Below are 115,343 nucleotides of genomic sequence, written 5' to 3' on the forward strand. Positions count from 1 at the left end.
CCTTCACCGGCTCGACCGAAATCGGTCGCCAGTTGATGGCCGAATGCGCCAAGGACATCAAGAAAGTCTCGCTGGAACTGGGCGGCAACGCGCCGTTCATCGTGTTCGACGACGCCGATCTGGATAAGGCCGTCGAAGGCGCGATCATCTCCAAATACCGCAACAACGGTCAGACCTGCGTCTGCGCCAACCGTCTGTACATTCAGGACGCGGTCTACGATGCGTTCGCCGAGAAGCTGAAAGTAGCTGTGGCCAAACTGAAGATCGGCAACGGTCTGGAAGACGGCACCACCACCGGCCCGCTGATCGACGAAAAAGCCGTGGCCAAGGTTCAGGAACACATCGCTGACGCCGTGAGCAAAGGCGCCACCGTATTGGCGGGCGGCAAGGCGATGGAAGGCAACTTCTTCGAGCCGACCATTCTCACCAACGTGCCGAAAAACGCGGCCGTGGCCAAGGAAGAAACCTTCGGTCCGCTGGCTCCGCTGTTCCGCTTTAAAGACGAAGCCGAAGTGATCGCCATGTCCAACGACACCGAATTCGGTCTGGCTTCTTACTTCTACGCTCGTGACCTCGGCCGTGTGTTCCGTGTCGCCGAAGCGCTGGAATACGGCATGGTCGGCGTCAACACCGGGCTGATCTCCAACGAAGTCGCGCCGTTCGGCGGCATCAAGGCTTCGGGCCTGGGCCGTGAAGGCTCCAAGTACGGCATCGAAGATTACCTGGAAATCAAATACCTCTGCCTGGGCATCTAAGCCGAGAAAGGGATCGCTGCAAACGCAAAGGGCACGAGAGCGCTGTCCCTTTGCGTCGTTTCAAACAGGAATTTTCTCTGCGGCCAGGAACGCCGTGGCAGTCGATCATCGCATGCTGCTACCGCCGATTTCTCCCGCTTCATCCTTGAACCACGCCGCCCGATGAGCGGCGAATGAGGACTGTAATGAGCAAGACTAACGCTGAACTGATGGCCCGTCGTACCGCAGCTGTTCCACGTGGTGTTGGCCAGATTCACCCGATCTTCGCCGAGTCGGCAAAGAACGCCACAGTGACCGACGTTGAAGGTCGTGAGTTCATCGACTTCGCTGGCGGTATCGCTGTACTGAACACCGGCCACGTGCACCCGAAAATCATCGCCGCCGTGACCGAACAGCTGAACAAGCTGACCCACACCTGCTTCCAGGTACTGGCCTACGAGCCGTACGTTGAGCTGTGCGAAAAAATCAACGCCAAGGTGCCGGGTGATTTCGCCAAGAAAACCCTGCTGGTTACCACGGGCTCCGAAGCAGTGGAAAACGCCGTGAAGATCGCCCGTGCCGCCACTGGCCGCGCTGGCGTGATTGCCTTCACCGGCGCTTACCACGGTCGCACCATGATGACCCTGGGTTTGACCGGTAAAGTTGTGCCGTACTCGGCCGGCATGGGCCTGATGCCAGGCGGCATCTTCCGCGCGCTGTACCCGAACGAACTACACGGCGTGAGCATCGACGATTCGATCGCTTCCATCGAACGCATCTTCAAGAACGACGCCGAGCCGAAAGACATCGCTGCGATCATCATCGAGCCTGTGCAGGGCGAAGGCGGTTTCTACGTCGCGCCGAAGGAATTCATGAAGCGTCTGCGTGCGCTGTGCGACCAGCACGGCATCCTGCTGATCGCTGACGAAGTGCAGACCGGCGCTGGCCGTACTGGCACCTTCTTCGCCATGGAACAGATGGGCGTTGCCGCCGATCTGACCACTTTCGCCAAGTCCATCGCTGGCGGCTTCCCGCTGGCCGGCGTGTGCGGCAAGGCCGAGTACATGGACGCCATCGCTCCGGGCGGTCTGGGCGGCACCTACGCCGGTAGCCCGATCGCTTGCGCAGCTGCGCTGGCAGTGATGGAAGTGTTCGAAGAAGAGCAACTGCTGGACCGCTGCAAGGCTGTCGGCGAGCGACTGGTCACGGGCCTTAAGGCCATTCAGGCCAAGTACCCGGTGATCGGTGAAGTGCGTGCGCTGGGCGCAATGATCGCGGTCGAGCTGTTCGAAAACGGCGACAGCCACAAGCCGAACCCGACTGCCGTGGCTGCCGTGGTGGCCAAGGCGCGTGACAAGGGCCTGATCCTGCTGTCCTGCGGCACTTACGGTAACGTGCTGCGCGTGCTGGTTCCGCTGACTTCGCCGGACGAGCAACTGGACAAAGGTCTGGCGATCATCGAAGAGTGCTTCTCTGAGCTCTGATCCGTTGGTGTGACTTGCTCGACAAAAACCCGCTTCGGCGGGTTTTTTTCGTCCCTTGAAACACATCGGACGGGTTTGCGCTGTATCGAATCGCCAGCATTGACTAAGGTTCAGGCATTGCAAGGAGAGCGCGCATGACTGCCGTTGATTTACCCGCCGTACCCCGGGTGTTGATTGCCGAGGCCGATCCCTGGTCCCGTGACCTGCTCAAACAAGTGCTGCTCAATGTGCGCTGCGATGCGCGCCTGGATTTGTGTGCCGATGGCCAGCAGGCAATGTCGTTGCTCAGCGAGGTGCCCTATGACCTGGCCATCGTCGATTGGGAACTGCCCGGCATCGATGGATTACATGTGCTGCGCAGCGTCCGCCAGCGCAAACGCAATCCGCCGCTGCCGTTCATTTTGATGAGCAGCCGCAACGACAGTGCCAGCGTGCGTGAAGCGATTCCGCTGGCGCCGACGGCGTACCTGACCAAACCGTTGAACATGGAAGGCCTGACCGAGCGCTTGCAAGGGTTGCTGCTCAACGCTGGCGAAGCGGTGGTTTGCGAAGTGCCGGCACTGGCGCCGGGCATGACGCTCTCGGTGTTCCTTGAGCGGCGTCGTGAGCAGGCCGATGGCGCGCCGTTGATGACCGACGTGCAAGTGGCGGTCAAGCGCAGCCTCAATCCCGAGGGGCTGGACCTCAAGTTGCTGGAGGAAGAGGTCCGCACCGATCCGCAGATTACCGCCGTGCTGATCGCAGCCGCCAACAGTGCCGCGCAACACTACGGCGCGCCGGTGCAAACCCTGGCCCAGGCGCTGCACCGACTCGGCACCGGGCAGAGCATGAACCTGATTCTCGGGCTGGCGCTCAAACGCAGCGCGCGACTCAGCGATCCATGCCTGGCGGATTACGCCGAGCGCTATTGGGAGCTGTCACTGCACACAGCGGAATACGCCCGCACGTTGGCGCGCATGCTCGATCTCGATCAGGAGCGCTGCTATTGCGCGGGCATGCTGCATCGGCTCGGCGATCTGGCGCTGCTGCGCTGCTTGCAGGAGTGGCAACAAGCCGGCGGCGAGCTGGACGAGTTGCAGGAGGTCGGTGAAGCGCTAGCGAAGTTTGGCGCCTCTTATGGCTCGGCACTGCGCACCCGCTGGCGTCTGCCGCTGGAGTTGCGCGAGTTGATTGCTTCGGCCTACCAGCTCGGTGGTGGCGTTTACAGTCGCGAGGCGCTGGTGATGCATATGGCAGCGCAAATGGCGCGGCTGACCGAGCATGAAGGCGTTGAGGAACTGGCGAAGAGCCGGACGGCGCGGTTGCTCAAGATCGGGCTGCCGGAGTTGACGCGGATGCGCAAATGACAGATCACCACATTCCAATGTGGGAGCGAGCCTGCTCGCGAAGGCGCCAGCGCAGGCAACATTTTTGTTGAAAGTGCGGGCCTCATCGCGGGCAAGCCCGCTCCCACAGGAATTGCGGCAGCCACAAAATACGGATCAGGCCGCAATAATCCGGTTCTTGCCCTGCCGTTTCGCCTCGTACATCGCCGCATCCGCGCGGGCGAACAGGCTGTCCAGGCTCTTGTCTTCGTCGGCGAGGTTGGTAAGGCCCTGGCTCACGGTGATGCTGAATGCTTGCCCGTCGTGGTTGAAGCGCAGTCGCTGGATTTCCTGCTGCAGTCGCTCTGCCACTTGCACGGCCATCTCCGGCGCACAGCCGGGAAACACCGCAGCGAACTCCTCACCACCAATCCGCCCGAACAGATCGCCACGGCGCAATGAGCCGCGTCCACACTCGGCGATCCGTTGCAGCACGTTGTCGCCCTCGGGGTGCCCGTAGCTGTCGTTGATCACTTTGAAGTCGTCGATGTCCAGCAGCAGGAAGGCCAGCGGCGTGCCTTGGCGGCGGGCCTCAGCGAACTCGCGGTGGGCGCATTCGAAGAAGTGGCGGCGGTTGCTGCTTTGCGTCAGCACATCGGTGGTGGCCAAGCGTTGCAGCTCGGTTTCCATGTTTTTCTTGTCAGTGATGTCTTCGGCGATGCCGACGATGATCACCGGCTGCCCGGGCTCGTCCTTGCGATTGATAAAGCATTTGTCGCTGAGCCAGCGCATCTGGCCATCGGCCGCGATGATGCGGTACTCGCGATCTTCCACCGCACCTCGGTGCAGGACTTCGGCAAGGCTTTGTTCGGCGTACTCCAGATCATCGGGGTAAATGCTGTCACGCCACTGGTTGTAGTCAGCCAGCACAAGCGCGGCGGAACGGCCGAAGATCCGTTCATAGGCCGGACTGACGTACAACACCTGGCGGGTTTCCCAGTTGAAAGCCCAGAGCACGGCGTTGACGCTGACCAGCAGCGAACTGATCAATTGTTCGCGCTCGCTCAGGCGTGCGACTTCGCCCTGCGCATGCATCAACGCCATCAGCGTTTGCGCGGCCTCGGGCCATTGAGTGAAGGACGTGTCTTTCTGGTTGTTGTTGACCATCGGCACAAATCTCAAAGGGCGCGCCGCAATGTCGACAACGGCCACAGGACAGCCCGCCGGGATGGCGAAGTGTCATTGAGATAGGTGATTTTCGGCGAAGTTCCCGGCCATTACCGAGTCCCGCCGGGCGGTGGGGGTTGGAGCTGACGAGTGCAATGAGGCTGCGATCTTTGAGATCGCAGCCTCGTTGCCGGTCAGGCAGTCGCAGGACGCAGCGAGTAGGTTTTCAGCTGATCAGCAAAATCCCGCAACGACTGGATGCCACTGGCCTCGGCCTCGTGAATCCATTCCTTGATGGCGGCCAGCATGTCGTGGCCATTGGAACTGGTCTTGACCCAGATCTGCTGCAAAGCCAGGCGCTTCTCGTAGATCACTTTCAAAGCATGGCTGTGTTCGAGCATGGTCTGGATGCGCAGGTGATGACGGTCTTCCAGCAGGCTGGTTTCCCGCGACAGCAGGCGTTTGGCCCGGTGGAACTGGTGGCGCACCGAATGATCAACCTTGGCCAGCTCTTGCTTGACCAGCGGGCCGATCACCAATTTGCGGTACTGGGCCATGATCTGGAAGCGGTTGTTGAGGATCGCCATGGCGGTGTCCATGTCCAGGCTGCCTTTGCCTTCGACGCGGTGGGCAATCGGTGCGACCCGCTGCACCTTGGCCAGGCGCAGGAAGCAGAAGACCTTGATCCACGCCCAGCCGAGGTCGAATTCCCACTTCTTCACCGACAGCTTGGCCGAGTTGGGGTAGGTGTGATGGTTGTTGTGCAGCTCTTCGCCGCCGATCAGGATGCCCCACGGCACCAGATTGGTCGCCGCGTCACGGCATTCGAAGTTGCGGTAGCCGACAGCATGGCCCAGACCGTTGATCACGCCAGCGGCCCACACCGGAATCCACATCATCTGGATCGCCCAGATGGTGATGCCGATGGTGCCGAACAGCAGCAGGTCGATCACGCCCATGATCGCCACGCCCAGCAGCGGATAGCGGCTGTAGACGTTGCGTTCGATCCAGTCTTCCGGGCAGTTCTTGCCGTAGATGCGCAGGGTTTCCGGGTTCTGCGCTTCGCTGCGGTACAGCTCGGCGCCGGTGCGCAGTACGGTGGACAGACCCTTGATGACCGGGCTGTGCGGGTCATCCTCGGTCTCGCATTTGGCGTGGTGTTTGCGGTGGATGGCAGTCCACTCGCGGGTGTTCTGCGCCGTGGTCAGCCACAGCCAGAAACGGAAAAAGTGCTTCAGACCCGCATTCAGCTCGAGCGAGCGGTGGGCCGAGTAACGGTGCAGATAGACCGTGACGGCGACAATCGTCACATGGGTCATCAGCAGGGTGACCGCGACCAGTGACCAGGCCGACAAGCCAAGAAAACCTTCGTACCACATAGGCTATAGGGCCCTCGATAAAGATAAAAACAGCCGTTGCATTATCACTAAGCACACAGATAAAACCAGTCGCCCTTTCAGATAAGAAGTCGCTGAATGTTTCTTGACCTATAATTCCAACCTTTTTGTAGGGACATGGACGACCGAATGTCTGCGACTTACCGCGATGCCTTGCGTGCAGCGCTGCTCTACCTCGTACTGGCCGCCCTGTGGCTGCAAGTTTCTGATCATTTATTAAGCAGATTCTTCGATGACTCCCGTGAGCTGACCCATTGGCAACTGATCAACGGTTATCTGCTGGCGACGATCAGCGCCGCGCTGATTTTCCTCGCACGGGCGCGGCTGTGCGGGTTTCTCGGCATCGGCGCGCATTTGCGCGAGCGCCACACCGACCGTGAGCGTCTGCGTCAGGCGGCCGCCGTGTTCGACTGCACTCGCGAAGGGGTGCTGGTTACCGACCACCGGGGCCTGATCGTCCACGTCAATCGCGCCTTTATCGAGATCACCGGTTATCGGCGCGACGAGGTCATCGGCCAGCAGCCCAGTCTGTTCAAGTCCGGTCATCATCCGCCGGGCTTCTATCAGGCGATGTTCGCTACCCTCGAGGCTGAAGGTGAATGGAGCGGCGAGATCTGGAACCGGCGCAAGACCGGCGAGATTTATCCACAGTGGCAAACCATCCGGGTGATTCACGATGATTCCGGACGGCTCAGCCATTACGTGGCGGTGTTCTCCGACATCAGTGCGATCAAGGATTCCGAGTCCGAGCTCAAACACCTGGCGCATCACGATCCGTTGACCGATCTGCCCAATCGCCTGCTGTTCAGCGATCGCGCCGAGCAGGCGCTGGCGTCGGCACAGACACACAAACGTGGCTGCGCGCTGCTGATGCTCGATCTGGATCATTTCAAGATGATCAACGACAGTCTCGGGCATAACGTCGGCGATCGGTTGCTAAAAGCGGTGGCGACGCGTTTGCAGGAACTGTTCGGCCACGGCATTACCTTGGCGCGGCTCGGCGGTGACGAGTTCGCGGTGCTCGCGGAAAGTTGTCCACAGCCGGCCCAGGCCGCCGCGCTGGCGCAACGGACTCTGGACGCCTTGAAGGAGCCGGTGCTGGTAGATGGCAATCAATTGTTCATCAACGCGAGCATTGGCATCAGCCTGTTTCCCAGCGATGCCCTCAGCGCCGAGCAGTTGTTACGCAACGCCGACAGTGCGCTGTTCAAGGCCAAAAGCAGCGGGCGCAATGGCTACGCGCTGTATACCGAAGAGCTGACCGCCCATGCCCAGCAACGGGTCGAAATCGCCTTCGAGCTGCGCCGCGCACTGGAGCAGGAGGAACTGCGTGTCTATTACCAACCGGTGCATGACCTGCAAAGCGGCCGTCTGGTCGGCGTCGAAGCACTGGTGCGCTGGCAGCATCCGCAGCGCGGTCTGGTGTCGCCGGCAGAATTCATTCCGATTGCCGAGCGCACCGGGCTGATCGCCGAGATCGATGCCTGGGTGATGCAGCAGGCTTGCCGACAGATGTGCCAATGGCAGCAGAGCGGCGTGGTGCTGGCGTTCGTCGCGGTGAATGTCTCCTCGCGGCTGTTTGCCCGGCGTGAGTTGTACCAGCAGGTGGCGCAGGTGCTGCACGACACCGGGCTGGATCCGGTCTATCTGGAACTGGAAGTCACCGAAAGCGCGGTGATGGACGATCCCGAAGTGGCGCTGGAACAGATGCATCGCTTGCGCGAGCTGGGTGTGCGTCTGGCTATTGACGATTTCGGCACTGGCTATTCGTCGCTGCTGCGGCTCAAGCGCCTGCCGGTGCAGAAACTCAAGATCGATCAGGGCTTCGTCGCCGGGTTGCCGTGGGATGAAGATGACGTGGCGATTGTCCGGGTGATCATCGCGCTGGCCCGCAGCATGGGCATGCAGGTCCATGCCGAAGGGATCGAACAGGTTGAGCAGGCGGCATTTCTGTTGGCGCAGGAATGCGATCTGGGGCAGGGGTATTGGTTTGGGCGGCCGGTGTCTGCGGATAGGCTTGATTGGGCGAAAACGCCATTGATTGGCTGAAAAGGCCTATCAGGCTATCACCGACCTTGTGGTGAGGGGATTTATCCCCGATGGGTCGCGTAGCGGCCCCAAGAAATGGGACTGCTACGCAGTCCAACGGGGATAAATCCCCTCGCCACAAGTTCTCTTGACGATTTCACATCAGCGCAAACCCCTTGCCCTCTCTCATATTGTTTTCTGGTTATATAAACATTCTTAAATAGTCTTTTTAAGAATATCCATGCCTCTCTTATATTGCTCCCACGCCGAACGCAGTGCCGCCCACTGCCAGGCAAATCCCCTTCAAAGGAGCAGCACCATGAGCGCATCCCTTCGCAGCGTTGACGGTCAGGACGAAAGCACCATCTTGCGTGAAATCCAGAGCGCCCTGCGCGATCTGCGGTTCGGCGCGGTGGAGATCACTGTGCACAACGCGCAAGTCGTACAGATCGAACGCAAAGAGAAATTTCGTTTGCAGCAACCCGGTAAACAACCGGGGTGAGATCAAAAGATCGCAGCCTTCGGCAGTTCCTACAGGGGCTGCGTGCAGGAGCTGGCGAAGGCTGCGATCTTTCAACGCGATCCGATTCCAGCAATACATAAGAAAAAGCCACCACCAAGAATTCCAGGAGCTTTCACCATGTCGTCGATTCGCCGTTACGCTCTGGCCGCGCTGGTCAGTGCCGTGTTTGCCGGTTCCGCCGTTGCCAAGGATTACGAGCTGCTCAACGTGTCGTATGACCCGACGCGGGAGCTGTATCAGGAATACAACGCCGAATTCATCAAGTTCTGGCAGAAGGACCATGCCGGCGACACTGTAAAAATCCAGCAGTCTCATGGCGGCTCGGGCAAGCAGGGCCGTGCGGTGATCGATGGCCTGCGTGCTGACGTGGTGACCCTGGCCCTGGCCGGTGACATCGATGAAATCGCCAAGCTCGGCAAGAGCCTGCCCGTCGACTGGCAGAAGCGTCTGCCGCAAGCGAGCACGCCGTACACCTCGACCATCGTGTTCCTGGTGCGCAAGGGCAACCCGAAAGGCATCAAGGACTGGGGCGATCTGGTCAAGAACGATGTCTCGGTGATCACACCAAACCCGAAAACCTCGGGCGGTGCGCGCTGGAACTTCCTCGCCGCGTGGGCCTATGGCCTGAAAGCCAACGGTGGTGACGAAGCCAAGGCCAAGGAATACGTACAGACCCTGTTCAAGCACGTGCCGATCCTCGACACCGGCGCCCGTGGTTCGACCATCACCTTCGTCAACAACGGTCAGGGCGACGTGTTGCTGGCCTGGGAAAACGAAGCTTTCCTGGCGCTGAAAGAAGACGGCGGTGCGGACAAGTTCGACATCGTCGTGCCGTCGCTGTCGATCCTCGCCGAACCGCCAGTGGCCGTGGTCGACAAGAATGCCGAGAAGAAGGGCAACGCGCAGATCGCCGAAGCCTACCTCAAGCATCTATACAGCCCGGCCGGCCAGGAAATCGCGGCGAAAAACTTCTATCGTCCACGTGACAAGGATGTAGCGGCCAAGTACGCCCAGCAGTTCCCGAAACTGGAACTGGTGACCATCGACAAGGACTTCGGCGGCTGGAAATCCGCGCAGCCGAAATTCTTCAACGACGGCGGCGTGTTCGACCAGATTTATCAGGCGCAGTAATCTCGCCTTCAACCGGCCTGATGTCTGGGCACATGACATGTGGGACTGAGCTTTTGTGGTGAGGGGATAAGTCCCCTCACCACAGGGCTCACTCCCACATTGATGCGTTTTCAACCAGGGACTTTTATGTCGCGTCGTATCTCCCCCGTCATACCCGGCTTCGGGCTGACGCTGGGTTACACCTTGGTGTACCTCAGCCTGATTGTGCTTATCCCGCTGGCGGCGATGTTCGTCCACGCCGCCCAGCTGACCTGGGATCAGTTCTGGACGATCATCTCCGCACCGCGGGTGCTGGCGGCGTTGAAGCTGAGCTTCGGTACCGCGCTGTGTGCGGCGATCATCAACGGCATCATCGGCACGTTGCTGGCCTGGGTGCTGGTGCGCTACACCTTCCCCGGGCGCAAGGTGATCGATGCGATGATCGATCTGCCGTTCGCCCTGCCGACCGCTGTGGCCGGTATCGCGCTGACCGCGCTGTACGCGCCGGCCGGGCTGGTCGGGCAGTTCGCTGCCGATCTCGGTTTCAAAATCGCCTACACCCCACTGGGCATCACCCTCGCACTGACCTTCGTCACGCTGCCGTTCGTGGTGCGCACGGTGCAACCGGTGCTGGCCGATATTCCCCGTGAAGTCGAGGAAGCGGCGGCGTGCCTGGGTGCGAAGCCATGGCAGGTATTTCGCCACATTCTGGTTCCGGCACTGCTGCCCGCCTGGCTGACCGGTTTTGCCCTGGCGTTCGCGCGTGGCGTCGGCGAGTACGGTTCGGTGATTTTCATTGCCGGCAACATGCCGATGAAAACCGAGATCCTGCCGCTGCTGATCATGGTCAAACTCGACCAATACGATTACACCGGCGCTACCGCCATCGGCGTATTGATGCTGGTGGTTTCCTTCATCCTGTTGCTGCTGATCAACTTGCTGCAGCGGCGCATCGAAACCCCATAAGGAGGCGCGAACATGTCCCAATCGTCCATTGCGGCCGCCTCTTCGGCCAACGCTGCGCGCCGTGGCAGCGCCACTTCGCGCAGAATCCTGATCGGTCTTGGCTGGCTGATCTTTTTCCTGTTTCTGCTGCTGCCGTTGTTCATCGTCGTATCGCAAGGTCTGAAAAACGGTCTCGGCGCGTTCTTCACCGCGATTTTTGAACCGGACGCGCTTTCGGCATTGAAACTCACCGTGTTCGCGGTGCTGATTTCGGTGCCGCTGAACCTGGTGTTTGGCGTCAGTGCGGCGTGGTGCGTGAGCAAATACTCATTCCGTGGCAAGAGCATGCTGGTGACGCTGATCGACCTGCCGTTCTCGGTGTCGCCGGTGATCGCCGGTCTGGTCTACGTGCTGATGTTCGGTGCGCAGGGCCTGTTCGGGCCGTGGCTGCAGGATCACGACATCCAGATCGTCTTCGCCCTGCCGGGCATTGTGCTGGCGACGATTTTCGTCACCGTGCCGTTCGTGGCCCGGGAGCTGATCCCGCTGATGCAGGAACAAGGCACCCAAGAGGAGGAAGCCGCGCGCCTGCTCGGTGCCAATGGCTGGCAGATGTTCTGGCACGTCACCGTGCCGAACATCAAGTGGGGCCTGATTTATGGCGTGGTGCTGTGTACCGCGCGGGCCATGGGCGAGTTCGGTGCGGTGTCGGTGGTTTCCGGGCACATTCGCGGGGTGACCAACACCTTGCCGCTGCACGTCGAGATCCTCTACAACGAATACAACCACGTGGCCGCGTTCGCCGTGGCGAGCCTGTTGCTGATCCTGGCGCTCTTCATCCTGCTGCTCAAGCAGTGGAGCGAAAACCGTATCAACCGCCTGCGCGCCAGCGCCGCGGAGGAATAATTCATGTCGATCGAAGTGCGTAACGTCAGCAAGAATTTCAACGCGTTCAAGGCGCTGGACAACATCAGCCTGGATATCCACAGCGGTGAGCTGGTCGCGCTGCTTGGTCCGTCGGGCTGCGGCAAAACCACCTTGCTGCGGATTATTGCCGGTCTGGAAACCCCGGATCAGGGCAACATCGTTTTTCACGGCGAGGACGTTTCCGGCCACGATGTGCGTGATCGTAACGTCGGTTTCGTGTTCCAGCATTACGCCTTGTTCCGCCACATGACGGTGTTCGACAACGTCGCGTTCGGCCTGCGGATGAAACCGAAAAACCAGCGCCCGAGCGAAAGCCAGATCGCCACCAAGGTTCACGAACTGCTGAACATGGTGCAACTGGACTGGTTGTCGGATCGCTACCCGGAGCAGTTGTCCGGTGGCCAGCGTCAGCGCATCGCGTTGGCCCGTGCCCTGGCGGTGGAACCTAAAGTGCTGCTGCTCGACGAACCGTTCGGCGCCCTCGACGCCAAGGTGCGCAAGGAACTGCGGCGCTGGCTGGCGCGGTTGCACGAAGACATCAACCTGACTTCGGTGTTCGTGACCCACGACCAGGAAGAAGCGATGGAAGTCGCCGACCGCATCGTGGTGATGAACAAGGGTGTGATCGAGCAGATCGGCTCACCGGGCGACGTCTACGAAAACCCGGCCAGCGATTTCGTCTATCACTTCCTCGGCGATTCGAACCGCTTGCTGTTGAGCGACGACAACCACGTGCTGTTCCGCCCGCATGAAGTGTCGCTGTCCAAGCATGAGCTGGAAGATCACCATGCCGCTGAAGTGCGCGATATCCGCCCATTGGGTGCGACGACGAGGGTGACGCTGAAGGTGGAAGGGCAGACGGATCTGATCGAAGCGGAAGTGGTGAAAGACCACGACAGCCTGATCGGGTTGGCCAAGGGTGAGACCTTGTTCTTCAAGCCGAAGGTCTGGCAGAAAGTCGCCAATATTTAAAGGCAAAAGCTTCGCGAGCAGGCTCGCTCCCACAGGGAAAACTCATTCCAAATGTGGGAGCGAGCCTGCTCGCGAATACGATCTAGACAGCAGCGCGATTCGGATTGACCCGCACCACCCCCGCCCGCAACTCGATCTCTTGTTTCAATTCCTGCCGCATCCCCAGCAGAAACGCCAACTCAGCCACGACAAACAACGGCCCGACAATCAGCCCCGACACATCATCGACAAACGCCGGTTTGCGCCCTTCATAGTGATGCCCGACAAACTGGATCACCCAGCCGATCACAAACATCGCCAGGCCGCTGCTCAGCCAGACCATGGTGCTCTGCTGCGCCAGTGCATGCCCGGCCCACACCGACAGCCCCATCAGTACTGTCATCAACACGCCAAGCTTCAATTCCAGGCGCAGGTAAAACCACGCCGAGGCCAGCGCTAACAAAACCGCCGGAGATATCCACAACCCGCCCAGCGCCCACTGCGGCCGTGACAGCAGGACAGCCACCGCCACCACGATCAGCGGAATGCCGATAAAGTGGCTGGCGATGTTGCGCGGGTCGCGGTGGTAGGCGGCGTATTGACTGAGGTGGTCGACGAGGCTTTTCATTGTTGTTCCTCCAGTGGGGTTGAATGCATCATCCCTCGGGATCCGCGTTCGCTCTGTCGGGCAGGCGACACTCCAGGAGTGGTTATGCAAATTCGTGCACAGTTACTCAGCGGCCAGTGGTTCAGTCATTTGCCTGCATCTTTTCAGGATAGCCTGCTGGCGCTGGCTCGGGAGCGGCGGCTGACGGCGGGACAACGATTGTTCCAGCGTGGCGATGCGCCGTGCGGTCTGTATGCAGTGCTCGATGGCGCCGTGCGCATCGGCGCGGTGAGCGAGCAGGGCAAGGAGGCCTTGCTGAGTCTGGTGGAGGCGCCGCACTGGTTCGGCGAAATCTGCCTGTTCGATGGCCAGCCTCGCACTCACGATGCCTATGCAGTCGGGTCGTGCACCTTGCTGAATGTTCCGCAAGCGGCGTTGCTCAAATTGCTCGACGAACAGCCGCAGTACTGGCGGCATCTGGCGCTGTTGATGAGCCACAAATTGCGCCTGGCCTTCATCAATCTCGAACAGCTGAGCCTGCTGCCAGCCCCGGCGCGTCTCGCCCATCGGCTGCTGATGATTGCCGAAGGCTACGGCGAACTCGACGCACCACGCCGGACGCTGCAACTGCCGCTGGAGCAGCTGGCGGCGATGCTGTCGCTGTCGCGGCAGACCACCAATCAGATCCTCAAGGATCTGCAGGGGCAGGGGATTATCGGGCTCGCATACGGCGAAATCGAAATTCTCGATGCGGTGAGATTGCGTGCCTTGGCGACGATCTGAAAACTGAAACCGATCCAATGTCGGAACTGGCACCTGTGGCGAGGGGATTTATCCCCGCTGGGGCGCGAAGCGGCCCTGAAAAAGGCACTGCTGCGCACTCCAGCGGGGATAAATCCCCTCACCACAAAGGCTCACTCCTACGAAGGATCCGCGTTTGGATTACGAACCGCGATAGGTCGAGAAACCGTACGGGCTCAGCAGCAGCGGGATGTGGTAGTGCTGATCGGTCTGCTTGACCTGAAAGATCACCGGAATTTCCGGGAAGAACGTCTCATGCTTGATCTTCTGGTAATACTCGCCGGTCTTGAACACCACGCGGTATTCACCGGCTTCGAATGGCTGTTTGGCAGGGAACAGCTCGGCGATCCGCCCTTGCTCGTTGGTGGTGCCTTTGGCCAGTGGCTGCCAGTTTTCGCCGACGTGTTTTTCCAGGGTGACGTTGATGCCCGGTGACGGCAGGCCGTTTTCCAGGTTGAGCACGTGCACGCTCAGCGGATTGCCGGCGGCCAGCGCCAGGCTGGAAACAGCGCTCAGGCTGAGCGCGGCGAGGGTCATGCGCAGGGTGGTCATGGTGGATCTCCTTAGTGGGAACGGGTGATGGTCAGGCCGGCTTTGTCGGCGGCGGCGCGGGCGCAGTTTTCGTCTTGCTCACCGCCGCCGGAACCGGCCACGCCCATGGCGCCGACCAGTTCGCTGCCGGCGAACAGCGGAATGCCGCCGCCGAGCAAGAGCAATTCATCGAGGGTGTTGAGGTTGGCGGTTTCCGGGTTGCTGCGGGCGCGCTCGGCGAACAGCCGTGTCGGCGTCTTGGTCGACAGCGCGGTGTAGGCCTTGCGTTGGCTGGCGGCGGTGTTGTGCGGGCCAACGCCGTCACCACGCAGAGTCACCAGCAGGTTGCCGCCACGGTCGAGCACCGACACCGTGCCGGTGCAACTGCTCATCGCCTTGTCCGCCAGCCAGCGTGCGGTTTTCAGGTCGAGATCGGCGTGGCGCGGCAGTTCTGGCGTGGCACTTGCTGCGCCGCTGAGGCCGAGGATCAGGCTGGCGACAAGGTATTTGACGGTCATGTGCAGGCTCCGGTTGGGAAGGTCTGCACCTTAACCGGCGCACTTCGTCAGAACTCCGTCAGGCGGATTACAAGTTTGTAATGGGCAACGGCGCCGAACACGCCTAGCCTGTGTACCTGATCAATTGAGGTGTGCCATGCGTTTGCTGGTCGTAGAAGATGAAGCCAAAACCGCCAATTTCCTCGCCAAGGGCCTGGGCGAGTCGGGTTTCGCCGTGGACGTGGCGCTCAATGGCCTCGACGGCCGCTATTTTATCGAGCAGCAGGAATACGACCTGATCATCCTCGACGTGATGCTGCCCGGCCTCAACGGCTGGCAATTGCTCCAGCTGATTCGCCAGCGCGGCGCCACACCGGTGCTGTTTCTCACCGCCAAGGACGCTATCGAAGACCGCGTGCGTGGTCTTGAGCTGGGCGCAGATGACTACCTGCTCAAACCCTTCGCGTTCGCCGAGCTGCTCGCGCGCGTGCGCACGCTACTGCGACGCGGGCCGATGCGCGAAGCCGAGTCGTACAGCATCGCCGACCTGGAAATCGACGTATTGCGCCGCCGGGTCAGTCGCGGCGGCCAGCGCATTGCCCTGACCAACAAGGAATTCGCCCTCTTGCAGCTGCTCGCCAGCCGCCAGGGCGAAGTGCTTTCGCGCACGCTGATCGCCTCGCAAGTGTGGAACCTGAATTTCGACAGCGACACCAACATGGTCGAAGTCGCCGTCCGGCGTCTGCGCGCCAAGGTTGATGATCCGTACATGCCGAAACTTATCCACACCGTGCGCGGCGTCGGTTATCAACTGGAAGCGCCGGACGATGTGGAGTAAGTCGATCGCCTGGCGATTGGCGCTGGCCTTCGCCATGGTCTGCGCGCTGGTGCTGAGCGCAATCGGCGTGTTCCTCTACCGCTCGCTGGCCTCGGAATTGGCCTTTCGTGACGACATGGCCTTGCTCGGTCGCCTCGAGCAAGTGCGCGCCTTGCTCGCCGACAGCGACAGCCTCGACGCCTTGCAGGCACGGCCACGGCTGTATCAGAACATGCTCGGCAATCTCGACAGTCTGTTGCTGGTGCGCCGGGCCGACGGTTCCAGCGTGATCGCGATCAACCCGCGCCAGCGTGAACTGCCCGCGCTCAATGCATTACCGCGAGAGCAAATGCCGCAGCGCCGTGACGTGCTCACCTGGCAGGCCAGCGACGGCGCCGAATTGGCCTTGCTGTCCGGCCAGGCCCAAGGCCCCAACGGTGAAACCCTCACGGTGATCGCCGGCAAAGTGCTCAGCGAGCGTGAGCAGATGCTCGGCAGTTATCGCCTGCGTCTGTACCTGTCCGTCGGCCTCGGCGCGGTGCTCGCGTTTGCTCTTGGCCTGTTATTGCTGCGGCGTGGCTTGCAGCCCTTGCATCAGTTGAGTGAAGCGGTGCGCAGCATCGATCTGCGCAGCCTCGATCGACGCCTGCCTACCGAGGGCACGCCGACCGAACTGCGCGAGCCGGTGCACGCGCTCAACACCATGCTGGCGCGGCTGGACGACAGCGTGCAGCGCCTGTCGCAATTCTCCGCCGACCTCGCCCACGAAATCCGCACCCCTCTGCACACCTTGCTGGCCAGCAACGGCCAGGCCCTGAACCATCCGCGCAGCACGGCCGAATATCAGGAAGTGCTGGCCTCGAACATGGAAGAGTTCGAACGGCTCAAGCGCATGGCCGAGAACCTGATGTTCCTCGCCCGCGCCGAACAGGCCGAACGTGCGCTCAATCTGCACACACTGGACTTGCGCAACGTCGGCGACGAGCTCTGCGATTACTTCGAAGCCCTGGCCGATGACCGCGACCTCCAACTGCAAAACCGCATGCACGGCGAATTGCTCGCCGACCAGCAACTGCTGCAACGCGCCCTCGGCAACCTGCTGGCCAATGCCGTACGCCACGCCGACCCCGGCAGCCTGATCAGACTGCAACGCCGCGATGAACCGGGTATGTGCTGGCTGCAAGTGCACAACCACGGCCCGGTCATCGCGCCTGAGCATCTGGGCAAACTGTTCGACCGTTTCTACCGCGTCGATCCTTCACGTGCGGAACCGGGAGATTCGGGTGGGCTGGGTTTGGCGATCGTGCAGTCGATCATGCAGTTGCATGGCGGGCAGGTGCGGGTGAGGAGTGACGCCGACGGCACTGTTTTTGAGCTGGGGTTTGTGGTGGTCTGACGGCCTCTTCGCGAGCAGGCTCGCTCCCACAAGGAAACGCATTCCAACGGTGGGAGCGAGCCTGCTCGCGAAGGCGCTGGATCACACAATGGTGATTTCGGATCAGCGCAACTGATCCCGAAACTGCCCCGGCGTCATCCCGGTCCAGCGCTTGAACGCGCGGCTGAAGCTGCTGGTGTCAGCGAATCCCAGCAGATAGCTGACTTCACTCAAGGAACACTGCGGGTCACGCAGGTGCAGCAGCGCGAGATTCTCGCGGCTTTCGTTGAGCAGGGTGTCGAAGCGACAGCCCTCATCCGCCAGATGCCGTTGCAGGCTGCGCAGGCTCAGGTGCAAGGCCTGGGCGATGCGCTCGGCGCTCGGTTCGCCTTCGGGCAGTTGTTCTTCAATGGCATCGCGCACCTTGCGCTCCCAGGTCAGCGGTTTGAGCTGGGCGAGGGTGCGTTTGAGTACGGCTTCATTGTGCTCGGCCAGTTCCGGGTTGGCGTCGTCGAGGTGGCTGTCGAAGTCGCTGAGGGCGAATTCCAGGCGGTCCTCGGCGGCGGAAAAATACACCGGCGCGCGGAAGACTTTGTGCCATTGCTGGGCATCGCTCGGTTCGGGGCGGCGCAAGTACACCGCCAGCGGTGCGTAGTCACGGCCGAGGCGATTGCGGCAGGTGCGCACGTAGATCGCCGTAAATGCGTCGATGGCTTCGAAGGCCGGCGCCGGGTTGCCGGGCGGAATTTTCAGGCGAAATTGATAACGGTCATTGCTACGGCTCAGCTCCAGCTCCAGCGCATCGCTGACCACCGGATGATAACGCACGATGCGTTCGAACACTTCGCGCAAGCTGCCGCTCGCCACCAGCGCATAACCAAGCGCGTGGAACGTGGTCGGGCTGACGAAACGCGACACGCGCAAGCCCAGCGCCGGGTCGCCGCTGGCTTCAACGGCGAGCGCCCACAGGCGCGTGGTACCGGATAGCGGATAGCGCGCATTGGGGTCGTCCATCAGCGTTGGGTCGAGCCCGGCCTGTTGGCACAAGGCAAGGCTGTCCAGCCCGAGCGCGTCGAGTTGTTTGCGCAAGGCGCGGGTCCAGCTGGCGAGGGAGGTCGGTTCCTTCATGCGGATTGGCGCGTCCGGTCAACAGGTTGGCGTTCTTGGCTAGCGCGGATCGAACCCCGGCAAGGCACGATGCATTCATCTTAGACCCGAGGATGGAAGCATGGACGGTACTTCTGCAAGCCCTGAACGACTGAATGCGGCGCAGCGCTCGGCACATATTCGCCAAGTGGTGTTGGCCAAGGGTGCGCAATTGCGTGAGCGCTACCCGATGCTTCAGCATCAGGATGCCCTCGGTGCGGGGATTCTGGCGTTGGCGCTGGCCGGGATGATCGGCTCGGCGGCGCTGTACATCACTGGCCATATGGCCTGGTGGGTGTGCCTGCTGCTCAACGGGTTTTTCGCCTCGCTGACCCATGAGCTGGAACACGACCTGATCCACAGCATGTACTTCCGCAAGCAGCGCGTGCCGCACAACCTGATGATGGGCCTGGTCTGGCTGGCGCGACCGAGCACGATCAACCCGTGGATCCGTCGTCATCTGCACCTCAACCATCACAAGGTTTCCGGCACTGAAGCCGACATGGAAGAGCGCGCAATCACCAACGGCGAGCCGTGGGGTTTTGCCCGTCTGCTGATGGTTGGCGATAACGTCATGTCGGCCTTTATCCGTCTGCTGCGCGCCAGGACCTGGGCACACAAGTGGAGCATCGGCAAGCGCGTGCTCAAGGTCTACGCACCGCTGGCGCTGCTGCATTGGGGAGCGTGGTACGTGTTTCTCGGCTTTCACGGGGCCAACGGCATCGCGCATTTGCTCGGCTCGCCAATCGAGTGGTCGGCCACCGCGCTGTCGGTGATGCAGGTGATCGATATCGCCGCCGTGGTGATCATCGGCCCCAACGTGCTGCGCACTTTCTGCCTGCACTTCATCAGCTCGAACATGCATTACTACGGCGACGTCGAACCGGGCAATGTGCTGCAGCAATGCCAGGTGCTGAACCCGTGGTGGCTGTGGCCGTTGCAAGCGTTCTGCTTCAACTTCGGCAGCAGTCACGGGATTCATCATTTCGTGGTCAAGGAGCCGTTTTACATTCGTCAGATGACCGTGCCGGTGGCGCACAAGGTGATGCGCGAGATGGGCGTGCGGTTCAATGATTTCGGCACGTTTGGCCGGGCGAACCGGTTTGTGCGTCCGGCTGGAATGGTGCATGAAGAGGTGAGTTCAGCCCGGGCTTGATGGGTTGCGCTCACAGGCCCCTTCGCGAGCAGGCTCGCTCCCACAGTTGGAATCCGGTTTCCTGTGGGAGCGAGCCTGCTCGCGAATACGATCTGTCAGACCCTATGAATCCGGCTGAAACGGCGAAGCACTGAGGATCACCCCGGTCTCTTCTACATACCGCTGCCAATGCCCGATCAGGTCAGTGAGTTTCTGCGGCTGACTCAACGCCAGATCATGAATCTCCCCTGGATCATTCGCCAGATCATAAAGCTGCCAGGTCGCTGGCCCGACCGGCCCGGGAATCCATACCGCTTTCCACGAGCCCTGGCGAATCGCCCGGCGTCCGAACAATTCCCACCCTGTCACGGTGTGCTCGTCATGCACCTGCGCGGTCTCGCCGGACAGGAAGGCCAGCCACGACTTGCCGCGCAGTGGCGCCACCGCTTTGCCTTTCCACTGTTTGCCCGGATGCCGCACGCCAGCCAGATCGAGAATGGTCGGGGTGATGTCCATCACCGTGCCGAAACCATGGCTGATCTGCCCTTTCAGCGGCAATTGTGGATAGTGCAGCAGCGCCGGCACGCGGATCCCGCCCTCGGTGGTGAAAGCCTTGAACAAGCGTGACGGCGCGGTTGCCACTTGCGCCCAGTTCGGCCCGTACCAGACGTAGGAATTGGCCCGGCCGATGTTGTCGAGGCTGTTGTCGTAATGCTGGTTGAGGTAGGTCATCAGCTCCGGGCCGAATTTGGGGAACGCTTCCAGCAGCGCGCCTTCGGCACCGTTGTCGGACATGAACAGGATGAAGGTGTTGTCGAGCTGGCCTTGCTGGCGCAGGTAATCGACGACCCGGCCGATGTTCCAGTCCATGCGCTCGACCATCGCCGCGTAGACCTCCATGGCTCGTGCGGAAATCTGCTTTTGCTCATCGCTCATCGCGTCCCACTGCGCGCTGAGCTGAATCAGCGGGTGCGGTTCGACGTCTGCCTCGATCAGACCCAGTGCCTTGAGTTTTTCCAGGCGTTCGAGGCGCAGCACTTGTGGGCCGGCGTCATAGCGGCCACGGTATTTCTCGACGATCTCGGCCGGTGCCTGCAGCGGCCAGTGCGGCGCGGAGAAGGGCAGGTAAGCGAAGAACGGCCGGGTCTGATCGCGTTCCTTGAGGTACTGCAGCAGCTTGTCGCCGAAGGCGTCGGAGGAATAGAAATCCTTTGGCAACTCGTCAATAAACTGATCGTCCTCGATGTACAGCGCCGGGGTGGATTTCAGCAGGCCCGGCGTTTGCTCATCGTAGGTCGGCTCGAAACCATAGTGGTTGGCAGCGCCCGGCAACAGTGAAAACGAACGCTCGAAACCGCGCGCATGGGGCGCCAGTTCAGCCTTCAGACCCAAGTGCCATTTGCCGCTCATCAAGGTTTGATAGCCGGCCTCGCGCAGCAGCTCGGGCAGGGCGACGACGCGGTCATTCAGGTAGCCTTCGTAGCCAGGTTTGCCGATCAGTTCCGGGGTCAACGCTTCGGCCATGGTGCCGATGCCGGCGATGTGGTGATCGGTGCCGGTCAGCAGCATCGAGCGCGTCGGCGAGCAGGTCGGTGCGGTGTGGAAATCGGTCAGGCGCAGGCCGTTCTCGGCCAGCGCATCGAGGTTCGGCGTAGCGATTTCGCCGCCGAACGCACCGATGTCGGAAAAGCCTAGGTCGTCGGCCAGAATCACTAGAAAGTTGGGACGTTGCGGCATCGCGAAACTCCTGTTCAGCAGGCAATGAACGTCAGCGGCAGATCGCGGATCTGCACCGGTGCGCTCGGTTGGTAATGGTCATCACTGGTCAGCTCGTGCAGCAGTTCTTCGCGCAGCTGATGAAAGTCGTAACTGCTGCGCTGGCGCGGGTGCGGCAGGGCGATGTCGACCACTTGCTTGATCCGCCCCGGACGCGGCTCCATCACCACCACGCGATCGGCCAGAAAAATCGCTTCCTCGACATCGTGGGTCACCAGAATCGTGGTGATCTTTGCTCGTTCGCGGATTGCCAGCAGTTCGTCCTGCATTTGCTGGCGGGTCAGTGCGTCGAGGGCGCCGAAGGGTTCGTCGAGCAACAGGATTCGCGGGCTGGCGACGAGACCGCGAGCAATCGCCACGCGCTGCGCCATGCCGCCGGAGAGTTGATGCGGATAGGCCGCGGTGAAATCGCTGAGGCCGACCAGCTCGATAAAGTCTTTGATGCGTTGTTGTTTCTGCGCTCCGCTCAGCGGTTCATTGACCAGACCGAGGCCGATGTTGTCGGCGACCGTCAGCCACGGAAACAGACGATGTTCCTGAAAGACGATACCGCGCTCGCCGCCGATGCCGCTGACGGCCTTGCCATCGACACTGATCTGTCCGCGAAACTCGGTGTCGAGGCCGACCAGCAAACGCAGCAAAGTGGATTTGCCGCAGCCGCTGGAGCCGACGATGGCGACGAATTCGCCCTCGGCAATGTCCAGGTTGAATTCGCGAATCGCCTCCAGTTCGAAACCGTTGACGGCGAAGGATTTGCCTACGTGGTTGAAGCTGACAATCGGTGCGTTCATGCGTGTCTCCAGCGGGTCGCGCGAATTTCCAGGCGTTGGCCGATCAGGTTGAGCAGGGCGCCGGTGAGGCCGACCAGCAGCATGCCGGCCATGATCAGATCCATGCGCAACAGCTGCTGCGCGCCGATCATCTGGCTGCCGATGCCGCCATTGGACGGCATGAAATATTCAGCGCCGATGGTGCCGAGCCAGGCGTAGATCAGGCTCAATCGCAGCCCTGCGAAAATCCCCGGCGCAGCGCCGGGCAGCACCAGTCGACGCAGGCGCTGGCCGAGCCTCAGGCGCAGCACTTGCGCGGCTTCGTTGAGTTGCGGCGAGAGATTGGCGACGCTGCGCTGGGTGGCGACGAACAGCGGGAAGAAGGCGGCGAGAGCGACGAACACCCACTTGGCCAGTTCGCCGAGGCCGAACCACGCGGTGAGCAGCGGCACCCAGGCGAAAATCGCAATCTGCCGCAGTGCGGCGAGTGTCGGGCCGAGCAGGCGTTCGCTGAAACGCGACAGGCCGAGCAGCAAGCCCAGGGCGAAACCGAGGCCGCCACCGATCAGCAAGCCGCCCAGGGTGCGGCTCAGGCTCAGCGCCATGCCGTTGACCAGCGTGCCGTCGAGTAGTCCGTCCCGGGTCGTGCTCAGCACAGCCGCAGGGCTGATCAGAATATTCGCGTCGACCCACTGCTGATCATTGGCGTGTTGCCAGAGCGCCAACAAGCCCAGCGGCAACAGCCACGGTTGCAGGCGTTGCCAGCCCTGATAGCGCGGGCCGCGTGTGATGTGCGCGGTGGCCGGGTGCGGCCAGTGCACCAGTCTGCGGTCGAGCAGGCCGATGCCGCGATCCATGGCCACACCGATCAGACCGATGACCACGATGCACACGAACACGATGTCGAGCATGAACAGCTGCCGCGCCCAGACCATCAGATAGCCGATGCCTTCACTGGAGGCCAGCAGCTCGACCGCCAGCAACGAGGTCCAGCCGGCGGCGAGTGCCAGGCGCACGCCAGCCATGAACGCCGGCAGCGCAGCGGGAAGCACCAGACGACGAATCAGCAGACGCGGCGGCAGGCGCAACACGGCGGCGGCTTCGCGCAGTTTCGGTTGCGCATCGCGCACGCCAACCAGTGTGTGCAAGGTCACCGGCACCACAATGGCCTTGATCAGCACCACCAGTTTCAGCACTTCGCCGATGCCGAAGAACACCATGAACAGCGGAATCCACGCCAGCGTCGGCACCTGCGCCAATCCAGCGAATGTCGGAAAAACCAGGCGCTCCAGACGTCGACTGAAGCCCAGTGCGGCGCCAAGCACCGCGCCGGTCGAAACGCCTGCCAACAAGCCCCAGAACAACCGTTGCAGGCTGATCCACAAATGACTCCACAACTCGCCTTGGGCCAGTTCCACAGCGCTGCTCCACACCAGCGATGGCGCCGGCAGGATCTGCTCGCTCATCCACTGATTGCGCGCGGCCAGCCACCACAGGACGAACAGGCTGACGGGTAGCAGCCAGGGCAAAAGGCGTTGATTCAGGCTCGGCCAGGTGCGACGGCTTTTCAGCGGCGGCGCGGCCAGCGGCAGGCTGAGCAGAGATTGACGGGCCATGGGTGACCTCCGTTGTCGGGTTGCATGGCGAACCGCTTTTCATGTGGGAGCGAGCCTGCTCGCGAATGGCTGTTTCAGGCAGCACTGATGTCGGCTGGTATGGCCTATTCGCGAGCAGGCTCGCTCCCACACTGGGTTTCGTCATATATGAAACTGATCTAACAAAGTTGCGTTCGATGCTATCGGGAGATAAGCGAATCCATTTAAGGCTTGCCTGCTTACGCGCATCCAATGCATTCGAAGAATATTTTCGATGCTGTTAATGCATATCGCGCTGCACGCCGCACAACCACTTGCTTAGCTCATAAAGATATAAAAATGTGAATTTTTAGTATTTAAGCGAATGTAGCCAGTCAGCCTACTTTCGGCTCCTCAGCGATCAAGGAGCCGCACCCATGAACCTTCCCTTCAAACGAATCATCAGCCTGCTGGCCGCCCCGGCGCTTGCAGGCTTTCTTGCGCTTGGCGCCCAAGCCGAAGAACTCAAGGAAATCCGCATCGCCGTGCCCGACCTCAGCGCCGGCACTCAACACAGCGGCGGCGGCATCGTCGATGTGCTGCGCGATCAGCAGATCTTCGAAAAGGCCTTCGCCGAGCAGGGCATCAAGATCCAGTGGAGTTTCTTCAAGGGCGCCGGGCCGGTGATCAATGAGGCGTTTGCCAATGGGCAGGTCGATCTGGCCTATCTCGGCGATCTGGCCGCGATCATCGGCAAGTCCAACGGTCTGGACACGCGCCTGCTCAGCGCGACGGCGCGTGGGGTCAAGCAATACCTCGGCGTGGTGCCCGGCTCGGGGATCAAGACCCTGCAGGATCTCAAGGGCAAACGCGTGGCGATCTTTCGCGGGACGGCGACGCAGCTGTCGTTCGATGCGGCGCTCGCCAGTCAGGGCCTGAGCGAGAAGGATCTGAAGGTGATCAATCTGGATTTCAACGCGGCGGTTTCGGCACTCGCGGCCAAGCAGATCGATGCCTCGTGGGGCAGCTCCGCGCTGAGTGCCTTGCAAGCCAAAGGCCTGGCGGAATTGCCGCTCAACACCAAGGACCTTGGCGGCGCTGGCAGCGTGCAGGCGGTGCTGCTGGGTAATGGCAAGTTTGTCGACGCCCATCCTGAGGTCATTGCGAAACTGCTCAAGGCGCAGCAGCAAGCGGTCGAGTGGCTGACGCAGGACAGCAACAAGGACGCCTATGTGCAGCTGGTATCAGGGCTGGCCAGTTATCCGCCGGTGATTCTGGCTCAGGATCTGAAGGACCAGAATCTCAGTGAGATTTTCCCGTCGACACTGGATCCGGTGTTCTTGAGCGGCCTGCAGGACAAGGTCGACCTGGCGGCGCAGCAGAAGCTGATCCGCAAGCCGTTCAAGGTCAGTGATTGGGTGGCGCCTGAACTCTCAGCCGCCAAGCTTTAGATCTCCAGCGTCTTCGCTGCCCTCTTCGCGAGCAGGCTCGCTCCCACATTGGATGTGTACACAGGTCCTGTGTGGGAGCGAGCCTGCTCGCGAAAGGGTTTCAGACGGCGACGCTGACGTCCTGCCGATCCAACGCGATCAACGTCTCGATCATTGCCCTCGCTGCTGGTGATAGTCGAAACCCGGTGCGGCTGACGATGCCGCAGCGCGCGTTCATCGTTTCGAGGTTCTGCGGCAGGTTGCGCCAGTGCAGCAGCACCAGCGAGCCCTTGGCGACATCCTCGGCAAACGCCTCCTCGGTACCGACACCTATCGCATTGGATTGCAGCACCACTTTGACCAGTGCCGGAAAGTGCTCGGTCTCGATGGTCGGCGAGAAATCGATGCGCCCGCTCAGGTTCGCCAGCAGCTTGCGAATGCCCGGCGGGATCAGTGTGGCGGCCAGCGGGTAGTCGAACATGTCGTTGGTCGACAGGCTTTCCTTGGCCAGCAACGGATGCCCCGGCCGGCAGAAAAACACGCCGCGCTTGGGCGTCAGCGGTTGCGTCTGGAAATTCGGGTCGGACTCGAAATGGCGGATGTCGGCGATGAAGAATTCGATCTCTTCGCGGCTCAGCGCACGGCTGAGTTTTTCCCAGTTATCCACTTGAAAACAGGTGCGCACTTTCGGGTGCGCATTGATGAACTGCGCCACCGCATCCGGCACCAGTTTCACTGCCGGCGCCGGGCCGCAGCCGAAGTGCACTTCGCCAGCGTCGAGCTTGGTCATCTGCGTCACTTCGGCGCTGAGCAAAGCTGCGCCCTGCACCAGGCTCAGGGCGTGTTGCAGCACCACCTGGCCTTCGGGCGTAGGGCGCAGATCCTTGTTGCCGCGATCGACCAGCACGCAACCGAATTCCTGCTCCAGCCCCTGAATGCTGCGGCTGAACGCCGGTTGAGTGATGCCCATGGCGTCTGCCGCACGGACAAAACTGCGGTGTTCGTTAAGGGCGATGAAGTAGCGCAACTGGCGAAGATCCATATGCTTTTCCGGCATCCTAAAAATAGCTCGAAGGCATTTGCGACGAGGGTTGCTTGAGGTTTTAAATGCAAGCTCTTATTCCGTCAACGAAGCATGCGATTATCTATTAGATGTAAATGGAATATAGATAGAGCGTTGTTTCGCTGCCGTCAAAACCGCAAGCCGTCGATGAGGGTCTTCCCATGAGCAATGCCGCACTCGCTGTAAAACCCGTTTCTCACGCGCTGGAAATTCACCCGGTGGCCGGTCGTATCGGTGCCGAAATCCGCGGCGTTCACCTGTCCGGTGAGCTGGACGCCGCCACTGTCGAAGCCATCCAGCAAGCCTTGGTCGAATACAAAGTGCTGTTCTTCCGCGAGCAGACGCAACTCGACGATCAGCGTCAGGAAGCCTTTGCCCATCTGCTTGGCGAACCGGTGGCGCACCCGACCGTGCCGGTGCGTGAAGGCACTCGCTACCTTCTGGAGCTGGACGGCGCCGAGGGCCAGCGCGCCAATTCCTGGCACACCGACGTGACCTTCGTTGATGCCTATCCGAAAGCATCGATCCTGCGCTCGGTGGTTGCGCCGGCATTCGGCGGCGATACGCTGTGGGCCAACACCGCGACCGCTTACAGCGGTTTGCCGAGCGAGCTGCGTGAGCTGGCCGACAAACTGACCGCTGTGCACAGCAACGAGTACGACTACGCCGGGGCGAAGCCGGACGTCTCGGCAGAGAAGCTGGAGCGCTATCGCAAAGTCTTCACCTCGACCGTCTACGAAACCGAGCACCCGGTGGTGCGCGTGCACCCGATCAGCGGCGAGAAGAGCTTGCTGCTGGGGCATTTCGTCAAACGCATCAAAGGTTATTCACAGGCCGATTCGGCACACCTGTTCGGCTTGCTGCAGAGCCATGTGATCCGCCAGGAAAACACCGTGCGCTGGCGCTGGCAGGCTGGAGATGTGGCGATCTGGGACAACCGCTCGACGCAGCATTACGCGATTGATGATTACGGCACCCAGGATCGCGTGGTGCGCCGGGTGACGCTCAAGGGCGAGGTGCCGGTGGGGGTGAATGGGCAGCGCAGCCAGACCATCAAAGGTCGTGATTGAAGATCAAGAGCCCCTCACCCCAGCCCTCTCCCAGAGGGAGAGGGAGCCGACCGAGTTATCTCGCGTTATGCATCGACCTGAAAGACCTTATCGATTATGGATTCGGTGAAGCTGGATCAGGTCGGTGCACCTCTGAAATATCCCCCATTCAGTCCCCTCTCCCCTCCGGGAGAGGGTTAGGGTGAGGGGCTCTTCCCGCTACCAAACACCAATCTGAACAACCTTCTCGGTTTCCGGTTCGCCATAACGAAACCGCTGCCCGCGCAAATCGATCTCCGGATGGCTGATCGTCGTCCGCCGCTTCAACCCCCTCATCCACTCAAACAGATATCCGGCATGCTCCTCGCGCACCGCCGCGTATGCCGGGTCCTCACCCAGATCATTCAGCTCCTGCGGATCATTCAACAGATCAAACAGCTGCGGTCTAAACCCGTCGTACGCCAGGTATTTCCAGCGCTCGCTGCGCACCATGGTCATGCGGCAACGGTCGATCGGCTGGCCGAGACGTTCCCGCGCCGGGGCCTGGAAGGCGTAGTCGTATTCGCTGATTGCATAGCGGCGCCAATCGGGATTTTCCCCGTGCAGCAACGGGATCAATGAACGCCCTTCAAGCCGATGCTCTGCTGCCGGCAATCCCAGTGCTTGAAGAAATGTCGGCAGCGCATCGATGGTTTCTGCCAAGCGCTCATCGACAGTGCCGCGAGTGACATCCGCCGCCCCCCGAGGATCGCGCACGATCAACGGCACACCCACCGCCTGCTCCAGCAAAAACTCCTTCTCGCCGAGCCAATGATCGCCGAGGAAATCGCCGTGATCGCTGGTGAACACGATCAACGTGTCATCCCAGCGCCCGTTGCTCTGTAGAAAATCGAACAGTCTCCCCAACTGATCATCCACTTGCTTGATCAGGCCCATGTAGGTGGGGATTACATTCAATCGTACTGAATCGCGGGAGAAGTTGCGGCTTTCCTCATGTTGGCGAAAGGCAGTGTATACGGGGTGTTTGCTGGCTTCGGAGAGCGTCGCGCGGATCGGTTGCAGAATCGATTTCGTACTGTACAAGGCGTGGTATGGCGACGGTACGATATATGGCCAATGTGGTTTGATGTACGAGAGGTGTAAACACCAGGATTTCTCGCCTTGCTCAGCGATGAAGTCGATGGCCCGAGTTGTAGTGTAGACAGTCTCTGAGTGTTGCTCGGGAATTCGTGCTGGCAAATTCGCATGACGCATTTTCCAGCCGCTGAGGATTTCACCGTTCTCGCCTTCGGCGGCATTCGCCCAGTCGTGCCAGGGATTCTTGCCATCGAAGCCCTGCGCGCGCAGGTATTGGGTATAGGGCGCGGATTCGCGCTTGTCGTCGAATGACGGATCGTCGGGGTAGATGCCGTCGTGGCGCAGGTACGGTTCGAAGCCGACCTCATTGAGCAACTCGGCTTGCGCGCTTTGCGGGTTGATCGCCAGCCGCTGCAAGGCGTCGACATTGGCCGTCGCATGGGTCTTGCCGACCAGCGCGGTGCGGATGCCGTGAGGTCGCAGGTAATCGCCGATCGTCAATTCATCCAGCGGCAACGGCACCGAGTTCCAGGCCACTTGATGACTGCTGACATAGCGCCCGGTGTAGGCCGACATCCGCGACGGGCCGCAGATCGTACCTTGGGTGTAGGCACGGCTGAAACGAACGCCTTCGGCAGCGAGGCGATCGATGTTCGGTGTGTGCAGATACGGGTGTCCGTAGCAGGACAGGTAATCGCGGCGCAGTTGATCGCACATGATGTACAGCACGTTGCGCACGGGGTTGGATGGGGTGGGCATGGAGTTCACCGGTCAGTGGGACAGGTGAGGGTTTTCGCTGTCGGTGAGGGTGTTCGGCAAGTGCATTTGGGGAATGAGTTTTATGCAGGGTATGCATTGGTGCCTGCGCTGCCGCTATCGCCGGCAAGCCAGCTCCCACATGTAATGGGGGGTTCACATTATTTGTGCTCGGCGTGAACCATGTGGGAGCTGGCTTGCCAGCGATAGCGGTGGATCAGACAGCGAGATTCTGCAGCGAACAAACCTCCTCATCATGCTGATCAATCTCTTTGATCTGCTCGATCATCGCTTCGGCTAACGGTGACAACCGATACCCGGCGCGGCTGACAATCCCATAGCGGGTGTACAGCTCCTCCAGATCATCCGCCAGGCCTTCGATCTTCAAACAGACCAGCTCACCCTTGGCCAGATGCAGCGCATCGGAATACGCGCCGACAATTCCGATCGCCTCCGAACGCAGCACCACGCTCAACAGCGTCGAGCCGTTTTCGCATTCCACATTCGGGGTGAAATCAGGGCGGCCGCTGAGGTCGACGATGACCTTGCGCAGGTTCGGCGGGCGGATGCTGACCGCCAGTGGATAACTCAGCAATTGCTCGGCAGTGATGCGTTCAAACGCCGTCAGTGGATGCCCGGCGCGGCAGCAGAAATGCCATTTGCGTGCCCGCAAGCGGTAGGTCTGGTAATCCGGATCGGCCTCGAATTGCCGGGTATCGGCGACGAAGAATTCGAACTCTTCGCTGAGCAGGCGTTTGCTCAGGCTCTGCCAGTCATCGACCAGAAACTGTACGCGCGCTTTCGGGTAGCGGCCGATGAACGCGCCGATCGCGCGGGGGATCAATCCAGCGGCTGGCGCCGGCCCGCAACCAAAGCGCAATTCCCCGGCCTCGAGGCCATTGAACTGGCTGATCTCATTGGCCATCTGCTGCGCACCGCTGACCAGTCGCCGCGCATGTTCGAGCAGCACATGGCCCTGTTTGGTCGGCGGCAATTCCTTGCGCCCACGGTCGACCAACTGGCAGCCGACGCTGTGTTCCAGTGCTTGGATGCTGCGGCTGAATGCCGACTGCGACAGGTTCACCGCCTGCGCGCCAGCGACAAAGCTGCGTTGCTCAACCAGAGCGATGAAGTGACGCAATTGGCGCAAGTCGATATGCATTTTTCACATAAAAAATATCCGGGAAATGCATTGGATATGCATTAGGTCGACTCCTTATAAAGGCAATCTCTTATGCAGTAAATATTTGTAAATCCATAAATAAATAACTGAAAAGAATATGCAGCACTGAAGATGTCTGTGTGTTTTTTGACCAGGAGCCGCGCCATGAGTCCGTTGAATCTCGCGTTACCCCCATCTCCCCGACGGCTCAAACGCCTGCCTTTGGCGCTGTTGCTGGCAGGCAGCGCCAGCTGGACTCACGGCTATGCCGCCGAAGCCGAAACCCCTCCGCCCGTCCCCGCAGACACAGCGGCGGCCAACGGTTCGCAGCTGGAAACCGTGACCGTCACCACGCGCCGCCGCGAAGAAAGTTCGCAAGACGTGCCGACGCCAATGAGCGTGGTCAGCGGGCAGAATCTGGAGACGCAACGGGTTTACCGGATTCAGGATTTGCAGCAACTGGTGCCCAGCGTCAACGTCGCTTACATGCATGCGCGGCAGTCCAGCGTGTCGATCCGTGGCCTCGGTAACAACCCGGCCAGTGATGGCCTGGAAGGCAGCGTTGGCCTGTACATCGACAACGTTTATCTGGGCCGTCCGGGTATGGCAGTGTTCGACTTGATGGATATCGAGCAGCTTGAGGTCTTGCGCGGGCCGCAGGGCACGCTGTTCGGCAAGAACACCACCGCCGGGGTCATCAATATCAGCACCCGCGCGCCCAGTTTCACGCCTGAGCGCAGCATCGAAACATCGGTCGGCGAGGACGGTTATTTCCAGACCAAGGGCACGATTTCCGGGCCGCTCAACGATCAACTGGCCGGGCGCTTCTCGGCGTATCGCACGCGCAGTGACGGTGACATCAAGAACGAATATGACGGCCACGACCTCAACGGCGGCTCCCGCGAGGGCTTCCGCGCGCAGCTGTTGTTCAAGCCCAATGAAAATTTCAATCTGCGCTGGATCGGCGATTACAACGAAGAAGATTCCAGTGCCGGCACCCGCGTGCTGTACAACACCGGGCCGACCATCAACGGCGTCAATCTGTATGAATCGCGGGCCAGCGCGGCCGGGGCGACGCTGGTCAACGGCCGGCATCGCAAGGTCAATCTCGACAATGACCAGCACGTCACCGTGCATCAGGGCGGCACGTCGGTGGAAGCCAACTGGACGTTGCCGAGCGACTTCACCCTGACCTCGGTCAGTTCGTATCGTTTCTGGAATTTCACCCCGCGCAACGACGATGGCCTCAACGTGCCGGCCAGTTACAACGCCGGCCTGTCGGTGGAAGACAAACAGTATTCGCAGGAATTTCGCCTGGCCTCGCCCAAGGGTGAGTTCTTCGATTATGTGGTCGGCGCCTACTATTTCGGCTCGGATCTGGACAACAAATCCTTCTCCTATTACGGCCCGCAGGCCGACATCTGGAATGGCACACCGGCGGGCAGCCTGGCCAACGTCACCAGCATCGGCAACGGCCATATCCAGACCGACAGTTTCGCCCTGTTTGCCCAAGGCACCTGGCACCTGAGCGAGCGGCTGGATTTCACCGCCGGGGTGCGTGGCACCTACGAGGAGAAAAACGCCTCGGTCAGCCGCAACGCGCCGCTCGGTGGCGTGGCGGTGGCGGGTGCGGCAGCCAATGCGCGTCGCGGCCGTGCCGGCGTCTACGATTCCGGAGACTTGAATCAGTACAGCTCCAGCCCCTCGGGACTGCTCAACCTGAGCTATCGCATCACCGACGATGTGCTCGGTTACGCCACGCTGTCCCACGGCGAGAAATCCGGCGGGGTCAACCTTGCGGTCGGCTCCGCACCTACCGCTGGCGCCGACTCGTTATTGATCGGCACCGAGCGCGCCAACAACGCCGAACTCGGCTTCAAAAGCACCCTGTGGGATCGCCGCCTGCAACTCAACGCCAACGTGTTCTGGACCCAGGTCAACGCTTACCAGACCAACGCCTACGACGCCGCCAACCGCGTGCAATACCTGACCAACGCAGGCTCGGTGCGCTCGCGCGGCATCGAGTTCGAAAGCACCTTGGTGCCGCTGCGTGGCCTGACCCTGAATTTCAACGGCTCCTATAACGACGTCAGCTACCTTTCGTACAAGGATGCGCCATGCCCGCCGGAAGTCAGCCAGGCCCCGGGTGCGCCGGCCTCCTGCGATCTCAGCGGCCATCAAGTGGTCGGCGCGTCGAAATGGATCGGCAACGCCAACGGCGAATACAAATGGAATCTGGATAACGGCTTCGAACCCTACGTCACCGGCAGCTATGCGTTTCGCTCCAAAGCGGTGGGCACGGTCGAGGATTCCGACTACGGGCAGATCCCCAGTTACGCGGTGGTCAACTTCTCTACCGGCCTGCGCGGCGATTTCAATCAGGGCCAGTGGGACGTCTCGCTGTGGCTGAAAAACGCCTTCGACAAAACCTACTACACGACTCTGTGGACCGGCGGCAACGGCGGCTATGAAGGCCTGCTCGGCACCCCGCGAACCCTCGGCGTTACCGGTCGCTACGACTTTTAATTGAGCTTTCAAGGCGCTGACCTGGACATGGCCGTTCAACCAATCCTCAGCGGCGCCGGCAAGCAGACGCAGCTGATCGACAGCGACGGCGGCAATCGCGCCTAACATCGGCATTCAGCGAACCAAAACCAGCCTTTTAAGGCGTTAACGGATGCCGTAGCCGAATACTTTTCATGCCGTAAAAGCATGGCGTTTATGGCAGATCGCTGCAGCCCTTGTAGTGCGCGGCTTCGGTAAAAACGGACGATTTGTATATTCCTTGAAGGCCTATGGATAACGTTAAAGATTACTTTCGGTGATAAGCGTCCACAGCCAATGATTGCCCCATCGACTACGCCGTGGGGGCTTCAAGAATGGCGGGTCGATCGCTTTGGCTCGTAGAACGGAAAGAGACCGCAGGGAGTTGAACAATGGGCAATGTCCAGACCGCCGCCAGCGCAGGGGAATTGCTGTGGCGGCACACGCCGAGTGGCGAACTGGTCGATCTTGGCCGGCCGCACCGGGTGCCGTTGGGGCAGTTGCGTTTGCAGCGTGCGCCCAAGGGCATTTTGAGTCGGCGCGAAACCCTTCTGCTCGGTGTGCTCGCGTTGATTGTGCACGGTGCGGTGATTTATTGGGTCAGCCAGAAACCGACGCCGGTGCTGCCGGTGGTACCGCCGGAAATTCCGCCGATGACCATCGAGTTTTCACGCCCGGCTCCGCCCGCGCCGCCGGTTGTGGTGGCGCCACCACCGGCGCCCGTGGTCGAGCCGCCACCGCCAGTGGAGGACGAGTTGGCGGTGAAACCGCCGCCGCCCAAGCCGATCGCCAAACCCAAACCGGTGGTGAAACCGCCGCCCAAACCGGCGCCGAAGGCAGTAGAGCAACCGCCAGCGCCAGCGAAACCCGCAGCCCCGGTCGCCGCTCCAGCGCCTCCTGCGCCACCGGCACCGGCGCCTGTTACTCCGGCTTCAGCCAACGCTGCGTATCTGAAAAATCCGGCGCCGGAATACCCGTCGCTGGCCCAGCGGCGCGGTTGGGAAGGCACGGTGTTGTTACGGGTGCATGTGTTGGCCAGCGGCAAACCGGGCGAGATCCAGATTGCCAAAAGCAGTGGTCGGCAACAGCTCGACGATGCGGCGCTGAATGCCGTCAAGCGCTGGAGTTTCGTCCCGGCCAAGCAGGGTGATGTCGCCCAGGACGGCTGGGTCAGCGTGCCCATCGATTTCAAGATTCATTAAACCGAAACCAAATTCGCGCGAAACGTTTACACGAGGGAACACATCATGACGTTACTGGCATCTCCACTGGAATCCATCGAAAGCGCGGTGATCTGGCTGCTGGTGGTTTTTTCCGTTGCCACTTGGGGCCTGGCGTTGCTCAAGGCTGTGCAGTTCGGTCGTCTGAAAGCGCAGGATCGGCGCTTTCACAAACGTTTCTGGGCGGCGTCGAGTCTGGATGCCGCGGCAGAGTTGAGCGAAACCCAGCCCGGCGCCGCAGCGCGAGTGGCGCAGGCTGGCTATGCAGCGATCCAGGTGGGCGAGGCGCCGCAGGCGAATGATCTGAGCCAGGCGATCAACCATCAGGATCGCCTCGAGCGTGCCTTGCGCCAGCAGATCGTCCGCGAACGGCGTTCGCTGGAAACCGGTCTGGCGGTTGTCGCGAGTATCGGCAGCACCTCGCCGTTCATTGGTCTGTTTGGCACGGTGTGGGGAATCATGGAGGCCTTGAAAGGCATCAGCGCCGCCGGTTCGGCGAGCCTGGAAACGGTGGCCGGGCCGATCGGTGCGGCACTCGTCGCGACCGGCGTGGGGATCGCCGTCGCGGTGCCGGCGGTGCTGGTTTACAACTACTTTTTGCGCCGTCTGAAACTCACGGCGGCGGATCTCGACGACTTCGCCCACGACTTCTACAGCCTGGCGCAGAAGAGCGCGTTCCGCGTGCTGATCCACCCGACCGCACACAAAGTGGCAACGTCGGGCAACGCGGCAAAAGTGAAGGAGGCGTCCTGATATGGCCTTCTCCACGCAAGACACGGATGAGGTGCTCAGCGAAATCAACGTGACGCCGCTGGTAGACGTGATGCTGGTGCTGCTGGTGGTGTTTATCGTCACCGCGCCGCTGCTGACCAACGCGATCCCGATCAACCTGCCGAAGACCGAAGCGGTGGCGCCGGTCGAGCAGAAGGACCCGCTGGTGGTGAGCATCGACGGCGCCGGCAAACTGTTTATCAACAAGGACGAGATTCAGCCCGACTTGCTCGAATTCAACCTCAAGTCGGCCAAAGCCAAGGACCCGGAGGTGCGCGTGCAATTGCAGGCCGATGACGGGGTGAATTACGGCGAAGTGGCGCGAGCCATGGCTTCGATCGAACGGGCGGGGATTACCAAGTTGTCGGTGATTACTGCGCGGTAACAGATTTTCGTTTTTCCGGGGCCGTCTCCTTGGCAGGGTGCGGCCCTTTTTTTGCGTTCAGTTTTTGAAAAGCCCCTCACCCTAGCCCTCTCCCGGAGGGGAGAGGGGACTGACCGGGTTGTCTGGCGGCTATACACCGATATGAGAAATCCAGTCGAACTCAAGATTTGAAGAGCCTGAAGATCAGCTCCCTTTCCCCCTCGCTCCTTGGGGGAGAGGGCTGGGGTGAGGGGGAAGAATCTCACGCCCTACACAGATCACATATTCGATACAGGTCTTAATAAATAGCTTCTTATTCCTTAACGAATATAACTCCTCTCCCTATACTCGACCCGGAACAGACACGACGCAGGAGAGCTTCCCCATGCGCAACGAATCAATCCGCTACCTGATTGTGCCGGGCTGGCAAGGATCGCCAGAAGATCATTGGCAAAGCCATTGGCAGAACAGCCTGCCGAACAGCGCACGGGTGGAACAGGCCGATTGGCTGACGCCGCGTCGTGAGGACTGGGTCGCCGCGCTGGCCGAAGCGATTGCCGCCGACAGCACGCCGGTCATTCTCATCGCTCACAGCCTCGGTTGCATCACCGTTGCCCACTGGGCGGCGACAGCGCCGTTGCAATACCTGCGTCAGGTGCGCGGGGCGTTGCTGGTTGCGCCGGCCGATGTCGAGCGTCCTGCATGTGCGCCGGCACTGCGCAACTTCGCACCGATTCCGACCGATCTGTTGCCATTCCCCAGTCAGGTCGTCAGCTCCGACAACGACGCCGCCGTCAGTGCCCCGCGCGCGCTCGAACTGGCACGTAACTGGGGGGCAGAGGCGGGGATTCTTGCCGGTGCCGGGCACATCAACGTCAAGTCCGGGCATCAGCGTTGGGAGCAGGGTTTCGCCTATCTCTATCGCCTGCAAAACCGCCTGGAAGACCACGCCCGCCGTCGCGCCTGATCTAATTTTTCAACGCCCCCGTCGGCTGGCGGTTTTGGGCGGGAGCCTACCATGAGTTTTGAAACCTTCGGTCAGCCCTTGCTGACCTTTCCCGATGCGGAAAAGAGCCCCCTGAGCATTCGCGCCAAGGCGCTGGTGTTCGTCGACCCACGCTCGCGGCAATTGCGCGAGGAGTTGGAGCAGTTGGCTCCCCGTTCGATTTCAGTGTTGATTCGCGGTGAGACTGGCACCGGTAAAGAGCTGCTCGCCCGGCATATCCATCGCGCCAGTGACCGCAGCGGTCTGTTCGTTTCGGTGAACTGCGGCGCGATCAGCCCGACCTACGCCGACGCCGAACTGTTCGGCTACGCCGCCGGCAGCTACAGCGGTTCGGCCAGCAGCCGCGCCGGCTGGTTCGGTTCGGCCAACGGCGGCACCTTGTACCTGGATGAGATCGGCGATTTGCCGCTGCCGATTCAGGTCAAGCTGCTCGCGGCGCTGGAAAATCACGAAGTCACCCGCGTCGGTGCGCATCAGCCGAGCCCCGTGGATGTGCGTCTGGTGGCGGCGACCAGCATCGATCTGGCCCAGGCCGTGGACGCCGGGAAATTTCACGAGCGGCTCTATCACTATCTCAGCGAGGGTCATCTGGAGCTGCCGGCGTTGCGCGCGCGGACCGGCGACATCCTCTCGCTGGCCGAGTATTTCCTTGGCATCTACAGCCAGCGTCTGGACCTGCCCGTGCCGCTGATCAGCGAAGCCGCGCAACATGTGCTCGAACAACACGGCTGGCCGGGCAACACCCGCGAACTGGAAAACGTCATCCACTTCGCTCTGCTGGTCAGCACCGGCGACGAGATCCTGCCGGAACATCTGAACCTGCCTGACGCGTCTGCGCCGCAGGTTCAGATCGAACGTCTGGTGAGGCAGACCCACATCGGCGGTAGCAGTGCAGAGCGTAAGGCCTTGAAAGATTGGCTGATTCGCTTGAGCGAGGCGGTATAAGCATTTTCTTCAGCATGAACAAAATGGAATATGAAGCTGAATAAACGTTATTGTCCGGGAATAAAAAATCCGGGTATTGTCCGCCTCACGCCAGCGATATCACTTCACTGGCACACGTATTAAATGCCGTCGTCGATGACGACCGTGATTTTCGATAAGGACACTGCATGAAAAAGGTTCTGTTGTTTACCGCATTGGCGGCTGCGCTGACGGCTTCTTTCGCCAACGCCGGCGAGAAACTGGTGGTTGCCGCAACGCCGGTGCCCCACGCTGAAATCCTTGAGCTGATCAAACCGACCCTGGCCAAAGAAGGCGTCGATCTGGAAATCAAGGTCTTCACCGACTACGTGCAGCCGAACGTACAGGTTGGCGAGAAGCGTCTGGACGCCAACTACTTCCAGACCAAGCCGTATCTGGACAGCTTCAACCAGGGCAAATACAAGGATGACAAATCCAAGTACCTGGTGACCGTGCAGGGCGTACACGTTGAACCGTTCGGTGGCTACTCGAGCAAGTACAAAACCTTGGCTGAACTGCCGGATGGCGCCACCATCGCCATCCCGAACGAAGGCAGCAACAGCGGCCGTGCGCTGATCCTGCTGCAGAAGGCCGGTCTGATCGAACTGAAAGATCCGAAAAACGCTCTGGCAACGCCGAAAGACATCGCCAAGAACCCGCACAACTTCAAGTTCAAGGAACTGGAATCGGCGCTGCTGCCGCGCGTGCTGAAAGAAGTTGATCTGGACATGATCAATACCAACTACGCGCTGGAAGCCAAGCTCAACCCGCAGAAAGATGCGCTGGTGATTGAAGGCGCTGACTCGCCATACGTGAACTTCCTGGTGGCCCGTGAGGACAACAAGAACAGTGACGCGATCCAGAAACTGGCCAAGGCCCTGACCAGCCCGGAAGTCAAAGCCTTCATCGAGAAGAAGTACAGCGGCGCGGTATTGCCGGCGTTCTGATCTGACGCTTGAGTGAATCCGCTTCAGACGTGAAAACGCCGATGGCCAGTGATGGTCATCGGCGTTTTTGTGTGTCTTGAAAAGCCCCTCACCCTAGCCCTCTCCCAGAGGGAGAGGGGACCGATTGGGGGATGCTGTAGAGGCCCGCCGACCTGTTCGTGCGTCGCTGAATCCATAATCGACTCGGTTCGTCAGGTCGATGTACGACGAAAGACACCACGGTCGGCCCCCTCTCCCTTCGGGAGAGGGTTGGGGTGAGGGGCTTTCGACTTACGCTGTAGTCTTCAACGCCCGGCGCAACGCCCTGAGCAATTTCACAATGTCCTGCGGATCCAGCCGCTGCGGCACTTTTACGTCCATGTTGTTCTTCCTTGTGGTGGATGGGCCGGAGAGTCTGGCCAAAAGCTGTGGGTCCTTGGAGGTCTTTCCTGAAAAAAAGATCCGTCCTACAGCGCAAGGAAAAATAGCCGTCTTATTCCTTCCCGGCAAACCCGCAGAATAATGTTTAAGCGAGATGAATGTGGGCAGCCCAGATGGGCTAAGCAAAATTCGGTCACCCAATATGTGCGCAAAGAGCTGAGTGATGACACCCGGCCTGAGAGTGTGATTGGTGAAGGGGGCAAGTGGTTGGGGTGATTGCCCGTTGGATCAGCGGTGAGGCTCGCCCCTCACCCCAGCCCTCTCCCAAGGGAGAGGGAGCCGATGTCTGGGCTTTTCAAAATCAGGTTCGACTTCAGGCTTTCAGGTCGGCGTAACTCTCGCAAACAACTCGGTGAAGTCCCCTCTCCCTCTGGGAGAGGGTTAGGGTGAGGGGCTTTTCGCTGGCACCCTCAATCCGGCCAATGCCACGCCGGCTCATCCAGCACCCGCTGCCCGACGATCCCGGTTTGCCCCAGCGTCTTTTCCAGCACGATGCAATTGCATTCCGGGTCTTCCTGCAACGCCGAGATCAATCGTCGCGCATGTGACACCACCCACACCTGACACTGCTCCGAAGCGCGAATGATCAGCCGCGCCAGCGCCGGCAGCAGGTCCGGGTGCAGGCTGGTTTCCGGTTCGTTGAGCACCATCAGCGATGGCGGTCGTGGGGTCAGCAGGGCGGCGATCAGCAGCAGATAACGCAAAGTGCCGTCCGACAGTTCTGCCGCTGACAGCGGTCGCAACAAGCCTTCCTGATAAAACTCGATAGCGAAACGCCCACCGGCCAACAGTGCGATATTCAGCCGCGCGCCGGGAAACGCATCGCTGATCGCCGCGCTCAGTGCTTGCGGATCGCCAATCTCGATAATTGTCTGCAAGGCCGCCGCCAGATCACGGCCATCGTGGTGCAGGACGGGCGTGCGCGTGCCCAGTTGCGGCTGACGCACCGGCGCGTCGGCATCGCTGCGAAAGTGATCATAAAAGCGCCAGCGCCGGATGAATTCGCGCATCTGAAACACTTCCGGCGAGCTGCGCAGATTGCCGACCTGATCGAACAGGCTGTCGAAGTTCGGCGTGTGTTGCGCCAGCACATCCCAGGCGCGACCTTCACGGGCGCGGATCATCGGGCCGTTGCGGTCGACCAGCAGGCTCGCCGGGCGAAACACCGGGCCGGCCCAGATGCACTCACGCTTGATTTCCGGGTCGAGGGAAAAGCATGAAGTGCTCGGCTCCGGCAGGCCCAGGCCGATGGCGTAACTGAAGTCCTCGCCGGCGAATCCCAAGCGCAACCTTTTCACGCCTTGGCGCACCGTCGGCTCGATCGCCACCTCACCGTTGCGCATGCGCCGGCTGATGGTTTCCGGCCCGGCCCAGAACGTCGATTCCAGCCCGCCCTCACGCGCCAGCGCATTGACCACACCGCCCTGGGCGGTTTCCGCCAGCAGGCGCAAGGCGCGGTAGAGGTTGGACTTGCCGCTGCCGTTGGGCCCGGTAATCAGGTTCAGGCGCCCGAGCGGAATCACCAGTTTGTTGATCGAGCGGTAATTGGCCACGGCCAGGGTGTTGAGCATGAAATCCTTCTCCGGGTCACTGCGATACGCGGGGAGCATACCTTTAATGAGATAAATCTGGTGTTGGCGTCCGCAACCGTGGAACCCTGTTCTAAGCTCTGAAGTCGTATCGTCTCGACAGCAGCATTTAAGGCCAAGGAGTGTGCATGGCGGGTCCCGGATTGAAAGTGCTGATGGCCGTGAGCGCCATGGCGTTGCTCACCGCTTGCGGCGACAAGAAGCCTGCTGAGGAATACTTGCCACGGGTCTTTGTGCAAGAGGTCGAACCGGCCAACTACGCCGCAGCGGTGACCCTCACCGGTGATGTGCAGGCGCGGGTGCAGACCCAGCTGTCATTTCGCGTCGGCGGCAAGATCATCCAGCGCATGGTCGATGTCGGCGACCGCGTCACGGCCAAACAGGTGCTGGCCAAACTCGATCCGAAGGATCTGCAGACCAACGTCGATTCCGCTCAGGCCCAGGTCGTCGCCGAACAGGCCCGCGTGAAGCAAGCGGCAGCCGCTTTCGTGCGTCAGCAAAAACTCCTGCCCAAGGGCTACACCAGCCAGAGCGAATACGATTCGGCACAAGCCGCGCTGCGCAGCAGTCAGAGCGCATTGAGCGCGGCGCAGGCGCAACTGGCGAACGCCGGGGACCAGCTCGGCTACACTGCGCTGATCGCCGATGCACCCGGGGTGATCACCGAGCGCCAGGCCGAAGTCGGCCAGGTGGTGCAGGCCACCGCGCCGATTTTCAGCCTCGCCCGCGATGGCGACCGCGACGCGGTGTTCAATGTCTACGAATCGCTGCTGGCCGAGCGTCCGTCCGATCGCTCGATCGTGGTCAGCCTGCTCGACAATCCCGCGATCAAGACCACCGGCACCGTGCGTGAAATCACGCCGTCGGTGTCGGCGCAATCGGGCACCGTGCAGGTCAAGGTCAGCCTCGACAAGCTGCCGCCGGGCATGCAACTCGGTTCTGTGGTCAGCGCCACCGCCAAAGGCACCGGCAAATCAGCTGTGGAACTGCCTTGGTCGGCGCTGACAAAAAACATCAGCGACCCGGCGGTATGGCTGGTCGATGACAAGGGTGAAGCGCAGTTGCACACGGTCACGGTCGGTCGCTACCTGACCGGCAAAGTGATCATCAGCGAAGGTCTCAAGGGCGGCGAGAAAGTCATTGTCGCCGGCGGTCAGTTGCTGCACCCCGGCATGAAAGTCGAGATTGCCGAAAACACCTACAAGGATCTGCAACCGGGAGCGCAGCCATGAAGCGCCTCGGACTGTTGTGCATGGCGCTGCTGCTGGGCGCCTGCTCGGAAAAGGAAACCCCGCCGGAACCGGTACGTCCGGTGCTGTCGGTCACGGTTAAAGCGCTCAACGAAGAAAGCCTCGGACGCTTTGCCGGCAGCATTCAGGCGCGTTACGAGAGCAACACCGGTTTCCGCGTCGGTGGACGCATCGCCAGCCGCAACGTCGATGTCGGCGCCGAGGTGCAGAAGGGCACCTTGCTCGCCACCCTCGATCCGTCCGACCAGCAGAACCAGTTGCGCTCGGCCCAGGGCGATCTGGCGAGAATCCAGGCGCAACTGATCAACGCCCAGGCCAATGCACGTCGTCAGCAAGCGCTGTTTGATCGCGGCGTCGGTGCGCAGGCGCAACTGGACGTCGCCAATACCGATCTGAAAACCACTCAGGCCTCGCTCGATCAGGCCCGCGCGGCGGTCAGCCAGAGCAAGGATCAACTGAGCTACACCGAGCTGCGCTCCGATCACAAAGCCGTGGTCACCGCGTGGAACGCCGAAGCCGGGCAAGTGGTAACTGCCGGCCAACAGGTGGTGACGCTGGCGCAACCTGACATCAAGGAAGCGGTGATCGATCTGCCCGATACGCTGGTCGATCAGTTGCCCAGCGACGTGGTGTTCTCGGTGGCCGCGCAACTCGACCCGAGCATCAACACCACGGCGATCATCCGCGAGATCGAACCCCAGGCGCAAAGCGCCACGCGCACCCGCCGCGCGCGCCTGACCCTGTCGGATACGCCGGACGGTTTCCGCCTCGGCACCGCGATCAGCGTGACCCTCAGCTCGGCGATCAAGCCGCGCATCGAACTGCCGGTGACGGCGTTGCAGGAAGCCGACGGTAAAACCCGGATCTGGGTGATCGACACGCAGAACAAAACCGTCAACCCGCGCGACGTCAGCGTGGTCAGCCGTGGCGACAACAGCGTGGTGCTGGCCGGTGGCGTGCAAAACGGCGAGCGCGTGGTCAGCGCCGGCGTCAACAGTCTCAAACCCGGACAATCGGTAAAACTTGACGAGGACAGTCAATGAAAGGCTCTTTCAACCTCTCCGAATGGGCCTTGAAGCACCAGTCATTCGTCTGGTACCTGATGTTCGTCGGGCTGCTGATGGGGGTGTTCTCCTACTTCAATCTCGGCCGCGAAGAAGACCCGTCATTCACCATCAAGACCATGGTGATCCAGACCAAATGGCCGGGCGCGACCCAGGAAGAAACCCTCAAGCAGGTCACCGACCGCATCGAGAAAAAACTCGAAGAGCTCGATTCCCTCGATTACGTGAAAAGCTACACCCGCCCCGGCGAATCGACGGTGTACGTGTACCTGCGCGACACCACCAGCGCTGAGGACATTCCGCAAATCTGGTACCAGGTGCGCAAGAAGATCGACGACATTCGCGGCCAGTTTCCCCAGGGCATTCAGGGGCCGGGGTTCAACGATGAGTTCGGTGACGTGTACGGCTCGGTCTACGCCTTCACCGCCGACGGCCTGACCATGCGCCAGTTGCGCGATTACGTGGAACAGGCGCGCGCAGAAATCCGCAACGTGCCGGGGCTGGGCAAGATCGAAATGGTCGGCCAACAGGACGAAACGATTTACCTGAACTTCTCCACGCGCAAACTTGCCGCGTTAGGTATCGACCAGCGCCAGGTGGTGCAGAGCCTGCAATCGCAGAACGCGGTGACTCCGGCCGGGGTGATCGAGGCGGGGCCTGAGCGGATTTCCGTGCGCACCTCGGGCCAGTTCGAGTCGGAGAAAGATCTGGCCGAGGTCAATCTCAAGCTCAACGATCGCTTCTATCGTCTGGCCGACATCGCCGAGATCAGCCGTGGCTACGTCGATCCGGCGACACCGGAATTCCGCTTCGACGGCAAACCGGCGATCGGCCTGGCGATTGCCATGCAGAAGGGCGGCAACGTTCAGGAGTTCGGTAAAGCGCTGCATGAGCGCATCGACCAGCTCACCGCAGATTTGCCGGTCGGCGTTGGCGTGCACACCGTTTCCGATCAGGCGGTGGTGGTGGAAGAGGCCGTCGGCGGTTTCACCAGCGCGCTGTTCGAAGCGGTCATCATCGTGCTGGTGGTGAGTTTCATCAGCCTCGGCGTGCGCGCCGGTCTGGTGGTGGCCTGCTCGATTCCGCTGGTGCTGGCCATGGTCTTCGTGTTCATGGAATACAGCGGCATCACCATGCAGCGGATTTCCCTCGGCGCGCTGATCATCGCCCTCGGTCTGCTGGTGGACGACGCGATGATCACCGTGGAGATGATGGTTACGCGCCTGGAAATGGGCGAGAGCAAGGAGCAGGCGGCGACGTTCGCCTACACCTCGACGGCATTCCCGATGCTCACCGGTACGCTGGTGACCGTCGCCGGTTTCGTGCCCATTGGTCTCAACGCCAGTTCGGCGGGTGAATATACGTTCACGCTGTTTGCGGTGATTGCCGTGGCGATGATCGTCTCGTGGGTGGTGGCGGTGTTCTTCGCACCAGTGATTGGCGTGCACATCCTCAGCGACAAGGTGAAGGCCCACGATGCCGAGCCGGGTCGCGTCGGTCGCGCCTTCAACGGTGGTCTGTTGTGGGCCATGCGCAATCGTTGGTGGGCGATCGGCGTCACCGTGCTGTTGTTCGTGCTGGCGGTGTTCTGCATGCGTTTCGTGCAGAACCAGTTCTTCCCCGCTTCCGACCGCCCGGAAATTCTCGTCGACCTGAACCTGCCGCAAAACGCCTCGATCGACGAAACCCGCAAGGCGGTGGACAAGCTCGAAGCAACGCTCAAGGGCGACCCGGACATCGTGCGCTGGAGCACTTACATCGGTCAGGGGGCGATCCGTTTCTACCTGCCGCTGGACCAACAGTTGCAGAACCCGTACTACGCGCAACTGGTGATCGTCAGCAAGGATTTCGAAGCCCGCGAGGCACTCAGCCAGCGCTTGCGTGAGCGCCTGCACAAAGACTTCGTCGGCATCGGCAGCTACGTGCAGGCTCTGGAAATGGGCCCGCCGGTGGGGCGTCCGATTCAGTATCGAGTCAGCGGCAAAGACGTCGATCAGGTGCGCAAACACGCCATCGATCTGGCCACCGAACTGGACAAGAACCCGCACATCGGCGAGATCATTTACGACTGGAACGAGCCCGGCAAAGTCCTGCGCATCGACATCGCCCAGGACAAGGCGCGGCAACTGGGACTGTCGTCAGAAGATGTGGCCAACCTGATGAACAGCATTGTCAGCGGCTCACCGTTGACCCAGGTCGATGACGATATCTACCTGATCAACGTGGTCGGTCGCGCCGTGGATTCCGAGCGCGGTACCCCGGAAACCCTGCAGAACCTGCAGATCGTCACGCCGAGCGGCACCTCGATTCCGCTGCTGGCGTTCGCCACCGTGCGCTATGAACTGGAGCAGCCGTTGGTCTGGCGTCGCGACCGCTTGCCGACCATTACCATCAAGGCCTCGGTGCGCGACGAGATTCAGCCGACCGATCTGGTGAAACTGCTCAAGCCGTCGATCGATGCTTTTGCCTCGAAACTGCCGGTCGGCTACAAGGTCGCCACCGGCGGCACGGTCGAGGAAAGCGGCAAGGCCCAAGGGCCGATTGCCAAGGTGTTGCCGCTGATGCTGTTCCTCATGGCGACGTTCCTGATGATTCAGTTGCACAGCGTGCAGAAGATGTTCCTGGTCGCCAGTGTGGCGCCGCTGGGGTTGATAGGCGTGGTCCTGGCGCTGGTGCCGACCGGCACGCCGATGGGCTTCGTGGCGATCCTGGGGATTCTCGCGCTGATCGGCATCATCATCCGCAACTCGGTGATTCTGGTGACGCAGATCGATGAGTTCGAGCAGAAAGGCTATGCGCCGTGGGACGCGGTGGTCGAAGCCACCGAACACCGGCGCCGACCGATCCTGCTGACCGCAGCGGCAGCGAGCATGGGCATGATCCCGATCGCCCGCGAAGTTTTCTGGGGACCGATGGCCTACGCAATGATCGGCGGGATTGTCGTGGCGACGCTGCTGACGCTGCTGTTCCTGCCGGCGCTGTATGTGGCCTGGTACAAGATTCGCGAGCCTGAAAAAGAATCTTCCTGAAGCAAAAGCAAAAATCGCAGCCTTCGCAGCACCTACAGGGAAACGCATTCCAACGTAGGAGCTGCCGAAGGCTGCGATCTTTTGATCTTCAATCAACTCGACGCCACACGCTCGCCAGCCAAGGCTGCTGCTCACGCGGCAACCCGGCGGGCCGGTAATAATGCTCCAGTTCGACAAACCCCGCCGCCGTCAGCAACCCGCGCCAGGCCTCGAGATCGTGATACGAGCCGTAGCGCGGCCCGTTCCAGCCCTCTTGGTTGTCGCCACGCGGATTGGAACTGAACAGCACGCCACCCGGTTTCAAGGTGCCGTGCAGTTGCCGTAGCACTTGCGGCAACACCTGCAGCGGCACATGAAACAGCACCGCGTTGGCGAAAATGCCGTCGAAGCGCTCGGCCGGCAGATCAAGCTTGAGAAAGTCCTGCTGCCAGACTTCGCAACCGCTGTCTTCGCGGGCCATGCGCGCGAACTCCTGCGAGCCATCGAGGCCGATCGCGACGTGGCCCATGCGCGTGAAGGTTTGCAAATCCCGCCCCGGCCCGCAGCCGAAATCGAGAATCGTGAAGGGTGCTTCACCGTGAATGTGGCGCAGCAAGGCCTCGATATTCTGGCTGACATCGTGGTCGCGCGTGCCTTCACGGAAATCCTCGGCCACCGAGTTGTAGTGTCCAAGGGTGGTGGCGGTGATCTGTTCGAGGTCGCTGGGCGTTTGCTTCATGATCGATGCTGTATTGGCGGCGTGAGGGCGGACTATAAGCCTTTTCACCGGCAAAAAAACGCCGCCTGCGCTGGGGCCAGTGCAGGCGGCAATGGGTGCCAGGCTTCAGTGCTGCTTCGCTCCCAGACAATCGATCGAGCGGTCCATCATCGCCTTGGCCATTTCCAGCAGATGCCAGACCGAAAACACCATGGCCCGATCCGCGCCCCCGAGCTGGTCACCGCATTGATGGACGGTCACCGAGGCGCAGCGCAGCAGATCGGCAACATACAGTTGGGCGTCCTCCAGCGTCACATCTTCGCTGATGCTGTAAACGCGTTTCTGTCCCGCCAACGTGATCTGATTGCCGGCCAGATGCGAGTCGACGGCGCGGCACAGTGCAGAGCGATCCTTGAGCAAATCCTCGGTGAACCGCTTGCTTGAGGTAAGGCTGAGTGGCGGATCGGCAAGATTTTTTTCCATGGGTAAACTCCTGACTTCAAGTGGGAGCCAACCATTTCGCGACTAAACGAGCAGGACGGCGGCTGCACGCGGATCAGTCGCCGGCCGGACAACTGAATCCAGTCACCGCAAAACAGTGACGACCGGAGATTAGCTACAGGATATTTCGGGTACAAGCGGGCAAAATATTCTAGGAATCGTCCTGCAAACCCCCGTGGTTCGGGCTGGCGAAACGACAAAAGTGGTGTAGGAAGCATCTGATTTTTGCGAAGGGCGTTGCCTAAGATATCGCGATCACAAGGGCCTGATTGATGGCCACCTGCCGCCATCGACCTTAGCGCTTATTCAGTCCTCGCGCCAGCCTGTCTGAATGACCGCATGGGTGCGCAAACCTGAATGCAACTGGTAGTTCTTACAGTATCGGGATGGAGAAAACTGGTTCAGTCTCAGCGTATAGACATCAGGGACTCGCGTAGCCGTGAATACCCGCCATGACACCGCCACTCCGACCTTGTCGGTCATTGACCCGCGCGCACTGGTGGTTCGCAGCGTTGCCTATTGCCGACACCCGGATAAAGCCGACATCGAATCGCGCATCACCCGGCAGATCTTTGATGAGGCGGGGCGTCAGGTAGCGTCGTGGAATCCGCGTTTGTACGGCGTTGCGCCCAAGCCGAATCTGGCCACACTCTACGCATTGAGCGGTCAAGACTTACTCGCAGACAGCGTCGACGCCGGTTGGCAGGTGCGGCTGTTGAATGAAGCGGGCTCGATGTGTTCTGGCTGGGATGCCCGGGGCAGTCAGAGTCACCGCCAATACGATGATCTGCTGCGACCGCTAGCCCTCACCGAGCAGGCGCACGACGGGCAGCCTCGCGTGGTCGAGCGCTGGATCTATGGAAAAGCCACCGATGATCGTGCGCTGCACAACCAGTGCGGTCGACCGATCCGCCACGACGACCCGGCCGGCAATCGGCATTTCGATGGCTACGGCCTCGCTGGCGCAGTGGTGGTGGAGTCGCGACGTTTTTTGATCGAGCTCGAGACGCCTGACTGGCCGCTCGAACCCGACCGGCGGGATGACTATCTCGAGGAAACAACCTACGTCACCCGGCAGACTTTCACTCCAACTGGCGAGTTGCAGCATCACACCGACGCGGTTGGAAACCTCAGAACGCAGCATTACAACATCGCCGGGCAAGCTTGCGCGACCTGGCTGTTGCAGGCCGGCGAGGGCAGGCAGCCGAAGTGCCTGGTCAGCGCGATTCGCTACAACGCGCAGGGTCAGATCGAAAGCGAAACGGCCGGCAACGGCGTCATCGCCCGCGCCGAATACAGCCGCGATGACGGCCGGTTGCTGAGACTGCTCGCCAGTGTCGGCACGCATCCTCCGTTGCAGGATCTGAATTACGTCTACGATCCGGTGGGCAACATCATCAGCCTGGAAGACAAGACTCAAGCCGTGTCCTGGCTCAACAATCAGCGCATCGATCCGGTCAGTCGGTATCGCTACGACAGCCTTTATCAACTGGTCGAGGCCAGCGGCTGGGAAGTCAGCCAGCCCAGTCATGGCCCGGCCTTGCCGGAGCTGCTGCCAACGCCGCTGGATCCTAATCAACGGCGCAACTACACGCAGAAATTCGACTACGACGCAGCGGGCAACCTGATCACTCGCCAGCATAGCGGTGCGCCAGGTTTTTCGATGTACACCTCCCATCGCAACAACCGAAGCCTGATGCAGCGCGACGATGGTTCCTTGCCCGGGGAAGCGGAAATAGCGTTGGGATTTGATGCGGCGGGTAATCAGCTTGAGCTGCAGCGCGGACAGGCCATGACGTGGAACGTGCGCAATGAGCTGAGTCGCGTAGTGCTGGTTCAACGCGAGGCAAAGGCCGATGATTTCGAGTGCTCTAGTTATGATCTTTCCGGTCATCGTTCGCGCAAAGTGTTTATCCGACAGACTGCGGTTCGAATTCTGGATAGCGAGGTTCGCTATCTTCCCGGTCTCCAATTGCACCGACGTGCCGGAGGTGAAGAGTATCAAGTGATCGAAACCGGAGTCGGTCGAGCTTCGATAAAACTATTGCACTGGCCTTGCGCCAGAAACCCGGATCAACTGCGTTTCGGCTATGACGATCTCATCGGCTCCTCTACTGTGGAGCTGGATGATGAAGGCTGTGTTCTGACACTGGAGCAGTATTATCCCTTTGGAGGAACAGCCTGCTGGGCTGGCAGAAATGCGCAGGCGGCGACATACAAAACCGTCCGATATTCTGGCAAGGAGCGAGACGCGACGGGACTTTATTACTACGGCTATCGGTATTACGCGCCTTGGCTACAGCGATGGATAAGTGCGGATCCGCAAGGGGACGGGTTGAATCTGTACGCAATGGTCGCAAACAATCCGACAAGCGCTGTCGATTCCGACGGTCTGAAGGGCAGCGATGCGCAGGATCGTTGGCGCAGAGCTTATGCGGGAATAGTGGCGTCAAGAGACGGTGTCTGGGTACGCACAGTGGCCCGGGGAATTGTGGCAGTCGATATTGTCGGCGGTAATGAATTGTTCAATCGGATGGGAATGAATTTGACTCGTCTGATCGTAGGCAATAGAAGCCTTGCCTACTTGTCGATTGATTCGACATTGCGAAGCAAAGTAGCGGGCGCCGAGACTGGTTTTCGTCTGAACACGGCGTCGGGAGAAGATATCAAGGCGCAAGCAGCTATCCCGAACGCGGGTGCCGTTGCCTATATCAACGGCGGTTTCTTCAATATGCGGAATCAGGCTAGCAGTAACGTTTCGCCGTTTGCGCCGATTGGCCCAAGCAAGATCGGCGGTAAAAGTCAGATTTACGCCCCGGTGCCTTCAGACTATCGAAAGCATTTCGTGACAGTTCGAATGAGAGATGGATCGAGGATTGAATCCGGGCCTGTGCTTTCGCAAGGTGGGGAAGCGGTCTTCCCGGAAAGCCATTTGGATCTCACCAAATTTCTCTTTGACCCGAAGAACAATCAGCCGGGCAAACTGGGTCATGCAGGTTCACCTAACATCCGCTCCGGCATCAGTTTGCCCGGCGGAACAGATAGCGGGCAGCGTACGCGTTTGGCATGGGGCGGCAGTACCGGGCGCAGCGACACAGCGACTGGCTATACGATGCCCGAATGGTCCAGGGTAATGGCCAGGCTCGAGGGGATAAACGGTGCTGGTGGATGGTCGGTGAATCTTGATGGTGGTCATTCGGCGGGAATCGGCGTGGTTGGAGCACACGACGAATTGCTTTACAGAAGGCCTGAAGAAGGATCATCCGTCCGATCCATCGCCAACTTCATCGCTTATTACGAAAAGCCCCACAAACAGGGATTTTTCAAAAAATGGTTTTCCTGAATCCTGGCGGTTGAGTCATTAAAAGAGGTTGACCTGTTAGTTTTTACAGTAGCGGCTCGACCAGAATAAGCACAGTCTTGGTATCAAAGATGCCAAGGACTCACTCCAAATGGGCACTCGTCATGACACCACCACTCCGACCTTGTCGGTCATTGACCCGCGCGCACTGGTGGTTCGCAGCGTTGCCTATTGCCGACACCCGGATAAAGCCGACATCGAATCGCGCATCACCCGGCAGATCTTTGATGAGGCGGGGCGTCAGGTAGCGTCGTGGGATCCGCGTTTGTACGGCGTTGCGCCCAAGCCGAATCTGGCCACACTCTACGCATTGAGCGGTCAAGACTTACTCGCAGACAGCGTCGACTCCGGTTGGCAGGTGCGGCTGTTGAATGAAGCGGGCTCGATGTGTTCTGGCTGGGATGCGCGGGGCAGTCAGAGTCACCGCCAATACGATGATCTGCTGCGACCGCTAGCCCTCACCGAGCAGGCGCACGACGGGCAGCCTCACGTGGTCGAGCGCTGGACCTATGCAAAAGCCACCGATGATCACGCACAGCACAACCAGTGCGGTCGACCGATCCGCCACGACGACCCGGCCGGCAATCGGCACTTCGATCACTACGGCCTCGGCGGTGCAGTGGTGGTGGAGTCGCGACGCTTTTTGATCGAGCTCGAGACGCCTGACTGGCCACTCGAACCCGACCGGCGGGATGACTATCTCGAGGAAACAACCTACGTCACCCGGCAGACTTTCACTCCAACTGGCGAGTTGCAGCATCACACCGACGCGGTAGGCAACCTCCGGACCCAGCATTACAACATCGCCGGGCAAGCTTGCGCGACCTGGCTGTTGCAGGCCGGCGAGGGCAGGCAGCCGAAGTGCCTGGTCAGCGCGATTCGCTACAACGCGCAGGGTCAGATCGAAAGCGAAACGGCCGGCAACGGCGTCATCGCCCGCGCCGAATACAGCCGCGATGACGGCCGGTTGCTCAGACTGCTCGCCAGTGTCGGCACGCATCCTCCGTTGCAGGATCTGAATTACGTCTACGATCCGGTGGGCAACATCATCAGCCTGGAAGACAAGACTCAAGCCGTGTCCTGGCTCAACAATCAGCGCATCGATCCGGTCAGTCGGTATCGCTACGACAGCCTTTATCAACTGGTCGAGGCCAGCGGCTGGGAAGTCAGCCAGCCCAGTCATGGCCCGGCCTTGCCGGAGCTGCTGCCAACGCCGCTGGATCCTAATCAACGGCGCAACTACACGCAGAAATTCGACTACGACGCAGCGGGCAACCTCATCACTCGCCATCACAGCGGTGCGCCAGGTTTTTCGATGTACACCTCCCAGCGCAGCAACCGAAGCCTGGCGCAGCGCGACGATGGTTCCTTGCCCGGAGAAGCGGAGATAGCGCTGGGATTTGATGCGGCGGGTAATCAGTTGGAGTTGCAACGCGGTCAGGCCATGTACTGGAACGTACGCAATGAGTTAAGCCGGGTTGTGTTGCTGAAACGTCCGAATGAAAGCGATGACTACGAATGTTATGGCTACGACGAGCCGGGGCATCGGTTGCGTAAAACGACTGTCAGCCAAGCGTCCGGTCAGACGCTGACGGTAGAAGTTCGTTATCTGCCGGGGCTTGAGATTCATCGCGAAGTCGATGGTGTCGAGCGACATGTCTTCAGTGTCGACACCGGGCGCAATCAGGTACGACTGCTGCACTGGCCAAGCGGGGTGGAAAGCGACCAACTGCGTTACAGCCTCAATGATCATCTTGGTTCCAGCACGCTGGAATTGGATGATGGTGCGGGGATTTTGACTCAGGAGCACTATTACCCGTTTGGTGGCACGGCGTGCTGGGCGGGTAAGAATTCATTGGCGGTGAAAAACAAAACGATTCGCTACTCAGGCAAAGAGCGGGATGCGACCGGTCTTTACTATTATGGATATCGTTATTACGCGCCGTGGTTACAGCGGTGGTTGAACTCCGATCCTCTTGGTGATATTGACGGTCCCAATCGTTATTTATTTACGGTTAATAATCCGGTGTCCAAGTTGGACTTTTTTGGTGCGAACTCCACGCCTCCGCTTGATGTGGCTCACGCTTACGATCTCATGTTCAGTGAGGGTGAAGTATGGAACGGATTGAGTTTGGTATCTGAAAGTGGAGTTGACACGATTGCGCGTGTCTCCTGTGCTAATGTTATTCTCTTGGATAGCGAGGTTGATAGTGAGCGACAAAGAAAGCTTGTTAAGAGTTTTTCGCGTTTTTCGATTGATGATTATTCAATTACGCATTTCAGTAACGCAGATTTTACTGATCAGGATGGAGTTCATTTCAAAACGTTATTCACGTTGCGAAGCGAAAGAACCAAAGAGGATTATCTGGGTAACTCAGGAACAATTAATATTTCGCGTTATGGAAATCACGATTTTGTTTTTTTTGCCCTGGACGCTGGTGCTCAGCCCCAAAAGACCACCTCAAAATTCGGGGAGTTTCGCTACCACGCATCTTTCGCAGCCTTGAATGCCAAGTATCAATATACGCATATGGAGATAGGAGACTTATTGAGACCGAACTCTCGTGATATTAGTATTGGGCGAGCCAAAAGCTTGCCTTGGTTAGCTGCCGCCAGTGACGATGAGTTAATAGATTTTAAAAATAGAGCGGGGCTTCGGCCTGACAAAGAGAAAGATTTGTTGTTTTACGGAAAGGATATGCTTCAAGGTTTGGGTTTGAAAATTGCCGTGGATCTCGGGTCTCTGAACGATTTCGTACAGGAGGCGGTGATTGAGTGGGCTGATGGAGATCGTACAATTGATAATATGACTGAAATAATTAATGTTTTTTATCGTCCGCAAATTTTGGTTCCGGGAGGGATCAAGTTCAGGGGCGGTGAATTTATATTACGCAAGCCTTAGAGTTCAGGTTTATTGTCTATCCGCTAGGAGTGCCCTGCTCCACTCGTTTATCGTTGTAAGCGACGTGCACCAGCGGAGCAAAGTCGAAGATGCAAATGTTAGTTGCGGCTTTTACGTAGCAGTTGGTAGTCGGCCGGTTTTAGTGTTGGCTCACTTCACGTAGCCAACATCACGAGATTTGCTCACCGCTTATTCAACCCCCGAGCCAACCGATCCCCACCCAACTGAATCACCGCCACCAGCGCCACCAGCAAGACGATCACCGTCAACATGATCTGGCTGTCGAAGCGCTGATAACCGTAGCGGTAAGCGATATCCCCCAGCCCACCAGCACCAATTGCCCCAGCCATGGCCGACGAATTGATCATCGTCACCAGGGTGATGGTGAAACCGCCGACAATCCCCGGCAGCGCCTCGGGCAGCAGCACATGCCAGACGATATGCCAGCGCCGGCAACCCATGGCCTGCGCGGCTTCGATCAGACCATGATCGACCTCGCGCAGACTCACTTCGGCGATCCGCGCGAAGAAGGGCGTTGCGGCGATTGTCAGCGGTACCACAGCGGCCCACACGCCATAGGTGGTGCCGACGATCAGGCGGGTAAACGGAATCAGCGCAACCATCAGAATCAGGAACGGGATCGAGCGGAACAGATTGACCAAGGCGCCCAGCGCACGGTTCAACAGCGGCGCCTCATAGATCCCGTCCTTGTCACTGGTGACCAGAATCACCGCCATGGGAATCCCCGCCAGCAGCGCGATCAACGACGACACGCCAACCATCAGGAAGGTGTCGATAAAACCCTGCAGCAAGCGATCAAACCACATAGCCCAATACCTCCACTCGTTGCGCCCATTGCCCGGCGCGTTCGCGCAATTGCCCGGCGCTGAACGCCGAGCCGCTGACGGCCAGTAAAAGCTGCCCCAGCGCATGACCCTGAATCCTTTCCACGCCGCCCTGAAGCAGCTTCACTTGGCCACCCAACGCCGCAAATAATGCAGCCAGATCCGGCTCATCAGCGGCACTGCCTGTGAACTGCAAACGCAACACCACCGCTGCATCAGAAGCCGTGGATTGCGCCTGCAATCGGCTTTGCAGTTCTTCCGGCAAGGCGTGTTGCAGCGGCGCGAGCAAGGTCTGGCTGACCTCGTGTTGCGGATTGCCGAACACTTGCCACACCGGCCCTTGCTCGACCGCATGGCCATGCTCAAGCACGACGACGCGATCGCAGATGTCGCGGATCACTGCCATTTCGTGAGTGATCAGCACAATGGTCAGGCCGAGGCGTTTGTTGATCTCGCGCAACAGGCCGAGGATCGACTGCGTGGTCTCCGGATCGAGTGCCGATGTCGCTTCATCGCAGAGCAGAATGTCCGGGTCATGCACCAGCGCGCGGGCGATGCCGACACGCTGTTTCTGCCCACCGGAGAGTTGCGCCGGGTACGCCTTGTGCTTGCCTTGCAGGCCGACCAGTTCGAGCAGTTCGCGAACCTTGTTGTCGCGCTGTTCCTTCGGCACGCCGGCGACTTTCAGTGGCAACTCGACGTTCTGCCAGACGGTCTTGGCCGACATCAGATTGAAGTGCTGGAAGATCATGCCGATACGCCGGCGCAGAGCGACGAGGCGGTCTTCATCGAACTCGCCGATATCGACCTGATCGATCAGCACCCGCCCCGACGTTGGCTGTTCCAGGCGATTGATCGTGCGGATCAGCGACGACTTGCCGGCGCCGCTGCGGCCGATGATGCCGAACACTTCACCACGCTGAATCGCCAGGTCGATGCCCTGCAAGGCCGCGACCGGACCTTGCCGGCCGTCGTAGGTTTTGCCCACGCCAATAAAGCGTACGTGGGCGCGATTCAACTCGGGGTGCAACTCGGTTTTTTCAGCATTGTGTGGCTCTGGAAGCTCCAGTCGCCGTTGGATCGCGGCAGTCATGTTCAGCTTTCCCAACCGGCCTGATAGAGCTTGCCGTGGGCCTTGTCCAGTGCCGCGCGAACGGCCGGCGAATGCTGATAGATGTCGACGAACTTGATCAGGCGCGGGTCGGTTTTGCTCTTCGGCTGGATGACGAACTGGATCACGTATTCCTTGTGATCGAGACCGTCGAACAGCAGTGCCGAGCCGGCATCGAAGGTCTTCGCCAAGCGGATATAGGCTGGATAACCCTGGACCAGATCGGCGTCGTCATACGCGCGCACCAGTTGCACGGCTTCGACCTGAAGAATCCTGATCTTCTTCGGATTGGCGACGATGTCGTCTTCGGTGGCTTTGTAGCCGACGCCCGGTTTCAGGCTGATCAACCCGGCCTTGGCGAGCAATTGCAAACCGCGTCCGCTGTTGATCGGGTCGTTGGCGATGGCGACGCTGGCGCCTTCGGGCAGCTCATCGAAGCTTTTGTATCGCTTCGAATACAGACCGACGTTGTTAATGATCCCAGGAGCGAATGGCACCAGATCGAAACCGGACGCGGCTTTGGCGTTTTCCAGGAACGGAATGTGCTGGAAGTAATTCACATCGATGTCGCCAGCGGCGAGGCTGACGTTGGGCGCGATCCAGTCGGTGAATTCCACCAGTTCGACTTTCAGGCCTTGTTTGGAGGCTTCCTCGACGGCGGCTTCCAGCGGGATGGCAAAAGCGGCGGTGGTGCCGATTTTCAGCGGCGCATCCGCAGCGAATACCGCCGAGCTGAACAGGCCGAAGGCCAGAGCCAGTGCTTTGACTGGGTGGGACAGGGTTTTTTTGGTCATGATGAGTTTTCCAGTCAGTGCATAAGATTTGTGGTGCCTGTTGTGGCCTCATCGCTGGCAAGCCAGCTCCCACAGGTTTTGTGTGCGCCGCAGACCCTTGTGGGAGCTGGCTTGCCAGCGATGCTTTTAGCGTCGGTACGAAGAGCCGGCATGTTGCTCAGGCAACTGCGCCTCACCGTGAAACAACTTCTCGCGTAAGGTCCCGCCCTCATACGCAGTCTTGTACGAGCCGCGCCGCTGCAGCTCGGGAATCACCAGTTCGATGAAATCGACATAGCTTTCCGGGGTGACGATGCGGGTCAGGTTGAAGCCGTCCAGACCGGTCTCGGCGATCCACGATTCGAGTTCATCCGCCACCTGCTCGGGCGAGCCGACCACGGTGATGTAACGACCACCGAGGGCGTGCTGGTCGAGCAATTTGCGCCGGGTCCAGTCGTTGTTCTGCAGGTTTTTCGTCGCCGACTGAATCGCGTTGCTCTTCACGTACTGGATCGGTTCGTCGATTTCGTACTGGGCAAAGTCGATGCCGGTGGAGGCGGAAAAATGCGCCACGCCGGCCTCGGCACTGGCGTAACTCAGGTACTCGGCATGCTTGGCCCACGCCGCTTCTTCGGTGGCGCCGACGATCACATTGAGGCCCATGAACACCTTGATGTCTTGAGGATTGCGCCCGGCTTCGACCGCGCTGGCACGGACCTTGTCGACCTGCACTTTGGTCGATGGTTTGTTCTGGCCGCTGATGAATACGCACTCGGCATGACGCCCGGCGAAGAGCAAGCCGCGATCGGAGCTGCCGGCTTGGAACAATACCGGCGTGCGCTGCGGTGACGGCTCGCAGAGGTGATAACCCTCGACCTGATAGAACTCGCCCTTGTGCTCGACCTTGTGCACTTTTTCCGGATTGGCGTAGATACGCTCCTCGCGGTCGTTGAGCACCGCGCCGTTCTCCCAACTGCCTTCCCAGAGCTTGTACAACACCTGCAGATACTCTTCGGCCTGGTCGTAGCGGCGGTCATGTTCGACCTGTTCGCGCAGGCCCATGGCTTTGGCGGCGCTGTCCAGGTAACCGGTGACGATGTTCCAGCCGACCCGGCCGCGACTCAAATGATCGAGCGTCGACATGCGTCGGGCGAACAGATATGGCGGCTCGTAAGTGAGATTGGCGGTCAGGCCGAAGCCGAGGTTTCTGGTGACGGCTGCCATCGCTGAAACCAGTAGCAGCGGATCGTTGACCGGCAACTGGATCGACTCTTTCAGCGTGACGTCCACCGAGTTCTGGTAAACGTCGTAGACGCCGACGATGTCAGCGATGAACAAACCATCGAACAATCCACGCTCAAGCAACTGCGCCAGTTCGGTCCAGTATTCGATCGTGTTGTAGCGGGTCGAAGTGTCGCGCGGATGCGTCCACAGGCCGTGATTGATATGGCCGATGCAGTTCATGTTGAACGCATTGAGCAGAATTTTCTTTTTCGCAGCGCTCATCAGATCGTCCCTCGCAGCGGAGGGTTTTCGTCGTTGAGGTAATAATTGCCAACTGCGTGATATTTCCAGCGCACTGGGTCATGCAGGGTATGCACTCGGGCGTTGCGCCAGTGGCGGTCGAGGCCGTGTTCACTCAGCGTCGCCTGGCTGCCGGCCAGTTCGAACAGGGTGCTGCCGGCGGCGAGGGAAATTTCCGTGCTGATCGCCCGCGCTTCGGCAACCGCGATCGATGCGGCGGCGACGGTTTCGGCGTTGGTTTCGGCTTGCGCGGCATCGAGGATTTCGCCGGCACGTTCGAGCAAGGCTTCGGTGGCGTGCAACCGAATGCTCAAGTGGCCGAAGCTCTTCAATGTCAGCGGATCTTCGGTGGCCTTGTCGTTGCCGGAATCGATCCACGGACGGGTTTTGCTGCGCACGAAATGCAAGGCATCTTCGAAAGCGGCGCGGGCAATGCCGGTGTCGATGGCGGCGTGGAGAATCTGCGCCAGCGGGCCGACCGTGGTCGGGCGCTCGAAAGCGCTCTGAAACGGCAGCACGTCTTCAGCCGCTACATACACATCTTCGAACACCACCGAGCCACTGCCAGTGGTGCGCTGGCCGAAGCCGCTCCAGTCGTCGATCACCGTCAGGCCCTTGCTCTCGCACGGGACGAAGGCCAGTTGCTGTACGCCGTTTTCATCGACCACCGACGTCGGAATGCGCTGCGCGTAAATCGCCCCGGTCGAGTAGAACTTGCGACCGTTGATGCGATAACCAGCGCCGTCGCGTTTGAGACGGGTGACACGGTCGTGAGCGGTTTTGGTGCCCAGTTCCGCCAGCGCATTGCCGAAGCGCTGGCCGGCGAGGACCTCGGCGTACAAACGCTGTTTCTGTTCATCGCTGCCATTCACGCGCAGCACTTCCAGTGCGTAGAAATGGTTCTGCGGAATCTGTCCCAGCGAGCCGTCCGCCTGCGCAATCAGGGCGATGACTTTGGCCAGGGTGACGTTGGAAACACCTGCGCCGCCATATTCCTTCGGCACGCTGATGCCCCACAGGCCGGAGCGGGAAAACACTTCGAGCTCGGCCAATGGCAGGCGGCGTTCGCGGTCGCGGATCGCGCTGTCGCGTTTGAAATCTTCGGCCAGGTCGCTGGCGACGATCAGGGCTTGCTCATCGCTGGTGATGAGCGCGACGTGATGGGAAAGCGTCATGGGGGGTTCTCCAGATGACTGGTCGTCTCAGATCCAGGAATGGCGAGCCGGCAAAGTGCCGTTCAGTCGGTAGGCGCCGACCGCGTGATATTTCCAGCGCACCGGGTCGTGCAGGGTGTGCACGCGGGCGTTGCGCCAGTGGCGGTCGAGGTTGAATTCGGCGAGGGTCGCGCGGCTGCCGGCCAGTTCGAAGAGCTTTTCGCTGGCCAGCAGCGAGATCTCGGTGGTCAGTACTTTTGCTTCAGCCACGGCGATCGAAGCGCGAGCAGCGGACTCAGCAGTGAGTGGCGCCGCGTGAACCTGATCAAGCACTTGTCCGGCCTTGCGCAGCAGCGCTTCGGCGGCGTGCAGTTCGATTTTCAGTTTGCCGATATCGGCGATCACGTAGAGGTCATCGCTGGCGCGCTCGACCTTGGCGTCGATCCATGGTCGCGCGCGGGTTTTGACGAAGTCGATGGCGTCGTCGATGGCGCCACGGGCGATGCCAGCGTCGATGGCCGCTTGAATCAGCTGCGACACTGCCCCTTGGGTGTTCGGCTTGTCGTTGATCTTCCAGTTGTCGATGACGAGGCTCGACTCGACGCGTACGTTGTTCAGCAGGATCGTGCCGCTGGCGGTGGTGCGCTGGCCGAAACCCGACCAGTCATCGACGATGCGCAAACCTGGCGTGCCGCGACGGACGAAGGCCAGCACTTGCTTGCCGTCATCGTTGAGCGCTTTCACCGCGACCCAGTGGGCGAACAGGGCGCCGGTGGAATAGAACTTCTGGCCGTTGATCACGTAGTCGTCGCCATCTGCACTGATTCGCGCATTCAGTTCCAAGGTGTTTTTCGTGCCGCGTTCCGGGCCGGCATTGCCGATGCGCCAACCTTCCACAACACTCTGGAACAGCTGCTTTTTTTGCGCTTGGGTAGCGGTGCCGAGCAACAGATGGATGATGCCGAACTGGTTTTGCGGAATCTGTCCGAGCGCCGGGTCGGCGGCAGAAATGATCGCGAATACTTCAGCCAATGTGACGAAGGAAACCTGCGGGCCACCGTATTCGCGCGGGATGGCAATGCTGCCCAGACCGCTGCGGGTGAACTGTTCGATTTCCGACCATGGCAGCTTGCGCTGACGGTCGCGTTTGGCCGCCTGCACGCGGGCGGCCTGCGCCAGCTCGTGGGCGGCCTTGATGGCTTGAGCGTCGTTGCGCAGTACTTGCGCGGGCAACAACAGTGGGGCGATGTCCAGATCGGACTGCAGATTCGCATCTGCCAGACTGGACATCAGTGCCGCTCCCTGGCTGCACGCAATGCCCTGGCGATCTGCACTGGGGTGATTGTGTTCCGGACCATACCTACCTCACATCTCATGAAAAACGCCGCGAAGTGCGGCGATTGAAAGAATGTCCGGTGGTCCGGTGCATATACCCTAAGCGTGTATAAAAATTAAATAAACTAACTTTTAGGAATATGCATAGAAGGGTGGATGTTCGGCTTGGTTAACGAGGTTCAGGTGAGAGATAACTGACCTCCCACCTTGAGCAGGTCTCACTTGGTACGTGATTCAGCGGCCTTGAATTCGGGCTTCAACGGGACTTTCACGTACGGATTCACGCAACCGATTTTCAGTGTGCGCGGCGGTGCCCAGCGCGAGTTGTTACCGACCCGGTCGAGGATGCAGTAGGTCACGTCCAGCCGCAGGTCTTCGCCCGCTTCGACAATGACCGCCGGTGGCACCCAGACTTGAATCGGCAGCCCGACGTCGGCCGCAGTGAGCGCCGCCAGATCCATGCGCACATCACCCCAGCGCAATGTGATGGCGTCGTCTTCGGCCATGTTCAGATAAGGCTCGATAGTCAGCGGCACGCCGCGTTTGATCTGGCTGGGGTTGACGCCCTGGCGGCGAATCGCTTCGGGGATGATCACCGGTGCCAGTTGCTGGTTTTCATCTTCGCAGTGCGCAGCGGGCTGGCCACCCGGGCAATCGAGTTTGACCTGTATCCGCGTCGTTGCCGAAAGCGCGGCGCCCTGGCCGACCTGCATCACGCGGTAGTGAATGCGCGCGGTGCCGTTGGTGATGAAACTCTCCGGCACCCGCAGGCTGACCGACTCGCCCACATCGGCCGCGCTGAGGACTTTTGACGCGACATAGCATTTGTCCCAGAACAGTTCGATCAGATCGCCAACGTCCATGTCGCAGTAGGGCGGCACGTCGATGAGCAGGTGAGCTGCCGTTGCCAGGTTGATGCCGTTTTTTTGTGCGCATGCCAGCGTTGGCGCTGCAAGTTCGGGTGTGTGCGAAGTGCGGGTCATCGGTTTCTCTCCTTGAAGTCTTGCAGCGAAATCCGTTTCTGGAAAACAAAAAAGGCGCGAATCAACTGGCAATAAAAGCGACAAGTATTTGCTCGGTATTAGTGCGGGTTGTTTGAACTAAGGGGCGCCGGTTGCCGACTAGATAAAAGTCTGCGGAGAGGGGTGTCAATAGAGGGGATTAGTTAATGCGTAAATTACAAGTTAATCAGAAAGCTCCTACGTCATCGAGGCAATAAGCCTAGGCGTAAGCGCGAAATCAGCTACAGATAAACAGCGGTTTCGCGGCGTTTTGTGCGGGTTCGTTCACCGGCAAACGTGTGGAAATATGACGAATCGAGGATGTGCGTCATCGTTGCGCAATGTTTATCTGCGCACACAAGTAATAAATGTTTAGAAGAATGAAATGCCGGGGGAGGGATAACTTCCGTCCGTGGAAGTTGAGGGCTGTGGCAGAGAAAGTTCTCAGGCGTGATTCAGAAACTTGCTGAGAAACTGTTTGGTGCGTTCTTCTTTCGGGTTGGCAAACAGTGCCTTGGCTTCACCTTGTTCAACAATTACGCCCTTGTCGAAAAACACCACGCGATTGGCCACGTCACGGGCAAAACCCATTTCATGGGTGACAATCACCATGGTGCGATTTTCTTCGGCAAGACCGCGGATGGTCGCCAGCACTTCGCCGACCAGTTCCGGGTCGAGGGCGGAGGTCGGTTCGTCGAATAGAATGACTTCCGGCTCCATCGCCAGCGCCCGGGCAATTGCCACGCGCTGTTGCTGGCCACCGGAAAGCCGGCGCGGATACGCGTCCTCCTTGCCGGCAAGCCCCACTTTGGTCAGCAGCTTTTTACCCAGAGCAACTGCCTGGTCGCGCGGCATCTTCTTGACCACGATCGGGCCTTCGATGACGTTTTCCAAAGCGGTGCGATGGGGGAACAGGTTGAAGTTCTGGAACACGAAGCCGACGTGCTGGCGCAGGTTGCGCACCAGGCTTTGCTGCTGGTTCAGCGGGCGGCTGGTATCGATTTCGATATCGCCGACCTTGATCCGGCCGCTGGTGGGTTCTTCGAGGAAATTCAGGCAGCGCAGGAACGTCGTTTTCCCCGAACCACTGGGACCGATGATCGCGACGACTTCGCCTTCCTTTACCTCAAGGTCGATGCCGTTGAGCACGACCTGTCCCTTGAATTGCTTGGTCAGTTTTTCCACGACAATCATCGCGTCAGGACTCCTGGTCGTGCCGATTGACCCGCTCTTCCAACTTGTTCTGCAAGTGCGAAAGCACCGTGGCCAGAATCCAGTAGATCAGCGCGGCGGCAAGATACATGGTGAAGACTTCAAAAGTCCGGGCGGTAATCAGCTGCGCCTGACGGAACAGCTCCGGCACCTGAATGGTCGCGGCCAGCGCCGTGTCCTTGACCAGCGAAATGAAGCTGTTGCCCAGCGGCGGCAATGCCGTGCGCATCGCTTGCGGCAGGATGGCCCGGCGCAGGGTCTGCGCGCGGGTCATGCCGATACTCGCAGCGGCTTCCCACTGACCGCGTTCGATCGAACCGATCGCGGCACGGAGGATTTCACAGGCGTAGGCGGCCATGTTCAGCGAGAAACCGATCAGCGCTGCTGGCAGCGGATCAAGCTCCATGCCCAGTTGCGGCAAGCCGTAATAGATCACGAACAACTGCACCAGCAACGGCGTGCCGCGAAAGAACGACACGTAGATGCGGGCCAGCCAGCTGACCGATTTGAAGCGCGACAGGCGCATCAGCGCGAGGCCGAAGCCCAGCAGCAGACCGAAGAACATCCCGCCGAGGCTGAGGACTACCGTGTAGTACGCGCCCTTCAACAGAAAGGGCGCGGAATCCAGCGCGAGTTGGAAAGCCTCTTCCATTATTTAGTGACGTCTGCGTTGAAGTATTTCTTCGACAGTTTCTCAAGAGTGCCGTCAGCACGCAGTTCGTCGAGCGCCTTGTTCACCGCAGCCAGCAGTTCAGGCTCGCCTTTGCGCAGGGCGATACCGGATTCCTGACGCGAAAAGGCCTCACCGGCAGCTACGGTTTTCGGGGCTTTCTTGGCGTATTCGAGGGCAGCCAGACGGTCGATCAGGATGGCATCGGTACGACCGTTGTTGAGGTCGGCGAATTTGGTCGGATCATCATCGTAGGTGCGCACGTCAGCACCCGGCACGTTGGCGCGGACCCACTGCTCGTAGTTGGTACCCAGGCCGACACCGACTTTCTTGCCGGACAGGTCAGCGGCAGTCTTGATGTTCAGCGCCGACTCTTTGCTTTTCAGCACGAGGGCCTGAATGCCAGAGACGGTATACGGTTCGGAGAAGTCGTACTTCTTCTTGCGCTCGTCGGAAATGGTCACTTGGTTGACCACCAGATCCAGACGCTTGGATTCCAGTGCGGCGAGGATGCCGTCCCATTTGGTCGGCTGAATCTTGGCCTTGACGCCGAGCTTTTGCGCCAGCGCTTCGGACAGCTCCACTTCAAAACCCGACAGCTTGCCGTTCTCGTCGACATAGCTGAACGGGGGGTAAGTGCCTTCCAGGCCGACGTTCAGAACGCCCTTGTCCTTGATCTGTTGCAACTGCTCACCGGCCACTGCCTGACCGATCAGGCCGGCGCTGAGCGCAAGACCCAGCGAACCGACCAGCAGAGTGCGACGTAGTGCGGAAAAATTCATGACAAGCCCCTGTGTTTTCTTATGGAAGACGCTTAAGGAATGTAGGCAAATTGGTGATCTGGACGACAGCGCTATCCTGCCTTAAAGCAGCTTAAGCGTCTCGCCTGAAATTCGCCTGCGGCGAGACTATAAGATGTCTGTTTTAGACTTGAAAATACTTAATACTAAAATTGTTATTCATTTCAGGAATATGCGTGACTGCTTGAAGATCGCAGCCTTCGGCAGCTGCTGCAGGTGATCTCATGTAGGAGCTGCAGAAGGCTGCGATCTCTTGATCTGCTCTTACAGAAAATCCTTGTAGGCAAACAACGCTGGCGCGCCCCCGGTGTGCAGGAAGATGACCGGGCCGTCATCGAATCGCTGCCGGCCAATCCCGTCTAACAGGCCGGCCATGGCCTTGCCGGTGTACACCGGGTCAAGCAACAGACCTTCCTGAGCCGCTAACAGTTTCACCGCCGCCAAAGTCCCGGCATTCGGTTCGCCATAACGTGGGCCGAAATATTCGTCCCACAGCTCGACCTTGAAGCTGGCCGGCAACTCGACGCCCAGCAGCTCTGCCGTGCGTTCGGCCAACCCCTGCACCTTCGGGCGCTGATCTTCTTCACTGCGCGAAACGGTCACGCCAATCACCGGCAGTTGCGGCAGCGCCTCACTCAGCGCCAGTCCGAGACCACTGTGAGTACCGGCACTGCCTGAAGCCAGCACCACCGCGGCGAAATCGAGGCCGCTGTCCTTGATCTGCTCGGCCAGCTCCAGCCCGGCGCGCACATAACCCAGAGCACCAAGCGCGTTGGAGCCGCCAATAGGCACCAGATACGGCTTCTTGCCGTTGCTGCGCAGGCGCACGGCGAGGGCGGCCAGTTGTTCGTCGGCATTGTCGAGGTTGTCGACCAGCTCGACTTTGGTGTCGAACAGATTCAGCAGCAAGCGGTTGCCGTTGCCGGTGTAATTTCCATCATCAGTGCCCAGCGGATTTTCCAGCAGCGCCACACAACCGAGGCCGAGTTTCGCGGCCAGCGCGGCGGTCTGGCGCACGTGGTTCGATTGCAACGCACCGGCCGTGATCAGCGTGTCAGCACCTTGCGCGAGCGCGTCGGCGGCCAGGTATTCGAGTTTGCGCAGCTTGTTGCCGCCCATCGCCAGCGGCGTCAGGTCATCGCGTTTGATGTACACCTCGCGACCGAGCCAGGTGGACAGGCGTTCGAGTTTTTCCAGCGGCGTGGGGTGGCTCAGCAGTTCGAGACGGGGGAAGCGTTGCAGCTGTTGTTTGATCATGGGTCCGTACTGGCGCAGAAGAATGAAAGGACTATAGGCACGCGTTTTTGCACGGGCAACCGCCAATCGCTTATAGCCAAATGGACTGAGGCCAGCACTATCGGTTCTTAATTCGTCGGCAAAGCCATGCCGTAAAGTAGGCGCCGATGACGCGGCCAGACAGTCCGGCCGCCCGTGAGGAGTCTTTACCGTGAGCGAGCGTTCCAGCCATTGGCAATTGCAGACCATCGTCAGCCAGCTGCGCAGCGCGCGGGATCAGTGGCGCGCACAGAATGGCCGGGCTTCAGGAGAGCAGGGCGGCCGCGAATTGCCGTCGCGAGCGGCGATGGCGGAAATCCTCGAGGCGCTGTGTGGCGCGCTGTTCCCGATGCGTCTGGGGCCGGTCGATCTGCGTGAAGAAAGTGAAGACTTCTACGTCGGCCACACGCTTGATGTAGCGCTCAATGCATTGCTGGCGCAGACGCGCCTGGAGCTGCGTTACGTTGCCCGCCACAGCGCGCAGGACGACAGTGAAGTCGAGACCCGCGCCATTCAGATCGTGCAGGATTTTGCCCTCGCATTGCCGGGTTTGCGCACGCTGCTCGACACCGACGTGCTGGCGGCCTACCACGGCGACCCGGCGGCGCGCAGCGTTGATGAAGTGCTGCTGTGCTATCCGGGCATTCTTGCGGTGATTCACCATCGCCTGGCGCACCATTTATACCGTGCCGGACTGCCACTGCTGGCGCGGATCAGCGCGGAAATCGCGCACTCGGCGACCGGAATCGATATCCACCCGGGCGCGCAGATCGGCCGCAGTTTCTTTATCGATCACGGCACAGGCGTAGTGATTGGCGAAACCGCGATCATTGGTGAGCGGGTGCGGATTTATCAGGCGGTGACCCTGGGGGCCAAGCGCTTCCCGGCGGATGAGGACGGCCAGTTGCAGAAGGGCCATCCGCGTCATCCGATCGTTGAGGATGACGTAGTGATCTATGCCGGGGCGACGATTCTCGGACGGATCACCATCGGCAAGGGCTCGACCATTGGCGGCAACGTCTGGCTGACGCGCAGTGTGCCGGCGGGGGCGAATCTGACGCAGGCAAATCTGCAGCATGATGACGGGACGCAGAAGTAGGCCGTGGAATCCTTTTCCCCTCACCCCAGCCCTCTCCCGGAGGGGAGAGGGGGCCGACCGAGGTGTTTTGCGTCATACATCGACCTGAAATACCGGGTCGATTATGGATTCGGCACGGTTTCCTCAGGTTGGCGCACATTCTGAACATCCCCCAATCAGTCCCCTCTCCCTCTGGGAGAGGGTTAGGGTGAGGGGCTTTTGATTCTTGCTTGGCGCAGTGAACGAATCTCACAAAACCCGCGTCATAAACCTCCTCGGGCGCTGTAGGAAACCTACCGCCCAGCCCTGCGATTAGTCCTTACCGCCCCATTCATGTTTAACTTGAACGTTCATTCAAGTTAAACCGGTGGTTCGCTGCCCGCTCACAACAGGAGGCTTGCCTTTGCTGAGTCCGATCATTTCAGCCACGTTTCAACCCTTCGAGGTGCACCTTTCATGAGTGCATCGTCTACCCCCGCCAGCGGTCTGGTGCGCATGAATCCGCCGGTGTTCTACTTCGCCGCGACGGTCATTCTGCTGTTTGGTCTTGTCGTCATCGCCATCCCCGAGCAGGCCGGCGCCTGGTTGCTGGAAGCGCAAAACTGGGCGGCCAACACGGTCGGCTGGTACTACATGCTCGCGATGACCCTGTATCTGGTCTTCGTGGTGGTCACCGCCTTATCCGGCTACGGCAAGATAAAACTCGGTGCCGACCACGACGAACCCGAATTCAGTTACCTGTCCTGGGCCGGCATGCTGTTCGCCGCCGGGATCAGCATCACGCTGTTTTTCTTCTGCGTCTCCGAACCGCTGACCCACATGCTCCAGCCACCGCAAGGCGACGCGGGCACGGCGGACGCGGCACGCCAGGCGATGCAGATCCTGTTCCTGCATTGGGGCCTGCATGGCTGGGGCGTGTTTGCCTTCGTCGGCATGGCGCTGGCCTATTTCGCCTATCGGCACAATCTGCCGCTGGCCCTGCGTTCGGCGCTGTATCCGCTGATCGGCAAACGCATCAACGGCCCGATCGGCTATGCGGTGGACGGCTTCGGCATCATCGCCACGGTGTTCGGTCTTGGTGCCGACATGGGCTTCGGCGTGCTGCATCTGAACTCCGGGCTGGACTACCTGTTCGGCATCGCCCACACGCAGTGGATTCAGGTCGGCCTGATCACGCTGATGATGGGTGCGGCGATCATTGTGGCCGTCTCCGGCGTCGACAAAGGCGTGCGGGTGATGTCGGACATCAACATGCTGCTGGCCTGCGGGCTGCTGCTGTTCGTATTGTTTGCCGGGCCGACACAGCACCTGCTCAACACCCTGATCCAGAACGTCGGCGATTACCTCGGCGCGCTGCCGATGAAGAGTTTCGACCTCTACGCCTACGACAAACCGAGCGACTGGCTGGGCGGCTGGACCGTGTTCTACTGGGCCTGGTGGATCGCATGGTCGCCGTTCGTGGGCCTGTTCATCGCGCGGATTTCCCGGGGCCGCACCATCCGTGAATTCGTCTTCGGCGTGCTGTTGATTCCGCTCGGTTTCACCTTGGCGTGGATGTCGATCTTCGGCAACAGCGCCCTGGATCAAGTGCTCAATCACGGCATGAGTGCGCTGGGCATGTCGGCCATCGACAATCCGTCGATGAGCATTTATCTGCTGCTGGAAACCTATCCGTGGAGCAAGACTGTCATCGCCGTGACGGTGTTCATCAGCTTCGTGTTCTTCGTGACGTCTGCGGATTCCGGCACCGTGGTGCTCTCCACCCTGTCGGCGAAAGGCGGCAACCCGGATGAAGACGGGCCGAAATGGCTGCGGGTGTTCTGGGGTGCGATGACCGCGCTGATCACCAGCGCACTGCTGTTTTCCGGCAGCATCGATGCGTTGAAGTCGGCGGTGGTGCTGACCTCATTGCCGTTCTCGTTGATTCTGCTGCTGATGATGTGGGGCCTGCACAAGGCGTTCTATCTGGAGTCGCAGAAGCAGATCGCGCAGTTGCATTCGCTGGCGCCGGTCTCCGGTTCGCGGCGTGGCACCGGTGGCTGGCGTCAGCGCCTGAGTCAGGCCGTGCACTTCCCGTCCCGCGACGAGGTGTACCGCTTCATGGAAAGCACGGTGCGTCCGGCGATCGAGGAAGTGACCGCCGTGTTCGTCGAAAAAGGCCTGCACGTGGTTACCCAGCCGGATCCGGCGCATGACAACGTCAGCCTGGAAATCGGCCATGGCGAGCAGCATCCGTTCATCTATCAGGTGCAGATGCGCGGCTACTTCACGCCATCGTTCGCGCGCGGCGGCATGGGTTCCAAGCAACTCAACAATCGCCGCTACTACCGCGCCGAAGTGCACTTGAGCGAGGGCAGTCAGGACTACGATCTGGTCGGCTACACCAAAGAGCAGATCATCAACGACATCCTCGACCAGTACGAACGGCACATGCAGTTCCTGCATCTGGTGCGTTGACCGACGGCTGCGCGCCGGGTCTGCTCAGGACTCGGCGCTCAGCAGCATGAACAACACCATTGCTGCTGCCGGCACGCCGAATACCGCGCTGCCAAGCGCTATTTCCGTACCCAGCGGCCGCCCGCATGAACTACGCCGACTGCGCCATTGATCAGGGTCATCGCAAGCCATAGCGCTGCGAAGCGGTAGGCCATGGTCTGGCGGCTGAAGCCAATGGGGTCGCCGATGTAAAGCATCAGTGCGAGCAGGACCAGGCCGGAGAAAGTGATGATGGTGATGTGCATGGCAGTTTTCGCCTGGTGAATGGGTGTTGCCTGATTGGCCGCCTTCGCGAGCAGGCTCGCTCCCACAATGGATCTCGGCTGGACATGAATTTCATGTTCACAGGAGAACTCTGTGGGAGCGAGCCTGCTCGCGAAGGGGCCAACTCGGTGTCACTTTGAGCATGGCCAATCCAGCGAGGCTGAAGCGCAGGAAAAAATGTGAAACGTTTCAGCAATTGGTCGAACCGGAGGTCGGCGTCGCGCCGCTTGGGCGTATGCTGGGCGGCTTGTTCAGAACTGAATATGAAGGCCGCACGCTGCGGCAGAACCTGGGGCTGGTTCGACCTGCAAATCGCTTTGCATGATTGGTAGAGCTTTTGTGGTGAGGGTATTTATCCCCGTTCGGCTGCGAAGCAGTCGTAAAACCAGCGCACTCGGTACACCTGATTCGCCGAGGTTTCAGGTTTTGGGGCGGCTTCGCCACCCATCGGGGATAAATCCCCTCGCCACAAAGATGTCCGGTTGCAGATGACTAAAAGACAGACAAGAGAGGATTCGATGACTTACACCGCTGCCGAAAATCGCTACGACTCCATTCCCTACCGCCGCGTCGGCCGCAGCGGTCTGGTGCTGCCGGCCTTGTCGCTGGGCCTATGGCACAACTTTGGCGACAGCACGCCGATCGACACCCAGCGCGCCTTGCTGCGCACAGCGTTCGATCTGGGCATCAACCATTTCGATCTGGCCAACAACTACGGCCTGCCATACGGCAGCGCCGAGATCAATTTCGGTCGCCTGCTGCGCGAAGACTTCAAGCAGTATCGCGACGAGCTGATCATCTCCAGCAAGGCCGGTTGGGACATGTGGCCTGGCCCGTATGGTCAGGGCGGCGGTTCGCGCAAATACGTGCTGGCGAGCCTCGACCAGAGCCTGCAACGCCTCGGTCTGGACTATGTGGACATCTTCTATTCGCACCGCTTCGACCCGGACACCCCGCTGGAAGAAACCGCCAGCGCCCTCGCCACCGCCGTGCAGCAGGGCAAGGCGCTGTACATCGGTATCTCGTCCTATTCCGGGGTGAAAACCCGCGAGATGGCCGGGCTGCTGAAAGAGTGGAAAGTGCCGCTGCTGATTCATCAACCGGCGTACAACCTGCTCAATCGCTGGGTGGAAAAGGATCTGCTCGATACCACCGATGAACTCGGCACGGGCGTCATCGCGTTCACGCCGCTGGCGCAGGGCTTGCTCACCGACAAATACCTCAACGGCGTGCCGGCCGATGCGCGAGTCAATCGCCCGGGCGGCGGCTCGCTGCAGGCTTCGCACTTGTCCGAGGCCAACATCGCTCACGTGCGAGCGTTGAACGAGATCGCCCAGCGTCGCGGCCAGAGCCTGGCGCAACTGGCACTGGCGTGGACCCTGCGTGATCCACGAGTGACCTCGGCGCTGATTGGTGCGAGCCGGCCGGAGCAGATCATCGAGAACGTCGGCGCGCTGAAGAATCTGCATTTCAGTGCTGAAGAGCTGGCGGAGATTGACCGGTTTGCCCAGGAGGGCGGGATCAATCTTTGGGAGAAGCCTTCGACGGCGGAGTGAGCCACCCTCACCCCAGCCCTCTCCCAGAGGGAGAGGGAGCCGACCGAGGTGTCTTGCGTCTTACATCGACCTGAAATACCGAGTCGATTATGGATTCAGCAAAGTACGTTCAGGTCGGCGTACTTCTACAGCATCCCCAATCAGTCCCCTCTCCCCTCCGGGAGAGGGTTAGGGTGAGGGGCTTTTGCCTTTAAAAGGGCTCAGCGAAAAAACGGCACATCCCCCAACACCGTCGCCCGCTGCATCACCCGCCGCGCCGGGCGGTAATCGTCCACCGCGTAATGCTGCGTCACGCGGTTGTCCCAGAAAGCGATGTCGTCCTTCTGCCAGCGCCAGCGAATGGTGAATTCCGGCCGTGTCGCGTGGGCGAACAGAAACTTCAGAATAGTCTCGCTCTCCGCCTCGGAGAGCTCGTTGATCTTTGAGGTAAACCCTTCATTGACGAATAGCGAGCGCCGCCCGCTCACTGGGTGGGTGCGAATCACCGGGTGCGACAGCGGCGGATTCTTGCGCCGCGCTTCTTCCCACTGCGCCAGCGCCTCAGGCGTGTTGCCGTAGCGCTCCAGCGGAAACGATCGGGTGAAATCGTGGGTGGCCGTCAGACCTTCGAGCAGGTTTTTCATCGGCGCCGACAACGCTTCATATGCCGCGATGCCGCTGGCCCACAACGTGTCGCCACCGAACTCCGGCAGCAACTTGGCGCTGAGCACTGCGCCCATCGCCGGCGTCGGCAGGAAGGTCACGTCGGTGTGCCAGATCGCGTTATCGCGCACGTCGGTGACGGCGGTGTCGAGGATCAGCACTTCCGGTTGGTCCGGCACGTTCGGGTAGATCGGATGAATGTGCAGGTCGCCGAAATAATGCGCGAAGCGTGCCTGCTGTGCCGGCTCGATCGGCTGGTTGCGGAAGAACAACACCTGATATTTGAGCAACGCCTGTTCGATGGCGTCGCGGTGTTCCAGGCTCAGCGGCTGGCTAATGTCGACGCCACTGATCTGCGCGCCGAGGGCCGAGCTTAACGGGGTGATGTTGAGGGTGCTCATGGTCGTTCTCTTCGAATTCGGAGTGTCATGCTTTTGTGGGAGCGAGCCTGCTCGCGAATGCAGAGTGTCAGGCGACAGTGCAGTGAATGATCTGACGCTTTCGCGAGCAGGCTCGCTCCCACAGGGGAATTTTCACAAGGCGATTTAGTGCGCCTGGCCGTGCCATGGCACCAGTCTGCGCTGCAATGCGCGCAGGCCCATTTCCATGGCGAAGGCGATCAGGGCGATGACCAGAATCCCCAGCACCACGACATCGGTGACCAGGAATTGCGCAGCCGACTGCACCATGAAGCCCAGGCCACTGGTGGCCGCGATCAGTTCAGCGGCGACCAGGGTCGACCAGCCAACCCCCAGGCCAATGCGCACGCCGGTGAGAATGTCCGGCAGTGCGCTGGGCAGAATCACATGGCGAATCAACTGCACGCGCGTCGCGCCCAACGACTGCGCCGCGCGCAGTTTTGCTGGATCAACCGTGCGCACACCCGTCGCGGTGGCAATGGCAATCGGCGCAAAAATCGCCAAGTAGATCAGCAGCACTTTCGACAACTCGCCGATGCCGCACCAGATCACGATCAGCGGCAGATACGCCAGCGGCGGGATCGGGCGGTAGAACTCGATCAGCGGATCGAGCACACCACGGGCGATGCGGTTGGCGCCGATGGCAATGCCCACCGGCACGGCGGTGAGAATCGCAAAAGCGAGACCCAGGCCGATGCGGCTCAGGCTCGCGCCCAGGTGCTGCCATAACGTCGAATCCATATATCCCGAGGTCGCCAGCAGCCAGCCTTTTTGCAGCACGGCAGAGGGCGGTGGCAAGAACAGCGGTTCGATCAACTCGGTCGCGGTCACCGCCCACCAGACCGCCAACAGGCCGAACAGGGTCAGCAGGCTGATCCAGCGAGTGCTGAGGCTGCGGCGCAGCGGGATGCTCACCGAAGGTGTTTTCACCGCCGCAGCGGAAACGTCGTAACTGCTCATGCGCGCTCCTGCCGGGGTACGGCGCTGCGTTGCGAGAAGACTTTGCTCAGTACATGCTCGCGGGTTTCGATAAAACGCGGATCGGATTTGATCGCGCGGGCCGACTCGCCAGCGGCGTAACGCTGACCGAAATCCAGCTGCAGGCGCTCGACGATCTGCCCCGGATTCGGTGCCAGCAGAATCAGGTCCGTGGCGAGGAACACCGCTTCTTCAATGTCGTGGGTAATCAGGAAAACCGGTTTGGCAGTGCGCTGCCAGACTTGCAGCAACAGCTCCTGCATCTGCTCGCGAGTGAACGCATCAAGCGCACCGAACGGCTCATCCATCAGCAGCACGCGCGGATCGGCGGCGAGGGCGCGGGCGAGGCCGACGCGTTGTTTCTGGCCACCGGACAATTGCCAGATGCGTCGGTCTTCGAAGCCGGCAAGATCGACCAGCGCGAGCATTTCACGGGCGCGCTGTTCGCGTTTGTCCTTGCCGACACCGGCCAGTTCGAGGCCGAAGGCGACGTTGGCCAATACGTCCTGCCAAGGCAGCAAGGCGTCGTCCTGAAACACCACGCCACGTTCGGCGCTCGGGCCTTTGACCGGCACGCCGTCAAGGGTGATGCGCCCGGCACTCGGCTCGACGAAGCCGGCAATCAGGTTCAACAGCGAAGTCTTGCCACTGCCGGAAGGGCCGAGGGCGACCAGCAATTGCTGCGGCCCCAGGGTCAGAGAAATATCCGCCAGCACCGGCTCCGGGCTGCCCGGGTACTGTGCGCTGATGCGCTCCAGCTGTAGCAAGGCCATCGCTGTATCTCCCGATCAGTTGGTGATGTATTTGGCGCTGACGTAAGGCGCGTAGTCCGGCAGCACGGCTTCGACTTTGCCTTGCTCCTTGAGGAACGCGGCGGTGTCGGTGATGGCTTTGGTGGTCGGCGCGCCGAGGTCACTGACCTGATCTGCCGCCAGCGGGTAGACGTTGCCCTGCAACAGCAATGGAATGTCGCTGGCCTTGGCGCCGGAGAGTTTGACCAGTTTGTCGACGTTGCTCTGGTTGGCCAGCCAGGCCTGCGGATCCTTGCGGTAAGCGGCGTAGGCGTCGAGGGTGACCTTGGCGAACGCGGTGACGATTTCCGGGTGCTTTTCGGCGAAGTCTTTGCGCACGATCCACGCGTCGAAGGTCGGCGCGCCGAACTTGGCCAGTTCGCCGGAAGTGATCAGCACTTTGCCGTTCTCCTTGGCGACGCCCAGTGCCGGATCCCACACGTAAGTGGCGTCGATGTCGCCGCGTTTCCATGCGGCGATGATCGCTGGCGGCGCGAGGTTGAGCACGGTGACTTTCGACGGGTCGATGTTCCAATGCTTCAGCGCGGCGAGCAGGCTGTAGTGCCCGGTGGACACAAACGGCACGGCGATTTTCTTGCCGATCAGATCCTGCGGAGTCTTGATGCCGGAACCATCACGCGCGACCAGTGCTTCAGCGGCGCCGATCTGCGTGGCAATCAGGAAGGTTTCGACCGGCACTTTGCGCGTGATCGCGGCGGTCAACGGGCTCGAACCGAGATAGCCGATCTGCACATCGCCGGACGCGATGGCGGCAATGATGTCGGCACCGTTATCGAATTTGCGCCAGCTGATATCGGCCTTGGTGGCTTTCTCGTAGGCGCCGTCGGCCTGAGCGACCTTGGCCGGGTCGACGGTAGTCTGGTAGGCGACGGTGAGATCGGCCGCCTGGGCCAGGAAGCTTGCAGCGGCCAGCGAGGCGGCGGCGAGCAGGCGAAGCGGGAAATTCAGTTTCAATTGAGAGCTCCAGATCAGGCGACCGAATGTCGGCGTGAATGGAGACTAAATGATCTAAGAAACGATAAATAAATAACTTTTTCGAATGAGCATATGAGCGGAAAAATCTAAGGATAGGAGAGGGTGTGGGGATTTCGGATGATTCGTTCGACGTCAGAACTTTGCCCCCTCACCCCAGCCCTCTCCCCCAAGGGGGCGAGGGGGAAAGGGAGCTGATCTTCATGCTTTTCAAGGCCTGAGTTCGGCCCGGTATTTCAGGTCGGTGTAGCTCGCAAGAACAACGCGGTCAGTCCCCTCTCCCTTTGGGAGAGGGTTAGGGTGAGGGGCTTTTAATTGCTGATGGCGAGGATGCTCGCCTGATACGCGCCGACAAACACATCGAAATCGCCAACCTCGTTCTGCTCAAGCTCGGTCTGCTGTGCCAGCGACGCGCGCGCCAGCTCTTCAAACTTCGCTTGCTCGTCAGCCGCCAACGGCTCGCTGCGGAAGAACTCGGCGTGGGTCTGGCTCTGGCGCAGGGAGAACTGCGCAAAGCTTTCCTTGTGCTCGGCCATGGCCGCCAGCACCTGCGCCGATGGGGTCAGGGACGGGTCGTTGACCTTGGCCAGTTGCGCATCCAGGGCCTTGCTGTGGGCATCGCCGCCGACGCTCTGGTCGAGCATCGCCGCCAGCGGAGCAATCTGTTCCAGCAGTTCGGCCGCCCATTGCTTCATCTCGACCGGTTGACCGTCACGCTGCAATTGCAGGCCCGGACGGCGACCTTCCTTGACCACGCTGAGGAAGTTCGAGGTGGCGTTGCCGCACGAAGTGTTGGTCAGCAGCGGGCTGTCGTTCAGCGCGCAGTACAGCAGGAAGGCGTCGATGAAGCGCGATTCGGTGAGGTCGATGCCCATCGGCAGGAACGGGTTGATGTCCAGGCAGCGCACTTCGACGTACTGGATGCCGCGCGCCATCAGCGCCTGGATCGGCCGCTCGCCGGTGTAGGTCACGCGTTTCGGGCGGATGTTGGAGTAGTACTCGTTTTCGATCTGCAGGATGTTGGTGTTGAGCTGCACCCACTCGCCATCCTTGTGCGTGCCGACTTCCACGTATGGCGCGTAGGGCGTGGCCACGGCTTCGCGCAGGCTGTCGGTGTAGCTCGCCAGGTCGTTGTAGCACGGTGTCAGGCCGGCCTGGGCATTGCTCTGATAACCGAGATCGCTCATGCGCAGGCTGGTGGCGTACGGCAGATACAGCGTGTCCGGATCGAGCTGCTCGAGCTGATGCGAACGCCCGCGCAGGAAGCCGGCGTCCAGCGCCGGCGAGGCACCGAACAGGTACATCAGCAGCCAGCTGTAGCGACGGAAGTTGCGAATCAACGCGATGTAGGAAACCGATTGGAAATCGCGATCGGTGCCGACGAAACCTTCGGCCTCGCGCAGCAATGGCCAGAGCTGTTCCGGCAGGGAAAAGTTGTAGTGAATCCCGGCAATGCATTGCATGGTCTTGCCGTAGCGCAGGGCCAGGCCCTTGCGATAAACGTACTTGAGCTGACCGATGTTGGAGGTGCCGTAATAGGCGATCGGAATATCTTCCTCGGCCGGCAACGGGCACGGCATCGATGGACTCCACAGGTACTCGTTGCCGAGTTTGCTGTAGGCAAAACGATGAATCTTGTCCAGGCTCGCCAGCGTGTCGGCAGGATCCGGCAGGGCAGGCGTAATGAATTCCAGCAGCGACTCGGAGTAGTCGGTGGTGATCTGTTCGTTGGTCAGCGCGGAACCCAGGGCTTCGGGGTGCGGCGTTTGCGCCAGGCGACCTTCACTGGTCACGCGCAGGCATTCACGTTCGATACCGTGCAGGCACTGCTTGAGCAGAGAGAGGTTAGCGCGCTCGCCGAGCAGAGCCAGGCGGCGGTTGAGAAGTTCGCTCAATTTGGATTCCTTCACGCGTCAGTCGCCCCAATATGGGGGTGGGCAAGACGGTCTACAAGGGTGAAGTTGAAACTGGCGTTATCGCCTGGTTTGTAGCGGCAGGCCATTTGCCGGTCAGTCAAGAACTGCACAATCCCTGTGGGAGCGAGCCTGCTCGCGAAGAGGGTTTTGCAGTCAATGTCATCGTCGACTGACACACCGTCTTCGCGAGCAGGCTCGCTTCCACAGGATTCATTGCGCCGAAATTAACTCAAAATGATGAGCAACATCTACAGGACAGCGAAGGTGCCTTGCGCTTTTGCGACCAGTTTGTCGCCCTGCACCACCTCGGCTTCGACCACCAGCGTGCGCCGGCCCGGGTGGATCACCCGCGCCGTGCACAGCACCTCGCCGTCGGAAACGGCGCGGATGTAGTTGATCTTGCATTCGATGGTCGCACTCTGCTGATCGAAGCCATGGCTGCTGGAACAAGCCAGGCCCATGGCGATGTCGACCAGACTGAACAGCGCGCCGCCGTGCAGTTTGCCGCCGCGGTTGCGCAGTTCGGGCTCAAGCGCCAGGGCGACTTGCGCCACCCCGGTTTCGAGACTGTGCAGGCGACAGCCCAACAGCTTGAAAAACGCGCTCTCGACGAGCCCGGCCGGCATTTCCATCAGCGTTTCTTCAACTGCTTGGCGTTGGCGAACAGCGAGGCCATCGCATTGTTCACCGGCGCGGCGGTGGTGGTTTCCTTGCGCGGCGCGTTGCCCGAAGACTGGCGCGGTGCCGAGCCCGGACGCGAGCCACGGGCGCCATCGATTTTCTCGCCGGGAGTGTCGCTCATGCGCATCGACAGACCGACGCGTTTGCGCGGGATATCGACTTCCATGACCTTCACTTTCACCACGTCACCGGCCTTGACCGCTTCGCGCGGGTCCTTGATGAACTTCTCCGACAGCGCCGAGATGTGCACCAGACCATCCTGATGCACGCCGATGTCGACGAATGCACCAAACGCCGTCACGTTGGTCACCACGCCTTCAAGGATCATCCCCAGTTGCAGATCCTTGAGGTCTTCGACGCCTTCCTGGAATTCGGCAGTCTTGAACTCCGGACGTGGGTCGCGACCGGGTTTTTCCAGTTCTTGCAGGATGTCGGTGACAGTCGGCAGACCGAAGGTTTCGTCGGTGAATTTCTTCGGGTCCAGACGCTTGAGGAACGCGGCATCGCCGATCAGCGAGCGAATGTCGCGGTCGGTTTCAGCGGCAATGCGCTGCACCAGTGGATAGGCTTCCGGGTGCACCGCCGACGAATCCAGCGGGTTGTCGCCGTTCATCACGCGCAAGAAACCGGCGGCCTGTTCGAAGGTTTTCTCGCCCAGTCGCGCGACTTTCTTCAGCGCTGCACGGGTCTTGAACGCGCCGTGTTCGTCACGGTGAGCAACGATGTTCTGCGCCAGCGTCGCATTGAGGCCGGAAATCCGTGCCAGCAAGGCCACGGAGGCGGTGTTCACATCCACGCCCACGGCGTTCACGCAGTCCTCGACCACGGCGTCCAGACCGCGCGCCAGTTTCAGCTGCGAGACGTCGTGCTGGTACTGGCCGACGCCAATGGATTTCGGATCGATTTTCACCAGCTCGGCCAACGGATCCTGCAGGCGACGGGCGATCGACACGGCGCCACGGATCGACACATCGAGGTCCGGGAATTCCTTGGCCGCCAGTTCCGACGCCGAGTACACCGAGGCGCCGGCTTCGGAAACCATGACCTTGGTCATTTTCATCGCTGGATATTTTTTGATCAGCTCGATCGCCAGCTTGTCGGTCTCGCGGCTGGCAGTGCCGTTGCCGATGGCGATCAGGTCCACCGAATGCTTGGCGCATAGCGCGGCGAGGATGGCGATGGTCTGATCCCATTTGTTGTGCGGCACGTGCGGGTAAACCGTGGCGTGGTCGAGCAGCTTGCCGGTCGAATCGACCACGGCCACCTTGCAGCCGGTACGCAGGCCCGGGTCGAGGCCCAGCGTCGCGCGCGGGCCTGCCGGAGCGGCCAACAGCAGGTCGTGCAGGTTGTGCGCGAAAACGTTGATCGCTTCGGTTTCGGCGCCATCGCGCAACTCGCCGAGCAGGTCGGTTTCCAGGTGGGTGTAGAGCTTGACCTTCCAGGTCCAGCGCACCACTTCACCGAGCCATTTGTCCGCCGGGCGGTTCTGGTTCTGGATGCCGAACTGCTGAGCGATCATGCCTTCGCACGGGTGCATCGTGCCGGGCAGCTCATCGCCGACTTTCAGCGCGGAGCTGAGAATGCCTTCGTTGCGGCCACGGAAAATCGCCAGGGCACGGTGCGATGGCATGCTTTTCAGCGGCTCGTCGTGTTCGAAGTAATCACGGAACTTGGCGCCTTCCTCTTCCTTGCCGGCGATGACGCGGGCACTGAGGATCGCTTCCTGTTTGAGGAAATTACGCAGCTTTTCCAACAGGCTGGCGTCTTCTGCGAAGCGCTCCATGAGGATGTACTTGGCGCCTTCCAGCGCAGCCTTGACGTCGGCCACACCTTTTTCGGCATCGACGAAGCGTGCGGCTTCGGTTTCCGGCGACAGGTTCGGGTCGTTGAACAAGCCGTCGGCCAGTTCGCCGAGGCCGGCTTCGAGGGCGATCTGGCCCTTGGTGCGGCGCTTCTGCTTGTACGGCAGGTACAAGTCTTCGAGACGGGTTTTGGTGTCGGCGAGCTTGATGTCGCGTTCCAGGGCAGGGGTGAGCTTGCCTTGCTCTTCGATGCTGGCGAGGATGCTGATGCGCCGTTCGTCGAGTTCTCGCAGGTAGCGCAGGCGCTCTTCCAGATGACGCAACTGGGTGTCATCGAGGCTGCCGGTGACTTCTTTCCGGTAACGGGCGATGAAGGGGACGGTAGAACCTTCATCGAGTAGCGCGACGGCCGCTTCGACCTGTTGTGGGCGTACGCCGAGTTCCTCGGCGATGCGGCTGTTGATGCTGTCCATAAAACCACCTGACATAGTATGAAAGCAGGCTCGCAGGCACGCAGATAATGGCCTGGAGGCTGATTGAGCGGCTGGAAAATTGCCGCTGCCTGGATCAAGAAGCTGCCCATTGACCCGTGAAATCGAACAGTTACTGCACAGGGCCGGAAAAAATACCGGCCACTTACGGTAACGATTCAGACGTTGCCTGGCGCAAAACGCCGCGCATTATAACCAGCGTTCTGTCATTCGGGGGCGTTGCAGGCTGTAGGCATAAACCTCGGTTTTCTGGCAGTGAAGGAAAAATCTGCTAACAATGCACACGGTGCGTATAACGGCAGCTACGCCATAATGCGCGCCGAGCTAAAAGGAGCATCCAATGAGCAGCACAGCACAAACTGCTGAAGGCGAAAAAATTCTTATCGTTGATGACGATCCGGGGCTGAGCAGCCTGCTGGAGCGTTTCTTCGTCAGCAAGGGCTACCGTGCCCGTACCGTTCCGAACACCGAGCAGATGGACCGTCTGCTGGCGCGTGAAGTGTTCAATCTGGTCGTTCTCGACCTGATGCTGCCGGGCGAAGACGGCCTGACCGCGTGCCGCCGTCTGCGCAACGCGAATAACCAGATTCCGATCATCATGCTCACCGCCAAGGGCGATGAGCTGAGCCGTATCAAGGGCCTTGAACTGGGCGCCGACGATTACCTGGCCAAGCCGTTCAACCCGGACGAGCTGATGGCGCGGGTCAAAGCGGTATTGCGCCGTCAGGCCGCACCGGTGCCGGGCGCGCCGGGCAGTGAAGACGAAAACGTCACCTTCGGTGATTACGTGTTGTCGCTGGCGACCCGCGAGCTCAAGCGTGGCGATGAAGTGCACATGCTCACCACCGGTGAGTTCGCGGTACTCAAGGCGCTGGTGATGAACGCCCGTCAGCCGCTGACCCGCGACAAGCTGATGAACCTCGCCCGTGGCCGTGAATGGGATGCGCTGGAGCGTTCCATCGACGTGCAGATCTCGCGTCTGCGCCGCATGATCGAACCCGATCCGTCGAAACCGCGCTACATCCAGACTGTCTGGGGCGTGGGTTACGTGTTCGTACCGGATGGCACCGCCACCAAGTGATCGGTGATTTGTAGGAGCGGGTCTGCAAGGCTCTGGTCGCACGGCCATTGCCACAGACTCGCAATCCGCAATATGCGAGCATTGCTCGCTCCTGCAAGTGTGTAGCGGTTAAAGATGAAAACCCCCGTCTGGTTCCCCCAAAGTTTTTTCTCCCGCACCCTCTGGCTGGTGCTGATCGTCGTGCTGTTTTCCAAGGCGCTGACCCTGGTTTATCTGTTGATGAACGAGGACGTGCTGGTGGATCGCCAATACAGCCATGGCGTCGCTCTGACGCTGCGCGCCTATTGGGCCGCCGACGAAGAGAACCGCGCAAAAATTGCCGATGCCGCGACCCTGATTCGTGTGGTCGGCGCCGGTGTGCCGGAAGGCGAACAGCACTGGCCGTACAGCGAAATCTACCAACGTCAGATGCAGGCGGAACTGGGTGCCGACACCGAGGTGCGTTTGCGCATGCACTCGCCGCCGGCATTGTGGGTGAGGGCACCGAGCCTGGGCGATGGCTGGCTGAAAGTGCCGTTGTATCCGCACCCGCTGCGCGGCCAGAAGATCTGGAACGTGCTCGGCTGGTTCCTCGCCATCGGCCTGCTTTCTACGGCGTCGGCATGGATTTTCGTCAGCCAGCTCAACCAGCCGTTGAAGCGCCTGGTGTATGCCGCGCGGCAACTCGGCCAGGGCCGCAGCGTACGTCTGCCGATCAGTGATACGCCGAGCGAAATGACCGAGGTTTATCGCGCCTTCAACCAGATGGCCGAGGACGTCGAACAGGCCGGACGTGAGCGGGAGCTGATGCTGGCGGGGGTTTCCCACGACTTGCGCACACCGCTGACGCGCTTGCGCCTGTCGCTGGAACTGATGGGCGATCACACCGACCTCACCGACGACATGGTCCGCGACATCGAGGACATGGACGCGATTCTCGACCAGTTCCTCGCGTTCATTCGCGACGGTCGTGACGAGTCGGTGGAAGAGGTCGACCTCAGCGATCTGGTGCGCGAAGTCGCCGCGCCATACAACCAGAACGAAGAGAAAGTGCGCCTGCGCCTGGAGCCGATCCAGCCGTTTCCGCTGCGTCGGGTGTCGATGAAACGCCTGCTCAACAACCTGATCGGCAATGCCTTGAACCATGCCGGCACGGGTGTTGAAGTCGCGGCTTATGTGTCGGGAGATACCAGCGCGCCGTATGTGGTCCTTAGCGTTATGGACCGTGGCGCGGGTATTGATCCGTCCGAGCTTGAAGCGATCTTCAACCCGTTTACCCGAGGTGATCGGGCTCGCGGTGGCAAAGGCACCGGGCTGGGGCTGGCGATCGTGAAAAGGATTGCGGCGATGCATGGCGGCAATGTCGAATTGCGCAACCGGTCCGGGGGGGGACTGGAAGCGCGGGTGAGATTGCCGTTGGGATTGATGTTGCCGCGTGATGCTGTTTAAGCGCTGAGATCTTCAAGAGGGCGGATGGCCCCTTCGCGAGCAGGCTCGCTCCCACATTTTGGAATGCGATCAACTGTGGGAGCGAGCCTGCTCGCGAAGGCGGCTTTCCAGCCGCCGAATATCTCTGGGTTAACCTTTGCCCTTGGTGCGAGTCATATTCGGCCCGCCATTCTTTTCCAGATGCTCGATGATGATTCCGGCGACATTCTTGCCAGTGGTGGTTTCGATGCCTTCCAGTCCCGGCGACGAATTCACTTCCATCACCAGCGGACCGTGATTGGAGCGCAGGATATCCACACCCGCCACCGCCAGGCCCATGACCTTGGCAGCGCGTAACGCGGTCATGCGTTCTTCCGGGGTGATCTTGATCAGGCTGGCGCTGCCACCGCGATGCAGGTTGGAACGAAACTCGCCCGGTTTGGCCTGGCGCTTCATTGCGGCGATCACCTTGTCGCCGACCACGAAGCAGCGGATATCCGCACCGCCGGCTTCCTTGATGTATTCCTGAACCATGATGTTCTGCTTGAGACCCATGAACGCTTCGATCACCGACTCTGCCGCCGTGGCTGTTTCGCACAGCACCACGCCGATGCCCTGGGTGCCTTCCAGTACCTTGATCACCAGCGGTGCACCGTTGACCATGGCGATCAGGTCGGGAATATCGTCCGGCGAGTGGGCAAAACCGGTGACCGGCAAACCGATTCCGCGCCGCGACAGCAGTTGCAGCGAACGCAATTTGTCCCGCGAACGGGCAATGGCCACAGACTCGTTGAGCGGGAACACGCCCATCATTTCGAACTGACGCAACACCGCGCAGCCGTAGAACGTCACCGATGCGCCGATCCGCGGGATCACCGCGTCAAAACCTTCCAGCGGTTTGCCGCGGTAATGGATCTGCGGCTTGTGGCTGGCAATGTTCATGTAGGCGCGCAAGGTGTCGATCACTACCATTTCATGCCCGCGCTCGATTCCGGCTTCGACCAGACGGCGGGTGGAATACAGACGCGGATTACGCGACAGCACAGCGATCTTCATGCAACACCTGTGGAGGAGGTAGATACCGGGAACACCGGCTTGTCTTGTACATATTTGATGCCCGGATTGACCACCAACTGGCCATCGATCAGGGCTTTGGAACCGAGCAGCAGGCGATAGCGCATGGACTTGCGGCAGGCCAGAGTGAACTCCACCGGCCAGACCCGATCACCCAGGGCCAGCGTGGTGCTGATCACATAGCGCACCTGGGCATGGCCGTTGGAGCTCTTGATGGTTTTGCGCGTGACCAGCGGCGCTTCGCAGCGCCGGTGACGCAACTGCACCACCGTGCCGAGATGCGCAGTGAAGCGCACCCATTTCTCGCCGTCGCGTTCGAACGGCTCGATGTCGGTGGCGTGCAGGCTGGAGGTGCTGGCGCCGGTGTCGATTTTTGCGCGCAGGCCCGCAACTCCCAAACCCGGGAGCGCCACCCACTCGCGCAGACCGACAACGGTCAAATGATCAAATGTCTTCAAAGAAAAAACCAAGGGTTAACGCTTCCAGGCCCCGTCCGGCACCTGGGCCAACGCTTTGAACGCAGGTCTGGCGAACCAGTAGCCCTGCATCAGGAATATTCCACAGTCCGCGAGGAAATCCCGTTCCCCGGCGCTTTCTATGCCTTCGGCAATGACTGTAACGTCCAACTCCGCACACATTGTGACAATCCCCCGAACGATCACCTGACGGACACGATCCTGGTCAATATCGCGGATCAGCGCCATGTCGAGTTTGATCAGGTCTGGTTGGAAATCGGCCAGCAGATTGAGCCCCGAATAGCCGGCACCGAAATCGTCGATGGCGGTCTTGAAGCCGAATTCGCGGTATTCACGCAGAATATTGGTCAAATGGCGATAATTATCTACGTGCTCGATTTCCAGAGTTTCGAAAATCAGTCGGTCGATCGGAAAGTTGTGTTTGCGTGCGGCCTCCAGTGTGCTGCGAATGCATAGCTCTGGACGGTAGACGGCGTTGGGCAAAAAGTTGATCGACAAGTGTGTCTGCATATTTAGGCTCGCCGCACCTTCGATGGCGCGGGTCCGGCAGAGCTGGTCGAAACGGTAGCGGTTGTCTTCTGTAACCTGATTTAACACCGACAGTGCACCTTCCCCTGACACGCCTCGGACCAGCGCTTCGTGGGCAAATACCGATTGATCGCGCAGGTCGACAATCGGCTGGTAGGCGAAGGCAAAATCGAAATCCAGCGGTTCGCTTTGCTGGCAGCCCTGGCAACCGCCCCTAGGTGAGGTCAACGAAGTTGGAAATTTAGTCACGCGGTCACTCCAGGCCGGTCGGGCGGCGAAGATCACAGTCAATCTGGAGGGCCGAGTTCTTGCGCCCGACAGAAACGGTAGTACAGTTCCGACTACTGGCTGAGCGAGGAATTCATATGGGACAGAAGCAGGAGGAGGACGACAAGGTCCGTCTCGATAAGTGGTTATGGGCGGCGCGTTTCTACAAGACGCGTGCTCTGGCCAAAGCAGCAATCGAAAGCGGCAAGGTGCATTGTCGTGGCGAGCGCTGCAAGCCGGGCAAGGAGCCGCGCATTGGTGATGAGTTCGAGATTCGCACCGGCTTCGAAGTGCGCACGGTGAGGGTCGAGGCATTGTCGATCGTGCGTCGTGGCGCACCCGAGGCGCAAACCTTGTACGCGGAGACCGAAGCGAGTGTCGCCAAGCGTGAAGCGGCTGCGGCGATGCGCAAGGCGGGCTCGTTGGGCGTGAGCACCGATGGCAAGCCGAGCAAGAAGCAGCGGCGGGATCTGTTCAAGTTTCGCGGTAGCAGCAACGAAGATTGAAACGTTGTGCCGGCCTCTTCGCGAGCAGGCTCGCTCCCACATTCGATCGAGTCGTCTGTGGCAGCGAGCCTGCTCGCGAATCGAGTACGACGCGGTATCAGGCGCTACGCACCACACTCATCCGCGACACCATCGGCAGCTTGCCCAGCAACGCGAAAATCGGCGCGGTCAGCTTCAACCAGAGGTTCGACGCGTGATAGGCAAACGGCGTGTAGTAACCCCAGCCCAACGCCCACACCGCCAGCAGCAAGCCGCCGATGTAGTCGTCCTGACCCCAATGCGCGCCGGCCACCAGACGCGGCAGCATGAACAACACTGCCAGACCCCATACTGTTAGAAATTGTCCGACGGTGCGGCTGAACACGCCCATGAACAATGCCCAGATCAACAGCACTGAGGCATGATCACCGGGGAAACTCTGGCCGGAACGGTCCTTCAGCTCCCAGGTTTTTTCCAGGTGCGGAAAGTAATCGCTGATGTGCACGGCGCCCTCAAGCACCATTGACGGGCTGCTGTGCTGCCAGCCCATGTGATCGGCGAATTTGGAAAACAGCGCGCGGATCACCACCATCAGCAGCAGGATCGAGAAAAAACCGAAGAACGCGCGACGCACGTCGATCGCCCTGATAACCCAATCGCCCTTGATCAGCAGCGTCAGCAGAATCAGTCCGACGACGATGTCGAACGGGCGCAGACTTGCAATTGCCCAGATGTGGAGCCATATCGGGTTGCTGGCCAGCGGCGCATTCAACGAGCGGAACAGCCACTCGTCGAAAATCACACACAGCATCTGACCGGTAGGCCATAACCAGAAAGCCAGTAGCGCCAGCGGCACTACGTTACACAGAACCAGCCGGCCGAGGTTCCACCTTGATTGGAACAAACCCGGATTGTTCATAAAATGCCTCCCATGGCGAAAAAGCGCCGGCACCAAAAAAAGTGCCAGCAAGCGCAAATTTTCACGTTTTGTAACCATTTTGTCATCACATTCAGATACCCAGACCTATGACCGATCTAGCGGATACCGATTTCACTCAACGCTTCATCTTCGATGACAGCGACACTCGCGGCGAACTGGTAGCGCTGGAGCGCAGCTACGCCGAAGTCCTCGCCAAACACCCGTACCCGGAGCCGGTCGCGCAGTTGCTCGGCGAACTGATGGCGGCCGCGTCGTTACTGGTCGGCACGCTCAAGTTCGATGGCTTGCTGATTTTGCAGGCGCGCTCGGAAGGGCCGATTCCGCTGCTGATGATCGAGTGTTCCAGCGAGCGCGAAATCCGTGGCCTGGCGCGTTACGACGCCGAGCAGATCGCGGTTGACGCAACCCTTGCCGACTTGATGCCGAACGGCGTTCTGGCCCTGACCGTCGACCCGACTGTCGGCCAGCGCTATCAGGGCATTGTTGATCTTGACGGCGAGACACTGTCGGACTGTTTCACCAACTATTTCGTCATGTCGCAGCAGGTCGGCACCCGCTTCAAGCTCTTCGCCGACGGTCGTCGTGCCCGTGGCATGTTGCTGCAACAACTCCCCGCCGATCGCTTGAAAGACGAAGAGGACCGCGCCGCCAGCTGGCAGCATCTCACCGCGTTGGCCAGCACTCTGAGCGCCGATGAATTGCTCAGTCTCGACAACGAAACCGTGCTGCATCGCCTGTACCACGAAGAGCAGGTACGTCTGTTTGATGTGCAGCATCTGCGCTTCAGTTGCAGCTGCTCGCGGGAACGCTCCGGCAATGCGCTGGTCAGTCTTGGGCTGGAAGATGCGCTGGCGCTGGCCGCCGAGCAGGGCGGCAAAGTCGAGATCGATTGCCAGTTCTGCAATCAGCAGTACCTGTTTGACGCAGCCGATATTGCTCAATTGTTCGCTGGCGCGGGCGTCGATACGCCGTCAGATACCCGTCACTAAAACGGTTCAGCGCAGGTAAATTCACTGCGGAATGACGGAATATCGCCGTTACGACGGGAGGACCCTACTCTTTTTGGGCTTTTCTGGCATAATCCGGCCCACTTTTTTCGCGGTAGTAGTGCACGACTTTCTACTACAAAACGTTTGGAGCACACTCGGCCACTGGCCGACGGGGAACCTCATGACGCAAGCCAATAACGCCGTGTACACCGATCTGAGTGTTGATGATCTGGTAAAAGAAGCCCTGAATCGCGGTGAAGGCGAGCTTGCCGATACCGGCGCTCTGGTTGTTCGCACCGGTCACCGCACCGGCCGCTCGCCAGTCGACCGTTTCATCGTTGAAGAGCCTTCCACCCAGGCCGCTATCGCCTGGGGCCCGATCAACCGCAAGTTCCCGGCCGACAAGTTCGATGCCCTGTGGGCTCGCGTCGAGGCCTTCAACAACGCGCAAGAGCACTTCGTTTCCCACGTGCATGTAGGCGCGGCGGAAGATCACTACCTGGCCGTGAAAATGACCACACAGACTGCCTGGCAGAACCTGTTCGGTCGTTGCCTGTTCATCAACCCGGCCCAGTACAACCCGGCTGGCCGTGAAGAATGGCAAGTGCTCAACGTTGCCAACTTCGAGTGCGTGCCTGAGCGTGACGGCACCAACTCCGACGGTTGCGTGATCATCAACTTCGCGCAGAAGAAAGTGCTGATCGCTGGCATGCGTTACGCCGGCGAGATGAAGAAAGCCATGTTCTCGGTGCAGAACTTCCTGCTGCCGGCCGCTGACGTGCTGCCAATGCACTGCGCTGCCAACATCGGCGAAGACGGTGACGTGACCCTGTTCTTCGGTCTGTCGGGCACCGGTAAAACCACCCTGTCGGCCGACGAAAGCCGTTACCTGATCGGTGACGACGAACACGGCTGGGGCGAAGGCGTGGTGTTCAACATCGAAGGCGGTTGCTATGCCAAGTGCATCGACCTCTCCGAGAAGAACGAGCCGGTTATCTGGAAAGCCATCAAGCACGGCGCGGTGCTGGAAAACGTCGTCATCGACGACGCCAAGCACGCCGATTATGCCGATGTCAGCCTGACCCAGAACAGCCGCGCCGCCTACCCGCTGGAGCACGTTGCCAAGCGTTCCGAGAAGAACCTGGGTGGCGAGCCAAACGCGGTGATCTTCCTGACCTGCGACCTGACCGGCGTACTGCCGCCAGTGTCGATCCTCAACGAAGAGCAAGCGGCCTACCACTTCCTTTCCGGCTACACCGCACTGGTGGGCTCGACTGAAATGGGTTCGGGCAGCGGCATCAAGTCGACCTTCTCCACCTGCTTCGGCGCACCGTTCTTCCCGCGTCCGGCGGGTGAATACGCCGAACTGCTGATCAAGCGCATCCGTGGCTTCGGCTCCAAGGTCTACCTGGTCAACACCGGTTGGACCGGCGGCGGCTACGGCGTCGGCCAACGCTTCAACATCCCGACCACCCGCGCGGTGATCGCAGCGATCCAGAGCGGCGCACTGATCGGTGCCGCCACCGAGCACCTGGACACCATCAACCTCGACGTGCCTCTGGCCGTTCCGGGCGTCGACACCAACCTGCTCAACCCACGCAACACCTGGACTGACAAGGCTGCGTACGACGAGGCAGCGAAAGCACTGGCCGGTCTGTTCATCGAGAACTTCAAGAAGTTCGAAGTGAGCGACGCGATCAAGGCGGCTGGGCCGAAGTTGTAAGTAGTAGTTTGCAGTGAATAAAAAACCGCCCTTTGGGGCGGTTTTTTCATGGGCGAAGATTTGGGTAAGCTCATCTCAACGGCGGTTCGTCACTTGCCATGTAGCAGTATTCATTCATTTTTGGCCTGATACGGCCAGAGTAATGCCACTCAACAGTACTGCAACATGATCCTCTAATTAAGGCCATTGCTGCCGTGCATGCATGACACGCAGCACTTCCACCCGGTCTTTTTTGATTGCGTAGACGATGACGTAGTTGGCGGCCGCAACGATTTCACGTGTTCCGAGGACCCTGCCCTTTCGGTACAAGGTTGGGCGCTGTCTTGCTATTTCCCCTTTTGATTCGAACATTTCATCGAGATCCGCAGCAGCGTCTGGGTTGTCCTGACCGATTCGGTCCATTATCCGGTCTCGGTCAGCAAGCGCTTCCGGGCGCCAGACCAACCTCATCAGCGCCCTCGTTGACGCAGGGCATCACGCTTGGCGGCGAATATTCGGCGAGCATCTTCATCGCTGATACTTGGCCTTGGATCATCGATGCTGATCTGCACCTGTCGCTTGAACCATTCCTCATAAGCGGCCGCTTCATGGGCTTGTTTCAACGCTTCAGAGCGATCAGGCCTGGCGTAGGTTTTCAGTTGCAGCGGGTCATAGCCGGAGGCATCCACGTTGAATTGGCTGATGCCCAAGCCCTGCAGATAGGTCACAAGCGTCTCCAGCCTCTTGAACAGGCGCACCTGACCACTGCGTTGTGCTGTCAGCGCGCATTTGCGGCTGCCTTGCCGAATCTCGACCGACCAGCCTCCTGGTTTCGCGACGATAATTGTGCCGCTCACAGAACCGTTTTCGACCAAGCGAACGAGGGCGCTGTGATCGATGATTTCAGTGCTGGCCATAAATGCGAGCCCTTCGCTGAGTAATGGCTCCCATCGTACGCAATCAATAGTAGTTTGCAAATTTTGACTCCTGGTGCTGGACACGGCGTGTGCAGCGATGATGTTTCGTTTGTTACTTGGCCGGGGGCATCTGACTTGCAGCAGGTCCCAGCCGTCCTGTGTCAGCAGGTACAGGGCGTGGGTGATGTGGGTGTCGCTGCCAAAGCAGCGACACCCACGACTATAGGTTCGCACCACCCGCTCGCGATAGCCGACAAGGCATTGCGTGAAGTAGGAACGGGACGAACAATTCGCCAGACGTTGCTACCGATTCTTAAACGCTTTTCAACGCAAATGTTGGTAGCCAGAAATATCCAGCAGGCTTGTGGTCAGTCCTGTTGCCGGCCGGTAGATCGTGCCTTTGACTGCCGAGAACGGCACGCCTTTGCTGCCCAGCGAGACATAGCGCTCGCCTTTGTCCTGTTCGGTGAAATAGGTGTAGGACTGGCTGTGCATCTTCTTGTAGCGGGCTTCGTCGCTGACGATGGTGCCGGTGAAGCGCAGTAGGTCGGCATCGCTCAGGTTGAGCGTTTTGCTCAGTGGCACGCCCCAACGCTTGAGGCAGGTTTCCGCCAGATGGCGAACGATGCGGCCGGGCTCGATCAGCGCATTGAGGTCGCTGCTGTTGGTGGGATCGCCGCCGAGGGCCGTGGCGTTGCCGGCGAGGGTGGCGTGGCGACCGGCCATTGGATAGATCGAGGTTTTGGTGCCGGTAGCGGTTTGCGGGATCACGCAGCTGAAGCCTTTTGAGCGCTCGTCGCGGGCATAGAAGGCGATGTATTCCTTGACGTTGGATTGAAGTTTGACGCGGTTTTCCTGGAAGTTGCCGATGCCCGGGACTGGATCAATCGCAAATATATTCACCGGAATATGTTTGAGTGCAGCGTCCTGGAACATCGCATTGGCGAGCATGTGGCAACTGATACCGCCACGGCTCCAGCCGACCAGATTGACTCGCGCGGGAATAACGCCGTTCTTGCGGAAAGTCTTGATGATCTGTTCCTGCAACTTCTGTTGCGTGATACTCCGATCGCCATAGTTATACTGGCGCCAGAACCAGGAGCCTTCCACTTTCACATCTTCAATAGGAATGCCTGCGGCTTTCAGACGGTTATATTCTAACTCGGTCAGTTGTTTACGCTGCCAGTCGCATTTGCCTTTGATAATGTTCACAGCGTGCTGCACGTTTTCATCCCAGCCTTTGCCGAACAGCGTGCCGGACAGGCCGTATTCAGAGGTCTTGGTGAACAGGTCGTCGGCTTGCATATTGCCGCTGCCAGGGCCATCGACGACGATCCACTCGGCAAATTCGCGTCCGCTGTGGTGTGCAGCGAGCGTAGAAACGATTTCGCCGTCCCAGAAGCTTTTATGTTTGTCATCAAATTTGTTGGAGCCGGTGCCGCAGAAAAATATTGTTAAAGTTGTCATTTCGTTGCTCTTGCTTATGTATAAGAGCAGTCAAGTTAGTTTTAGGTGGTGTTAAAAATAAAGGGCGCTGTTGTGTCTGCGTTTGTAATGTGAAGTTTGTTATATATGTAGCTGAGCTTTTCGAAAGTATGTCGAGGCGCTTCGATTGTTAAACGCTTGGTTTTCGCTTTCCATGTATCATTCAGTATCGATTCAACCCCGACCCTTTCTCGACTCGCTGCGATCGCCCGCTAGGCTTTGGGCATGGCAGCAGTCAAAGGAGTGACAGTAAATGCACCACACCCTGGAACAGGTTTTTGGTTATCCACAGTTTCGCCCCGGTCAGGAGGCCGCTGTCAGCGCGGTGCTGGCGGGGCGATCCGCGGCGGCGATCTTTCCCACCGGCTCCGGCAAATCGCTTTGCTACCAACTGCCGGCACTTTTACTGCCACACCTGACATTGGTGGTCTCGCCGTTGCTGGCGTTGATGCAGGATCAACTGGCGTTTCTCAAGTCCCGCGGCATCTCGGCAGGCAGTATCGATTCGGCGCAGAGCCGCGAGGATGCCAACGACGTCATGGCCCGTGCACGTTCGGGCGAGCTGAAAATTCTGATGATCTCCGTCGAGCGCTTGAAGAACGAGCGCTTCCGCAATTTCCTGCAGCAGGTGCCGATCTCGTTGCTGGTGGTCGACGAGGCGCACTGCATTTCCGAATGGGGCCACAACTTCCGGCCGGACTATCTGAAACTCCCCGACTACCAGCGTCAGTTCAACATTCCGCAGGCTTTGCTGCTCACCGCCACGGCGACACCAAAAGTCATCGCCGACATGCAGGCCAAATTCGCCATCGCTCCGGACGATGTAGTGACCACTGGTTTCTATCGGCCCAACCTCAATTTGCTGGTCGAGCCTGTACGCGGTCAGGACAAACGCCGGCGTCTGGTCGAATGGATGACCGAGCGTCCCGGGCAACCGAGCATTGTCTACGTGACGTTGCAGAAGACCGCCGAGCACATCGCCGAGCATCTTCAACGCAACGGAATCCAGGCCGAGGCATACCACGCAGGTTTGCCCCACGATCAGCGTGAAGACATTCAACGCCGCTTCATGGCCGGGCAGTCCAATTGCATTGTCGCCACCATTGCCTTCGGCATGGGCATCGACAAGAGCGACATCCGCAACGTGGTGCATTTCGATCTGCCCAAATCCATCGAAAACTACAGCCAGGAAATCGGCCGCGCCGGGCGTGACGGGCAGCCCTCCGACTGCCTGGTACTGGCCAACCGCGACAGCCTCAATGTGCTGGAAAACTTCGTCTACGGTGATACGCCCGAACGCGACGGGATTCATTATGTGCTCGAAGAGCTCAAAGCCTCAGTGCCGGACGGACAATGGGAGTTTTTGCTTGGGCCATTGGCGGATCAGAGCAACATTCGCTCGTTGCCGTTGAAGACTTTGCTGGTGCAGCTGGAACTGCGAGGCCTGATCGCGCCGCGCTACGCTTATTACGCTGAATACCGCTTCAAATATCTGCTTGAGCCTGAAGCATTGCTCCAGCGCTTCGAAGGCGAGCGCAGGGATTTCGTTGCGGCGATCATCAGGACGTCCACGCGAGCACGCACCTGGGCCACAGTAGATTTCGAGGCGATGTATTCGCAGTATTCCGCCGAGCGCAATCGCGTGGTGACAGCGCTGGATTACTTTCAGGAAAAGGGCTGGGTCGAGCTGGAGAGCAAGCAGATGACCGAGGTCTACAGCCTGCTGCACAGTGATTTCGCCAGCGATGCCCTGAGCGCTGAGCTGCACGAGTATTTCACCCGCCACGAACAGACTGAAGTGGCGCGGATTCACGCCATGCTTGAGGTGTTCGCCACCGAACGCTGCCTGGGTTATCGCCTGGCCGAGTATTTCGGTGACCACAATGCCCCCGAGCGTTGTGGCCATTGTTCGGTATGTCACGGCCAGATCGCGCGGTTGCCGGAGCCGCCGCCATTGCCGCCGCTTGTGGATAAAAACTTCGCGAAGCTGTGTGGTGAATTTATCCACAGGCATGAGCAGCAAACAGGGCGTATTCCATCGGCCGAACGCCTGACGCGGTTCCTGTGCGGAATCAGCGTGCCGTTGTTCACCAAACTCAAGGCGCGGGCGATACCGGGTTTTGCTGCGTTGGAAGAATACCCCTACGCGCAGGTTCGCGAGTGGGCGCAAGAGCACCTTTGATCCCTGTAGGAGCTGCCGAAGGCTGCGATCTTTTGATGTTGATTTTTTCAAGATCAAAAGATCGCAGCCTTCGGCAGCTCCTACTTCAAGTGTCATCAAGGCAGAGCCTCCATCCATCCGCTGAATGTCCATCATCACGCTAATAAACTTCAAAAACCGCCGTTGCCTGACTAAGGTTGGAATCTGTCTTCGGGCCACCCACAAGAGAACAACATGAGCCAGACATCCTTCGAAATCCAGCAAGCTGCCGTGATCGGCGCGGGCACCATGGGCCGTGGCATCGTCATGTGCCTGGCCAATGCTGGCGTGAACGTGCAGTGGGTGGATAACAATCCACAGATGCTTGAGCAGGCGCTGACGACGGTCGCGCAAACTTATGCACACAACGTGCGTCAGGGCCGCATCGATCAGGCCGAAGCGGATGCGCGAATGGCTCGCGTATCAGCAGCGGCGGATTACGCATCGATTCGCAATGTCGATCTGGTGATCGAAGCGGTGTACGAAAACCTTGAACTGAAGCAGAAGATCTTTCGCGAGCTGGATGGCTTGCTCAAGCCCGAGGCTTTGCTGGCGAGCAACACCTCGGCGCTGGACATCGACGCCATCGCGGCTGCGACCCGGCGCCCGGAACAGGTGCTGGGTCTGCATTTCTTCAGCCCCGCGCACATCATGAAATTGCTGGAAATCGTGCGCGGTGCGCAGACCTCGCCAGCGGCGCTGGAGGCCGCGCTGGCACTCGGCAAGCGCATGGGCAAGGTCAGTGTGGTGTCGGGCAACTGCCACGGTTTTATCGGCAACCGCATGCTGCATCCGTATGTACTGGAAGCGCGCAAGATGCTTCTCGAAGGCGCTTATCCACAGCAGGTGGATACCGCGCTGCAAGGCTTCGGCTTCGCCATGGGGCCGTTTCGCATGTACGACGTGGTTGGCATCGATCTGGAATGGCGTGCTCGGGAGCTAGCTGGCAAGGGGCAGGATGCGCCCGAAGTTCAGGTGGATAACCGCCTGTGTGAGATGGGCCGGTTCGGGCAAAAGTCCGGTAACGGTTATTACCATTATGAGCCGGGCAGTCGCCAGGCCGAGCATGATCCCGAGGTCGATGCATTGGTACTGCGGGTCAGCGAAGATCTGGGTTTCCAGCGTCGCGACATCGGTCCCGAAGAAATCGTTGAGCGCTGTTTGCTGGCTCTGGTCAACGAAGGCGCGAAGATTTTGCAGGAAGGCATTGCCGGCTCGGCCCATGACATCGATCTGGTGTACTTGAACGGCTATGGTTTTCCAGCGGATAAGGGTGGGCCGATGGCGTGGGCGGATCGGCAGGGGCTAGCGGATATTCATCAGCGCTTGCTGGCGCTGGAGACACGCCAGGGCGATCAGTGGAAGCCGGCGCGGTTGATTGGCGAACTGGCGGCGCAGGGGAAGGGGTTTGCTGATCGTTGACACCAGTCGGCTGTGCTGACGCCTTCGCGAGCGGGCTCGCTCCCACAGGTAAAGTGTTCGTCATCACGATCAAATTCAATTAAGAGAACGCGAGAACCCTGCATGAATCAACGCTGCGACTACCCCCACTTCCAGCCCATCACCACACGCTGGCATGACAACGACGCCTACGGTCACGTCAACAACGTTACCTACTACAGCTTCTTCGACACGGCGGTGAATACCTACCTGATTCAGGTCGGTGGCCTGGATATTCATGACGGCGAAGTGGTTGGGTTCGTGGTCAGTTCCGCCTGCGATTACTTTGCCTCGATCGCTTTCCCCGATCTGATCGAGATCGGACTGCGGGTCGGCAAGCTGGGCAACAGTTCGGTGCAATATGAATTGGCTGTGTTCAAGGTCGGCGAAAGCGAGGCGTGTGCGGCGGGACGGTTCGTGCATGTGTTTGTCGATCGGGCGAGCAATCAGCCGGTGCCGATTCCTGCCGGTTTGCGCGGGGCGCTGGAGCGGCTGGTGGTCTAGACGCGCAAAAAAAATCGCAGCCCAAAAGCTGCGATTTTTTGTTCAAGCCTTCGCCTTAGTGGTGGCGATAGTACTTGTGATGCTTGCGGTGGCCGTAGGCATGGCCGCGACCTGGATGACCACGATCGCGGTAGTAGCGACGGTCATCATGGCGACGGTCGTAACGACGATCATCGTCGTCACTCTTGTTGCCCATGTAGTTACCCAGTGCGCCACCTGCGCCGCCACCAGCGGCGGAGCCGATCAGGCTGCCGGTGGTGCCGCCGAGACTACGGCCAACCACGTTACCGCCGGCTGCACCCAGTGCACCGCCGATGGCCGCTTCGCCACGGCTGCGCTTGTCTGCACCGACCGCACTACCACCCGCGCCGCCCAGGGCTGCGCCGATGGTGGAACCTGTATTGCCGCCTAACGATTGACCGACGACCGAGCCAAGAACCCCGCCCAATGCGCCGCCCACACCTGCTTCGGTGGTGCCTCCGGCAGAAGCGAAGCCACTGACCAGGCCAAGGGACAACAAGAGAATCGAGGAGAACTTCATAGAGGATGAGCCTCAAAGGGATGACGGCGCCGATCCTGAAGCTCTGCAATGGGCGTGACAATCAAAATCCGACGAATAACACGACTTGTATACAATATTGCAAGTTACTGTTTTTTCACCGGAACTTAACCGATTTTCGCCGGTCTTTAGCTACTTCGGACAGGCCGTTTTCATGCAGAAACGGCCTTTTTTGTGGGCGGTCGAAAATCTTTGCCACGGCAGATCTGTTGACAGGTCGATCGCATTCGCGAGCAGGCTCGCTCCCACCTTTGAAATGCATTCCAAGTGTAGGAGCGAGCCTGCTCGCGAAGGGGCCGGATCTGGCTCCGCGGTTAAGCGGATTTAGCCATGATCAACCCAGTCTCACTCGCCGCTTCCAGCCGGATCGCAATGAACTTCGACGTCGGCGTGTGGCTGCCATCCCCCGTACTTTCCAGCGGCACCAGCGGATTGACCTCCGGATAGTACGCCGCCGCCTGCCCCGCAGGAATATCGAACGCCAACAATGTAAAACCTTTCACCCGACGCTCGCGACCGTCGTCCCAGATCGACACGATGTCGGCCTTCTGCCCAGGACGGAAGCCCAGGCGAATGATGTCGGCCTCGTTGGCGAACAGCACGTCACGCTGGCCCTTCACGCCACGGTAGCGGTCGTCGAGACCATAGATCGTCGTGTTGTACTGATCGTGGGAACGCATCGATTGCAGGATCAGATCCGGCACCTGCCCAGTGGCACGGGTGCGTTCGTGAACCAGATCTTTCGGCAACTGGTTGGCGCGGAAATTGGCACGGCCCGATGGCGTGTTCCACTTGCGGGCGCCAGCCGAGTTGCCCAGATAGAAGCCGCCCGGGTTTTTGATCTTGTCGTTGAAGTCTTTGAAACTCGGGATGGTGTCGGCGATCAGTTCGCGAATGCGCCCGTAATCGGCCACCAGCCAGTTCCAGTCCACCGGTTGGCTGCCCAACGTCGCGGCAGCGATGCCGGCGATGATCGACGGCTCCGAGCGCATCTGGTTCGACAGCGGCTGCAACTGGCCGTTGGAAGCGTGGACCATGCTGAACGAGTCTTCCACGGTCACCGCTTGCGGGCCTTCGGCCTGGATGTCGATGTCGGTACGGCCCAGGCACGGCAGGATCAGCGCGTCTTTACCGTGAGCGAGGTGGCTGCGGTTGAGTTTGGTGCTGATCTGCACAGTCAGGTCACAGTTGCTCAGCGCTTCGAAGGTGCGTGAGCTGTCCGGCGTGGCTTGGGCGAAGTTGCCGCCCAAGCCGATGAACACCTTGGCGCGACCTTCGGCCATCGCATGGATTGCCTCGACCACGTTGTGACCGTTATGACGCGGCACCTTGAACTGGAAGCGACGCTCCAGCGAATCGAGGAACGCCACCGGTGGACGCTCGTTGATGCCCATGGTGCGGTCGCCCTGCACGTTGCTGTGACCACGCACCGGGCACAGACCGGCGCCAGGTTTGCCGATATTGCCGCGCAGCAGCATCAGATTGGCGATTTCCTGAATGGTCGGCACCGAATGACGGTGCTGGGTGATGCCCATGGCCCAGCACATGATCACGTTCTTGCCTTTGGCGTACATGCACGCGGCTTGCTCGATCTCGACCAGGGTCAGGCCCGATTGCTCGACGATCTGCTCCCACGAGGTGTCGTCGACGATGGCCAGATACTCCAGCACGTTAGCGCTGTGAGCATTGAGGAAATCATGGTCGAACACCGCCGGTTCGCCAGCCTTCTGCGCATCGCGTTCCCATTGCAGGAGGAACTTGGCCATGCCGCGCAGCACCGCCATGTCACCGCCGAGGGCCGGACGGAAGTACGCGGTGTTGGTCGGCTTGTCGCCGTTGGTGAGCATTTCGATCGGGTGCTGGGGATGCTGAAAACGCTCCAGACCGCGCTCTTTCAGCGGATTGATGCACACCACCTGAGCGCCGCGTTTCACCGCTTCACGCAACGGTTCGAGCATGCGCGGATGGTTGGTGCCGGGGTTCTGGCCCCAGACGAAAATCGCGTCGGCGTGTTCGAAGTCGTCGAAGGTCACCGTGCCTTTGCCGACCCCGACACTCTGCGCCAACGCTACGCCGCTGGCCTCGTGGCACATGTTCGAACAGTCAGGGAAATTGTTGGTGCCGTAAGCCCGCACGAACAGTTGATACAGATACGCCGCTTCGTTGCTAGCACGCCCCGAGGTGTAGAACTCTGCCTGATCCGGGCTCGGCAGATTGCGCAGGTGCTTGCCGATCAGAGCGAAGGCATCTTCCCAACTGATCGGCTTGTAGCGATCGGACTCGGCGTCGTAGACCATCGGCTCTGTCAGGCGACCCTGATATTCCAGCCAGTAATCGCTCTGCTCCAGCAGCGAAGTGACGCTGTGCTTGGCGAAGAATTTGGCATCGACGCGACGCTTGGTCGCTTCCCAGTTCACCGCTTTGGCGCCGTTCTCGCAGAACTTGACCATGCCGCTCTCCGGCGAATCACCCCAGGCGCAACCCGGGCAGTCGAAGCCGCCGTTCTGGTTGGTCTTGAGCATCATGCGCAGGTTTTTCAGGGCGTTGTCGCTGGTCAGCCACGCCTGGGCCACACTGATCAGGGCGCCCCAGCCGCCGGCGGCACCTTTGTAAGGCTTGTAGCGCGGGACAGGTTTCTGGTCGGCTTGATGATGTTGGCTCACGCTTGATTCTCCATCGCGGGGCTGTACACCCGCGGCGCACTTTTCTGCGGCAGGTGGATGAGATTGAGGTTGTGGCGCCGGGCCCATTGCACGGCCAGGCCGGTAGGCGCCGACAGGCTGACCAGGGTCTGGATGCCGGCACGCAAGACTTTCTGGATCAATTCGAGGCTGCAACGGCTGGTGACGATCGCCAGCCCGCCCTCTGTGGATATCTTCTGGCGGATCAGTCCGCCGATCAGCTTGTCCAGCGCGTTATGCCGACCGATGTCTTCACGACCGAGCAGCAGTTCACCACTGGCGTTCATGAATACCGCCGCGTGCACCGCGCCGCAGTGCTGACCGAGCGGCTGGAACGCGCCGATGCGCTGGCGCAAACCGTCGAGCCATTCGATCGGTGGCAAGGCTGCGCCCGGCAATACCTTGAGATCAGGCAGTGCCTGTTCGACCGCTTCGACGCCGCACAGTCCGCAGCCGCTGGTGCCGGCCAACTGCCGACGCTGCTGTTTGAGGTTCCAGAACGCGCGGTTGGCAATGGTCACTTGCGCGTATTGCGCCGAGCCTGCGCCTGTCAGTTGCAGATCGTAGATATCGCTGGCGTCTTCGATGATGCCGCTGCCGAGGCTGAAGCCGACAATGAAGTCTTCCAGATCGGTCGGGGTCACCAGCATCACCGCCTGGCTGATGCCGTTGTAGGCGATCGCCAACGCGACTTCCTCGGCCAGCGCGGTGCTGGCCGATGCCTCAAAGGGTAGATCGCTGTAGCTGTAGGTCTGGCTGGCGGCTGGCGCGGGCGTTTCAATTGCTGGCGCCGCGCAGGCTGGGCGCTTGGCGTTCATGGCATCACCGACGGTTTGATCTAGGTCAAGACTAGGCGCGGCAAGTTGTCGCGTCTAATCGCTATTACCGATCTACCGATAGATGCCGTCGATCAAGCGTCTTTTGACGATTTCTGATAAAGCGCGAAACAGGCTTCTGCCAGCGCTGAACGCGGCGCGCCACGGCGCATGATCAGGCCCAGCGGGGCGAGGGTGTGGGCATTTTCGATCGGTTGCAGGCGCAGGTGATCGGCGAGGGTTTCCGCGCCGCCGTCGAGGGGCATGATTGCGCAGCAAAAACCGCCGTGGACTGCTTGCAGCAGTTGATGCACGGCGTCGGTTTGCAACAGCGGTTGCGGCGTCAGGCCACGGCTGTGGAAGTTGTGGTCGATGGACTGGCGAAAATGCATGCCGCTGGTGAGCATGCACAGCGGCAGTTCGATCAGCGATTCCCAGCTCAGGGGTTCATCGCCGAAACTGAACGAGCGCTCGTCATAGAGCAGGCCCATGCGCGTCTCGTTAAAGGCCAGCGAATCGAACCGCTCGCTGTCCAGACGCTCCAGATACGAAACGCCAATGTCGATGCGGTTGTTCGCCAAGTGTTCGAGCACCTGCTCGGAACTCAGCGACGACAGCTCGAAGCGCAGGTCCGGGTGCGCCGCGTGCAGACGTTGCATCAGCGGTAACGGATCGAAACTCGACAGCGGCACCACCCCCAGGCGCAACGTACCGATCAGGTTGCCGCGACAGGCCGCCGCTTCCGCCTGCAAGCCGTCATAGGCTGCCAGCACCGTACGCGCCCACGCCAGCACGCGTTCGCCCGGTGCGGTGAAGCCTTCGAAGCGCTGGCCGCGATTGACCAATGGCAGGTCGAGTTCTTCCTCGAGGCTGCGCAAGCGCATCGACAGGGTCGGCTGGGTGATGTGGCAGCGCGCGGCGGCCTGGCCGAAATGGCGGGTTTCGTCGAGGGCGATGAGGAATTTCAGTTGCTTGATGTCCATCTTCGCTCCGGGCGGTTGGCGGGGTGTGGCGATTCTACCGCCAGCGGCGCGGCAGCGTCATTGGTCGGACTGGAACCGGGTTTGGCCGGGGTGGTCTAGGCTTGGACGACTGGAACCCAAATCAAGGAGTGTGCGCTATGAGTCTGTTGAGCTTTGTGAAAGAGGCCGGTGAGAAGCTGATTGATCTGTTGACCCCAGGCAATGCCAATGCGAGTGAGCAGTTGAAGGAACATATCAGCAAGGTCGGGTTGGGCAATCCCAACGTGCAGGCGACCGTGGATGGCGACAAGGTGACGGTGACCGGTGAAGTGGCGAGCCAGGAAGAGAAGGAAAAGATTCTGCTCGCGGTGGGCAACATTGCGGGCGTAGGCAGTGTCGATGATCAGATCACGGTGACCGGACCGGTCGTCGTGGCTGCCGAGTTTGTCGAGGTCAAGGCAGGTGACACGCTCAGTGCGATCTCCCTGCGCGTCTATGGCAATGCCAACCAGTACCAGAAAATCTTCGATGCCAACAAACCGATGCTCAAGGATGTGAACAAGATCTATCCGGGACAAAAACTGCGCATTCCGAAATAACGCAATCATGTAGGAGCTGCCGAAGGCTGCGATCTTTTGACTTGGACTTTAAAAAAAGCAGATCAAAAGATCGCAGCCTGCGGCAGCTCCTACAGGGGTCAAAGCCCTGCAATCAAATCGCGGTAATCCTCGACTGCGGCAAACTCCGCTGTGTCCTTCGGCCCTTTGCGGCTGTCCGGTTCTTTCACCGCCAGCAAGTGCGCCACGCCAAAATCCCGCGCACTGCGCAGGATCGGCAAGGTGTCGTCGATAAACAGGCTGCGCGCCGGATCAAAACCGATGTCCGCCTGCAAGGCATCCCAGAACTGCGGGTTCTCCTTGGGATAACCGTAGTCATGCGAGCTGATCAGCCGCTCGAAGTACGGCGCCAGTTCGATCCGTTCCAGTTTCAACGACAGCGAATCGCGGTGCGCATTGGTGATCATGATCACCCGTTTGCCGGCGCGTTTGATTGCGCCGAGAAAGGTATCGGCATCGGCGCGCAGGGCGATCAAGTGGGCAGTTTCCTGTTTCAGTTCACGCACCGACAATTTCAGTTCTGCGCTCCAGAAATCCAGGCAGTACCACTGCAACTGGCCAGCGTGGCGCTCGAACAACGGCTGCAATTCCAGCTCGGCCATGGCCCGGCTGATGCCGTGCAGTTCGGCGTAGCGTTGGGGCAGGTGTTCGAGCCAGAAATGGTTGTCGAAGTGCAGATCCAGCAGCGTGCCGTCCATGTCGAGCAGAACGGTATCGATGTCGGACCACGGTAAAGAAGGCATGGCAACGTCTCGAACGGTGAAAAGATATCCGACGCAAACAATCGGGAAAGCCGCGTTATAGTAGCGCGTTCACGCCAAGGAGCTTTGCATGCGCCAGAAACCCACCGTACTCGCCCGCGAGATCGTCGCCACCAGTCGCCTGTTTCGCGTCGAAGAACTCAAGCTGCGATTTTCCAATGGCGTGGAGCGCACTTACGAGCGTCTGGTCGGCAAGGGTGCGGGCTACGGCGCGGTGATGATCGTCGCGATGCTTGATGCCGAACACGCAGTGTTGATCGAGGAATACTGCGGCGGCACCGACGAATACGAACTGTCTCTGCCCAAAGGCCTGATCGAGCCGGGCGAAGACGTGCTGGCGGCCGCTGAGCGGGAACTCAAGGAAGAGGCCGGTTATGGCGCACGTCAACTGGAACATCTGACCGAGCTGTCGCTGTCGCCCGGTTACATGAGCCAGAAAATCCAGGTGGTGCTGGCCACCGACCTGTATGAAGAGCGGCTGGAAGGTGATGAGCCGGAGCCGATGCGGGTCGACAAGGTCAACCTGCGCGAACTGTCGGCACTGGCGCAGAATCCGCAATTTTCCGAGGGCCGCGCCTTGGCTGCGCTGTATCTGACCCGCGACCTGCTGAGCCAGCGCGGGGTGTTCAGCTATGAGTGAGACGTCGATGAATTTTCCCCATCCGCTGATGGCACCTGTGGTTGCGCTGGCTTTACAGGCTGGCGAGGCGATTCTGCCGTTCTGGCGCGCCGGCGTTGAAGTCACGGCCAAGTCCGATGATTCGCCGGTCACGGCCGCCGACCTGGCCGCCCATCACCTTATCGTTGCCGGGCTGACGGCGCTGGAACCGAGCATTCCGGTGCTGTCCGAAGAGGACGCCGACATCCCGCAAAGTGTTCGCGCCGGTTGGCAGCGCTGGTGGCTGGTGGATCCGCTGGACGGTACCAAGGAGTTCATCAGCGGTAGCGAGGAATTCACCGTCAACATCGCGCTGATCGAAAATGGCCGGGTGGTGTTTGGTGTGGTGACGATGCCGACCAACGGTCGTTTTTATGTCGGCGGCGCCGGATTTGGAGCCTGGCGTGGCGACGAGGGCGGTACGCCGACGGCGATTCAGGTGCGCGATGTGCCTGCGCCGGGCGAGGCGTTTACTGTGGTGGCCAGCCGTCGACATTCAAGTCCCGAGCAAGAGCGTTTGCTGGCCGGGTTGAGCGCCAGTCTTGGTGAGTTGCAACTGGCCAATATCGGCAGTTCCTTGAAGTTCTGTCTGTTGGCCGAAGGTGCTGCTGATTGCTATCCGCGACTGGCGCCGACTTCGCAGTGGGACACGGCGGCAGCGCAGGGCGTGCTGGAAGGGGCGGGGGGCGAGGTGCTGGATTTGAAGGGTGAAGCGTTCAGTTATCCGCCGCGAGAATCGCTGTTGAACGAGTTCTTTCTGGCGCTGCCGGCGAAGGCTGCGTGGCGCGGACGGTTGTTGGAGTTGGCCCGAGGCTAACTGCCTGATCCGCAATTCCCCTCACCCCGGCCCTCTCCCCCAGGAGAGGGAGCCGACCGAGTTGTCTGGCGCTATGCATCGACCTGGAGAATCGAGTCGTGGATTCGGCGAAGCAGTTTCAGGTCGACGTAAATCTGTAGCATCCCCGTATCGGTTCCCTCTCCCTCGGGAGAGGGCTAGGGTGAGGGGCTGTTGATCTTCAACGGTGCAAAACGTACTGCCCGGTAAATCTCACCGCCTCGTCCTCACTTCCCGCATTCAGTATCCGCGTATCCAGCGTCAGCCGCGCCCGTCCATATCGCCGATACATCGCCACAAAGCGTTTCCACACCGCGGCCTCCGGCGCCGGGCAAATGGCCACGGCGTCTCCCGTCACCGGCAGCGGATAACTGATCTGTCCTTCCTGAATGACGATATGTCCGTCGGCAATCCCTTCTTCCTTCAAACGTAAATGCAACCAGCCCCAACCGGCCAGCACCGCTGCGCAATACAGGCTGCCGCCAAACATGGTGCTCTTGTGATTGACGTTGGGCGCGAGCGGCAGGTGCAGGCTCAGTTGCTGCTCGCGCCACTCAAGCACCTCGAGGCCCATTTCGGCGGTCAGCGGAATGTCGTGATGCAGCACCGTTTGCAGGTATTCGCTTTCGCTGCTCATTCGTTGTCTTCCCCGTGGCTGCTGTCGCCGAAATTCAGACCGTGTTTGCGCAGCTTGTCATGCAGGGTCTTGCGCGGAATACCCAGAGCTTCGGCGAGGCTGCGCACCGAGCTGTGCGAGCGCGCCAGTTCGGCGGCTATCAACGATTTTTCGAAGTTTTCGACTTGCTCGCTGAGGCCGCCGCTGACCACTTCTACAGGCGCGCCGCCGCTGCCATCAGCGCTGTTGTCCAGTGCCAGTTCAAGGCCGAGGGCGAAGCGTTCGGCGGCATTTTGCAGTTCACGCACATTGCCCGGCCAGGTGTGGCGCAGCAGCAGGGCGCGGTGTGCCGGCTGCAGCTCATGGGGCGGCAAGCCATGGCGGGCGCTGGCTTCATCGGCGTAATGCTGGAACAGCACCAATGCGTCTTCGCCCCTTTCGCGCAGCGGCGGGATGCGCAGCGGCGCGACGTTGAGGCGGTAATACAAGTCGGCGCGGAAGCGACCCTGATCCGCCGCCTGGCGCAGGTCTTCCTTGGTCGCGGCGATGACGCGGATGTCCAGCGGTATCAACTGATTGCCACCCAGGCGTTCAACAACGCGCTCCTGCAGCATGCGCAGCAGTTTCACTTGCACGTCCATGCTCATGCTTTCGATCTCGTCGAGAAACAGCGTGCCGCCATTAGCAAATTCAAATTTACCGATGCGACGTTTCTGCGCCCCGGTGAAGGCGCCGGGCTCGTGACCGAACAGTTCGCTTTCCACCACCGATTCCGCCAGGGCGCCGGCGTTGATCGCTACGAACGGGCCGTTGCGGCGGCTCGACAAGTCGTGCAGCGCGCGGGCCACGACTTCTTTGCCGGCACCGGTTTCGCCGAGGATCAGCACGTCAGCCTTGGTCGCCGCCAGCGCACCGATCTGCTCACGCAGGCGCAGCATCGGCGTCGAATGGCCGACCAGCCGCGCGCTCAATTCGTTGCGGTCGCTCAAGGCCAGACGCAGGCTGCGGTTGTCCAGCACCAGCCGCCGTAGCGCGAGGGCGCGACGGACGCTGTCGAGCAGTGCATCGCTGGCAAAGGGCTTTTCCAGAAAGTCGTAAGCGCCGGCGCGCATCGCCTGCACCGCCAGCGGTACGTCGCCATGGCCAGTGATCAGCAGCACCGGCAACTCGGGATCCTGTGCGTGCAATTCACTGAGCAGCTCGAGGCCGTCCATGCCCGGCATGCGAATGTCGCTGACCACCACACCTGGCCAGTCACGCTCAAGCTGTGCGGCGAGGCCCTTGGCTTCGGACAGCGGCAGAATTTTCAGGCCGGCCAGGTCCAGGGTCTGGCCGAGAGCCTGGCGCAAGTGCGGATCGTCGTCGATCAACACTACCTGGATGCGATTGTCGATGGTCATGCACTTCGATCCTCGGACGGTTGCAGGCTGACTCCGGGCGCGCCGGCGCGCAGGCGCAGGGTAATCAGGGCACCGCCTTGTTTGTGGTTGGCGAACGACAGCTCGCCACCAAAGGCGCGCATCAGCGTTTCACAAATGGCCAGCCCCAGACCCAGACCCTGTGTGCGGGTCTTGGTGGTGTAAAAGGGCTCGCTGGCGCGGCCAAGAGCTTCCATGCAGAACCCGGGGCCATTGTCGCGAATGTACAGATTGACGCCGTCGGCGGTGGCTTCGGCACTCAGCCACAACTTGCGCGGCGGGCCTTTTTCGGTGAGCGCATCGAGGGCGTTGGCCAGCAGATTGCCGAGCACCTGGCGCAGTCGGGTTTCGCCGGCCTCGACCCACAGCGTGGCTGCGGGCAAGTCGCGGATCAGTTCGACTTCCATGCTGCGGCGACGTTTGGCGAGTAATGCCAGCGCATCGTCCAGCGCCGGTTGCAGAGCGACGCTTTCCGGTGCGTGGCGATCGCGCCGAGCGAAGGCACGCAAGTGGGCGATGATTGAGGCCATGCGCCCGGTCAGTTCGCTGATCAGCTTGAGGTTGCCGCGCGCGTCCTCGGTGCGCTGATGATCGAGCAGCACTTCGGCGTTTTCCGCATAACTGCGAATCGCTGCCAGCGGTTGATTGAGTTCGTGGCTGATACTCGCCGACATGGTCCCCAGTGCCGACAATTTGCCGGCCTGAACCAGATCGTCCTGAGCGCGCACCAGCTCCTGCTGGGCGTGCTCGCGCTCAAGCACTTCCTGTTTCAAACGCCGGTTGAGGCCTTCCAGATCGCTGGTACGTTCGGCCACCCGGCCTTCCAGTTCGCGGCGCGCCTTGGCCTCGAAGGCGATGCGCTCCAGATAATGCCGGCGACGTTGCATCATCAAACCCACCAGCAGCATGACCACCAACAGTGTGGCGCCGCCGATCGCGACCACCGTGCGCACCGGACGATCAATCAGCGTGCGCGGGGCGAGAATGCTCACGCTCCAGCCGGTTTCGGCGATGTCGTGGGTCTGCGTCAGCCAGGCGTCGGCGCTCAGGTTCAGCGGCCGCGGTTCACGGGTCGGGTAGGGCTGGATTGCGGTGATCGCGGCGCGCTCGGCATCGCTCAACTCGCGAGTGGAACGGAAACGCCATTCCGGGCGCGACGTCAGGATGACCACGCCGTTATGGTCGGTCACCAGCAATTGTTCCGGGGTTTTGCCCCACAGGCTTTCGGTGTGGTCGAGGTCGACCTTGATCACCAGCACGCCGATGATTTTCTCGCCGTTGCGCACAGCAGCGGCGAAGAAGTAGCCGCGTTTGGCGGAAGTGGTGCCGAGGCCGAAGAAGCGTCCGAGGCGCCCGGCCATGGCTTCGCTGAAATACGGGCGGAAGGCGAAGTTGCGGCCGACGAAGCTGTCGCGTTTGTCCCAGTTCGACGCCGCCAGCGTCTGGCCGGACGTGTCCATCAGGTACATGACTTCAGCGCCGGTCTGCGCGGCGATGTTTTTCAGCAGGCGATTGGCGTTGCCTTGGGTCACGCCGTCGTCCGGCGCACCGAGCACCGCGCGCAGGGCCGGCAGGTCGCCGAGAATCTGCGGCAATACTTCATAGCGATGCAGGGTGCCGAGCAGATTGGCGACGTAAAGATCAAGGGTCTGGCGATTCTGCCCGGCGAGTTCGCTGCGGTAATAGCGCTCGGCAAGATGTTCCAGCGGCCACAGCAGCGGCGCCAGGCACAGGGCCAACAGTGCGAGGCTGCGCCAGCGAGGTCTGCGGGGGAGCGGTGGTTTCATGTGCCGGATACGCCTGTAGGGACAGGCGCATTATGCCCGGCCTCAGGCGAAGACGTCAGCGTCCTTGAGCAGCGCGGCCGCCTGGTCCTTGGCCGACAGCTTCGGCGCTTCGTCCAATTGCCAGTCGATGCCCAGCGCCGGGTCGTCCCAACGAATGCTGCGTTCGGAGGTCGGGTCGTAATAGTTGGTGGTCTTGTAGAGGAACTCTGCGAACTCGCTCAGCACCACGAAACCGTGAGCGAAACCTTCCGGTACCCACAGCTGGCGATGGTTTTCCGCCGACAGGCGCACCGCCACCGATTTACCGAAATGCGGCGAGCTGCGACGGATGTCCACCGCCACGTCGAGCACCTCACCTGCGGTCACACGGACCAGTTTGCCCTGGGTGTTCTGCAACTGGTAATGCAGGCCACGCAGCACGCCTTTTTGCGAGCGCGAATGGTTGTCCTGCACAAACTGCGTTTCCAGACCGGTAGCGTCCTGAAACGCCTTGGCATTGAAACTCTCGTAGAAAAAACCGCGCTCGTCGCCGAACACCTTGGGTTCGATGATCAGAACACCGGGCAGATCGGTGGTGATGACATTCATGAGGATTTCCATAGACAGGTGTGAATGGCCGACATTCTTGCGCAAAGCGCTGCGGGGCGCGAGTGTTGGGTTTGAAATGGAGCGTTCATTGAAGCCGGGGGTTGCGTAACCGCCAAGGCAATGGCGATATAAGCGCCTAATAAAATTTCAGGGGTCGTTTCATGCCGCTCGCCACGTTGATTCATCGCGCCAGTTTGCCAGGTCCGCAGGTTTCAGAGGCGCAGGCGCTGCAATGGCTGGCCGAATATTACGGACTTGGCGGCACTTTGCAGGCTCTGGGCAGCCAGCAGGATCTGAATTATCGCGTCGACAGCGAGCGTGGACGCTTCGTGCTGAAAGTCTGTCGTGGCGACTACGCTCTTGTGGAGCTGCAAGCCCAGCACGCCGGGCTCAAATACTTGGCCGAGCATTCGGCGATCAAGGTGCCGCGCGTCATCGCAGCCAATAACGGTGCCGATCTGTTGTCGTTGCAAGCCAATGGCGAAACGGTGCATGTGCGCTTGCTGGAGTACATCGACGGCCAACCATTGACCGATTTCGATCATCTTGGCAAAGACGTGGTCGCCGGGTTTGGCCGACTCTGTGGCGAGATGGATCTGGCCTTGGCAGGTTTCGATCACCCGGGTCTTGAACGCACCTTGCAGTGGGACGCGCGTCACGCCAACACTTTGATCAGTCATCTGTTGCCGGTGATCACCGACGCGCAGCAGCGTGCGGCGATCAGCGCTGCCGCCGAGCAGGCCGAGCGCCGTTTGCAGCCGCTGCTGGACAAACTGCCGGTGCAGGCGATTCACATGGACATCACCGATGACAACGTCGTCTGGGCGCGTGATGCCCAGCGGCATTGGCAGTTGCAGGGTGTGATTGACTTCGGTGATCTGGTGCGCACCTGGCGTATCACCGATCTGTCGGTGACCTGTGCGGCTTTGCTGCATCACGCCGATGGCGATCCGTTTGTCATCCTGCCGGCGGTCCAGGCGTATCACGCGGTCAATCCGTTGCAGTACGCAGAACTGCAAGCGCTATGGCCATTGATCGTGGCCCGGGCGGCGGTGCTGGTGCTCAGTGGCGAGCAACAGGTGAGCATCGACCCCACCAATACGTATAGCCGCGACAATCTCATTCACGAGTGGGAAATCTTTCGCGTCGCGACATCGGTGCCACAGGCGCTGATGGAAGCGGCGATTCTCAGCGCCGTGGGCCAGACCGTGCCGAAGGTCGAAAAACCGGAATTTGCGCCATTGCTGCCCGGATTGGTCGGGCGCGAATTCGCGCTGATCGATCTGGGCGTGTTGAGCCCGCACTTCGAGGCGGGCAATTGGGAGCAGCAGGGCATTGATCAGCGCTTGCTGACAGAGGCCGCAGCGGTGCACGGGCTGGCGGCGACGCGTTATGGCCAGTACCGCTTGTCACGTACCCGCCCGGACAGTGCGACTGAACCGGATACGTTCCCGTTGCATGTCGAATTGCGTGTGCCGACCGGAACCGAAGTGCAAGCACCGTTCGCCGGCATTCTGAAGCAAGCGGCAAACGGTGCGCTGCAACTCGATGGCCCACAGTTCAGCGTTCGCCTGTGGGGCGTGACGCCTGTTCTTGAACATGGGGTGGCAGTGGATAGAGGCCAGAAACTCGGTGAAGTCACTGGGCCGCTGATTGTGCAGTTGTGCCGAGAAGCAGAACTCGACGCGCCGCTGTTCTGCACGCCGTCCCGTGCATCGGCGTGGCAGGCGTTGTGCCCGTCACCGGCGATGCTGCTCGGGCTGGCCTGCGACGCCGAGCCTGAGCTGGACGCGAAAACCCTGCTCGAACGCCGCGATGCCAGTTTTGCCCGCACGCAAAAACACTATTACGTTGACCCGCCGCGCATTGAACGCGGCTGGCGCAATCACCTGATTGATATGCAGGGCCGCTCCTATCTGGACATGCTCAACAACGTCGCCGTGCTCGGCCACGGTCACCCTCGGATGGCGGCGGTCGCGGCGCGGCAGTGGTCGTTGCTCAATACCAATTCGCGCTTCAACTACGCGGCGGTCGCCGAGTTTTCCGAGCGCTTGGTGAAGCTGGCGCCGGAGGGCATGGATCGTGTGTTTCTGGTCAACAGCGGCAGCGAGGCCAATGACCTGGCGATTCGTCTGGCCTGGGCCTACAGCGGCGGGCGCGACATGATCAGCGTGCTCGAGGCGTATCACGGCTGGACGATCGGTGCCGATGCGGTATCGACGTCGATTGCCGACAACCCGAAAGCGCTGGAAAGTCGCCCGGACTGGGTGCACCCAGTGCCGGCGCCGAACACGTATCGCGGCGAATTCCGTGGCGCCGATTCGGCGCCGGATTACGTGCGCAGCGTCGAACATCACCTGCAAAAACTGGCCGAGCAAAAGCGGCAACTGGCCGGTTTCATCTGCGAGCCGGTCTACGGTAATGCCGGGGGTATTTCTTTACCGCCGGGCTATTTGCCGCAGGTGTATGAAAAGGTCCGCGCGCAGGGCGGGGTGTGCATCGCTGACGAAGTGCAGGTCGGTTATGGGCGCATGGGCCATTTTTTCTGGGGCTTCGAAGAGCAGGGCGTAGTGCCGGACATCATCACCATGGCCAAAGGCATGGGTAACGGTCAGCCACTTGGCGCGGTGATCACTCGCCGGGAAATCGCCGAGGCGCTGGAGGCCGAAGGCTATTTCTTCTCGTCGGCGGGCGGCAGTCCGGTCAGTTGCCAGATCGGCATGGCGGTGCTGGATGTGATGGAGGAGGAAAAGCTCTGGGAAAACGCCCAGGTCGTCGGCGGTTACTTCAAGGCGCGCCTGGAAGCGTTAATCGATAAACATCCGCTGGTCGGCGCGGTACACGGCTCCGGGTTTTATCTGGGGCTGGAGCTGATCCGCAATCGGCAGACGCTGGAACCGGCAACCGCCGAGACAGCGTTGCTGTGTGACCGCCTGCGCGAGTTGGGGATCTTCATGCAGCCGACGGGCGATGACTTGAACATCCTCAAGATCAAACCACCAATGGTGACGTCGCGCCAGAGCGTGGATTTCTTTGTCGACATGCTGGATCGGGTGCTTACCGAAGGCGTTTAAGCAAGGCACATCCCCTGTGGGAGCGAGCCTGCTCGCGAAAGCTGTGTATCAGTCGCCACATGCGGTGACTGACACAGCGCATTCGCGAGCAGGCTCGCTCCCACATTTGTTTTCGCTCTCAAGTTCGATTTGTATCGATTTAATTAGCGTTCAAACGAATAGATTACTGATTTATAGCTTTCAAAGCCGATATTTATCGGTTATAAATTCGCCATTGCTCCGGCATGATGATCTTTTGTCCGGTGCGCGCGTTTTCTTTTCGGTCGAATTCTTCGACTGTCAAAGCACTAGCCCGGAGATGATTCATGAGCCGTATCGTTACCGTCGCCGCCACGCAGATGGCCTGTTCGTGGGACCTGGAAGCCAACCTCGAAACCGCTGAAAGACTGGTCCGTGAAGCCGCCGGCAAAGGCGCGCAGATCATCCTCATCCAGGAACTGTTCGAGGCGCCGTATTTCTGCCAGAAGCCGAATCCGGATTACCTGCAACTGGCAACGACGGTTGAAGAAAACGTCGCCATCAAGCATTTCCGGAAAATTGCCAAAGAGCTGCAAGTGGTGCTGCCGGTCAGCTTCTACGAACTGGCCGGGCGTGCACGCTTCAACAGCATCGCGATCATCGACGCCGACGGCAGCAACCTCGGGATTTATCGTAAAAGCCACATTCCGGACGGCCCGGGCTATCACGAGAAGTATTACTTCAACCCGGGGGACACCGGCTTCAAGGTGTGGAATACCCGTTACGCGAAAATCGGCGTCGGCATCTGCTGGGACCAGTGGTTCCCGGAAGCGGCGCGCAGCATGGCCCTGCAAGGCGCGGAAATTCTCTTTTATCCAACCGCGATCGGCAGCGAGCCGCACGACAAGACCATTTCTTCGCGCGATCACTGGCAGCGGGTGCAGCAGGGCCATGCCGGCGCCAATCTGATGCCGCTGATCGCCAGCAACCGCATCGGCAACGAAGAACAGGACGGCTACGACATCACCTTCTATGGCTCTTCGTTCATCGCCAACCAGTTCGGCGAAAAAGTGCAGGAGCTGAATAAAACCGAAGAAGGTATTCTTGTGCACACGTTCAACCTCGACGAGCTGGAACATATTCGCAGCGCGTGGGGTTCATTCCGCGACCGCCGACCGAATCTGTACGGCGCGTTGAAAACCCTCGACGGTTCCCTGGAGTCCTGATGACCACATTGAAAAGTACCCCGCGCGCCGACGGCTTTTACATGCCGGCCGAGTGGGCGCCACAAACCCAGACCTGGATGATCTGGCCCGAGCGCCCGGACAACTGGCGTCTGGGTGGCAAACCGGCGCAGGCCGCGCACGCCACAGTGGCCAAAGCCATCGCCCGCTTCGAGCCGGTGACCGTTGCCGTCTCCGCCGGCCAATACGAAAACGCCCGCGCGCGCCTCGATGTGCCGAATATCCGCGTGGTGGAAATGTCCAGCGACGATGCCTGGGTTCGTGACAGCGGCCCGACCTTCGTTATCAATAACCATGGCGAAGTGCGCGGTGTGAACTGGGATTTCAACGCCTGGGGCGGTTTCGATGGCGGCCTGTATGCACCGTGGAACCGTGATTCGCAGGTCGGCGGCAAGATCCTCGAGATCGAGCGCAGCCCGCGTTACCGCACCGAAGGTTTCGTGCTCGAAGGCGGCTCGATTCATGTCGACGGCGAAGGCACGCTGATCACCACCGAAGAATGCCTGCTCAACCGCAATCGTAACCCGCACCTGAGCCGCGAAGAAATCGAAGCCGTACTCAGCGACAACCTGTCTGTGGACAAGATCATCTGGTTGCCGGATGGCTTGTTCAACGATGAAACCGACGGCCATGTGGATAACTTCTGCTGCTACGTGCGTCCGGGCGAAGTGCTGCTGGCGTGGACCGATGATCCGCAGGATCCGAACTACCCGCGCTGCCAGGCCGCGATGCAAGTGCTGCAAAGCAGCACCGACGCCAAGGGCCGCCCGTTCACGGTGCACAAAATGCCGATTCCGGGGCCGCTGTACGCGACCGAAGAAGAGTGTGCCGGCGTCGATGCGGTGGACGGTTCGCAGGAGCGCAACCCTTCCGTGCGCCTGGCCGGCTCCTACGTGAACTTCCTGATCGTCAACGGTGGCATCATCGCGCCGAGCTTCGACGACCCGATGGATGCCCCGGCCAGGGAAATCCTGCAGAAGCTGTTCCCGCAGCACGAAGTGGTGATGGTGCCGGGCCGTGAACTGTTACTGGGTGGCGGCAATATTCACTGCCTTACCCAACAGCAGCCAGCGCCGCACAAAGAGTGAGTTGAGTCGTAACAGCTTGAGTTGATTCACAAATCATCCAGGCAATGATTAGCTCGCTCTGCATGAAAGCAAGCCCGCGGCCCGTCAGGACCGCGGGCTTGTTTGTATCCGCCGGTCGACATTCGAGTCGCCTTGGCATAGCTCTTGTATTGCTCCTGATGCACTAGGGAGGGAGGGGAACTTCAACAGTTCTGTCACAAACCTTGGATAACGTAGCCGCTCACGAACGGGGAGAGAGCGCTGAAATGAACGCCGAAGTGAACGTAATCAGCGAGCGGACTGTGCATCCCATGGCCGTCAACGGCGAATCGCTCCAGCTTGTCGCGCACTGGTTGAAGTCCAATGGAACGCGTCAGATCAGACAACCTGATCCGCGCCGGATGATGATCGAGCGTTACCCCGCTGGCCTGTTCAGCGAGGCCGAGCTGGAAGCCTTGTGGGATGTGATGGAAGGATAGGAACAATAGGGATTGGTAAAAGCGCTGCCGGGATGGCGGCGCTTTTTTTGGCCTGATTTTTATCCACAGGCATTCAAAGGTGGGAGCGAGCCTGCTCGCGAAGACGTCAGCCCTGCCAATGACTTCATCGAATGATCCACCCATTTCGCGAGCAGGCTTGCTCCCACAGTTCAGAACTCCCTGTTTAATCCGTTTTTTCTGCAACAGCCCAGCAAAAAAAATACGTTTCTTAGACGTTTTTCGCCTATTTAAAGACGATTCTTGAAATTGACACACAGTTCAGGGCGCGGCTACGATTCGGCCCAACGCCTGTGGCTAACCGCCATGACTCAAAATAAGGAGCAGGCCCGCCATGACGTTAACGTCGGCGGGCTTTTTTGTTTCGGGGTGAATACAAGAGTGCAGAAAGCGCCGTTTCAGCCGTTCGACACAGCGCGTTTCAACCCGTAATAAGGAAAACAAAATGTTGAACAAGCGAATCAGTCTGATCGCACTGGGGATGTTGAGTGCTACACAGGCCATGGCTAACGACCAGGCCGAATCCAAGGGTTTCGTTGAAGACAGCAGCCTGAAAGTGCTGCTGCGCAACGCCTACATCAATCGTGATTACAAAGACGGTAACAAGGACAAGGCCGAATGGGGCCAAGCGGCCATCGGTACGTTCTCGTCGGGCTTCACCCAAGGCACCGTAGGTGTCGGTGTGGACGCTTTCGGTCTGTACGCATTGCGCCTGGACGGCGGCAAGGGCCGTAGCGGCGCCGGCGGCATCGACTTCTTCAAACAGGAAAATGATGGTCGCGCGAACCACGACATCGCCAAGGGCGGTGCTGCGGTCAAGTTCCGTGTGTCCAACACTGTACTGACCTACGGCGACCAGATGCCGGCCCTGCCGGTGCTGAGCTACGACAACGTGCGTCTGCTGCCGGAAAGCTATACCGGTACTTTGATCACCTCCCGTGAGATCAAAGGCCTGGAATTAAACGCCGGGCGTTTCACTGCCGAGTCGCGCAAGAGCGATGAAGGCCGTGACAGCGGCGGTCTGAAGTCGATCAACGTGTTGGGCGGCAGCTATCAGTTCACCGAAAACTTCAAAGGCGCGCTGTACGCCTCCGACGTTGAGGACGTCTTGAAGAAACAGTACGTGAACGCCAACTATGTGATTCCGTTCAACAAGGATCAGTCGCTGACCCTGGATTTCAACGGCTATCGCACCAAGCTGGACAGCTCGTACGTACGCGAAAACACCGTACCGGGCGAAAGCATCGTCACCGGTCGCGACAACAAGATCTGGAGCCTGGCAGCCACCTTCGCCACCGGCCCGCACTCGTTCACCGTGGCGCACCAGCGTTCCACCGGCGACAGCAACCTCGGTTATGCCTACGGCGGCTACCAGAAAGATCAGGGCCGTGTCGGCGACGGTGGTAACTCCATCTATCTGGCCAACTCCTACTGGTCTGACTTCAACGCCGAAGACGAACGCAGCTGGCAGCTGGGTTACGGTCTGGACTTTGGTTCGTTCGGCGTTCCGGGTCTGAGCTACAACTTCGCTTACGTGCGCGGCGACAACATCACCACGTCCACCAGCGAAGGCGGCACCGAGCGCGAAATCTTCAACCAGTTCAAGTACGTCGTGCAGAGTGGCCCGGCCAAAGACCTGAGCGTGAAGTTGCGCAGCTCGATCCTGCGCGTGTCGCAGAAATCCAGCGAGTACAACGTCAGCGGTAACGAGCTGCGTGTATTCGTGGACTATCCGATCAACATCTTCTGATGATCGATCCGCTGTAAGAGAAATGAGAAAACCCCGATTCGATCGGGGTTTTTTTTCGCCGGTTCTTCAGCGAAAACCGCAAATAACCGGTGTTTTTGTCATGTAAAAGTCGTTTTTCAAGCGCTGCAGATTTCGTTTCAAGCAGTGCTTCAAATGCCTGAAATTCTTTCTCATGGACGCAAATTCTCCACCCAATAGATTAGGGCGTTCAACGCAGCGGAGAATTTGGTAATGATCGTTTTGAACAGAGAAGTGGGCGAATCGCTACGGCGCGACAAGTTTGTCAACGTCCAGGGTGGTGACTTCAATCTCTACGGTCATTTTGCCGACTTCGTCAGACTGACCAAAAGTTGGGAAAACATGGAGCCAGACAGCTACTACGGTCAGGCCGAAGCCGGCATGCGTTATCGTCGTTACAGCGACTTTGAATACAACCCGAAAACTCGCGAGCTCAAGCAACTTGAGCATCGCGCCTATGTGCAATCGAAAGAGAACAACGCTTACGTCGGTGGCGTGGTGCGCCACTTCCAGGACTTTTCCGAGGAAGTGATCTCCTCGCCGGTGATGCGCAGCCTGATCGACACCGATTTCGAAGTGTACAAAAGTGTCCTGCCGGAAGAGTTGCACGATGAAATCTGGCAGTGCCAGATCCATCAGATCCGCATCGAGATCAAACCCGGCAAACAGCTGGAAATCACTCCTGAAGGTATTCATTGCGACGGCTATCCGTTCAGCGGTGTGCACTTCTGGGGCCGCAGTAACGTAGAGGGTGCCGAGAGTCGACTGTACGACATTCACGAGCATCAACTGGCGGCGACCACCTACGAGGAAATTCTCGATACCACCTTCTTCCTCGATCGCGACATGCGCCACTACGTGACCCCGGCGCGCAATACCCACACCCATGCCATGGCGTACCGGCAGATTCTGGCGATTTCCTTCTCGCGGCCCGGGACCGCTTTCGACATTGTTCGCTAATCAGATCACCCTAATCGACGGCGTCGAGTGCTCGACGCCAGTGGTACTGCGCCGCGCCACCGCCAAGGATGCGCAACGCATGGAGCGCTTCTTCCGCCAGTTCGACGAAGTGTCGTTCTGCGAATGGCAGGACGCCAAATGCCTGCGCGGCGTGTTGATCCAGAAAACCACCACGGCGTATCTGGCGTTCGATGTGGCTGGCGAGATCGTCGGCGCGGTGCTCGGCGGCATGCTCGGCAGTCGCGGCACGATCAATCATCTGGCCGTGAGCCCGCGCTACCGCAGCCAGGGCGTGGGCCAGCGTCTGGTTGAAGCAGCGTCGTCCGACATGAAACGGGTCGGGGTGCTGCGGATGTTTCTGTTCGTCGACGATGCTAACCTCGCGGGCAAGCGATTCTGGACTGCCCAGGGT

Annotated in this window: 98 protein-coding genes and 1 pseudogene (2 of these 99 only partly in view); 49 read left to right on the forward strand and 50 right to left on the reverse strand. The window is 60.1% G+C overall.

Going from position 1 to position 115,343, the window contains the following annotated elements:
• From gabD to AB4N73_RS22675, 3 genes are all read left to right on the forward strand, one after another.
• On the forward strand, positions 1–755 hold the 3' portion of the coding sequence (gene gabD, locus AB4N73_RS22665; RefSeq protein WP_024011131.1) for an NADP-dependent succinate-semialdehyde dehydrogenase. It extends 688 nt beyond the left edge of the window; the window shows 755 of its 1,443 coding nt (coding positions 689–1,443); the start codon falls outside the window, past its left edge; its stop codon occupies positions 753–755.
• A 185-nt stretch (positions 756–940) separates the two neighbouring features.
• Positions 941–2,218, forward strand: a complete 1,278-nt coding sequence (gene gabT / locus AB4N73_RS22670; protein ID WP_003220503.1) for a 4-aminobutyrate--2-oxoglutarate transaminase — start codon at positions 941–943, stop codon at positions 2,216–2,218.
• Between the two features lie 134 nt (positions 2,219–2,352).
• Complete coding sequence (locus AB4N73_RS22675) at positions 2,353–3,564, forward strand: HDOD domain-containing protein (protein WP_460142571.1); 1,212 nt, start codon at positions 2,353–2,355, stop codon at positions 3,562–3,564.
• Positions 3,565–3,699: 135 nt separating this feature from the next.
• Here the strand turns inward: AB4N73_RS22675 and AB4N73_RS22680 are convergent, their stop codons facing one another.
• On the reverse strand, positions 3,700–4,689 hold the full coding sequence (locus tag AB4N73_RS22680) for a GGDEF domain-containing protein (protein ID WP_460143605.1): 990 nt from the start codon (positions 4,687–4,689) through the stop codon (positions 3,700–3,702).
• A gap of 194 nt (positions 4,690–4,883) precedes the next feature.
• Positions 4,884–6,068 (reverse strand): delta-9 fatty acid desaturase DesA, encoded by a 1,185-nt coding sequence (gene desA / locus AB4N73_RS22685; RefSeq protein ID WP_016772248.1) that lies wholly within the window; start codon positions 6,066–6,068, stop codon positions 4,884–4,886.
• Between the two features lie 147 nt (positions 6,069–6,215).
• Here desA and dibA point away from each other — a divergent pair, with 147 nt between their 5' ends.
• The 6 genes from dibA (at position 6,216) to AB4N73_RS22715 (ending at position 12,591) form a co-directional block, all read left to right on the forward strand.
• The gene (gene dibA / locus AB4N73_RS22690; protein ID WP_258707429.1) at positions 6,216–8,135 is read left to right on the forward strand and encodes a phosphodiesterase DibA; all 1,920 of its coding nucleotides are present in this window, start codon (positions 6,216–6,218) and stop codon (positions 8,133–8,135) included.
• Positions 8,136–8,433: 298 nt separating this feature from the next.
• On the forward strand, positions 8,434–8,616 hold the full coding sequence (gene oscA, locus AB4N73_RS22695; RefSeq protein ID WP_007917682.1) for a sulfur starvation response protein OscA: 183 nt from the start codon (positions 8,434–8,436) through the stop codon (positions 8,614–8,616).
• Positions 8,617–8,754: 138 nt separating this feature from the next.
• Positions 8,755–9,768, forward strand: coding sequence for a sulfate ABC transporter substrate-binding protein (locus tag AB4N73_RS22700; protein ID WP_460142572.1), 1,014 nt, complete (start codon positions 8,755–8,757; stop codon positions 9,766–9,768).
• Between the two features lie 126 nt (positions 9,769–9,894).
• Complete coding sequence (gene cysT, locus AB4N73_RS22705; protein WP_016772245.1) at positions 9,895–10,713, forward strand: sulfate ABC transporter permease subunit CysT; 819 nt, start codon at positions 9,895–9,897, stop codon at positions 10,711–10,713.
• A 12-nt stretch (positions 10,714–10,725) separates the two neighbouring features.
• A complete protein-coding gene (cysW, locus tag AB4N73_RS22710; RefSeq protein ID WP_007917679.1) occupies positions 10,726–11,598 on the forward strand; it encodes a sulfate ABC transporter permease subunit CysW in 873 nt (290 codons plus the stop codon).
• Positions 11,599–11,601: 3 nt separating this feature from the next.
• On the forward strand, positions 11,602–12,591 hold the full coding sequence (locus tag AB4N73_RS22715) for a sulfate/molybdate ABC transporter ATP-binding protein (RefSeq protein ID WP_056786991.1): 990 nt from the start codon (positions 11,602–11,604) through the stop codon (positions 12,589–12,591).
• 82 nt (positions 12,592–12,673) lie between these two features.
• Here AB4N73_RS22715 and AB4N73_RS22720 read toward each other — a convergent pair whose 3' ends face one another.
• Positions 12,674–13,198, reverse strand: coding sequence for an Mpo1 family 2-hydroxy fatty acid dioxygenase (locus AB4N73_RS22720; protein ID WP_423663601.1), 525 nt, complete (start codon positions 13,196–13,198; stop codon positions 12,674–12,676).
• Positions 13,199–13,282: 84 nt separating this feature from the next.
• On the opposite strand from AB4N73_RS22720, the gene AB4N73_RS22725 reads away from it, so the two are divergent.
• Positions 13,283–13,960 carry a Crp/Fnr family transcriptional regulator gene (locus AB4N73_RS22725; RefSeq protein ID WP_460142573.1) on the forward strand — a complete coding sequence of 226 codons (678 nt, stop codon included), beginning with the start codon at positions 13,283–13,285 and terminating at the stop codon, positions 13,958–13,960.
• Between the two features lie 159 nt (positions 13,961–14,119).
• Here AB4N73_RS22725 and uraH read toward each other — a convergent pair whose 3' ends face one another.
• Both uraH and AB4N73_RS22735 read right to left on the reverse strand, forming a co-directional pair.
• A complete protein-coding gene (gene uraH, locus AB4N73_RS22730) occupies positions 14,120–14,530 on the reverse strand; it encodes a hydroxyisourate hydrolase (protein ID WP_150637862.1) in 411 nt (136 codons plus the stop codon).
• 11 nt (positions 14,531–14,541) lie between these two features.
• Complete coding sequence (locus AB4N73_RS22735) at positions 14,542–15,027, reverse strand: GlcG/HbpS family heme-binding protein (protein WP_041477439.1); 486 nt, start codon at positions 15,025–15,027, stop codon at positions 14,542–14,544.
• A gap of 136 nt (positions 15,028–15,163) precedes the next feature.
• Here AB4N73_RS22735 and AB4N73_RS22740 point away from each other — a divergent pair, with 136 nt between their 5' ends.
• Positions 15,164–15,844: a heavy metal response regulator transcription factor gene (locus AB4N73_RS22740; RefSeq protein WP_041477440.1), complete on the forward strand. Its 681-nt coding sequence runs from the start codon at positions 15,164–15,166 to the stop codon at positions 15,842–15,844.
• Positions 15,834–17,219, forward strand: a complete 1,386-nt coding sequence (locus AB4N73_RS22745) for a heavy metal sensor histidine kinase (protein WP_460142574.1) — start codon at positions 15,834–15,836, stop codon at positions 17,217–17,219. The genes AB4N73_RS22740 and AB4N73_RS22745 overlap by 11 nt, the downstream gene beginning before the upstream one ends.
• A 102-nt stretch (positions 17,220–17,321) precedes the next feature.
• Here AB4N73_RS22745 and AB4N73_RS22750 read toward each other — a convergent pair whose 3' ends face one another.
• Positions 17,322–18,326 (reverse strand): AraC family transcriptional regulator, encoded by a 1,005-nt coding sequence (locus tag AB4N73_RS22750; protein ID WP_252868593.1) that lies wholly within the window; start codon positions 18,324–18,326, stop codon positions 17,322–17,324.
• A gap of 100 nt (positions 18,327–18,426) precedes the next feature.
• Here AB4N73_RS22750 and AB4N73_RS22755 point away from each other — a divergent pair, with 100 nt between their 5' ends.
• Complete coding sequence (locus tag AB4N73_RS22755) at positions 18,427–19,500, forward strand: fatty acid desaturase (protein WP_460142575.1); 1,074 nt, start codon at positions 18,427–18,429, stop codon at positions 19,498–19,500.
• Positions 19,501–19,602: 102 nt separating this feature from the next.
• Here AB4N73_RS22755 and AB4N73_RS22760 read toward each other — a convergent pair whose 3' ends face one another.
• The 3 genes from AB4N73_RS22760 to AB4N73_RS22770 are packed head-to-tail and all read right to left on the reverse strand — an operon-like array spanning position 19,603 to position 23,641.
• The gene (locus AB4N73_RS22760) at positions 19,603–21,216 is read right to left on the reverse strand and encodes an arylsulfatase (protein ID WP_460142576.1); all 1,614 of its coding nucleotides are present in this window, start codon (positions 21,214–21,216) and stop codon (positions 19,603–19,605) included.
• A gap of 14 nt (positions 21,217–21,230) precedes the next feature.
• Positions 21,231–22,046: an ABC transporter ATP-binding protein gene (locus tag AB4N73_RS22765; protein WP_041477445.1), complete on the reverse strand. Its 816-nt coding sequence runs from the start codon at positions 22,044–22,046 to the stop codon at positions 21,231–21,233.
• Complete coding sequence (locus AB4N73_RS22770; RefSeq protein ID WP_460142577.1) at positions 22,043–23,641, reverse strand: ABC transporter permease; 1,599 nt, start codon at positions 23,639–23,641, stop codon at positions 22,043–22,045. Before AB4N73_RS22770 ends, AB4N73_RS22765 begins: the two co-directional genes overlap by 4 nt.
• Before the next feature lie 395 nt (positions 23,642–24,036).
• Between AB4N73_RS22770 and AB4N73_RS22775 the strand changes: the two genes are divergently transcribed.
• Positions 24,037–25,050, forward strand: coding sequence for an ABC transporter substrate-binding protein (locus AB4N73_RS22775; RefSeq protein ID WP_252877226.1), 1,014 nt, complete (start codon positions 24,037–24,039; stop codon positions 25,048–25,050).
• A gap of 100 nt (positions 25,051–25,150) precedes the next feature.
• On the opposite strand, the gene AB4N73_RS22780 is transcribed toward AB4N73_RS22775, so the two are convergent.
• The gene (locus AB4N73_RS22780) at positions 25,151–26,071 is read right to left on the reverse strand and encodes a LysR family transcriptional regulator (protein ID WP_095181123.1); all 921 of its coding nucleotides are present in this window, start codon (positions 26,069–26,071) and stop codon (positions 25,151–25,153) included.
• Positions 26,072–26,253: 182 nt separating this feature from the next.
• Here AB4N73_RS22780 and AB4N73_RS22785 point away from each other — a divergent pair, with 182 nt between their 5' ends.
• Positions 26,254–27,162 (forward strand): TauD/TfdA dioxygenase family protein, encoded by a 909-nt coding sequence (locus AB4N73_RS22785; RefSeq protein ID WP_056787022.1) that lies wholly within the window; start codon positions 26,254–26,256, stop codon positions 27,160–27,162.
• Positions 27,163–27,360: 198 nt separating this feature from the next.
• Here the strand turns inward: AB4N73_RS22785 and AB4N73_RS22790 are convergent, their stop codons facing one another.
• Both AB4N73_RS22790 and AB4N73_RS22795 read right to left on the reverse strand, forming a co-directional pair.
• Positions 27,361–28,977, reverse strand: coding sequence for an alkaline phosphatase family protein (locus AB4N73_RS22790; RefSeq protein ID WP_150637876.1), 1,617 nt, complete (start codon positions 28,975–28,977; stop codon positions 27,361–27,363).
• 214 nt (positions 28,978–29,191) lie between these two features.
• Positions 29,192–30,136 (reverse strand): LysR family transcriptional regulator, encoded by a 945-nt coding sequence (locus tag AB4N73_RS22795; protein ID WP_041477451.1) that lies wholly within the window; start codon positions 30,134–30,136, stop codon positions 29,192–29,194.
• Positions 30,137–30,301: 165 nt separating this feature from the next.
• On the opposite strand from AB4N73_RS22795, the gene AB4N73_RS22800 reads away from it, so the two are divergent.
• From AB4N73_RS22800 to AB4N73_RS22830, 7 genes are all read left to right on the forward strand, one after another.
• Positions 30,302–32,662 (forward strand): TonB-dependent receptor, encoded by a 2,361-nt coding sequence (locus AB4N73_RS22800; RefSeq protein WP_460142578.1) that lies wholly within the window; start codon positions 30,302–30,304, stop codon positions 32,660–32,662.
• 410 nt (positions 32,663–33,072) lie between these two features.
• The gene (locus AB4N73_RS22805; protein ID WP_252879223.1) at positions 33,073–33,882 is read left to right on the forward strand and encodes an energy transducer TonB; all 810 of its coding nucleotides are present in this window, start codon (positions 33,073–33,075) and stop codon (positions 33,880–33,882) included.
• A gap of 45 nt (positions 33,883–33,927) precedes the next feature.
• A complete protein-coding gene (locus AB4N73_RS22810) occupies positions 33,928–34,653 on the forward strand; it encodes a MotA/TolQ/ExbB proton channel family protein (protein ID WP_041477454.1) in 726 nt (241 codons plus the stop codon).
• Position 34,654: 1 nt separating this feature from the next.
• A complete protein-coding gene (locus tag AB4N73_RS22815) occupies positions 34,655–35,056 on the forward strand; it encodes an ExbD/TolR family protein (RefSeq protein ID WP_007972930.1) in 402 nt (133 codons plus the stop codon).
• Positions 35,057–35,420: 364 nt separating this feature from the next.
• The gene (locus AB4N73_RS22820; protein WP_041477456.1) at positions 35,421–36,002 is read left to right on the forward strand and encodes an alpha/beta hydrolase; all 582 of its coding nucleotides are present in this window, start codon (positions 35,421–35,423) and stop codon (positions 36,000–36,002) included.
• A gap of 51 nt (positions 36,003–36,053) precedes the next feature.
• The gene (locus tag AB4N73_RS22825) at positions 36,054–36,986 is read left to right on the forward strand and encodes a sigma 54-interacting transcriptional regulator (protein WP_095181118.1); all 933 of its coding nucleotides are present in this window, start codon (positions 36,054–36,056) and stop codon (positions 36,984–36,986) included.
• 167 nt (positions 36,987–37,153) lie between these two features.
• Entirely contained in the window at positions 37,154–37,951 is a 798-nt protein-coding gene (locus AB4N73_RS22830; RefSeq protein ID WP_041477458.1) for a MetQ/NlpA family ABC transporter substrate-binding protein, read from the forward strand.
• Positions 37,952–38,781: 830 nt separating this feature from the next.
• Here AB4N73_RS22830 and AB4N73_RS22835 read toward each other — a convergent pair.
• Entirely contained in the window at positions 38,782–39,942 is a 1,161-nt protein-coding gene (locus AB4N73_RS22835) for an AAA family ATPase (protein WP_041477653.1), read from the reverse strand.
• A 146-nt stretch (positions 39,943–40,088) separates the two neighbouring features.
• On the opposite strand from AB4N73_RS22835, the gene AB4N73_RS22840 reads away from it, so the two are divergent.
• Genes AB4N73_RS22840 through AB4N73_RS22850 form a run of 3 tightly spaced genes read left to right on the forward strand, consistent with a single transcriptional unit; the run spans position 40,089 to position 45,303 of the window.
• Complete coding sequence (locus tag AB4N73_RS22840; RefSeq protein ID WP_460142579.1) at positions 40,089–41,192, forward strand: efflux RND transporter periplasmic adaptor subunit; 1,104 nt, start codon at positions 40,089–40,091, stop codon at positions 41,190–41,192.
• Positions 41,189–42,253: an efflux RND transporter periplasmic adaptor subunit gene (locus AB4N73_RS22845; RefSeq protein ID WP_041477460.1), complete on the forward strand. Its 1,065-nt coding sequence runs from the start codon at positions 41,189–41,191 to the stop codon at positions 42,251–42,253. Before AB4N73_RS22840 ends, AB4N73_RS22845 begins: the two co-directional genes overlap by 4 nt.
• Positions 42,250–45,303, forward strand: coding sequence for an efflux RND transporter permease subunit (locus AB4N73_RS22850; RefSeq protein WP_056787048.1), 3,054 nt, complete (start codon positions 42,250–42,252; stop codon positions 45,301–45,303). Before AB4N73_RS22845 ends, AB4N73_RS22850 begins: the two co-directional genes overlap by 4 nt.
• Positions 45,304–45,391: 88 nt before the next feature.
• Here the strand turns inward: AB4N73_RS22850 and AB4N73_RS22855 are convergent, their stop codons facing one another.
• Positions 45,392–46,021 carry a class I SAM-dependent methyltransferase gene (locus tag AB4N73_RS22855; protein WP_056787053.1) on the reverse strand — a complete coding sequence of 210 codons (630 nt, stop codon included), beginning with the start codon at positions 46,019–46,021 and terminating at the stop codon, positions 45,392–45,394.
• Positions 46,022–46,126: 105 nt separating this feature from the next.
• Positions 46,127–46,483, reverse strand: coding sequence for a DUF6124 family protein (locus tag AB4N73_RS22860; protein WP_460142580.1), 357 nt, complete (start codon positions 46,481–46,483; stop codon positions 46,127–46,129).
• Between the two features lie 457 nt (positions 46,484–46,940).
• Here AB4N73_RS22860 and AB4N73_RS22865 point away from each other — a divergent pair, with 457 nt between their 5' ends.
• Both AB4N73_RS22865 and AB4N73_RS22870 read left to right on the forward strand, forming a co-directional pair.
• On the forward strand, positions 46,941–49,844 hold the full coding sequence (locus AB4N73_RS22865; protein WP_460142581.1) for an RHS repeat domain-containing protein: 2,904 nt from the start codon (positions 46,941–46,943) through the stop codon (positions 49,842–49,844).
• Between the two features lie 109 nt (positions 49,845–49,953).
• Positions 49,954–52,764 carry an RHS repeat domain-containing protein gene (locus AB4N73_RS22870; protein WP_460142582.1) on the forward strand — a complete coding sequence of 937 codons (2,811 nt, stop codon included), beginning with the start codon at positions 49,954–49,956 and terminating at the stop codon, positions 52,762–52,764.
• 182 nt (positions 52,765–52,946) lie between these two features.
• Here AB4N73_RS22870 and AB4N73_RS22875 read toward each other — a convergent pair whose 3' ends face one another.
• The 11 genes from AB4N73_RS22875 to AB4N73_RS22925 all read right to left on the reverse strand — a co-directional run bounded on the left by AB4N73_RS22875 (position 52,947) and on the right by AB4N73_RS22925 (position 64,446).
• Entirely contained in the window at positions 52,947–53,591 is a 645-nt protein-coding gene (locus AB4N73_RS22875; protein WP_460142583.1) for a methionine ABC transporter permease, read from the reverse strand.
• Complete coding sequence (locus tag AB4N73_RS22880) at positions 53,581–54,702, reverse strand: methionine ABC transporter ATP-binding protein (protein ID WP_460142584.1); 1,122 nt, start codon at positions 54,700–54,702, stop codon at positions 53,581–53,583. The genes AB4N73_RS22875 and AB4N73_RS22880 overlap by 11 nt, the downstream gene beginning before the upstream one ends.
• A gap of 2 nt (positions 54,703–54,704) precedes the next feature.
• A complete protein-coding gene (locus tag AB4N73_RS22885) occupies positions 54,705–55,514 on the reverse strand; it encodes a MetQ/NlpA family ABC transporter substrate-binding protein (protein ID WP_236168236.1) in 810 nt (269 codons plus the stop codon).
• A gap of 126 nt (positions 55,515–55,640) precedes the next feature.
• Positions 55,641–56,999: an LLM class flavin-dependent oxidoreductase gene (locus AB4N73_RS22890; RefSeq protein WP_236168235.1), complete on the reverse strand. Its 1,359-nt coding sequence runs from the start codon at positions 56,997–56,999 to the stop codon at positions 55,641–55,643.
• Positions 56,999–58,192, reverse strand: a complete 1,194-nt coding sequence (locus AB4N73_RS22895; protein WP_460142585.1) for an SfnB family sulfur acquisition oxidoreductase — start codon at positions 58,190–58,192, stop codon at positions 56,999–57,001. The genes AB4N73_RS22890 and AB4N73_RS22895 overlap by 1 nt, the downstream gene beginning before the upstream one ends.
• A 27-nt stretch (positions 58,193–58,219) precedes the next feature.
• Positions 58,220–59,461, reverse strand: coding sequence for an SfnB family sulfur acquisition oxidoreductase (locus AB4N73_RS22900; protein ID WP_460142586.1), 1,242 nt, complete (start codon positions 59,459–59,461; stop codon positions 58,220–58,222).
• Positions 59,462–59,724: 263 nt separating this feature from the next.
• Entirely contained in the window at positions 59,725–60,489 is a 765-nt protein-coding gene (locus tag AB4N73_RS22905; protein WP_252887122.1) for a hypothetical protein, read from the reverse strand.
• 462 nt (positions 60,490–60,951) lie between these two features.
• Positions 60,952–61,701: an L-cystine ABC transporter ATP-binding protein TcyN gene (tcyN, locus tag AB4N73_RS22910; protein WP_076565047.1), complete on the reverse strand. Its 750-nt coding sequence runs from the start codon at positions 61,699–61,701 to the stop codon at positions 60,952–60,954.
• Between the two features lie 4 nt (positions 61,702–61,705).
• The gene (gene tcyL / locus AB4N73_RS22915) at positions 61,706–62,371 is read right to left on the reverse strand and encodes a cystine ABC transporter permease (RefSeq protein ID WP_016772200.1); all 666 of its coding nucleotides are present in this window, start codon (positions 62,369–62,371) and stop codon (positions 61,706–61,708) included.
• A complete protein-coding gene (gene tcyJ, locus AB4N73_RS22920; protein WP_016772199.1) occupies positions 62,371–63,171 on the reverse strand; it encodes a cystine ABC transporter substrate-binding protein in 801 nt (266 codons plus the stop codon). The genes tcyL and tcyJ overlap by 1 nt, the downstream gene beginning before the upstream one ends.
• A gap of 282 nt (positions 63,172–63,453) precedes the next feature.
• Complete coding sequence (locus AB4N73_RS22925; RefSeq protein WP_460142587.1) at positions 63,454–64,446, reverse strand: D-cysteine desulfhydrase; 993 nt, start codon at positions 64,444–64,446, stop codon at positions 63,454–63,456.
• Between the two features lie 190 nt (positions 64,447–64,636).
• Here AB4N73_RS22925 and epsC point away from each other — a divergent pair, with 190 nt between their 5' ends.
• On the forward strand, positions 64,637–65,563 hold the full coding sequence (gene epsC, locus AB4N73_RS22930) for a serine O-acetyltransferase EpsC (RefSeq protein WP_024011175.1): 927 nt from the start codon (positions 64,637–64,639) through the stop codon (positions 65,561–65,563).
• 474 nt (positions 65,564–66,037) lie between these two features.
• Positions 66,038–67,999, forward strand: coding sequence for a choline transporter BetT (gene betT, locus AB4N73_RS22935; protein ID WP_167333564.1), 1,962 nt, complete (start codon positions 66,038–66,040; stop codon positions 67,997–67,999).
• 24 nt (positions 68,000–68,023) lie between these two features.
• On the opposite strand, the pseudogene AB4N73_RS22940 reads toward betT, so the two are convergent.
• Positions 68,024–68,283: pseudogene (locus AB4N73_RS22940) on the reverse strand (hypothetical protein).
• 161 nt (positions 68,284–68,444) lie between these two features.
• Between AB4N73_RS22940 and AB4N73_RS22945 the strand changes: the two are divergent.
• Together AB4N73_RS22945 and mgrA are read left to right on the forward strand one after the other, a co-directional pair.
• Positions 68,445–68,627 carry a hypothetical protein gene (locus AB4N73_RS22945; RefSeq protein ID WP_095181105.1) on the forward strand — a complete coding sequence of 61 codons (183 nt, stop codon included), beginning with the start codon at positions 68,445–68,447 and terminating at the stop codon, positions 68,625–68,627.
• Between the two features lie 193 nt (positions 68,628–68,820).
• Positions 68,821–69,858, forward strand: coding sequence for an L-glyceraldehyde 3-phosphate reductase (gene mgrA / locus AB4N73_RS22950; RefSeq protein WP_252877241.1), 1,038 nt, complete (start codon positions 68,821–68,823; stop codon positions 69,856–69,858).
• A 200-nt stretch (positions 69,859–70,058) separates the two neighbouring features.
• Here the strand turns inward: mgrA and tauD are convergent, their stop codons facing one another.
• From tauD to AB4N73_RS22985, 7 genes are all read right to left on the reverse strand, one after another.
• Positions 70,059–70,901 carry a taurine dioxygenase gene (tauD, locus tag AB4N73_RS22955; RefSeq protein WP_252877242.1) on the reverse strand — a complete coding sequence of 281 codons (843 nt, stop codon included), beginning with the start codon at positions 70,899–70,901 and terminating at the stop codon, positions 70,059–70,061.
• Between the two features lie 144 nt (positions 70,902–71,045).
• A complete protein-coding gene (gene tauC / locus AB4N73_RS22960) occupies positions 71,046–71,879 on the reverse strand; it encodes a taurine ABC transporter permease TauC (protein ID WP_150637913.1) in 834 nt (277 codons plus the stop codon).
• The gene (tauB, locus tag AB4N73_RS22965; protein ID WP_071174062.1) at positions 71,876–72,670 is read right to left on the reverse strand and encodes a taurine ABC transporter ATP-binding subunit; all 795 of its coding nucleotides are present in this window, start codon (positions 72,668–72,670) and stop codon (positions 71,876–71,878) included. The genes tauC and tauB overlap by 4 nt, the downstream gene beginning before the upstream one ends.
• A 15-nt stretch (positions 72,671–72,685) precedes the next feature.
• Positions 72,686–73,663, reverse strand: coding sequence for a taurine ABC transporter substrate-binding protein (tauA, locus tag AB4N73_RS22970; protein WP_024011179.1), 978 nt, complete (start codon positions 73,661–73,663; stop codon positions 72,686–72,688).
• 329 nt (positions 73,664–73,992) lie between these two features.
• Complete coding sequence (gene gshA / locus AB4N73_RS22975; RefSeq protein ID WP_041477477.1) at positions 73,993–75,576, reverse strand: glutamate--cysteine ligase; 1,584 nt, start codon at positions 75,574–75,576, stop codon at positions 73,993–73,995.
• A 269-nt stretch (positions 75,577–75,845) separates the two neighbouring features.
• Positions 75,846–76,229 carry a PaaI family thioesterase gene (locus AB4N73_RS22980; RefSeq protein WP_052392141.1) on the reverse strand — a complete coding sequence of 128 codons (384 nt, stop codon included), beginning with the start codon at positions 76,227–76,229 and terminating at the stop codon, positions 75,846–75,848.
• The gene (locus AB4N73_RS22985; protein WP_305381979.1) at positions 76,229–78,553 is read right to left on the reverse strand and encodes a Tex family protein; all 2,325 of its coding nucleotides are present in this window, start codon (positions 78,551–78,553) and stop codon (positions 76,229–76,231) included. The genes AB4N73_RS22980 and AB4N73_RS22985 overlap by 1 nt, the downstream gene beginning before the upstream one ends.
• 358 nt (positions 78,554–78,911) lie before the next feature.
• Here AB4N73_RS22985 and ompR point away from each other — a divergent pair, with 358 nt between their 5' ends.
• Together ompR and AB4N73_RS22995 are read left to right on the forward strand one after the other, a co-directional pair.
• On the forward strand, positions 78,912–79,652 hold the full coding sequence (gene ompR / locus AB4N73_RS22990) for an osmolarity response regulator transcription factor OmpR (RefSeq protein ID WP_217879149.1): 741 nt from the start codon (positions 78,912–78,914) through the stop codon (positions 79,650–79,652).
• A 114-nt stretch (positions 79,653–79,766) separates the two neighbouring features.
• A complete protein-coding gene (locus tag AB4N73_RS22995; RefSeq protein WP_016770645.1) occupies positions 79,767–81,080 on the forward strand; it encodes an ATP-binding protein in 1,314 nt (437 codons plus the stop codon).
• Positions 81,081–81,209: 129 nt separating this feature from the next.
• Here AB4N73_RS22995 and rimK read toward each other — a convergent pair whose 3' ends face one another.
• Genes rimK through rimA form a run of 3 tightly spaced genes read right to left on the reverse strand, consistent with a single transcriptional unit; the run spans position 81,210 to position 83,386 of the window.
• Positions 81,210–82,115, reverse strand: a complete 906-nt coding sequence (gene rimK, locus AB4N73_RS23000; RefSeq protein WP_024011184.1) for a 30S ribosomal protein S6--L-glutamate ligase — start codon at positions 82,113–82,115, stop codon at positions 81,210–81,212.
• On the reverse strand, positions 82,112–82,591 hold the full coding sequence (gene rimB / locus AB4N73_RS23005; RefSeq protein ID WP_016772184.1) for a retropepsin-like aspartic endopeptidase RimB: 480 nt from the start codon (positions 82,589–82,591) through the stop codon (positions 82,112–82,114). The genes rimK and rimB overlap by 4 nt, the downstream gene beginning before the upstream one ends.
• A 15-nt stretch (positions 82,592–82,606) precedes the next feature.
• Positions 82,607–83,386 carry a S6 modification regulatory phosphodiesterase RimA gene (rimA, locus tag AB4N73_RS23010; RefSeq protein ID WP_095181098.1) on the reverse strand — a complete coding sequence of 260 codons (780 nt, stop codon included), beginning with the start codon at positions 83,384–83,386 and terminating at the stop codon, positions 82,607–82,609.
• Between the two features lie 116 nt (positions 83,387–83,502).
• Between rimA and AB4N73_RS23015 the strand changes: the two genes are divergently transcribed.
• On the forward strand, positions 83,503–83,910 hold the full coding sequence (locus AB4N73_RS23015; RefSeq protein WP_016772182.1) for an RNA-binding S4 domain-containing protein: 408 nt from the start codon (positions 83,503–83,505) through the stop codon (positions 83,908–83,910).
• Positions 83,911–84,007: 97 nt separating this feature from the next.
• Here the strand turns inward: AB4N73_RS23015 and AB4N73_RS23020 are convergent, their stop codons facing one another.
• Positions 84,008–84,808 (reverse strand): phosphatase PAP2 family protein, encoded by an 801-nt coding sequence (locus AB4N73_RS23020; protein WP_460142588.1) that lies wholly within the window; start codon positions 84,806–84,808, stop codon positions 84,008–84,010.
• A gap of 107 nt (positions 84,809–84,915) precedes the next feature.
• Here AB4N73_RS23020 and hslO point away from each other — a divergent pair, with 107 nt between their 5' ends.
• Entirely contained in the window at positions 84,916–85,818 is a 903-nt protein-coding gene (gene hslO / locus AB4N73_RS23025) for an Hsp33 family molecular chaperone HslO (RefSeq protein ID WP_150637920.1), read from the forward strand.
• Positions 85,819–85,999: 181 nt separating this feature from the next.
• The gene (locus tag AB4N73_RS23030) at positions 86,000–87,541 is read left to right on the forward strand and encodes a phosphoenolpyruvate carboxykinase (RefSeq protein ID WP_133337468.1); all 1,542 of its coding nucleotides are present in this window, start codon (positions 86,000–86,002) and stop codon (positions 87,539–87,541) included.
• Between the two features lie 177 nt (positions 87,542–87,718).
• Here AB4N73_RS23030 and AB4N73_RS23035 read toward each other — a convergent pair whose 3' ends face one another.
• The 3 genes from AB4N73_RS23035 to AB4N73_RS23045 form a co-directional block, all read right to left on the reverse strand.
• Positions 87,719–87,991 carry a type II toxin-antitoxin system RelE/ParE family toxin gene (locus AB4N73_RS23035; RefSeq protein ID WP_056787114.1) on the reverse strand — a complete coding sequence of 91 codons (273 nt, stop codon included), beginning with the start codon at positions 87,989–87,991 and terminating at the stop codon, positions 87,719–87,721.
• Complete coding sequence (locus AB4N73_RS23040; protein WP_056787116.1) at positions 87,991–88,437, reverse strand: antitoxin PaaA2 family protein; 447 nt, start codon at positions 88,435–88,437, stop codon at positions 87,991–87,993. The genes AB4N73_RS23035 and AB4N73_RS23040 overlap by 1 nt, the downstream gene beginning before the upstream one ends.
• Positions 88,438–88,761: 324 nt before the next feature.
• A complete protein-coding gene (locus AB4N73_RS23045; protein WP_095181095.1) occupies positions 88,762–89,904 on the reverse strand; it encodes a lipase family protein in 1,143 nt (380 codons plus the stop codon).
• Positions 89,905–90,175: 271 nt separating this feature from the next.
• On the opposite strand from AB4N73_RS23045, the gene AB4N73_RS23050 reads away from it, so the two are divergent.
• The 3 genes from AB4N73_RS23050 (at position 90,176) to AB4N73_RS23060 (ending at position 94,066) form a co-directional block, all read left to right on the forward strand.
• Positions 90,176–92,104 carry a RecQ family ATP-dependent DNA helicase gene (locus AB4N73_RS23050; RefSeq protein WP_252877247.1) on the forward strand — a complete coding sequence of 643 codons (1,929 nt, stop codon included), beginning with the start codon at positions 90,176–90,178 and terminating at the stop codon, positions 92,102–92,104.
• 213 nt (positions 92,105–92,317) lie between these two features.
• Complete coding sequence (locus tag AB4N73_RS23055; RefSeq protein ID WP_252887129.1) at positions 92,318–93,544, forward strand: 3-hydroxyacyl-CoA dehydrogenase; 1,227 nt, start codon at positions 92,318–92,320, stop codon at positions 93,542–93,544.
• Between the two features lie 102 nt (positions 93,545–93,646).
• Positions 93,647–94,066, forward strand: a complete 420-nt coding sequence (locus tag AB4N73_RS23060; RefSeq protein ID WP_071174077.1) for an acyl-CoA thioesterase — start codon at positions 93,647–93,649, stop codon at positions 94,064–94,066.
• A 55-nt stretch (positions 94,067–94,121) separates the two neighbouring features.
• On the opposite strand, the gene AB4N73_RS23065 is transcribed toward AB4N73_RS23060, so the two are convergent.
• The 4 genes from AB4N73_RS23065 to AB4N73_RS23080 all read right to left on the reverse strand — a co-directional run bounded on the left by AB4N73_RS23065 (position 94,122) and on the right by AB4N73_RS23080 (position 99,104).
• Positions 94,122–94,607: a glycine zipper domain-containing protein gene (locus AB4N73_RS23065; RefSeq protein ID WP_039756448.1), complete on the reverse strand. Its 486-nt coding sequence runs from the start codon at positions 94,605–94,607 to the stop codon at positions 94,122–94,124.
• Between the two features lie 332 nt (positions 94,608–94,939).
• Positions 94,940–97,288, reverse strand: coding sequence for an FdhF/YdeP family oxidoreductase (locus AB4N73_RS23070; protein ID WP_460142589.1), 2,349 nt, complete (start codon positions 97,286–97,288; stop codon positions 94,940–94,942).
• A complete protein-coding gene (fdhD, locus tag AB4N73_RS23075) occupies positions 97,285–98,124 on the reverse strand; it encodes a formate dehydrogenase accessory sulfurtransferase FdhD (RefSeq protein WP_016772170.1) in 840 nt (279 codons plus the stop codon). The genes AB4N73_RS23070 and fdhD overlap by 4 nt, the downstream gene beginning before the upstream one ends.
• A 92-nt stretch (positions 98,125–98,216) precedes the next feature.
• On the reverse strand, positions 98,217–99,104 hold the full coding sequence (locus AB4N73_RS23080; protein ID WP_252868618.1) for a LysR family transcriptional regulator: 888 nt from the start codon (positions 99,102–99,104) through the stop codon (positions 98,217–98,219).
• A 137-nt stretch (positions 99,105–99,241) separates the two neighbouring features.
• On the opposite strand from AB4N73_RS23080, the gene lysM reads away from it, so the two are divergent.
• Positions 99,242–99,682, forward strand: coding sequence for a peptidoglycan-binding protein LysM (gene lysM / locus AB4N73_RS23085; protein ID WP_123585632.1), 441 nt, complete (start codon positions 99,242–99,244; stop codon positions 99,680–99,682).
• A gap of 98 nt (positions 99,683–99,780) precedes the next feature.
• Here lysM and yrfG read toward each other — a convergent pair whose 3' ends face one another.
• A complete protein-coding gene (gene yrfG / locus AB4N73_RS23090) occupies positions 99,781–100,443 on the reverse strand; it encodes a GMP/IMP nucleotidase (RefSeq protein WP_056787135.1) in 663 nt (220 codons plus the stop codon).
• A gap of 88 nt (positions 100,444–100,531) precedes the next feature.
• On the opposite strand from yrfG, the gene nudE reads away from it, so the two are divergent.
• Together nudE and cysQ are read left to right on the forward strand one after the other, a co-directional pair.
• Entirely contained in the window at positions 100,532–101,101 is a 570-nt protein-coding gene (gene nudE, locus AB4N73_RS23095; protein ID WP_016772166.1) for an ADP compounds hydrolase NudE, read from the forward strand.
• Between the two features lie 7 nt (positions 101,102–101,108).
• Positions 101,109–101,936 carry a 3'(2'),5'-bisphosphate nucleotidase CysQ gene (gene cysQ / locus AB4N73_RS23100; RefSeq protein WP_056787137.1) on the forward strand — a complete coding sequence of 276 codons (828 nt, stop codon included), beginning with the start codon at positions 101,109–101,111 and terminating at the stop codon, positions 101,934–101,936.
• A 199-nt stretch (positions 101,937–102,135) separates the two neighbouring features.
• Here the strand turns inward: cysQ and AB4N73_RS23105 are convergent, their stop codons facing one another.
• The 4 genes from AB4N73_RS23105 to rfbC are packed head-to-tail and all read right to left on the reverse strand — an operon-like array spanning position 102,136 to position 106,363.
• On the reverse strand, positions 102,136–102,591 hold the full coding sequence (locus tag AB4N73_RS23105) for a thioesterase domain-containing protein (protein ID WP_252877249.1): 456 nt from the start codon (positions 102,589–102,591) through the stop codon (positions 102,136–102,138).
• Entirely contained in the window at positions 102,588–103,970 is a 1,383-nt protein-coding gene (locus tag AB4N73_RS23110) for a sigma-54-dependent transcriptional regulator (RefSeq protein ID WP_041477494.1), read from the reverse strand. The genes AB4N73_RS23105 and AB4N73_RS23110 overlap by 4 nt, the downstream gene beginning before the upstream one ends.
• Entirely contained in the window at positions 103,967–105,775 is a 1,809-nt protein-coding gene (locus AB4N73_RS23115) for a sensor histidine kinase (RefSeq protein ID WP_122705238.1), read from the reverse strand. The genes AB4N73_RS23110 and AB4N73_RS23115 overlap by 4 nt, the downstream gene beginning before the upstream one ends.
• 42 nt (positions 105,776–105,817) lie before the next feature.
• A complete protein-coding gene (gene rfbC / locus AB4N73_RS23120) occupies positions 105,818–106,363 on the reverse strand; it encodes a dTDP-4-dehydrorhamnose 3,5-epimerase (RefSeq protein WP_110644793.1) in 546 nt (181 codons plus the stop codon).
• Between the two features lie 161 nt (positions 106,364–106,524).
• Here rfbC and AB4N73_RS23125 point away from each other — a divergent pair, with 161 nt between their 5' ends.
• The 7 genes from AB4N73_RS23125 to AB4N73_RS23155 form a co-directional block, all read left to right on the forward strand.
• Complete coding sequence (locus AB4N73_RS23125; protein WP_460142590.1) at positions 106,525–109,437, forward strand: aminotransferase; 2,913 nt, start codon at positions 106,525–106,527, stop codon at positions 109,435–109,437.
• Between the two features lie 305 nt (positions 109,438–109,742).
• Positions 109,743–110,621 (forward strand): N-carbamoylputrescine amidase, encoded by an 879-nt coding sequence (gene aguB / locus AB4N73_RS23130; protein WP_460142591.1) that lies wholly within the window; start codon positions 109,743–109,745, stop codon positions 110,619–110,621.
• Complete coding sequence (gene aguA, locus AB4N73_RS23135; RefSeq protein WP_150741769.1) at positions 110,621–111,727, forward strand: agmatine deiminase; 1,107 nt, start codon at positions 110,621–110,623, stop codon at positions 111,725–111,727. The genes aguB and aguA overlap by 1 nt, the downstream gene beginning before the upstream one ends.
• A 245-nt stretch (positions 111,728–111,972) precedes the next feature.
• Positions 111,973–112,185 carry a hypothetical protein gene (locus AB4N73_RS23140; protein WP_016772156.1) on the forward strand — a complete coding sequence of 71 codons (213 nt, stop codon included), beginning with the start codon at positions 111,973–111,975 and terminating at the stop codon, positions 112,183–112,185.
• A 463-nt stretch (positions 112,186–112,648) separates the two neighbouring features.
• Positions 112,649–113,953 (forward strand): OprD family porin, encoded by a 1,305-nt coding sequence (locus AB4N73_RS23145; protein WP_236168224.1) that lies wholly within the window; start codon positions 112,649–112,651, stop codon positions 113,951–113,953.
• Between the two features lie 231 nt (positions 113,954–114,184).
• Positions 114,185–114,931: a 2OG-Fe dioxygenase family protein gene (locus tag AB4N73_RS23150; RefSeq protein WP_041477502.1), complete on the forward strand. Its 747-nt coding sequence runs from the start codon at positions 114,185–114,187 to the stop codon at positions 114,929–114,931.
• A gap of 79 nt (positions 114,932–115,010) precedes the next feature.
• A protein-coding gene (locus tag AB4N73_RS23155; RefSeq protein ID WP_008080517.1) for a GNAT family N-acetyltransferase crosses the window boundary here: on the forward strand, positions 115,011–115,343 show its 5' portion. 45 nt of this gene lie beyond the right edge of the window; 333 of the gene's 378 nt are visible here — the first part of the coding sequence; its start codon is at positions 115,011–115,013; the stop codon falls past the right edge of the window.

The organism is Pseudomonas sp. S3_B08 (assembly GCF_054667725.1).

Bases quoted from the DNA above. Each gene is read 5' to 3' on its own strand.
- tauB (WP_071174062.1), bottom strand. From the start codon at position 72,670: ATGGCCTTGCTACAGCTGGAGCGCATCAGCGCACAGTACCCGGGCAGC.
- AB4N73_RS22925 (WP_460142587.1), bottom strand. From the start codon at position 64,446: ATGATCAAACAACAGCTGCAACGCTTCCCCCGTCTCGAACTGCTGAGC.
- AB4N73_RS22980 (WP_052392141.1), bottom strand. From the start codon at position 76,229: ATGGAAATGCCGGCCGGGCTCGTCGAGAGCGCGTTTTTCAAGCTGTTG.
- oscA (WP_007917682.1), top strand. From the start codon at position 8,434: ATGAGCGCATCCCTTCGCAGCGTTGACGGTCAGGACGAAAGCACCATC.
- fdhD (WP_016772170.1), bottom strand. From the start codon at position 98,124: ATGAACGCCAAGCGCCCAGCCTGCGCGGCGCCAGCAATTGAAACGCCC.
- AB4N73_RS22700 (WP_460142572.1), top strand. From the start codon at position 8,755: ATGTCGTCGATTCGCCGTTACGCTCTGGCCGCGCTGGTCAGTGCCGTG.
- rimK (WP_024011184.1), bottom strand. From the start codon at position 82,115: ATGAAGATCGCTGTGCTGTCGCGTAATCCGCGTCTGTATTCCACCCGC.
- AB4N73_RS23125 (WP_460142590.1), top strand. From the start codon at position 106,525: ATGCCGCTCGCCACGTTGATTCATCGCGCCAGTTTGCCAGGTCCGCAG.
- AB4N73_RS22880 (WP_460142584.1), bottom strand. From the start codon at position 54,702: ATGACTGCCGCGATCCAACGGCGACTGGAGCTTCCAGAGCCACACAAT.
- gabT (WP_003220503.1), top strand. From the start codon at position 941: ATGAGCAAGACTAACGCTGAACTGATGGCCCGTCGTACCGCAGCTGTT.
- mgrA (WP_252877241.1), top strand. From the start codon at position 68,821: ATGACTTACACCGCTGCCGAAAATCGCTACGACTCCATTCCCTACCGC.
- AB4N73_RS22675 (WP_460142571.1), top strand. From the start codon at position 2,353: ATGACTGCCGTTGATTTACCCGCCGTACCCCGGGTGTTGATTGCCGAG.
- AB4N73_RS22835 (WP_041477653.1), bottom strand. From the start codon at position 39,942: ATGCTCAACACCCTGGCCGTGGCCAATTACCGCTCGATCAACAAACTG.
- dibA (WP_258707429.1), top strand. From the start codon at position 6,216: ATGTCTGCGACTTACCGCGATGCCTTGCGTGCAGCGCTGCTCTACCTC.
- AB4N73_RS22945 (WP_095181105.1), top strand. From the start codon at position 68,445: ATGGCCAATCCAGCGAGGCTGAAGCGCAGGAAAAAATGTGAAACGTTT.
- AB4N73_RS22825 (WP_095181118.1), top strand. From the start codon at position 36,054: ATGAGTTTTGAAACCTTCGGTCAGCCCTTGCTGACCTTTCCCGATGCG.
- AB4N73_RS23115 (WP_122705238.1), bottom strand. From the start codon at position 105,775: ATGAAACCACCGCTCCCCCGCAGACCTCGCTGGCGCAGCCTCGCACTG.
- AB4N73_RS22790 (WP_150637876.1), bottom strand. From the start codon at position 28,977: ATGCCCACCCCATCCAACCCCGTGCGCAACGTGCTGTACATCATGTGC.
- AB4N73_RS22720 (WP_423663601.1), bottom strand. From the start codon at position 13,198: ATGAAAAGCCTCGTCGACCACCTCAGTCAATACGCCGCCTACCACCGC.
- AB4N73_RS23080 (WP_252868618.1), bottom strand. From the start codon at position 99,104: ATGGACATCAAGCAACTGAAATTCCTCATCGCCCTCGACGAAACCCGC.
- AB4N73_RS22800 (WP_460142578.1), top strand. From the start codon at position 30,302: ATGAGTCCGTTGAATCTCGCGTTACCCCCATCTCCCCGACGGCTCAAA.
- AB4N73_RS22885 (WP_236168236.1), bottom strand. From the start codon at position 55,514: ATGACCAAAAAAACCCTGTCCCACCCAGTCAAAGCACTGGCTCTGGCC.
- aguA (WP_150741769.1), top strand. From the start codon at position 110,621: ATGACCACATTGAAAAGTACCCCGCGCGCCGACGGCTTTTACATGCCG.
- tcyL (WP_016772200.1), bottom strand. From the start codon at position 62,371: ATGGAAGAGGCTTTCCAACTCGCGCTGGATTCCGCGCCCTTTCTGTTG.
- cysW (WP_007917679.1), top strand. From the start codon at position 10,726: ATGTCCCAATCGTCCATTGCGGCCGCCTCTTCGGCCAACGCTGCGCGC.
- AB4N73_RS23040 (WP_056787116.1), bottom strand. From the start codon at position 88,437: ATGGCCAGCACTGAAATCATCGATCACAGCGCCCTCGTTCGCTTGGTC.
- hslO (WP_150637920.1), top strand. From the start codon at position 84,916: ATGACCGATCTAGCGGATACCGATTTCACTCAACGCTTCATCTTCGAT.
- AB4N73_RS22760 (WP_460142576.1), bottom strand. From the start codon at position 21,216: ATGCCGCAACGTCCCAACTTTCTAGTGATTCTGGCCGACGACCTAGGC.
- tauD (WP_252877242.1), bottom strand. From the start codon at position 70,901: ATGAGCACCCTCAACATCACCCCGTTAAGCTCGGCCCTCGGCGCGCAG.
- AB4N73_RS22845 (WP_041477460.1), top strand. From the start codon at position 41,189: ATGAAGCGCCTCGGACTGTTGTGCATGGCGCTGCTGCTGGGCGCCTGC.
- AB4N73_RS22765 (WP_041477445.1), bottom strand. From the start codon at position 22,046: ATGAACGCACCGATTGTCAGCTTCAACCACGTAGGCAAATCCTTCGCC.
- AB4N73_RS22870 (WP_460142582.1), top strand. From the start codon at position 49,954: ATGGGCACTCGTCATGACACCACCACTCCGACCTTGTCGGTCATTGAC.
- AB4N73_RS22895 (WP_460142585.1), bottom strand. From the start codon at position 58,192: ATGACGCTTTCCCATCACGTCGCGCTCATCACCAGCGATGAGCAAGCC.
- nudE (WP_016772166.1), top strand. From the start codon at position 100,532: ATGCGCCAGAAACCCACCGTACTCGCCCGCGAGATCGTCGCCACCAGT.
- betT (WP_167333564.1), top strand. From the start codon at position 66,038: ATGAATCCGCCGGTGTTCTACTTCGCCGCGACGGTCATTCTGCTGTTT.
- AB4N73_RS22755 (WP_460142575.1), top strand. From the start codon at position 18,427: ATGGACGGTACTTCTGCAAGCCCTGAACGACTGAATGCGGCGCAGCGC.
- AB4N73_RS22820 (WP_041477456.1), top strand. From the start codon at position 35,421: ATGCGCAACGAATCAATCCGCTACCTGATTGTGCCGGGCTGGCAAGGA.
- AB4N73_RS22985 (WP_305381979.1), bottom strand. From the start codon at position 78,553: ATGGACAGCATCAACAGCCGCATCGCCGAGGAACTCGGCGTACGCCCA.
- AB4N73_RS22680 (WP_460143605.1), bottom strand. From the start codon at position 4,689: ATGGTCAACAACAACCAGAAAGACACGTCCTTCACTCAATGGCCCGAG.
- uraH (WP_150637862.1), bottom strand. From the start codon at position 14,530: ATGACCACCCTGCGCATGACCCTCGCCGCGCTCAGCCTGAGCGCTGTT.
- AB4N73_RS22850 (WP_056787048.1), top strand. From the start codon at position 42,250: ATGAAAGGCTCTTTCAACCTCTCCGAATGGGCCTTGAAGCACCAGTCA.
- rfbC (WP_110644793.1), bottom strand. From the start codon at position 106,363: ATGAATGTCATCACCACCGATCTGCCCGGTGTTCTGATCATCGAACCC.
- AB4N73_RS22785 (WP_056787022.1), top strand. From the start codon at position 26,254: ATGAGCAATGCCGCACTCGCTGTAAAACCCGTTTCTCACGCGCTGGAA.
- AB4N73_RS23050 (WP_252877247.1), top strand. From the start codon at position 90,176: ATGCACCACACCCTGGAACAGGTTTTTGGTTATCCACAGTTTCGCCCC.
- AB4N73_RS22860 (WP_460142580.1), bottom strand. From the start codon at position 46,483: ATGGAAAAAAATCTTGCCGATCCGCCACTCAGCCTTACCTCAAGCAAG.
- AB4N73_RS23065 (WP_039756448.1), bottom strand. From the start codon at position 94,607: ATGAAGTTCTCCTCGATTCTCTTGTTGTCCCTTGGCCTGGTCAGTGGC.
- AB4N73_RS23060 (WP_071174077.1), top strand. From the start codon at position 93,647: ATGAATCAACGCTGCGACTACCCCCACTTCCAGCCCATCACCACACGC.
- ompR (WP_217879149.1), top strand. From the start codon at position 78,912: ATGAGCAGCACAGCACAAACTGCTGAAGGCGAAAAAATTCTTATCGTT.
- AB4N73_RS23035 (WP_056787114.1), bottom strand. From the start codon at position 87,991: ATGAGGTTGGTCTGGCGCCCGGAAGCGCTTGCTGACCGAGACCGGATA.
- AB4N73_RS22815 (WP_007972930.1), top strand. From the start codon at position 34,655: ATGGCCTTCTCCACGCAAGACACGGATGAGGTGCTCAGCGAAATCAAC.
- AB4N73_RS22905 (WP_252887122.1), bottom strand. From the start codon at position 60,489: ATGACCCGCACTTCGCACACACCCGAACTTGCAGCGCCAACGCTGGCA.
- AB4N73_RS23020 (WP_460142588.1), bottom strand. From the start codon at position 84,808: ATGAACAATCCGGGTTTGTTCCAATCAAGGTGGAACCTCGGCCGGCTG.
- AB4N73_RS22770 (WP_460142577.1), bottom strand. From the start codon at position 23,641: ATGGCCCGTCAATCTCTGCTCAGCCTGCCGCTGGCCGCGCCGCCGCTG.
- AB4N73_RS22745 (WP_460142574.1), top strand. From the start codon at position 15,834: ATGTGGAGTAAGTCGATCGCCTGGCGATTGGCGCTGGCCTTCGCCATG.
- yrfG (WP_056787135.1), bottom strand. From the start codon at position 100,443: ATGCCTTCTTTACCGTGGTCCGACATCGATACCGTTCTGCTCGACATG.
- AB4N73_RS22725 (WP_460142573.1), top strand. From the start codon at position 13,283: ATGCAAATTCGTGCACAGTTACTCAGCGGCCAGTGGTTCAGTCATTTG.
- AB4N73_RS22810 (WP_041477454.1), top strand. From the start codon at position 33,928: ATGACGTTACTGGCATCTCCACTGGAATCCATCGAAAGCGCGGTGATC.
- AB4N73_RS22890 (WP_236168235.1), bottom strand. From the start codon at position 56,999: ATGAGCGCTGCGAAAAAGAAAATTCTGCTCAATGCGTTCAACATGAAC.
- AB4N73_RS22995 (WP_016770645.1), top strand. From the start codon at position 79,767: ATGAAAACCCCCGTCTGGTTCCCCCAAAGTTTTTTCTCCCGCACCCTC.
- aguB (WP_460142591.1), top strand. From the start codon at position 109,743: ATGAGCCGTATCGTTACCGTCGCCGCCACGCAGATGGCCTGTTCGTGG.
- desA (WP_016772248.1), bottom strand. From the start codon at position 6,068: ATGTGGTACGAAGGTTTTCTTGGCTTGTCGGCCTGGTCACTGGTCGCG.
- AB4N73_RS23045 (WP_095181095.1), bottom strand. From the start codon at position 89,904: ATGACAACTTTAACAATATTTTTCTGCGGCACCGGCTCCAACAAATTT.
- AB4N73_RS22735 (WP_041477439.1), bottom strand. From the start codon at position 15,027: ATGACCGTCAAATACCTTGTCGCCAGCCTGATCCTCGGCCTCAGCGGC.
- AB4N73_RS22805 (WP_252879223.1), top strand. From the start codon at position 33,073: ATGGGCAATGTCCAGACCGCCGCCAGCGCAGGGGAATTGCTGTGGCGG.
- AB4N73_RS22780 (WP_095181123.1), bottom strand. From the start codon at position 26,071: ATGGATCTTCGCCAGTTGCGCTACTTCATCGCCCTTAACGAACACCGC.
- tcyJ (WP_016772199.1), bottom strand. From the start codon at position 63,171: ATGAATTTTTCCGCACTACGTCGCACTCTGCTGGTCGGTTCGCTGGGT.
- AB4N73_RS22795 (WP_041477451.1), bottom strand. From the start codon at position 30,136: ATGCATATCGACTTGCGCCAATTGCGTCACTTCATCGCTCTGGTTGAG.
- AB4N73_RS22855 (WP_056787053.1), bottom strand. From the start codon at position 46,021: ATGAAGCAAACGCCCAGCGACCTCGAACAGATCACCGCCACCACCCTT.
- AB4N73_RS23105 (WP_252877249.1), bottom strand. From the start codon at position 102,591: ATGAGCAGCGAAAGCGAATACCTGCAAACGGTGCTGCATCACGACATT.
- AB4N73_RS23150 (WP_041477502.1), top strand. From the start codon at position 114,185: ATGATCGTTTTGAACAGAGAAGTGGGCGAATCGCTACGGCGCGACAAG.
- AB4N73_RS23145 (WP_236168224.1), top strand. From the start codon at position 112,649: ATGTTGAACAAGCGAATCAGTCTGATCGCACTGGGGATGTTGAGTGCT.
- AB4N73_RS23055 (WP_252887129.1), top strand. From the start codon at position 92,318: ATGAGCCAGACATCCTTCGAAATCCAGCAAGCTGCCGTGATCGGCGCG.
- lysM (WP_123585632.1), top strand. From the start codon at position 99,242: ATGAGTCTGTTGAGCTTTGTGAAAGAGGCCGGTGAGAAGCTGATTGAT.
- AB4N73_RS22715 (WP_056786991.1), top strand. From the start codon at position 11,602: ATGTCGATCGAAGTGCGTAACGTCAGCAAGAATTTCAACGCGTTCAAG.
- tauC (WP_150637913.1), bottom strand. From the start codon at position 71,879: ATGAGCAGTTACGACGTTTCCGCTGCGGCGGTGAAAACACCTTCGGTG.
- AB4N73_RS22750 (WP_252868593.1), bottom strand. From the start codon at position 18,326: ATGAAGGAACCGACCTCCCTCGCCAGCTGGACCCGCGCCTTGCGCAAA.
- cysT (WP_016772245.1), top strand. From the start codon at position 9,895: ATGTCGCGTCGTATCTCCCCCGTCATACCCGGCTTCGGGCTGACGCTG.
- AB4N73_RS22840 (WP_460142579.1), top strand. From the start codon at position 40,089: ATGGCGGGTCCCGGATTGAAAGTGCTGATGGCCGTGAGCGCCATGGCG.
- AB4N73_RS23015 (WP_016772182.1), top strand. From the start codon at position 83,503: ATGGGACAGAAGCAGGAGGAGGACGACAAGGTCCGTCTCGATAAGTGG.
- AB4N73_RS22830 (WP_041477458.1), top strand. From the start codon at position 37,154: ATGAAAAAGGTTCTGTTGTTTACCGCATTGGCGGCTGCGCTGACGGCT.
- AB4N73_RS23140 (WP_016772156.1), top strand. From the start codon at position 111,973: ATGAACGCCGAAGTGAACGTAATCAGCGAGCGGACTGTGCATCCCATG.
- AB4N73_RS23030 (WP_133337468.1), top strand. From the start codon at position 86,000: ATGACGCAAGCCAATAACGCCGTGTACACCGATCTGAGTGTTGATGAT.
- AB4N73_RS22900 (WP_460142586.1), bottom strand. From the start codon at position 59,461: ATGTCCAGTCTGGCAGATGCGAATCTGCAGTCCGATCTGGACATCGCC.
- AB4N73_RS22775 (WP_252877226.1), top strand. From the start codon at position 24,037: ATGAACCTTCCCTTCAAACGAATCATCAGCCTGCTGGCCGCCCCGGCG.
- AB4N73_RS22875 (WP_460142583.1), bottom strand. From the start codon at position 53,591: ATGTGGTTTGATCGCTTGCTGCAGGGTTTTATCGACACCTTCCTGATG.
- AB4N73_RS23110 (WP_041477494.1), bottom strand. From the start codon at position 103,970: ATGACCATCGACAATCGCATCCAGGTAGTGTTGATCGACGACGATCCG.
- tcyN (WP_076565047.1), bottom strand. From the start codon at position 61,701: ATGATTGTCGTGGAAAAACTGACCAAGCAATTCAAGGGACAGGTCGTG.
- cysQ (WP_056787137.1), top strand. From the start codon at position 101,109: ATGAATTTTCCCCATCCGCTGATGGCACCTGTGGTTGCGCTGGCTTTA.
- AB4N73_RS22740 (WP_041477440.1), top strand. From the start codon at position 15,164: ATGCGTTTGCTGGTCGTAGAAGATGAAGCCAAAACCGCCAATTTCCTC.